We start from the raw sequence: 92,526 nt of genomic DNA on the forward strand, positions 1-92,526 counted from the left end.
CAACATGTTTTCCTTGCTTGATTTGAGTAGTAGTTCCACGACGGATTTCATTGATAATAGTATTGATTGGTCTTTGCAATTCTTTGGCAATTTTATATGCAGAGCAACCGTCTGCAAGGCGTATTTCTATAGTCATGCGCTCTTTGAAATTCAAGTGTTTATTTTTACGTGATTCTGTGTTATGATTTGGGTAATTCATAGTGATTATCCTCCTTGTTATTTTGGTTTCGCAACTTAATTATAACACGGGTAATCACTATGGATTTTTATTGGTTCAATTTCATTATACAATTAGTCTCTTAAAAATAATGCTTTCTTAAACCCCTAAAACCTTGCCACAAATCTCATCCTCTATATCAACAAATCCAATTATGCACTTTCTACTATCAATGCTATTGTTTCTATTGTCACCCATTACAAAGACTTTTCCTTCTGGAACAACGATATCAAGGTCATCCATGTTCATAGGTTCTTTTATATAATCTTCATTTATAAGTTTATTATTAATATATAATTGGTTGTCTTTAATTGCTACACGGTCTCCTGCAACGCCAATCACTCTTTTTACAAGATATCTTGTAGATAAGTCCTTTCTTTCAAATACTATAACGTCCTTATATTCTGGTGTTTTTCCAAAAGAATAACTCTTCATGCTAAGAATTAAACGCTGACCATCATAAAGTGTATTATCCATCGAGTGTCCATTTATAGTTGTAATTCTGAAAAATGATAATATCACAGTTGATAATGTAATGCCTAGCATAATAGTTATTATCAAGTCCTTCAAATACCTTTTACTAATTTTAATGTTTATTTTTTTCATATTAACTCTCCTTTTCATCTTTTATAGTTTATAAGTTTAAATTCATGTACACGTCATCTAAATCTTCTTGTGTAATTCCAAGATATTTTTTTGTATTAGAAATACTACTATGATTTAGAGCTTCCATGATTAAAGCTAATGAAACGCCACTTTTATATGCCCAATAACCCCATGTCTTTCTCATTGTATGTGTACCTACATTTTCTTCAACACCAACATAATCAGCACATGTTTTTATGATGCGGGCGGCCTGTTGTCTAGTAATTGGCTTATTTGTATTCTTCCTTTATAGAAATACAAATTCATTTTTCTTATAGTTATACTGTTTCATAAATAATATAATAGCTTTCTCTAAATTCTTCGTTACTGGAAAACGCTTATATTTGCCTGTTTTCTTTTCATTAAGATAAATGAATTTTACAGGTTTTTTACCATCCCAGATATCATTAACTTTTAATGATAAAATATCACTGATTCTTAATGCACTAGAAATACCTACCATGAACATAAGATAATCTCTAGTATTTTTTCCTTTTAAAAAGTTCTTCATTGCTTCAATCTGCTTTTTATCTTTCAGGGGATAAACTGTTTTTATATCACTCACCTCCATATGTTACACAATTTTATTATTCAGTATATTATGTAACATTCAAAATAAAATTTATTTCAGAAAATTTCTAAATGTCCTAAACAAGCCATTTCTTATGTTACTAAATGACATTGTGTAACATTCAGTAAAAATATAATATCATACATTAAAAAGGCTGTGTGTTTTAGTTAAATTACACTATTCAGTTTTTCAGTAATACTATCAACTTTACTCATAATATTTCTTGCACAATTCATATTATCTTTAAATAATTCAACAATACTTCCCACATTTCTAAATGGCTCTTGTTGTAATATCTTTTTATCTTCAATAAATCCATTCTTAACTACATAATCAATGATTAGTTCTACAAAGTGAATCTGCTTTGTATTTAAAGATTTATCATTTAAGAATTCTGAAAAAATCTCATTGGCAACATTTCTATCTAATCCAACAATCTTTCTTACAAGTTTAGTTAATGGCATTTCCTTAAACTCTTTTTCATAATCTGCTTTTGTACCAAGTTCATGCCACATTATTTCTTCCAATGATTTTAAATCTTGCTTAGTAAGCTCTTTATTATTTCGTAATTTATGTACAGCTATTTGGTCTTGGTGTTCTTTTAAATAATATTCAACCTTTTTTCTATAGTTTTTAAGGTCATTTGTATTATACATTGCACCATTTGATTCTTCTTTAATAATCATATCATCAAAATTAGTTGTATATATTTTCTGTGTTTCTTTTTGTAAATACTTTAATAGTTCACGTAAAGATTCTCTTACTTCATCTAAATCAAATATATCAGCACTTTCCCAGAACTCTTCTGTTTTAACTTTTTCAATAATATATTTCTGTTCTTGAATCTGTGGAATTGTACCAAGTTTTGATAACTCTTCTGCTGTTTGTACTACACTTTTTATAGGTTTATTAGCATTTGTTCCTTGAAGCTTTGCAAGCTGTATTGTATACATAGTTACATCAAATCTTTTTGCAAATTCATCGTCGGTTATAGGAGTTATAAGTGGTGATATATGTGTTTTTATCTCATTGCTACTTACAGCTCCTAATCCTTTCCAAGAACTTTCATTCTTATATTTATGAACATAATTTAATTCCATTCTTACTCTAAAGTTATCTTCATTTAACGAATTCACACTTAAAATAAGATTATCTAATAAAGCCTGTCTATATTCAACATATTCATTATCTGAATATTTAATATCTTGTAATTCCTTTACTAAATCAAGCTTTAAATTGAAAATTCTTTCTGATAGACTTTGAGGCACTCCACCTTCAAATCCTTTTGGATTAACTCTAAAGAATTCAAAGTTATTACAGAAATCAAATACTAAAAACTGTTTTTTATCTTCTCCTACTGATAAAAGGTCTGGGCAAAGTCTTGTACCTCTTCCTATCATCTGCCAAAACTTTGATTTAGCACGTACCTTTTTAAAGAATACAAGGTTTAATATTTCTGGAATATCAATTCCTGTATCGAGCATATCAACAGATACAGCAATCTGTGGTTTCTTATCTGGGTCTGAAAAATCATCAATTAAGCTATCAACATAATTAATACTATAATCAATTTCCTTACAGTAATCAGCCCCAAGCTCTGGATAAAGTTTATTAAACCTATCAACAATCACCTTTGCATGTCTATTACTTTTAGCAAAAATTATAGTCTTACCTATTTCTTCATTTCCTTTTATTCTTAAGCCGTTATCCATTAAATCATTTAACACTAAATCAATAGTTTTTTCATTAAAAAGCCATTCATTAATTGCTGAACTTGATATCTCATCATCTATATTCTCATCATCATCAAAAGTATCCTCAAATTGCTCTTTATCTTCATCAGATAAATCATCGTACTTAATTCCATCCTCCATAAGTTTTGATGTACGCTCCAAGCTTCTATAATCAACTAGATATCCATCTTCTACTGCTTTTTCTAATTCATAAGCATAAGTAGGTACACCACTTTCAAGATTAAATATAGAATAAGTATTCTTGTCTACTTCATCTTTAGGAGTTGCTGTAAGTCCTAGAAGATACGCATCAAAATAATCAAAAATTGCTTTATACTTTTTATAAATACTTCTATGTGATTCATCTATTATAATTAAATCAAAGTGCCCTGGTGTAAATAGCTTCTTTCCATCCTTTGATTTTGTATCATCTATAGCATTCATCATAGTGGGATAAGTTGAAAATATCATTCTTGATTCTTCGGGGTTATCTCTATTATCTAAAAGATTACATAAAGATAAATCAGGAAGTAATCTTGAAAAATTATTCTTTGCCTGTTTAACAAGTGCTTTTCTATCAGCTAAAAATAAAACGTTCTTTATCCAATTATGTCTTGCTAGTACATCTACAAGAGATATAGCAGTTCTAGTCTTTCCAGTTCCTGTTGCCATAACAAGAAGGAATTTTCTCTGTCTCTGTTGTAAATCTTCGCAAACCTTTGTTATTGCTTCCTTTTGATAATATCTATTAGATATACTGTCTTTTATCATGATATTATTAAGTGGTTTTCTACTACTTCTTCTATCTACCATTAACTGCAATTCATCTTGTGTTCTAAAACCATATACTCTTCTTTCAGAACAATTGTTATAATCATCCCATATATAAGTTTCAAATCCATTTGTAAAGAAAATTACAGGCCTTCGTCCATGTTTCTTTTCTAAACAATCAGCATAAAGTTTTGCCTGCTGACTACCTATTTTAGGGTCTTTACTACTTCTCTTTGCTTCAACAACAGCAAGTGGCTTACCATTCTTGCCATATAGAACATAATCAGCAAATCCTTCTCCAGTATTGTTTGGCATACCCTTTAAAGGCTCTTCTTCAACTATATTTTTTTCAAACTCCCAGCCTGCAAGTTTAAGTTCAACGTCAATGTATCTTTTTCTAGTTTCATATTCACTAATTTCATCGACATTGAAATCATAATCTTCTTTGCTTTCTTTCCTCTTAGCTGTAAGTTCTTTTCTTAAATCCTCATTCTGCTTTCTAATTTCTTCTATCTTTTTATCCTTAGAACTTAATTTTTCATATAAATCCTGAAGTTCTTCTGGTCTTGTTCTTTTTTCTTCGCCATCTAATAATAAGCCTTCATCAAATTCCTTATCTGTAAACTTTTCAGCATAGCAATAATCAATCCATGAAACAAACATATGAAGATTATGAAGAGATAAAACTGCCTCTTCCCTCTTTACATTTGAGTTAGTATGAACAGCTACATTACCAAGGCTGATAATATATTTTATTGGTCTAAATAACTTATTATCTATAAGTTCATGAAAACAATTACTGTGTATTAAACTTGATAAATTATCCTGATAAGGCATTACTAAGTCGTCATCAAAACTATAAAGCCACTTAACAGCAAGCTCTAGCGCTCTTCTACTTAAAATAGCTGTTGTGGCAGGACTTACTACTATACTTTTTTCAGCCTCTATGCAACTACCTGCAAAGCCTTTAAATATATCTTTATCCTTTAAAAAATCAAAATTACCCAAAGCCCTTCCTCCTTAAACCTTATTTAAACTTTACCTCTATGGCTCTCTCATTTACTCCCCAACTTTCAACTTCATATTCACTATATAATGCTCCAATATCAGATTTAACGAATACTTTAAGTGAATAGTCTTTAAATTTCTCATAAAAATTCACTGAATAATCATACCCATTTACACAAAGTTCTGCTCTATTTTCTTTCCAATATATCTTATTCAAAAGTTCATTATTATCATTTAAAGCTTTTTCATTTATAAAAAGTCTTAGTTCATTTTCAACAACTCTATACCATTTCATGTATCCTTTAGTTAATGCTATTTCTTCTTTCTTTAAATTACTTCTTAATTTTTTCATAAGTATCTCCTTTATCCATTCCTCTTTTTATTAGTTAAATAATTCACCTTTGAATGCTCTCTGCATTAATGAATTGAAATTATCTTCTAATTCCTTTAAACTTTGCTCCATTTCAAATTTCAATTTGTCGACTTGTTTAACGAAGGATGCAAATTGATTTTGAAGTTCTATTGGTGGTTGATATACTGGTATTGAATTACATATAGTTTTGTTCATATATAATACTGTAGTATTACTTGCTTTCAAATTCATATAATCTTTTCTAAAACCTAAATAATACATAAGAAAAATATTATTAATATTTTTACATTGAAATGAGTGTAATTGTTGATTAATAATCATTTCAGTTCCAGCAATAGAGCATATACCCAAATTACCTACACAACTCATTATCACACTACCTAAAGGTACCTTTTTTCTGTGCACCTCATCTATCTCTTTGTCAGTCAACCCTAAACCTGATTTAGATCCAAGAGTTACACCATTAACATTTAAATCTTCTATAGTTATCCATGGTATGTCACCTGTAAAACTTTTAGGTTTATCTCTTCCAGGTACCATACAATCACAAACATCTATTACAGATTTAACCACCCATCTTTTGGGATTCAAAACAGGATCACCAAACATCTCGATAAATCTCGATTTAACTAACTCATCTAAATCTTCTATTTGAGCTTTTCTTTTATCTATTAATTCTTGAGATATTCTTAATGTATTTACAATTTCCTTTTGTTTTTCCAAACTAATATTAGGCATTTTTAAATCTACTAGTGCTTGCTTAGATATATGTGGTATAGTCGCACCAGTACATTTATCTCTCAAATACTTAAATTTACTCTTTAAAAATAAGCCACAAAATTCACTCATAAAGCCTTTATCTTTAAAAGATAAGATAGCTAGAGTACTACCAATAGCTCCTTCTAAACCATAACCAATCGTTCCTGCATTAGCTCCATCCCAAGCAATTATAATATCTTCTTTTCTTGCTAAAACATATTTATTATTTACACAATATTTTATATTATCATCATTTCTCAAATCATCTATTTGTATGTATCTTATAGCCCCATCTTTTTTTTCATTTATTTGTTCTACTTTTTTACCTTTTTTTATTTCAAATAAATCCTTCACTTTTATATATTTCATTAATTTTACCTCATTTTTTAAAGTGAAATTTCACTCAAATTCATTTATTGAATAAATTCAAAATGCTAAATCAAAGATTTATATTCTCACTTATCATTCTTTCAAGTTCTTCTATTCCATCATTAATTTCTTTTTCCCTACTCTTTATTCTATCTAAAATAATTTTAGGTTCATCATACTTTACTTCCTCATATTCTATTTCCTTATACTTATTTATAGAAAGATCATATCCATTTTCCCTTATTTCCTCTACTGGTACGAAAAAGCTCTTATCTGTTCTCTTTCTATCGACCTCTTTATCAAGATTATTAAATCTTTCTATTATATCTGGAATATCATTTTCATCTATTGGATTTCTCTTATCATCTAATGAATAACCATCTGCTTTCATATCGTAGAACCATACTTTATCTGTTCCACCTGTTCCTGTTTTAGTAAATATCATAATAGCAGTAGATACTCCTGCATATGGTTTAAATACTCCTGAAGGCATTGAAATTATTGCTTCCAGCTTATTATTATCTACTATTTCTTTTCTTATATCTTTATGTCCTTTAGTTGAACCAAAAAGCACTCCATCTGGTACAATTGAAGCACATCTTCCACCTGTTTTTAATATTCTTAAAAATAATGCTAAAAATAAAAGTTCTGTTTTCTTAGTTTTAGTTGTTTTTAAAAGGTCTGCTGATACTGCTTCATAATCAAGACTTCCTTTAAAAGGTGGATTAGCTAATACTAAAGTATATTTATCCTTATCTGTATTCATTTCTGATAATGAATCCTTATACTCTATGTTAGGATTATCAACACCATGTAACATCATATTCATAGCACCTATTCTAAGCATAGTTCTATCCATATCAAAGCCATGGAACATATTATTATTAAAATGTTCATTTAATCCTTGTACTAAAAACATATCTGCATGATTATCTCTTAAATATTCTTCTGCTCCTACTAAGAAACCTGCTGTCCCCATTGAAGGGTCTACAATAATATCTTCTGGCTTTGGTTTCATAAGTTCTGCCATCATTTTAATTATGTGTCTTGGAGTTCTAAACTGTCCATTAGTACCTGCTGTTGCTACCTTAGATAGTAAGTATTCATATAAATCTCCTTTTACCTCTTTATCACTCATAGGTAAATTATCAATAGCATCTACTATTTTTGAAAGCATAAGTGGTGTTGGAATCTTAAACATTGCATCTCCCATGTACTTTGAATATGCAGATGATTTATCTTTATGAATATTCTTAATAAACGGAAATACTTCTTCTGATACTATTCTATACATTTCAGAAGCTTCTTCATTCTTAAACTTACTCCATCTTAAATATTGTTTATCTTCTGGAAAAGTTCTATCAAAATCAACGCCAAAAAACGAAGCTTCATTTTCTTTAGTTGTTTCAGCATCATCTAAATCTTTTATAAATAAAAGGTATGTAAATTGCTCTATAACTTCAAGTGGATTAGTAAGTCCGCCAGTCCAAAATGTTTCCCAAATTTTATCTATCTTGCTTCTTAATTCTCCAGTTATCATATGATTATTCTCCTCTTTTAATATTGTTATATCTTACTATTATTTTAACAAAATACAATATCCATTTCTATGTATTTACTATATTAAACAAAAAAAGAGACTAAATACTTAGTCCCATATGTTTGAATTTTTTATATCATCTATCATTTCTAATATTTGCCTTTCAAGACCTCTGTTCCACTCATTTAGTAATATATCATTAATTATATCAATTAATATATTTTTAACATGCACTGTTAATATTCTATCTAGATAAAGAACATCATAAGTTAACAGAAATGTTCCTATATCCATTATCCTTTCATTCCTCTCTACCGTATTAACTGCCATAGAAAATAGTTCAGATGGCTTTAGATTATACACTTGAGCTAACTTACAAATAATAGGTATCGTCGGTGCTCTTTTTTCACCACTTTCTAGTCTGCAAACATATCCGGCCGATATGCCAGTTTTCTCTTCAACCTCTCTAAGCGACATATCTTTTGAAGTTCTTAATTGTTTAAGTTTCTCGCCAAAATCTTTTGAAACTTCTCCATAATTACTTTTCATTATACTTTCCATAATATTAATCCTCCTTTTTTCACACAAATAATTGTTACTTTTAGTGTTTTTATATTATAGAAAGTATCGATAAATTGCAATAACAAATTGAACTAATTTTATTTTTCCATTTGAACCCTTGAATTTTTAAGCTGCATAGATCTCATCGAGGTACTTTTCAAAAAGCTCCTCTGGAGTTCGGTAGTCTAAGATTTTACGTGGAAGAGTGTTCATCCATTCTTCAATAAACCCTATGTTATCAACACTATAATCAGATATACGCTTTCCCTTGGGGATAAATCGACGTATTAGCCCATTATGACGCTCATTTGTGCCTTTTTCAAATGATGAATAAGGATGTGTGTAGGACGCTCTGAGATGCTTTTACCAAGTATCTTCTTATGCTTTTTCACAACTGTATGTTTGGTGCTTCTACGAAGCTTTGCTTGATTTGAGTAGTAGTTCCACGACGGATTTCATTGATAATAGTATTGATTGGTCTTTGCAATTCTTTGGCAATTTTATATGCAGAGCAACCGTCTGCAAGGCGTATTTCTATAGTCATGCGCTCTTTGAAATTCAAGTGTTTATTTTTACGTGATTCTGTGTTATGATTTGGGTAATTCATAGTGATTATCCTCCTTGTTATTTTGGTTTCGCAACTTAATTATAACACGGGTAATCACTATGGATTTTTTATTGGTTCAATTTCATTATACAATTAGTCCGAAGATTTTTTATCTTTTCTATCTGTGATCTGTAAAAATAAGGTTTTATATTTTTTGTCTTATCAATCTCTGCTGCATGTAAATAAAGCAGAAGTTCCACCACCTTAATTTTGTAAAAATAATCTCTTATACCTACTGGAACATTATACAGACTTGAAAAAATCTTAGCTATACGTTCTTCATCCCTGATTATATAATTCTTCAAGTTAGTTTTCTCTAACCTGCAAGATAATAATATCTTTATATCAGGATGCCTTCAACGCCGTTAAGACAAGAATGCACCAATCGGACAAATTTATATTCTAGGGGTTTTAGGGGACAAGCCCCTTTTCTTTCAACATTACTTCCATATGCGTACTTTTAGGTTTTAAACCTACAGCTTCATAGAACTTTCTGGCCTCGTGATTAACTTCCAAGACATTAAGTTCCAGACTGTCTGCATTCCATTTTTCAGCATTCTTTACTGCTGCATCATACAGCTTTCTGCCAATGCCCTGTCTCTTATAATCTTTATGTACTCCAAAATCTTCAATAAAAGCGATGCAGCCTATCTTATAAATAAGAATGTTTCTGAGATCCTTCTTTACCATATGGCATGCCCCTGCTATACTGCCATCAATATCAGCAACAATAATCCTCCTTAAATTTCCATGAACTCAAGAAGGATTATTTTAGCATAATAAGTATTTTATTTCAATATTTACCGCAACAACTTTATGAATTTTGCTGATTTGTATTTACCTGTCTTAAGCAAGTATTTAAATCATCTTCTGGTGTACTTATTTGTCTCAATCCAAATGTATCAACAAGATACTGCAATACATTTGGGCTTAAGAATGCTGGTAAAGTTGGTCCAAGATAAATATTCTTGATGCCAAGTGAAAGTAGTGCTAAAAGGTCTGCAACTGCTTTCTGTTCATACCATGAAAGGATGATTGAAAGAGGCAGAGAATTAACATCTGTATCAAATGCATCTGCAAGTGCTGTAGCTATCTTTACTGCTGAATAACAGTCGTTGCACTGACCTACATCAAGAAGTCTTGGAAGTCCAGCGACTTCTCCAAAGTCAAGTTTGTTGAATCTGTATTTACCGCAGGCAAGTGTAAGGATGATGCAGTCATGTGGTACCATCTTGGCAAAATTAGTATAGTAGTTTCTGCCTGGTCTAGCTCCATCGCATCCTCCAATTAAGAAGAAATGTCTTACCTTTCCTTCCTTTACTGCATTAACAATGGCATCTGCCCTGCTGATAGTTGCATGATGGCCAAAACCTACAAGTATTTCATGAGGTTCCTGGTCTTCCTTAAATCCACCAAGTTCAAGTGCTTTTTCAATTATTGGACTGAAATCCTTATAGCCATTCTCATCTTTCTTTATATGAGTTATGCCATCCCATCCCACAACATTTGTTGAGAAAATCCTGTCTTTATAACTTTCTCTTGGTCTCATCAAACAGTTAGTAGTCATTAAAATACATCCTGGAATATCATCAAATTCCTTCTGCTGATCCTGCCATGCACCACCATAGTTTCCAACTAGATGTTTATATTTCTTAAGTCCTGGATAACCATGACATGGAATCATTTCACCATGAGTATAGACATTTATGCCCTTGCCTTCAGTCTGCTGCAGAAGCATCTCAAGATCCTTTAAGTCATGGCCTGAAACAATGATAAATGGTCCTTTTTTAATATGTACATTGACAAGATGAGGACCTGGGTTTTCATAAACTTCTGTGTTGGCTTCATCAAGTTTCTTCATGACAGCCATGCTTGCTTCACCAGTTCTCATAGTCCATCTTATAAGTTCCTCTACATCTAAGTTATCATCTGTAGTTGCTTCAAGAGCAAGAGCATAAAAATTATCTACCTGATCGTCATAATAGCCAAGTTCTCTTGCCTGATGTCCATACGCACTTATTCCTTTAAGTCCATAAATTATAGTCTGTCTTAATGAACGAATATCAGGGTCAAGCTCCTTGTCATACATGATACCAGCTTTTTTAGCATCCTCGAGCATCTCAGACATTGTCTCACTTAAATTGTATGTAGCATGATCTGTATCATTTTTAATCTTGCCAACTTTTTTTCTAAGTGACTCCTTAATACTCTGTGACTTTCTAAGCATTTCTATATGAACTTCTGCATCAAAGTTAACATTTGTAAGAGTAGTGAAAAGAGAATTTTCAATAAAGCTTACAATATCTTTATCAAGATTTTCTCCCTGTTCAATAATCTCCTTTGCATAACAACTGATGCCCTTTATCTGATAAATCAAAAGATCCTGCAAAGCTGCAATTTCTGGAGTCTTACCACATACACCAAGCTTAGTGCACCCCTTTCCCCCTGCTGTCTGTTCACATTGATAGCAAAACATAGGATATTCAAGATCCATATTATTTTCCATAATCAAACACTCCTTATTATTTTTATCAATAATAATAGAGTTCCCTATTATTTAACTTTAATAAGTTGAATATAACTTTTTATTTACAACTTTCTTTACAACATAATCTTCTTTTGGAAGCTTAGAGAAGAATTGAACAACAAAAGGTATTGTTATTATAGAAGCTACTGCATCAGCTATTGGCTGAGCAATCTCAACTCCTGTAAGGCTCATAACACGAGTTAATATAATAAGAATTGGAATGTAACACAGGCCGCTTCTTAAGCATGATAGAAATGTAGCACGTCCACTTTTCCCTATACTTTGAAAAAGCATATTGCCACAAACTGATACCGGCATAATTATTAAGCTGATACACTGAGCCTATAACGCAAAAGTTCCTATACCAATAACTTTACTGTCATCCCTGAAAAGACTGATGATTGCTGCTGAGTTAATGAAGCCGATAAATGCCAATACAGTCATTATTCCATGAAAGTCCTACTCCATATATACCCATATTAAATCCCTGCATGAATAACATATCTCCAAAAATATTAAGAACTCTTCCAGCTCCATGTCCAAGCATAAATCCAAAGGCCTGAATAATCGCCATTAATCCAAACATAATTCCAACCGTACCCGAAGCACTTGTCCAAAGTTTACCAACAAAATATGTATCTGCCATATTATATATGTTTGTAACTAACATGCTTATTGTTGTCGGCAGTCCTAAGGATAAAATCAGCTTAGGAATCGGTGTTTCTGTCATTTTTATATATTGTTTTTCACTGCTGACTGACATTTTCAGCCTCCTTAATCACTAATAACCACAAAACCCATTATTGGTTTATATGCAAAATTTCATTTGCATGTTACATAATGGGTACTACCAATTTGTTATAACACAAATTCATATGATTTTGAAACTAAGCAAAATAATAATTATCTTTACATTTATTGCTTAAAATAAACTTATATCTTATACTTTCATGGATTTATATATAATAGTGAAGATAAAATTAAATCATGGCTTAAAACTCAGAATATATCAAATGGACAAGTTCTTTATTAGCAAGAAGACTATCCATGCTGCCACATATGGATAGAGCTGCTCCAAGTGGTTATTATCTATACACATTTCTGTATAATATTTGGCACACTGTTTTGCACACTCTTCTTTATTTTTAAAATAATGATAGAAAACACCTTTTGAAATTCCAAGCTTTTTTATGATTAAAGAAAGAGTAGCATTATCATATCCTTCTTCTAGAAAAATCTTGAATATCATTGCAATATATTTTTCTTTAGTACTATCAAAATACTTTTTAGTTATCATAATACCCCCTCTTAATTAGATCTACGGTCTAATTATAAACCTTTTTTCACAACTGCCAATAATAAGATACCCGATATATTCCTTAAACTAATTTGTTCGTATGATATTTACAAGTCTATCTGCTATGTGATAAACCATCAATATTGACTATCGTCCACTGTATTTTATAATATCAGTAGGTGAAAAATAGGAATCCCTACTAGTGGATTCCTATCTTAAAAACAAATTTCACATATTAAATTTTAACTTTATTGGAATGTTATTATTCATTATATTTTTCATATAACCTGTCTTCATCTAGAATTACTATGGTCTTCGCTTTTTTTATCTTTATTATACCTTCATCCTGAAACTTTTTAAGTTTTCTGCTTATAGTTTCTCTTGTTACGCCTATGTAATTAGCCATGTCTTCTCTTTTCATAGTAAGCTTTATTTCAATTCCTTCATCAGTAACATTTGATGATTTCTCCATAAATTCAATAAGAAGAAAGGCAATTCTTGCATCTACATCATTTGTAGAAAGACTCTGCACTAGGTTTTCAAGTGAATACAGCCTTTTTCCTACATTTTCAAGCAGTTTCACTGCTATTTCAGGATTTCTTAATATTATGTTTTTCATCTCTTTTTTAGCAAGAGTACATATTCTTGTTTTTTCCATGGCTGCTGCATAAAAATTGTATTTTGAGGTCTTTATAAGATCAAGTTCTCCAAAAAACTCTCCATCAGCAAGTACATTAAGAATTTGTTCTTTACCAGCCTTATTGTATTTATAAATTTTAATTTTACCACCATTAATAAAATACATAGTATCTGCTGGTGCTCCTTCAGAAAAAATAACTTCTTCCTTGTCAAATTCTCTGTAATCTATTTTGCCTGATATCTCTAAAAGTTCTTCATATTCAAGATTTTCAAATATAGGAACCTTTGTAGCACAAAGCCTGTTTTTACACTCGCTACAGCTGCACTTTTTCATCTTTTCACAACCCTAACCTTTTTTAATGTAAAATGTATATTTTATAATGTATAATTACTGACAAAATCCATTTCGCTGATGCCTTGGCTCAGAACTCTGCTAAAGCAGAGTTCTGTCCTTAATTCTACATTCTAAATTCTAAATTATTTAGTTATGTCCTGTCCTGGTCCAAATAGTTCGTAGTTTATTTGTTCCTTATCTACTCCCATGTCAATAAGGTTATGATAAATTGCTCTCATAAACTGTTCTGGTCCACAGAAGTAGAAATCACCGTCTACTGGAAGGTTTTCCATCATCCATTCCTTATTTATTCTGCCCTTAAGATCAAATCTCTTTTCTGCTTCATCTTTTTCAAATGGTCTTGTATAGATAGTAGTAATCTTTACATTATCATACTTTCTAAAGCTTTCTATTTCTTCTTTAAAACTGTGGCAGTCTGAGTTTGGAATACTATATATTAAATGAATTTTTCTTCCCTTTGGTGCTGCATCATAAGCCATTGTAAGCATTGGTGTAATTCCGATTCCACCACCTATTAAAATAAGAGGTCTGTCGCTGTCCTTTAGAACAAATTTTCCTATTGGTGCAGTTATTTCAATAACATCACCTTCATTTACATTATCACATAACATCTTACTTACATTACCTTCTGGTTCTCTCTTAATACTAACTCTATAAAAATCTTCATTATAATTCTTAGAAAGAGTATATTGTCTTATCTTGCTGTAACTTCCATTAGGCATTTTCACCTTTATTGCGATATACTGTCCTGGTATAAATGATGGAAGAGTGCTACCATCTTTCATCTTTATGAAAAATGAACTTACATTCTTATCTTCCTGTACCTTCTTAAATACTATTGCTTCTTTAAAGCCCTTCCATGCCATAACTGGTTTATCTATATTGTTAACTGTCATTTTAAAATTCCTCCTAAAATTACGCTTGTCATTTGTTATGATTTAATTATAAAAAAAAAGCCCGTATTAGAAATATGATTCAAATCACATTTTTATTTATAAGATTCATTATGAAAAAGAAATCATTATATAGTTATAATGAACAAATTATTGTATTATTATAATTCAAATGATATATAAATAATTTACCATCACAGGCACCTTACTATTTATTGCAGAATTTAAGCTTCCAAATACTAAATTAATATAAAAACAAAAAGGCTGTATCAGATTTAAAAATCATTCTTGATACAGCTCCTTCTAAAATCATATAATTAATTACTTAAAATATAATATGAAAAAAGTATTACTTATTCTCAACTCAGCTGATAGGAATAAATCTATCAGTAACATTAAGCGGTCTCATCATATCATTATCATGATATTCAGGAATACTACAGTTATAAACATACTTTCCTGTTCTTTTTAAATGCATAACAATAGTTGTTACAGTCAAAGGTTCTGCACTTACAGTATCCTTAAGTCCTCTTTCATATTTATGTGGTGGAACAAGACTATTTATATCAAACTTATAATCTCCATTTTCATCAAAATCATCATTTGTAAATATTTTTCTCCCTATAATTTCAAAGTGACCAAGATGCACATGAATTGGGTGAGGAGTAAAAAAGTGATTAACCAGATGCCATATTTCTATAGTATCTACCTCTGGCTTTTCAGTACTTGGATCACTCCACATTCTATTATTCAGTAAATGCATAGTCCCTCTCTGATTTAAATGAATAGTTCTTTCTATGCTTGCTAGGCTTGAATCTATCCCATGATATGGCAACAATTCTGAAACTTCACCTGAATCATGACTGCTTAGTGGAAGGCATACTTTAAATTTCATTATGTTTCCTTCATTACCAAGAGGAACAGGATCACCTGTAGAATCTCTTAATAAAATTTCCTGTCCAGCATATTGGGAGAAATCTATTATTACATCAATTCTTTCTGCCGGCTCCAATAAAAATGACTCTATTGTCTGAGCATGATGCAGTAATGCGCTGTCAGTTCCAATCTGAGTAAATGAAGCACCATTACTTAAAGTTAGTTTATAGTCCCTAACATTTGATCCATTTAATATCCTAAATCTATATTTATGTGGCTCAACATTAAGATATGGCCATATTTTTCCGTTTACAGTTGCAACATTACCAAAATTCACTGGTAAGCTTGCCTGATGATCAACTATCTGAGCTTCAGGATAAAATAATGAACCATCTTCATTAAAAGTCCTGTCCTGTATCATTAATGGTATTTCATATTTGCCCTTTGGCAGATCAAGTCTATCCTCAAGATTATCCCTTAGAATATAAAAACCAGCAAGACCAGCATAAACATTTAATCTTGTTATACCTATAGCATTATCGTGATACCATAAAGTAGCGCCATACTGATTATTAGTATATTTATAAACTTTCCCTGTAAAGCTTTCCCCTGTCTTTTCATAATTTCTTGTGTACCATGCATCAGGATAACCATCACTATCATCAGCAACCTCAGCACCATGAAGATGAACCACAGTCCTTACATCAGGTGCATCAAGAGTTCCATGCAAAGTATGAGGTACTGGGAAAAGATGCTTATTAGGAAGGTTATTAAACCACCTCACTAAAATAGGGACATCCTTTCTTGCTTCTATTGTAGGTCCAGGAAATACTCCATTATACATCCACATTTTTGTATATGGAAAATCTCTATGGAACTTATGATACCCTTCCTGCATGATAATGTTGTAATAATCTTCATCTGAATGATAGTAAGAGCTATTATATTTATTAATAGGTTTAGCTGTCATTGGAATAGGAAGTTTATCGACATAAGGTACAATCGACTCAGAATTAGATGGATTTACCTTACCATCTTTAGTCTTAATATACAAATTAAACACTCCTTATTTTCTGCGCATATTTCAGTATATGCAATAAATAATAGTGTGACTATCTAAGTTCTATTTATCGCTAAACTTAAATCTTCAAATAATATATAAATCCAAAATAGAAAATTCAGCTTCATAATTCTCGTTGCCTAAATTTATTCAATTGTTTTTACATAATTTCCATTATCATCGTAATAAGTAGCTCTCTTTGCTTTAGGAGCATTGCCATTTTCATCAAATGGATCATATCCACCTTTTCCTATATACTCATTGATTTTAACAATGGTTCCTCTAATGAATATATTCTTTTTGTCATAATAATCTACATAAATTGATAAGTATGCATTTACATGAGCAACCATAGGTTTGCCATCCTTTTCTACAAAGTGCTCAGGGTCCATAAATATTTGTCCAACACTAAGATTTAATGACATTATTACTGCATTTAATATTCCTAAGAACATTCCCCATTTAGATATTCTTTTGATTTTTGTTGATTTTTCACTTTTATGTTTATTCCCATATGACCATATTGCAATTATAATTGATATTATTAGCATTACTATTTCTGTTATTGAAATAGTGAAATTCGTAAAAGTAAGTTTATATAATTTCAATATTTCATATATAACTATATATGTAGCCGGAATTGTAATCATTAGTATGAACAGTGCTTTATATATCTTATTTGATTTCATCAAATATATCCTCCCATTTTAAATTATAATTGTAATTATATTACTCAAAATCTATTATTTCCATAAAGCAATGATATAATTAATTTATTCTTAATTTTTCTTATAAGGAGTAATAAACGTGGATAAAAAATTATTAAATGGTTATAACCTAGATATTAATGAACAGATAAAAGTTTTAGAAAAGATTGTTATGAAAAGCAAAAATATTAACACCGTTATTGAACGAGCTGAATCTTTAAACTTAGAGAATTATTACATAGGAGCTGGCTGTATAGCACAGACAGTCTGGAATTATCTTTCTGACAAACCACTTGATTACGGTATAAAAGACATAGATTTTGTTTATTTTGATGAAAAAAATCTTGATGAAGAATCTGAAAATAAAGTTATCTCATATGTTAAAGAACTTTATTCAGATTTAGATATTGAAGTAGATGGTGAACTACTTCTAAGCTAAAGACTTAGAAGCTTCTTGGTCAATATTCCCAACGGAACAAGTTTACCCAAGCTTATAAGGTTGTCCCAACCTCATTATTATCAATAGTTTATACTATCAATTTCTCTAAGTTCTTACTTGCATTTATATCTCTATCGTGGTTTGTGCCACAGTTCGGACAAGTCCAATTTCTCAATGCTAAGTTCTTTACATCAATATTTTTATAACCACACACAGAACATAATTGGCTACTTGCATAATTAGTTGGAGCAACTACAATAGTTCTTCCATACCAGTCTGCTTTATATTCTAACATTGTTCTAAATTCATACCAACTAGCTTCACTAATTACTTTTGCTAATTTATGATTCTTCATCATGTTACTTACTCGTAAATCTTCTATAGCTATAGATTGGTTTTCTCTTATAAGCTTAGTAGATAATTTGTGTAAGAAATCTTTTCTTTGATTAGCAATTTTATCATGTAATTTAGCTACTTTTAATCTAGCTTTGTGTCTATTGTTACTTCCTTTTTGTTTTCTTGATAAATCCTTTTGTAGTTTAATTAATCTCTTTTCTGACTTTCTTAGATATTTTGGATTTGCTACTCTATATCCATCACTACATATTGCAAATTCTTTAAGACCAACATCTATACCTATTTTTTTATCAATTTTAGGCAATACTTTATTATCAGTATTAACTAATATTGATATATAGTATTTATTACTTGGAGTTTTAGAAATAGTACAACTTTTTATAATTCCAGTAAATTCTCTATGATATTTAATCTTTATCATAGTTTTTAATTTAGGTATTTTTACATGATTATTTTCAATGTATATAGTACCTTTTTGATTATTAGTAGTATAACTATAATAATTAGTTTTCTTAGACTTGAATTTAGGAAAACCTACAGACTTATCTCTAAAAAAGTTTTTATAAGCTTTTTCTAAATTCTGTTGAGCATTTGCCAACGCTAACGAATCAACTTCTTTTAGCCATTCAAATTCTTTTTTATATTGAGCTGGTGTATTTTTTAACATTTCACCAGTTTCTTTATAATGTTCAATTTTATCAGCTAACATTTTATTATATATAAATCTACTACAACCAAATGTTTTAGCAAAATATTCTTTTTGTTCTGAATTAGGATATATTCTATATTTATAAGCTTTTAACATACTAACTCTCCTTTCTATCCTTGATTCTGAATATATTTTCTTAATGTTTCTGTACTTACTTCACCTATAGTTGATACGAAATAACCATCAGTAAAAAACGTTCTTTCTTTCCAGAAATATTTACTTAATTTATCTGAAAATTTATTCCATAATCTAATGGTTGTTTGTTGCTTTAATACTCTAACTATCATAAGTGGAGATATTTTTGGTTCACTTTCAACCAATAAGTGAATATGATTTTTGTCTACTTCTATTTCTAATATTGTAAAATCATATTTTTGTGATATAGATAACATATTCTCTTTTACAAATTCTCCATATTGTATCATTAAGTTTTCTCTGTACTTACACACAAGAATTATATGGTATCTTAATATGAATTTACTGTGATTTTTACTATTATACAATATATAATCACCTCACAAATATAATTTTACTATAAAGTAGAACCACTTGCAAGAACCTTTTTTATTTTATATAATATATTCATAAATATTTTTTATTGGAGTGTGAGATATGCTAAAAAATAGAACTAAAATAGGTTCAGCCATTGATACTGAATTATATAATAAACTAAAAGAATTATCAGAAAAGACTAGAATACCAATATCAAAATTACTTGATGAAGCTTTATCTGATTTACTTGAAAAACATAAAAGTTAATGTTTTGTTACGGATTCATCCCCTAAGCTAAAGACTATAGGGGATTTCTCCTATCCATTTTTAAAAATGAAGCTAGAGTTCATTTATGGTATAAAGATCATTTTGGCTATGACATTAAGCCATATACATCTCTTGAAGATGATATAAATTCTTGGCCAACAACCTCTACAGCAGTGGGCATTAGAAGAGATAAAAATGGTGCATTTAAGATATACGCTCCTTTTGGTTTAAATGATCTCTTTGGAAAAATTGTACGAGCCAACAAAGCACAAATAACTAAAGATATTTATGAAAACAAAACTACAAGATGGCTTAGCAAATGGCCTGACCTTAAAGTTATTCCATGGGAAAAATAATTATAGATAAAAATCCAATGGAAGCTTGTCCACTGAATTGAGTTTTATGTATATTATTTTACAAATTAAGTTTTACATTATACGCCTACAAAAATTATAAAAAAGAGAACAAATAATGTCTTATATACATCCATTTGCTCTTAAAAGACTCCTATATTAATAATCTCTAGCTTAGGTTTGGGCAACATAAATCTGCTTGATACTTTCTTTTGAAATAGTTGCTCATAAAATTCAACAGCTTCATCTGCATTATTGGCATAAACTCTTGATAACATTTGTTTTACTTTCATAATAGCTTGTCCCCCAATTACGCTCTATTTTATTAATAATCACCAATTATCAACCACTGTATCAGCTATACAGCACTCTGCTTCTGCCTCTTCACTAGTTTCTTCGTCTTCACCAATGCTAGTGCCTGTCCACTTTTCTTCCTGCTGTTGTATAATTTCTTTTGAGCATACACCTTGTTTAAACCATTCACAATCACCACAGATACTGATAAGTTTGTTGTAATCAAAATTTGTATATATCTTTTTAACTATTTCATTAAATGTATAAACTGCCCCTATCTTTAACTTATACTCTTTTAAAGTCTTCTTATCAAAACTACGTACGTGTTCCTCACTTTCGCAGATACATTTCTTATTGTTTGGACACGCCATGCATAAATCATCACAATTATTTATTAGTTTAATTTCCGTATCACCCTTAATCTTTAAAAGTCCTGTTATTGTATTCATGTTCTTTTTGAATTTCTCATCATACCCGAGTCCCCTATAAAAAAATATACAATTAATATGATGTGGTCTTAAATACAGCACATTGCCATCTCCTCTATCCTTAATTATTTCAATTCTCACATTTACAAATATTGTTTATATTTAATTGTAGCATTATTTGCAACTTCAGAAAATATACTATAATACTTTTTTGAGTATGTAAAAACAGTTTCTGTGCAAGATGCCTATGATGAAAAATAATTACTTTTTTTATAATGCAAAAAATCCAGCGAAACCTGTCCGCTGGATTTTTTCCTTTTAAAATTATTTAGTTATCTTCTCTATCAACTGCTATTTGATAAACAGCATTATCTTCCCTTACAGATACGACTATAACTCTCATAATTCCATTTTCTCTTTTAAGTCTGTAAACAACTCTTATTCCTAACTGTCTCAATTTAATTTTTAAGTAGCCAGTTAAATTATTACCGCTTTTATTTCCTAGTGGTTTACCATATCCACCCTCATTAAATGAAGAGGATTCGTTGATACTTTTTCGATTGCTTTTAATACCTGCTTAATCTGAGAACCATCTAATTTCTTTATGTCCTTTTTAGCTTCATCGCAGTACTCTACTTCCCAGTTCATTATTCAAGCTCAACTTCAACATCTTTCAGATCATTATTTGTAAGTCCTAATTCCTTCATAAAATCCTCATGAGCTGTTAAATTACCATTACTATTTTTATCTCTTTTCTGGGCTTCCAAGAGCAAATGATAGTTTTCAATTTCTTCCATAAGTTCTTTATATCTTTCTGTAGAAATAATTACACCTGTTGGAGCGTTATTTTTAACAACAACTTTAACCCCTGTCTTATTAACTTCATCGAATATTTTACTGGCTTCTCCCTTGTTAAATCTAGATATAGGAACCATTGCATCTAACATATAATTTGCCGCAGACATTGTATTCATAAATATCACTCCTTTATTAATATAAGTTTATTATAACCCATAACGATATATTTATCTATAAATTCATCTATATATAAATTTTTTACGTTAATGTTTATATTCGTTTTCCCATATACATCTGCATTCACTATAGTACAATTAATATTTATTTAGAATATTCACTTACTGAAAACGGCAGAGAGCTTGTTTCAATATTGCAGGATCTTCATAAATGGGGACAAGCACAGCTTGATAATGATAGATAAAAATGTCTTGATAATTTGTTACTCTTCGATAGAATAAGTATATAAAAGTTATTTTTCAATATAAGAAAGCTAGTTACTTATTTACAGGAGGACAAAATGAAATATTTTATTATTGAAGGCATAATAACAAATCCAGAGATGATGAACGATGAAACTCTAAAAGAACATATAAGTTATACTAATAAAGAAATTGAAAAATATATGAATGGACTTTATTCATCAAGAGATATTGAAAAAGCCTGCTACAGAGATATTAATTTTATGTTTTTACTAGAAGGATCAAAAGCCGTTACTAAAAACATGCAGAAGCTATTTACCAAATATGTAAATCAACAACATATACTTTGGCAAAATGTTTTAGTTTTTCTTCTATAGATTTCTTCAGCAGATTATGGTATGGAAGATAATAATTCTGCATTCTCTTTTTTATTTCATGTTCTGTGACAGGAATATCATATATTTCATCACCTTGAGTTGTAATTGTATAAACCATATTGGTCTTATATGATGAGCCTTCCTTTTGAAGTACATTCCTGTTTACATCTATGACATATCTATTTACATCACTCGAAATAACTGTATATCCTAAAGATTCTAAAAAATCATACAACTCTGATAAATACCAATCAGAATTAGTCAGCACAACATCTTTTTTCAACTTTCTTTTCATTGATTGCGGAATAAATAAGCCACTATGCGGTATGCTTATAATAACAGGTATCTCATGATTATTTTCATTTATAATTTTTATCATAGAATCAGCTATTTCATTGTCCATAAATGTAACATCTCCTTTGATATAATTATATAACGAAACGTATCTGAAAAGAGATAAAATTTACAAGTTGTTTTCATCAAGAAACTTAATAAACTTTTTCTCACTTAATATCTCATTAGTTAAAAAATTACCTTTATAAAAAATGCTATATGTTGTAAATGGGCTTGGTGAATTCTGTGCTTCTTTCATATTATTAAATTTCTTAATATTCATATTTACATTCCTAGAATCTGCAATATCCTTTATAAGATTAACGTACTTTTCTGTATAGGGGCATTGATTTGTATAATATAAAGTAAGAGTTTCATCACTTATAGAGCCTGTTTTTGCACACTCTTTAATTTTAGGAATAGCTTCATCTTTAGTAAACGGAAAAAATAAAAGTTCAAAATCAGCAAAAGATGTATCTGCCACCTTAAAACCTTTGTATTTCAAATAATCTCCATCACTTAAAAATGGCTTTTTCTTTTTTGATGCTAATGCAATAATTCCCTTACTACCTTTAGCTTTACTATCTTTAATACATTCGTCAAGCAAAGCATCTGCATATCCTTGTCCTTTATATTTTCCAGATACCCATAAACACTGAATAACTATCCAACCATCGGCTTCAAAAGGATACCAGGCATTCTCAGCAGGCATATATTCTATAAAAACCTTTGCTCTTGCATTTAACTTTTTAAAAACAAGACCATTTTTAAATTGTTCTCTCATCCAGTCCTTTTTTGTTTTTATGCAGTTTTCACCGCTTTTATCAGACATAACACAGCATATATGTTCAGTATCAATATTTACTTCTGTAACATTAATTATTTCCACAATACCACATCCTTTTTCTGTAATTATAACATTTTTAATATGACAAAGTATGTCATGTTATAAACAAAAAAGACTGAGTATTAAAACCCAGCCTAAGAACTATCTTCGGATTCTTCGGTATAAAAGATTTTTAATTAAAAACTTTATTAGTATAAACTAAATAATCTATTAAAAAAGGGCTGGATATTATTCCAGCCTATTTTTAATAAAAGGGATTTATATTAAGGGATTTTATCAATTATTTTTTAAGCTTTATAAATACTAGATCCCAGACATCAAGTCTTGGTATAGTAAATTGTATAGCTTTTCCTTCACCATGCTCAACAAATTTAAATGGTATTTCTTGTGCTAAGCTGTTATTATAATCTGGTGAAGCAACATAAACACTTTCTACCTCTTCAACTACCATTGCAGTTACTTCAATATCACGTGCTTCAGAAGGTAATGAAGATTTAGGTTCATTCCACTTATCATCATCTATTCCAAGATAATTGATAAGATTGATAATTTTGCAACTTTCTGTATGCTTAACTAAGGTATTAATAGTGTCCTTTTCCGCTTTAGGAGAGAATTTATATCCTTTAAAAACATATTCACCATTAATTCCACCAGTATTAGTCATTGTATCTTCAACAATAGACAAATCGAAAAGAAGCTCTTCGTACTTAACTATAAAATCATAGTAATCCATCAGTTTTCTTGTAAACTGCTCGCTAGGACTTACTCTATAATTGGGATAATATCCTTCAGTAAGTATACCATTCTTCTCTCCTAAAAGAAGGTGGAAGCCGCCATTAGCAAATATAGTTGCCATAGTCAGTATTGTGGCATTTTCTGCTTTTACAGGATCAACTCCGCCTTCCTTTAAGAATGGCTTCATATAAGCTGCTAAAACGACCTGCTTATCTGGATTATATCTTCTTGCATTTTTGATTAAATCTGAAATGTCCCTGTAGCTTTCGTTGGGGGGCCAGACTTCAATGTACATGACATCCTGATCTGAGGAAGCCACAGTTTCAATAGGCCAGTTATTAACAGCATTGAAAATTAAAAATGGTGAAGAATTCTCAGTTGTCAGATCATTTTTTATATCATCAACAAGAGCAGGAAAATCATCTCTTAGCTTTCTGACTTCTCTGCAGCCTATAGCTTCTTTAGGAAATCCATATTGATCAAGATGGAAACCATCAAAGCCAAACTTCTCGGCTTCTTTAAGCTGTGAAATTAAATGATCATGCCAAGGACATTTTCTATTAATATCCATAAGGAATATGAAATTTGCAAAATCTATAACATGTCCATCGTTTTTATATAATGCCCAATCTTTGTGTTCTTCATAGAATTCTCTTTCAGCTCCGTAAACAGCTGCATAACCAAGAGCTTTCATTCCATATTTTTTTGCATATTGTATTTTCTCTTTAACCACATTGATTGAAAGTTCCCTTCCAAGAGGGTCTTTAAATTTATCTGTAGGGGGCATCAATTCATGATGTCTGTACATCCAGTCATAAAATTGAACAAGATTAAGATGAAATTTATTCATCTGCTTAATATCACTTTCATCCCCTGAATCATTCTCAAAGAAATCTGAAATAAATCCATACCTTGGTGTAAGCTCCGGATTATCACATACATCAAAGGCAGTATAGCCCTTGTACACTTTATCATTATCAGCATAAATTGATATTTCAACACCATAACCCTTTGCTGATAATGACTGACTGCAGTCCAATTCTATAGCAATAGTGTTGTCTTTATAAAGATTAACTGACTGCTCAACATATTTGATACATTCATTTAAATCAAATACTCTGCATACAAGTTTTCCTGAGCAGCCTTTTTCATCTTCTGCTGCTTCAATTTTAATAAAAATTTTTTCGTTTTTCCTATACTGTGCCTTTAATGGATAGCACTGTACTACATCATTCATTTAACTTCCCCCCAAATATAATTTTGTAAATTATTCAAAGTCTCCTAACAGCCATGCTTCATTTCCTGAAGTTAATCTGTAGTTTAATCTAACTACATCTTGATTAGACCATGAGTTTTTAGAATTCTGTGATAATACAACATCAATATGGCCCCAAATATCTAAATTTAATTTTTTTGATATTTTTTCATTTGAATTATTCTTGACATCGATACTAATAACAGCATCCGCTGAAGGATCATACCTGACTTTATCTGTCTGAATCTTGTTTATATTAACATCCAATGTATTACATTCTGCAGAAGAACCATGCATATAAAACGGCAATGCTGCTACTAACACCACGCTGCTTAGTATACACTTTTTTATATTAGATATCTGTGTCAAAGTATCACTTCTTAAAATTATTTACTTTTTAAAATTAGATACATTGCATGTGACCATAATAATGGTGATGCAATTTCACCCCACATATCAACCCATTTTGGATAATAAGTCTCATCATTAGGATGTAAACATACCTGTTCTGGAAGGTATCCTTCTTCTGTTGCACATTTTTCAATCCATTTTTCAACAGCCTCAGCCTTTTCAGTTTCATTGACTTTCTTATAATATAGACCCATCCAGGCTGATAATAGTATCCACTCACCTCCTCCATAATAAGTATCCTTCTTGTACCTATGCATACCATTGTCTACGAATAGATCATCTTCAATTTTCTTAACTGTGTTCTTAAATATATCATCTGAAACATCAACAACATTAAATGGAATAGCTAGCCATAAAAGACTGCTGTCTATTTCCTTAGTACCTATAAACTTTACAAAGTGCTCATCTTCAACGCAATTTGTTAAAATATATGTTTTTATCTGATTTGCAAGCTTTGTTACCTCATCTTTTTTCAGATAATCATTTATTGCTTTTACTCCTCCATACAGGCATGCAAGTGTTGAAGTATGGATCTTATCATAATTTTCTTCCCATATATCATAATTAGGGTAGAATGCTAATAATTTTATATATTTCAAAGCAGCATTAATGCTGTTATGAAATTCATCAATAAGTTCTGTCTTTCCAGTAAGCTTTATGTGCTCTGATACAGCCCAAAGCCATGTTCCATAACCATCAAGCTGAAAATTCCCCCAGCCTTCCTTTTTTTCTTCAAATCCCTCAAGTGTAAAACGTGCATTAAGATAATCTTTTCTGCTTATTCTTTCACCGCGAGATATTTTATCTTCTATAACATTAACCTTATCACTGTATCTGTTTATTACATCATTTACCCATCTATAAAATTTTTCTGCCTCATCATATTTTTTATATTGGTCAAGAGAATTTGCTATAAAGCTGCCATCTCTTAACCAGCTGAATGCATATGTGTCAAAGCTAGGTGATGCTATAAATGCTCCTGACTTGCTCTGATTATTTATTATTACTTCTAAACTCTTTTCTACTAAATCCATTTTTATCTCCCTTCTACTTTTCAAAATATAAAACATCCCAATATTCTAGTTTTGGAACACTAATCTCTATATATTTTCCTTTTGAGTCGCTCCCTTTCTTAAAGCTTAACTCTGTACTTTTTCCATTATCTATATCAGGTGATGCCAAGTTTACCTTTTTGACATCTGTATCTGTGTAATATTTTACTTTCATTTTTACTGCTTCTTTCGGTTTCTTACATTCACCATCATCATCTCTCCAGTTAGTTGACTCTACTCCAAGAAGATTGATTAAATTAATCATTTCATACTTATCATTCTTTCTTGCACTTGCCCATATCGAATCAGCCTCTGCAGTGTCACTTGTCTTATAATTCTCCACTCTAACGGCCTCTTCCTTATCAACTTCTTCATTTTTATCAAGAAGTATATTTTCATAAGCAGTAAGAAAATCATAATAACTTCTCATATCCTTTTTAAGTTTGTCTGACATAACAAGATCCTTATTAGGAAAATATTCATTGCAAAGCATATTAACTTTATCACCAATTTCTATATGAGATGCTCCGTTTGAGAACATTGCAGCATCAGTAAGTTTAACTGCATTATCATTAAAGTGTCCTTCCTTGAAGTTATAGTTCATATAAGCTGCAAGAACTACTGCTTTATACTTTGGTGAAAATCCTCTTAAGAGATCTATACAGTTTTTAATTGAATCGAAAGTAGCATACTTAGTAGGCCATATCTCCTTATATAGAAAATCAAGATCTGATTTTGCTGCTGTATTAGATTCTCCATAGCCATTTACAGGATTAAAGACAATTCTTTTATTTAAAGCTTTTTTTGCATTGTTAAGAAATCCATCATAACCAGCACTTAAATCAACTGATTCACCTTTATTGTCATATAAATACCCTCTATCCCCTAAGGAATCGACATGCCAGATATCAAATGGATAAACCTGCATAGCTTCTTTCTCTCTCTTAAATATATATTTCTGCCATTCTTCATTTGCAGGATTAAATATAAATAGCTGACTTGATGCCCAAGTGTTTGGAAGAGGATGAAAATCCTGTTCAGTCTTTTCTGCGTCTTTATAGAGAGCCCAATCCTGCTTTACACCATTTTTTTCATATCCATAAAATGCGCCAAACATTAAATTATAATTAGCTGCCATCATATTATTCTCATGGCAATACTTTATAAAATCCTTAACAGTTGCACCATAATTAGTTCTGTTAGCAATATCAGGCCAGCTTTCATCTGGCTTGTCCACAGTTCCTGCTAGTGGTTTATCATGCTTATACTGCCAGTCATAAAACTGAATACAGTTTATATGATATTTTGTAAGATCATCGATAATCTTCTTATTATCAGCACTGCTTCTCTTATCAAAATCAGTGAGATATCCATATCTAGGATATCTGCTATAATCCGAAGATACATCCACTGCAGTTGCTATATAATCCTTAACTGAAGTATTATCTATAAGGTATGATTCGACAAGATAACCTGTAAAATCATCTTTAGGCGCCTTCCATGTAAAACTTATTTCTTTTGAGGAAGGAATTCTTATTTCCTTCCTACCAACTGTTTTATTCAGATGTCTGAAATAAACGCAGACCTTTTTATTAACATAGTCTTTGCTTTTATCTGATAACTTTATTTTAAAATTCACAGTATCAGATGGAGCATATCTTGATTTATCAGTATACATATCAAGCAATACACTATTTTTGTTTTCTATCACTGATACTTTTCTAGTATCCCTGAAAAATCTATACGCTGCAAAACTACCTAGAGCTATTACTCCAGCTGCAATGCAAATAGTTATTAAAATTTTCTTTTTCTTCATAACTAACCTTTTATACCTCCTTCAGTCATTCCAGATTGAACAAAGTATTTCTGAGTTATGATAAAGATTATTATTTCAGGTATAAACGTAATCATAGCACCTGCAAAAACAAGTCCCCATGATGTTGCATGCTGTCCTCTGAACAGCTGAAGACCTACTGGTAGTGTCCATTTATCTGGATTCTTTATAAATGTCAATACACCAAAGAAATCACACCATGTTCCAGTAAATATTCCAATGCCTAAAGTTCCTAATGAAGGCTTAGAAAGTGGAAGCACAATTTTTCTATAAATTGTCCATCTTGTTCCACCATCCATAATTACAGATTCTTCAAGATCTCTTGGAAGCTGTTCAAAGAATCCTCTCAGGAAAAATGTATTTCCTGCAACTCCTCCACCTACTGACAAAAGAATTAAACCTTTATACGTATCAACAAGCCCCATACTATTGATAACACTATACTGAGCAACGATATTTAAAACCCCTGGAACCATCATTGTAAATAGATATATATTAAATAAAATCTCCTTTCCTGGAAAATCAAATCTTGCAAAACCATACGCTGAAAGTGATGATACAAACAATACACATATTGTTGTAACTACAGCCAGGAAGGTTGAATTTAGAAAATATCTGAAGAAGTTATTTGATGACCACACCTCTGCATAATTACCAAAATACCAGTCTCTTGGCAAAATTCTTGGTGGATAAGGCAAAGTGAATGTTTCTTTTACAAGTGATGTTGAAAACATTGAAAGAAACGGTATTATTGCAATGATTACAAATAACCAAAGTACAAGATGAATAATAAATTTTAATTTTTTACTTGTTACCATATCTTTCGCCCCCTAATTTCTTTCATATTTAAAGAATTTATTTCTTGCTATTGTTAAAATGATAATAGATAAACCAATTATTACACTTAATGCACAAGCATAACCAAAGTTGAAGTATTTAAATGCCTGATTATACATGTAGTTCTGTAAAACATCTGTTGTACCAAGAGGTCCACCTTGTGTAATCATGTATACTGCAATGAATACATTGAATGATCCAATTATCAAATTAATCAAAATGTAATAAGTTGTATTTTTTAATAAAGGTAAAGTTATTTTAAAGAATGTCTGAACTGGTTTTGAACCATCTATAGCAGCCGCTTCGTAGACTTCCTTTGAAATCCCCTGAAGTGCAGCAAGATAAATAAACATTGTCCAGCCTACATTCTTCCATATTCCAAGAATCCATATAACAGCATTAGCTGTCCATGTATTCTGAAGCCATGCAACTGGCTCCTTAATAATGTGAAGCTTCAAAAGAAAATAATTTGCAAGTCCATGATCTCCATCCTGGAATATATAAATGAAGATAATAGCTACTACTATCCAGTCAACCAATACTGGAAGATACAGAGCTCCTCTATAAAATAAGTTGAATTTTTTTACGCTGTTAATAAGTACTGCCATTATAAGGCCTATAAGCATTCCGAGCGGAATTGTAAACACTCCATATAAAATAACGTTTCTGAATGCCAGCCAGAATTTTTCTTTTTCATCTCCAATTAATGCAAGTTTATAGTTATCAAGTCCTACAAATGGGCTCTTTGTCCCAGGAATTAAATTGTACTTTGTAAAACTCATATATATATTCTTAATCTGAGGATAAATAACAAAAATAAGTACTAAAATCATTCCTATTAAAATATAAGGTGCTACTTCGCCCCACTGCTTCAAGCCTTTTTTAACTTTTTGCTTCGGAGTAAGCTTTTTAGGAATAAAAGTTGTTTTAACAGTCCTCTGCATGATATACCTCCCTCTTACTTAAACCTTTGAACAAATAATTGTTCACTGTTCTATAATAAATATATAAATATCATCAATAATCATTGAAGGATGAAACTCCGCTGGAGTTTCATAATAAGAGGATAAATCCTCTAAAAAACTCTTTAAGTCCTTCAATTTCAGAGGTTTGGAGGTAAAACCTCCAATAAAACTTAGAAATTTGTGAACGTAGCGAATAAATTTCATCCTGTACTCTAATCCCTAATCTCCTATCTCATAGTTATGATTAATTTATTTTGCAACAAATAAAGGATCAAGTTCTTTTGCAAGCTCATCAAGTACCTGCTTTGGCTGTCCTTTCTTTCTCATAACTTTTTCAAAAGCTTTTGAAATCTTATCATTCATTTGTTCCCAATTAGGATTTGGTATTCTTGCCCAAGCTGTTTTTGTCTGATTAACATATAGTTTTATAACCTCATCCTTTGTAACTTCTGCATCACCTGCTGCATCCTTGTTTGTAGGGATTAATGAAGCTTTTAATGCCATAGTCTTTTGAGGTTCATTATCAAGTAAATATTTCATAAATGTCCATGCTTCCTTTGGATGTTTGCAGTTCTTAAACATTACAATATCTTGTCCACCAACAACTGAAATACTTCCAGCAGAACCTTGTGGCATTAAAGCATATGATGTATTTTGTTTGTCTTTATCAGTTAATATACTGTTAAACCAAGGTCCATCATCTATCATTAAATAATTACCGTCTTTCTTAACTCCATCCCAAGTACCAGGTTGTCCTCCTAATAAGCATTTACCGATTATTCCATCATCCTTAAGCTTTACTAATTTTTCTAGAGCCGCAACACTCTCAGCACTGTTAATAAATCCAGATGCTTTTGTGTACTTATCATCGCAGTATTTTCCACCTAGAGATAAGAAATATGGTGCCATACTCCAGCCATCATTCCCTGCAACTCCAATTAGTCCATTTTTATGCTTTCCTTTTATTTTCTCTGCAGCAGTTACTAAATCATCAAATGACTTAGGCGCTTCAGTAAGTCCAGCTTCTTTCAAAGCAGCCTTATTATAAATAGCTATTTTTGTGTTTGCATCAAGAGGAAGACCATAGTACTTTCCCTGCCATAAATTTGTAGCCATAGGAGCTTCAAAACACTTATCTTTAAGTTCATTAAATCCTTCCATTTCCTGAACTTCATTTAATGCTCCAGTTTTTGCGAACTCAGGAACCCATACAATATCCATTCTCATCATATCTGGTGCAGAACTTCCTGCAACACCTTGTACAACTTGTTGCTTTAGCCCTTCAGTAGGCATCTTTACCGGTTTAATTTTAATATTAGGATATTTCTTTTCAAATGCAGGCAAAACTTCTTTTGTAAATACCTTATCTTCAGTATCACTGTAAGTATGCCAGAATTTTAGTTCTACCTTTTCATTTGAACTTGTCTGATTCTTTGATGCATCTGAATTTCCACATCCAGTAAATATACTTGCTGTTATTACGCCCATCATTAGTAATGATAAAATCTTTTTTGTTTTCATAAAAATTCCTCCATGAAAAAAATATATAATATTAAGTTATTATAAAAAATAATAGCCTATATTCGCTTTATGTTGTAAACGTTTATAAGAGGCTTATTATATTGCTAAATTAATATCATATAGTACGATATATTGCATTTATTGTAATATATCCTTGAATTTTTATTGCTTATATTATTCTTACATTACCTTATGCGTTTACGTTTTCATTTACAATTTCATTATAACATCATCATCAACATTTTCAACATATTCATATTTTGTTATTTTGTGTATTTTTTCTTTTTTAAACGTTTATAAATGTTAATTACATTAAATATAATTAGTAAAAATACTTTTATTACATTTTGCCCCAATAATAAATGCAAATATTGTAAATATTGTATTTGAATTTATTTTGTTGTTATTATATTATTTAATTAACGAAGTCTTACGTTTACTTTCACGGTAAAGTATAAACATTACTATATTGAATATATTGTAAAATTAATGTAAAATGTATTTATTTTAGTAAAACTTCAAAATAATATTTAGGGATGATCATATGGTGACAATTAAACAGATGGCAGAAATGCTTGGCGTTAGTACAACTACTATATCTAATGTAATTCATGGAAAAACAAAAGAAGTTTCAAAAGAAACTGTAAAAAGAGTAAACGAACTTATTGAAGCATGTGAATATGTTCCAAATATCAATGCCAGAAACTTAGCTCAAAATAAATCAAAGATTATTGGTCTTGCTATAAAGCCAAGACAAAGCAAATACAAAAAAACAACAAAAGATATTTTTATAAATGAACTAACCAGCGATATTGAAGATTATGTACGAAAGAATGGATATTATATGATGCTGTATATATCTGAAGATATTTATGAAATAATTAATTCAGTATCAAGCTGGAATGTAGACGGGCTTATTTTAATGGGTATGTCAACTGACGATTGTATAATGTTAAAACAGAAATTTAAAAAACCAATGGTCTTTATTGACAGCTACTTTGATAACAGAGTAGTTGATTATGTTAATGTAGGCCTTGATGATGTAGGTGGCTGTCATGATATTACAAAATACCTAATTGAGAATGGACATAAAAAGATAGCTTATATAGCCGATAACTGTGAAGGCTGTGATAAATACAGATATTTAGGTTTTAGAAATGCCTTAATTGAATCTAAAATCATGATTTCAGATCAAAACTTTATACTTATACAATCAGAAAGAAATAAGTTAGGTGCAAGTCTTGAGGATATCTTTAATGCATCTAAGCATTTTACAGCCTTAGTCTGTGCATCTGATTATTATGCTGTCTTGATTATGAACTATCTTATGGACAAGGGTGTCAAAATACCAGAAGATATTTCAATCGTAGGCTTCGATGACAACATTTATGCACAAATTGTACGTCCACACTTGTCTACAGTTCACCAGGATATTTCTGAAAAAAGCAAAGTTGCTGTAGAAAAATTATTTAAAATGATTGAAAATGAAAGTCTGTCAGAAAAAAATACAATCCTACCTACAACAATCGTAATAAGAAATAGTGTAAAAAAAATAGCCGGGAAATAAATATCCCCAGCTATTTTTTATTCATTTTAATCTATTAATTACAATTCCATCTGCAATATATCTATACTAAACCAAAATGTGTTTCAACTATTTTTAATGTATCTTCTATTTTTCTATTACTATCTCTGGCAATAGAAAAATAACAGTTGTTTTTGATAATTTCAATTTCACGCCTATTAACTAAATCTACCGTATTAAACACATTCTCAAAGCTTCTATCTGCATTAGGAAAAGATTTTACACATTCATAAAAATCTCTTTTTTCAGGTCTGTTAATAATATATTATTCTTAATATCCATATGATAATCTCCTTTATAGCAATAAAACCATATTAATTTATTATAACTTATATTTACAGAATTTCAAGTTCTTCTTTTATTTCCTTGTTATACTTAAGGAAATTATTTAATTCCTCTTCTTTTTTGAATAAAACATCAGTATACTCTGTAGTATTATCTTCACGTATAAGTCTGAAATATAGTGACCTTACAAAATTCTTTGTATTAACTCTCTGAATGTACTTTTCATCACTGTACCCAGGTGTAATAACGCTGCCTAATCTGCTTATCCATTGACACACTTTTTCTCTGCCAAGAACATTTCTGATGACAACTTCATAGACCACTGTTGCCATTCTCTCATCTTCTTCATGTGATAACAAATATTTTGTATTTTCTAAAACGTGGTTAAATCCATCAAGTACTTTCAACATAGTTTCTTTATCACACTGCTTACTTCTTACTATGCTGCATAAAACATCAGCTCCATGTGCAGCTGCATGCATCCAGCCAATTCTCTCTTCATATCCTCTTAAATCTTTTTCCTCATTATAATATCTTATTACACAATCTTTTAAGTTGTTGAATTCTTCTAAAGATAAATACTGCTTCTGCATATTCATATATAATAAAAGATCAATGACTAACATCGAGAACGTTCTTGTTACTACGCTGTCCTCTTTCTCGCTGCCTATCTTGTAAAACAAATGATTTTTATCTAAGATAACATTCAAAATTTCTTTTAATTCTTCACTATTAAAATAACATTTTTCCGTAATCCAATAACAAAAAGTAGAATATATCAGTTCATCCCTCAAATGAGGATCAGTATCTCCTATATACTTAAGCATAAGATCTGTTGTTTCCTTTATAACCTTTTTATCATCTTCTTTATAATCATTATGCTTAATTTCCTCTAGTTTCTTTAAAAGTTCTTCTCTTTCATTATTCAAGCTTGGCCATCCCTTCTAGTATATTTAAGTTTAAGATTTTTCCTACTGGTTATTCCACTACTCTTTCCAGCAGCTTAATTGTCTTGTTATCAGCATCAATTTCACATTCGATGCCAAAAGGTATAATTCCTATAGGCTCACTATGTCCAAAATTAGCATTGTAGATGACTATCATATCTTCCCTGCCGTATTCCTTAAGTACCATTTTGTACTGTTCTTTATATTCTTCATAATAAACTTCACCCTGAGGTTTACCACAGATTATCCCTCTGATAGCGCCAAGAATTCCTTGTGCTCCTAAGTTTCTTAAATAATATCTTATTAAATCTGGGCTTGGCTTCTCTTCACTGGTCTCTAAAAATAATATTTTATCCTTCCACTCCTCAAGTGATGGCCATATATCTGTTCCTATATACATAGGCATAGCGTCAAGACATCCCCCTAAAAGCTTTCCTGCCGCTTTTCCATGTCCTTGAAGCACTTCATAACCTTTTTCATCAATAAGATGTTTCTTTGCTTTATTCATATTTTCTTCGCACCAGCTTATAAATTCATTTGTCCAATAATCACATTTTTTAATTTCGTAAGTTTCTTCTGCATCAAAAAGCATCTTTCTCACTGCATTTTCAGTATAGTCATACATATCAACATAGTTGGCAAAATCACATATGAGTGCAGGTCCATAATATGAAACAAGACCAGCCTTATACATCATAAGATGATTTGCTGTAGTATCTGAAAATCCCATGAAAATTTTTGGATTATTCCTTATAACATCGTAATCGATATATGGAAGCAGTCTTATAGTATCTTCACCACCAATTGCACAAATAATTCCCTTTATGGACTTATCCTTAAATGCATTCATAAGATCCTCTGCTCTTTTTTCAGGATGATTATATATATAATCAACTCCTTTTAATGCATTTTCCATAGTAACAACTTCAAGTCCAAACTTTTCTTCAAGTCTTTTCTTACCTAATTCATATTTATGTAATATTTCTTTTTCCCCTAAAATACCGCTGGATAAGCTAACAATTGCAACTCTATCTCCCTTGCATAGTCTTTCTGGTTTTATCATTCAAATCCCCCCTTTTGTTGTGTATTTTTTCTTATTGTACCATAATATTACCAATACCGTTAAACATTCTATATACCACTATTGGCTCACATTGATTTATTTTTAATGCTAAAGTTTCTTCTTCTGTTAAAGACTTTAATATTTTTAAGATGCATCTAATTGTACACATATGAGAAACTATTGCTACCTTTTTATAATTCATTGCAAGAAGCTCACTTAAGAATTTATTTACTCTATTACATACATCTGTATAGCTTTCTCCACCTGGTGCTTTCTGAATAAAATCATGCCTAAAATTCATATATTCATGATTTTCAAAATACTTTTTATATTGTATACATCCTCTAATATCGTCTACACCGCACCCCTCAAACACCCCAAGTTAGCGCTCTCTAAGCCTCTTATCAAGTTGAATTATTTTACTTGGAAATATAGCTTGTGCAGTTTCCTTTGTCCTAATTAAATCAGATGCAAAACAGATTTCTACATCCTTAAGTTCATCCAAAGACTTCAATACTTCGGCTTTTTTTAACCCTTCACTTGTTACATGACACTCCCACTGTCCAGTAAACATTTTGTACTCAGGATAATTTATTCTGTTAGCTTCACTTTCTCCATGTCTTATTAGGATTATCTCCATATCGTTCCCCCTTGCATATCTTACTAATTAGTTTGATGATTCCTGGCCAGCTTTGCTTTTACAAGCTTCTCATGGTAAAAATAATTAATATGATTTATATTATGCTGGTTACAGTATTGCTCAATTTCTATTGACAAGTCCAGCCAGTAATCTTTATTTTTTCTTAGATAAATATCACTATAAACATTTGAATACTGTGGATACTTTTCATCAATATACGAAAGAATTTTCTCCTTATAGCTACCCCTTAAATTTAGATTCTCGAACCAGTACTCATCAATAAAATCATGACTTTTCTCAATAATTGCTTTAAAATCTGTAACTTTAGGAAATATGGGTGACATAAATAAAACAGTATATATGCCGTTTTCATGAAGAGTCTTCAATGTGTTAAGTCTATCCTTTATGCTGCTGGCATTATCCATATCATTTTTAAAATCTTCATCAAGTGTGTTAATAGACATTGCCGCCTTAAAGTTCTTCAGTTTTTTAAGCAGATCAATATCACGCAGAATAAGGCTTGACTTTGTTGACATTGTAATCTCGCAGTCTGCCTCAATAAGCTGTTTTAAAATACTCTGAGTTATGCAGTATTTTTCTTCAAAACGGTTATAGCAGTCTGTAACTGACGAAAGAAAAACAGACTTACCTTTAAGCTTGTTTATGTGAATCAAATGACTCATCAATACGCATTACATTCTTTGTATTATCTTCAAGCGAAATAAAAACATGTCCAAACCCCTTAGGAATAAAAATCTGTTTTCTATTTTCTTCACTTAACTCAACACAAACCCATTTCAAAAATGTTGGAGAATCTCTTCTTAAGTCAACTGCATAATCTATTCCTCTGCCCTTAATACAATATAAAAGCTTGGCCTGAGGTTTAGGATTATTCTGAAAGTGTATTCCATAGAGAGTTCCTGCTTTTTCTGATAAATAAACATACTCCTCTACATATTTAAAGTCAATTCCAGCCTACTCTAACTGTTCTTTATTAAGTATTGGATATGAAAATCCTCTATTACCAACGTGTTTGTCATATTCGATAATTTTAACTTCACTTAATTCTGTGCTTGTAATTTTCAATTACATCCCCCCTAAAAAATTATATCAAGTCTATAAACTATGTTGCCAACCTTTCCTTCTCTATTTCTGCCATCTTTCGACCTATATAAACATCAACTTTAATTACACCATATAATTCCATGCACTATATTTAAAAATATCTATCCATTGTATGTGGATTTATGATATTATTATATAAGCAAAAATAATAATAAAACATTGATTGTTTAACAAATAACAAAGATGATGTTTTATCAATTTCAAAAAACAGGAGAGATTATATGAACAATAAGAAGAAAGGATGGGCTCTAATTCCTGCTGCAGTATTTTTGGTGCTGTATCTTGGACTTGGAATAACATTCGAATATGTATTTAAGATTGAAATGGGATTTTACAATATCCCAATAGTAGTTATTTTTATGATTTCTGTTTTTGTTGCATGTCTACAAAACAGAAAAGTATCATTTGACGAGAAATTAAACATTATGGCAAAAGGTATTGGAGATAAAAATATTCTGACAATGATTTTGATATTTTTATGTGCAGGTATGTTTGTTGGCGTTACAGGAAGAGACAGTGCACAAGCTGTTGCATATATGATGCTTTCAATAACTCCAGCATGGATGTCAGTTGCAATTTTATTTATAGTTGCCTGCTTTGTATCACTTTCAATGGGTACTTCATGTGGAACTATAACTCTACTTGTACCAATTGCAGCTGCAGTTTCAAAAGCTTCAGGATATGATATTTCATTCTGCATAGGTTCAGTAATGGGTGGAGCTATGTTTGGAGATAACTTATCATTTATATCTGATACAACAATCGCAGCATGTAACACTCAGGGCTGCAAAATGAAGGACAAATTTAGGGCAAACTTTAAAATAGCACTTCCAGCTGCTATCCTTACTTTGATAATAATAATTTTTATTTCTCTTAGAGGAAACGTTGGACAAGTTGCTGTACAGAACTACAATATAGTAATGCTTATTCCATATGTTCTTGTTTTAGTTGGCGGACTAATAGGCTTTAATGTATTTATAGTACTCTTAACAGGTATTGCTTCAGGGATTTTTATAAACCTTGTAACAGGAACAACAACTTTCTATAAACTGCTTACTAATATGGGAAGCGGTGTCTCAGGAATGTATGAAACAATTATGGTTACTCTGCTTGTAGCTGCACTTTGTGCAATAATAAGACACAATGGCGGTTTTGATGCATTACTTGCCTTTATCAAAAAAGTATTTAAAGGAAATAAAGGTGGTCAGCTTGGCATGGGACTTTTAGTTGGCGTTATGGATATTGCTACAGCAAACAACACTGTTGCAATTGTTATGGCGGGTCCAGTTGCTAAAGAAATAAGTAAGGATTATAAAATTTCACCAAAAAGAGCTGCCTCAATACTTGATACATTTTCATGTGTATTCCAAGGTATACTGCCATATGGTGCACAAATGCTGCTTGCACTTGCAGCAGCTACTGAATGTGGGTATAAGCTATCAGCATTTAATATAATGCCAAAACTTTTCTATCCATTTCTTTTAGCAGCAATATCATTGATATACATACTATTTTCAAAAAAAGAAAAGATAACAATATAATAATTTAGAAATCAAAGCAGAAATTAGTTGTAAGCTTGCAGCTAATTTCTGCTATTTTTTATGTTTATGTATTTCAGCATTGAATTTTATTATTTCGCATACTAATTTCCGCCACATAACATTAATGGTTATTTGGCCATAAATTACACTGGAATATCTTATGAGAAAAATTAGACTTATTTTTTCATAGTTTTATAATTAAAATCGTTAAAGTAGTTATTTCACTAAGGAGGAATGGCGGTTATGAAATTTATTAAAAAACATTTAATCTACATACCCATAGCCACTGCAGCAATATCGCTTGCAGCAATGATTATCACTGGTTATAAGGGAAATCTGGTCAATAAAAGCTATACGCTTTTTGTAAACGATTTGAATAGCAATAAAGTTTCATCGGTCAACATGAACACATCTTCAAAAATGACTGTCATCTTAAATGATGGAACAAAGTATCAGACTGATAACCCTCATACAGATACTATAAAAGAGACTCTGCTTTTAAAAGGAATTGATGTCAAAGACAGCAATAACGGACCTATAAGTGAAACTATTCCGCAAGCAGTTTTTGGCATTTCATTGATTGCCATAGCAGTAATATACATAACACAGGCAAGGTCAGGACGTTCTTCTGTAACTTCTATAGAAATGGAAGATTTCAGCAAAAAGAAAGATCATGTTCTTAATTTTGATTCTGTTGCTGGAAACGAAGAAGCAAAAGAAAGTCTTATGGATGTTGTGGACTTTCTTAAAAATCCTGAAAAATACAAAAAATATGGTGCTAGGATGCCAAAAGGAGTCATTCTTTATGGAGATCCGGGAACAGGCAAAACACTTCTCGCTAAGGCAGTTGCAGGTGAAGCAGGAGTTCCATTTTATGCACTTAGTGGCTCAGATTTTGTACAGGTTTATGTGGGTGTTGGTGCAGCAAGAGTGAGAAGCCTTTTTAAAAAGGCAAAATCTCATGGAAAAGCAGTTATCTTTATAGATGAAATTGATGCCATCGGTGTTAAAAGAGGCAACGGAAAAAATGGTTCACGTAACGATGAAAAAGATCAGACTCTTAATGCGTTGCTTACTGAAATGTCAGGCTTTGGAGAAGCAGAAGGAATTGTTGTAATAGCTGCAACAAACAGGCTTGATATGCTTGATTCTGCTCTTCTTAGACCAGGAAGATTTGACAGACATATTGAGGTTTCACTTCCAGACATTAAAGCAAGAGAAAAAATCATTTCTCTTCATTTAAGAAATAAGCCTCATTCCATTATAGATATAGAAACTATTGCTAAGAAGACTGCTTATTTTTCAGGTGCCAAGCTTGAAAGTCTTATTAATGAAAGCGCCATACTTGCTGCCAAGGACAATAGCAGTAAAATAACAGAAGAACATGTTGAAAAAGCTTATTCTATAATCATTGCAGGTCATGAAAAGAAGGAAAGAAGCCACTTAAAGGATGAAGACAAGATTCTTACATCTTATCATGAAGCAGGCCATGGACTTGTTTCAATGATCTTGACTCCACAAGATAAAGTATCAAAGATTACCATCATTCCAACAACTAAAGGTGCTGGAGGTTACACTCTTACTATACCTGAAGACAACAATTACTATAGGATTGATTATCTTAGAAATAGGATAAAGGTAATGCTTGGAGGACGTGCAGCAGAAGAAATCATCTTTGGTAAAGACAAGATAACAACTGGAGCTGAAGGCGACATATCACAGACTACAGATACAATTCTTAAGATGGTTGCTGAATATGGTATGGGCGAAACTTTAGGTCTGATAAAGCTATCAAGCCTTGGCTCACTTGCATCAGGCTATGGAAATGCTGTCATAGAGGAATGTAAAAAACTTATCGATACTCTTTATGAAGAAACTATAGAATTATTAACTGAAAACAAAAAGACTCTAGAAAAAATTGCTTTAGAACTATTAGATAAGGAAACACTTTATGCTGATGAACTTGATGAAATTATGAGGGAAAAATAATTTAAAACTAAGGATGAAATCAGCAAACTTATTTCTATAGTCTATATGGAGGACATTCTAAATCTCTGTAATTACAAAATTTATAGATTTTTAGGAGCTTGTCCTCTATTCTATTATACCTATCATATATAATATAATGATTACTAAGACTAATATCACACAAATACCAATTTTAATAAATACTGAACAATTTTATGCTTTTCCATAAAACCGTTCAGTAATTTCACCGGAGGTTTGGAGGCAAAGCCTCCATTTAAGATAAAAACTAGCAAACGTAGTTATGCTAGTTTTCACCTTACCTGTGACTTATGACCTGTGACCTTATACCTGTTTACCTTTTACCTGTGTGTGGCCTGTGACTTGTGACCTGCTTTATTATTTTTCGCCCTTTAATTTAGTAATTAATTCATTTTTCACATTCCAAAGCTTTTTAGATAAATCAATATAATATGTGTGTGGATTTTCAAATCTCTTTACTTCATCCCATAAATTATCAAGCTGAAGTTTTGTATAATTTCTTGTTTCTTCAAGAGTAGGGCTGTTATAAACAAGTTTTCCATCTCTAAATATTTCTTGCTGAAGTTCCATAACATAATAATTTGTTAGTGTTTTCTTCTTCCAAGTATAAACAGGGTCAAATATTGTATATGGCTCTTTATCATTTATTACTTCATCAGCCATAGTAATGACATCTCCTAGTGCTTTATGTGTATCCTTATCAAAGAATCTATAAACTTTCTTAAACCCTGGATTAGTGATCTTTTCAACATTCTCAGAAATTTTAATCTTAGGAATTATCTGTCCTTCATCATTTTCAACAGCTGCCAGTTTATAAACACCGCCAAATACAGGTTCTGATTTAGATGTTATCAGTCTTTCACCTACTCCAAAGCTATCTATTTGAGCTCCTTGCTGTAAAATTGAAGTTATAATATGCTCATCTAATGAATTTGAAACTACGATTTTGCAGTCAGTAAGTCCTGCATCGTCAAGCATTTTTCTAGCCTTTCTAGTAAGATAAGCAATATCACCACTATCAAGTCTTATGCCCTTAAGTCTTTTACCCATTGGCTCTAAGACTTCTTTAGCAACTCTTATTGCATTTGGTACTCCTGAATTTAATACTGAATAAGTATCAACAAGCAAAACAGAGTTATCTGGATACATCTCTGAATATTTTTTAAATGCAGTGTATTCATCATCATAAAACTGAACCCATGAGTGAGCCATTGTCCCAGCTACAGGCATACCAAACTCTTCGCCGACAATTGTTGCTGCTGTTGCTGCTGCTCCTCCAATATAAGAAGCTCTTGCACCAAACATTGCACCATCAGGCCCCTGTGCTCTTCTTGAACCAAATTCCATTACAGGTCTTCCATCAGCTGCTCTTACAATTCTGCTTGTTTTTGTAGCTATCAGTGACTGATGATTGATAGTTAATAGAATCATTGTTTCAAGTAACTGTGCTTCCTTAACTGGTGCCTTTACTGTTAATATTGGTTCACCTGGGAAAATTAATGTTCCTTCTGGAATTGCATATACTGAACCAGTGAATTTAAAGTTTTGAAGATAATTTAAGAATCTTTCATCAAAAGTATTAAGACCTCTTAAATACTCAATATCATCCTCATCAAATTTTAATCCTTCGATGTATTCAATAACCTGTTCAAGACCTGCCATTATAGCATATCCTCCATCCTCTGGTATCTTTCTAAAAAACATATCAAAGTATGCAGTTGTATCGCCCATTCCATCTAAAAAATAACCATTGCTCATAGTCAGCTCATAGAAATCCATTAACATACTCATGTTTCTTCCATTTTTCAAATTCAATTTATTCATTTTTACCACCTTAACCCTTTCTTTCTTATAATCATTTTGATTATAAGCATTTCTAAAAAAATTGCCTGCTTTATTAGGCAAGATTTTAATAATTAAATATTCTTAATTTCATTTATTATATAGCTTTTATTTAGTATATATAATGATGACGGTCTATATGCTCTGTTACTCTTTACCTTATCAGTTTTACTTACCATAGGACTTATCCATCTTCTAAAGTTCTGTTTGACAAGAGTTCTTCCTAGAAGCAGCTCATAAACCTGCTGAAGCTCCATTAATGTAAATTCCTTAGGTAATAAACTAAATGCTATAGTTGTATACTGAACCTTGTTTCTCATTCTCTCAAGTGAATAATTTAATATTTTAACATGATCAAATGCCAGTCCTCTATCACCCTCTATAAGCTTTATCTCGAACTTTGAATTTTTATTATATCCTTTGATTTCGATATTCTCAGTAATTTCATAGACTATTTTTATATCTTCGGCTACATTCTCTAGTATTATCTGCGAGATAATCTTAGTATCTTCAGTTTTTATAATCTTTTTCTTTATTGTAAACCAAGCAGCATCAGCTGCATCATCACCAGCTTTAACATTAATGTTTTCCTTATTGACAAGTGCCATATATGAAGTTGATACAACTCTCATTCTTGGATCTCTATTAACATCTCCCCATGTATAAAGCTGCTCTAAATAAACATTATCTATATTAGTTTCTTCTTTAAGTTCTCTATATACTGCATCCTCAATATTTTCATTTATATCAACAAATCCACCAGGTATTGCCCAGCAGTTTTTAAACGGATGATTCTTTCTCTTTATAAGAAGCACTTTTAACACTTTTTCAGGTACTTTTTTAAGATCTTTCTCTTCTTCATCATCAAGAGTAAATAAAATCATATCTACAGTTAGTGACGGCCTTTCATAATCATAAGGTTTGTAATTCTTTAAGAATTCTTCTTCTGTAACTTCATTTATTTCCTTCAAATTCATGCTCCTTTCATATAATCATTTTGATTATATGTTTATTATATGACTACAGTTTATATTTTGCAAGTAGTTTTTATAAATTTTTTCCAAAATAAAAAAGGGTGAAAGACATATTCCGAAGCCGACCTCGTTCCCTGCGGTCTCTCCAAGTCGTTTCTTCATATGTCTTTCACCCCTTGATGACTATAAGGACGAAATTGCATTATACCATTATTTTACATAAACGTGTAAACCCTTTATTATAAAAACTTTATGTTGTTAAAAATTGCAGTTTTTGAATGCAATTTTCTATACAATAAAAAAGAGCTTACGCTCCTTAAATTGTTTTCTTGAATTATACATTTTTATATAAAGTAGGTCACAGGTAACAGGTCACAAGTCATAGGTAATGATATAATTAGATTCACTACGTTTCCTAATTATTAATATAATGGAGGTTACACCTCCAAACCTCTAAATTTGATAACACAAAGCTTTTTAGAAACTGCCGTCAGGAAGTTTCATCATTAGCTGTGACCTGTTAGTTGTGATCAGTGACCTTTTGCAAAGACTAATTTATCTAGATGTTTATACTGTAGTTAGTGAAATTATATAATGTGGGATATCTAGTATTAATTATTTCTTCTTCCAAAGCATTGGAGAGAATAATATAACCATTGGTATTAGTTCAAGTCTTCCTGCAAGCATATCAAACATAAATATACACTTTGAGAAAGGATTGAACTTGCCGAAATTCTCCATTGGTCCAACTTGATCCAGTCCTGGTCCTATATTGTTAAGCGTTGCAGCTACAGATGTAAAGTTTGTTTCAAAACTGTAGTTTTCCAGTGAAATAAGCAGTACTGATACAACAAAAACAATAAAATATAAAACAAGATATGTATTAATAGATTTTACAACTTCCTTTTTAACCTTTTTGCCATCCATATGTGTTATATTTACACTTTTGGGATGTACAAAGGATGCTATCTCATTTCTGACATTTCTCCATGCAATTACTATTCTTGAAACCTTGATTCCACCACCTGTACTTCCTGCACAAGCTCCAACAAACATTATAGCAACAAGTATGGTTTTTGATAATGAAGGCCATAAGTTAAAGTCTGCAGTAGAAAATCCTGTTGTGGTAATTATTGATGCAACCTGGAAAAATGACTGCTGCATTGCACTTCCTAATGAAGGGAATGCACTACGTATATTAAAACCAATAACTACTGTTGCTATAAGGATAATTCCTATATAAGCCTTAAGTTCATCACTCTTAAGTATTTCCTTTGGCTTCTTAACAAGTGCCAAAAAGTATATTGTAAAGTTTACGCCAAACAGTGCCATAAACACAGCTACTACATTTTGAATATACATGCTGTACTCAGCCATGCTGGAATTTCTGATACCGAATCCTCCAGTTCCAGCTGTAGCAAATGATGTTGTTACTGCCTCAAAAAGGCTCATGCCTCCACAAAGAAGCAGTATACATTCTGCTACAGTAAGTGCTGTATATATTCCATAAAGTATAAGCGCTGTAGAATTTACTCTTGGCACAAGCTTACCTACACTTGGTCCTGGACTTTCTGCACGCATAAGATGCATATTATTTCCTCCCGCAAGCGGTATAATGCATAAAACAAATACAAGTACACCCATGCCGCCTATCCAGTGAGTGAAGCTTCTCCAGAAAAGCATACATTTTGATAGAGCTTCAACGTCAGATAATATAGTTGCACCAGTTGTTGTATATCCTGATATTGTTTCAAATAATGCATCAAATACTGAAGGAATCTCACCACTGATTAAAAACGGAAGTGCTCCTGTTATACTTACAACTATCCAGCCAAGAGCTACAGCTGTAAAACCATCCTTTGCATAAAATGCTTTATTAGATGGTTTTTTATATGTAAATATTGCTCCTGTCACAGCACATATTATTGCTGAAATCAAAAAAGCATTGCCACTCTTCTCTCCTAAAAAAAGAGAAATAATATATGTAATAAGTAAAAATCCACTCTGAAAATTAAATATCCAGCCTAAGATGTATGTAATAAATCTAAAATTCATTTTTTATCTCCTTACTATGTCACCCAAATCATTAAGTCTTACATTTGTCGTAACCACAATTACATAGTCTCCTTTTTCAATGTGGTCCTGTCCCTTAGGCGTTATAATATTTCCATTTCTGTTTATGCAGCATATAAGAAGGTTATCCTTAAGAGCAAGCTTTTCAAGTGGAATACCGATAAGCTTTGAATTTTCATTAACATAAAACTCCAGAGCTTCTGCCTTGTCTTTTTTAATCTTGTATAAAGTCTCTATATTACACCCTATAGTATTATTCATAGCTCTTACATACTTAAGTATATATTTTGATGTAATATACTTTGGTGAAATTATACTGCCAAGATTAAGTGAATTAATTACCTCATCAAAACGCAGACGATTTACTTTTGTTATAAGCTTGCCGTTCATCTTGCTTCTTGCATAAAGAGAAAGAAGCACATTTTCCTCATCTAAGCCTGTAAGAGATGCAAAAGATCCTGCCTTGCTTATGCCCTCCTCCATAAGAAGATCCTTATCAGTACCATCGCCATGGATAATCATTGCTTTTGGCAGAAGTTCAGTAAGTTCCTCACATCTTGATTCCTTCTGCTCAATTATCTTAACTTTTATGCCACTCTTTAAAAGCTGTTTAGCAAGATAGTATGATACATTTCCACCACCTATTATCATGGCATCTTTAACAGGATTTATAATCATGTCGATCTTTTCAAAGAACTCCATACCCTTTTTGTGAGTGGTAATTATAGAAACAATATCATTTTCAGCAATTGTAAGTTCTCCATTAGGAATAATCACTTCACCATTACGTTCAACAGTAGTTACAAGTACATCACATTTAAGTTCTTTGTGAAGATTCTTTATCTGCATACCATTAAGAATACATCCTTTTTTCACCTTAAAGTTCATAATTTCGACTTTTCCCCTGTTAAACACGCTGATATCAATAGCTGACGGAAATCTTAGAAGTCTTGTAATCTCACAGGCAGCTTCATACTCTGGATTTATAACCATAGAGAGACCTAAGTTTTGCTTTATAAAATCTGCTTCTTCACTATAAACAGGATTTCTAACTCTTGCTATTGTTTTGCATTTTCCTGCTTTACGTGCTATAAGGCAACATAAAAGATTAAGTTCATCTGAATTGGTTACTGCAATAAGAAGGTCTGCATTTTCTATTCCAGCTTCCATCAAAACTCCATAGCTAGCTCCATTGCCTACAATGCCCATTGTATCGTAATTATTAGAGATTTCCTCTACCACGTCATCATTCATATCGATGATAGAAATATCATGTCCTTCCTTACTTAATTCCTGAGTCAGTGTAGATCCGACCTTTCCACATCCTACAATAATTATCTGCATAAAATCCTCCAAAATGTCTCTAAAATTATCTAGTTTATTTATTATACATGATTTTAGAATTTAATTAAAATATTTAATAAATTGTGACGTCTATTTAAAATGCAATATTACAACTTCTGCACCAATGACATCGATTTCAAAACCCTTAAGCTAATATATATAGTTTCTGTATTTGAAAATATATTATTCTTTCTTAAATGCAATTTCCTTTACCACAAAAAAAGACTACTTTATAATACATAAAAGCATTATAAAGTAGTCGCTAAAAAACCTGACGTTCTATTTTCTTTTCCAAACCCATGGTGAAAATAAAATTATCATTGGAATTAATTCAAGTCTTCCTGCTAACATATCAAACATAAAAACACATTTTGAAAATGGATTAAACTTTGCAAAGTTATCCATAGGTCCTACTAAATCGAGACCTGGTCCAATATTATTTAAAGTTGCAGCAACAGAAGTAAAGCTTGTCTCAAGGCTGAAATTCTCAATAGAAATCAAAAGTACTGAAACTGCAAAAACTAAAAAGTACAGTACAAGATATGTGTTCACTGAACGAACAACATCATTTTTAACTATCTTTCCTTCCATTCTAAGTGTATGGATACTTTTTGGATGTACAAATGATGCAATTTCATTTTTTATATTTTTAAATGCCATTACTACTCTAGACACCTTGATACCACCACCAGTACTTCCTGCACATGCACCAACAAACATCAATGCTACAAGAATACCCTTTGATAATGACGGCCATTTGTTAAAGTCAGTAGTGGAAAATCCTGTTGTAGTCATTATTGATCCTACCTGGAAGAACGCCTGCTGAATTGCCTTTCCTAGTGTTGGGAAATATCCTCTGATATTAAATCCTATAATAAGCGTTGAAGCTATAATGATACCAATATAACTCTTAAGTTCATCACTGTGAAGTATCTCCTTAGGTTTACGTACAAGTGCAAGAAAATATATTGAAAAGTTAACACCAAACAGTACCATAAATACACCAACTACATTTTGTATATATGTACTGTATCCTGCTATACTATCATTTCTAACTCCAAAGCCTCCAGTACCAGCAGTACCAAAGGAAGTTGTAATAGCATCAAACATGCTCATTCCCCCTGCTAGAAGGAATATTACTTCTATTACAGTAAGTGCTGTATATATTCCATAAAGAATCACAGCTGTAGAATGGACACGTGGTACAAGCTTTCCAACACTAGGTCCAGGACTTTCTGCTCTCATAAGATGCATATTATTACCACCTGCTAAAGGAAGTATGCACATTACAAAAACTAAAACTCCCATACCGCCAATCCAGTGCGTAAAACTACGCCAGAACAAAAGACATTTTGACATAGCTTCTACATTAGTAAGAATTGTAGCTCCTGTTGTAGTATAACCTGATATTGTTTCAAACATAGCATCAAATATAGAAGGTATCTCACCACTGATTACAAATGGGAGAGCACCAGAAATACTGACAACTATCCAACCAAGTGCAACGGCTACAAAACCATCCTTTGCATAAAATGATTTATGTTTAGGCTTTCTCCATGTACAAATAATACCTATAAGAAAACTGATTGCTGCGGAAACTAAAAGAGCATAGCCGCTTTTTTCCCCATAAAAAAGCGATAATACAAATGTTAAAAATAGAAATCCGCTTTGGAAATTCAGTATCCATCCTAAAATGTATGTTATAAACCCAAAATTCATTTCCTTATCTCCTTAAAATATCACTTAAATCATGTAATCTTGCGTTAGCTGTAACAACAATTACATAATCTCCCTTTTCAATATGATCCTGACCCATTGGAGTAATTGTCTTACCATTTCTGTTGATTGAGCAGATAAGAAGATTATCCTTAAGATCAAGTTTTTCTAATGGCACACCTATTAGCTTAGAGCCTTCATTAACATAAAATTCGATGGCCTCTGCCTTGTCCTTTTTTATCTTGTACAAAGTTTCTACATTACTACCAATAGAATTATTCATAGCTCTTACATATTGAAGTATGTATTCTGATGTAATATATTTGGGTGAAATAATACTTCCAAGATTTAATGAATCTATTACTTCATCAAAACATATACGATTTACTTTTGTAATTATCTTCCCCTTAATCTTACTTCTTACATATAAAGAAAGAAGTATATTTTCCTCATCAATTCCTGTTAATGACGCAAAAGATTCAATATCTTTTAATCCTTCCTCTTTAAGCAGTTTTTTATCAGTTCCATCACCATTTATAATCATAGCCTTTGGAAGGAGCTCAGTAAGTTCTTCACAGCGAGTTCTATCTTTTTCAACTATTTTTACACTTATTCCATACTTAAGTAGCTGTTGTGATAAATAGTATGATAATTTTCCTCCACCGATTATCATAGTATTCTTAACAGGATTAGGTATCATACCTAATTTAACAAAGAATTCTACAGCTTTTTTATGTGGTGCTATAATTGAAACAATATCATTTTCAAGAATTTTAAAATCACCATTTGGAATAATTACCTTTTCATCTCGCTCAATTGTACAAACTAAAACATCACATTTTAACTTGCTACGCATGTCCTTAATCTGCATACCATCAATAATGCTTCCTTGTTCTACTTCAAAGTTAAGTAGCTCAACATGTCCCCTATTAAACAAGTTTATATCAATAGCTGATGGAAAACGAAGTAAACGTGTCATTTCACATGCTGCTTCATACTCTGGATTTATGATCATTGAAAGTCCAATAGTATCTTTTATGAATCTTGCTTCATCACTGTAAATTGGATTACGTACTCTGGCAATAGTTCTACAGTTTCCAGCTTTGCGAGCTATCAAACAGCATAAAAGGTTAAGCTCATCAGAATCAGTTACTGCAATTAGAAGATGTGCTTTTTCAATGCCAGCCTCTTTAAGTACACTATAGCTTGCTCCATTACCAACAACTCCTAGTGTATCATAATTATTCGAAATTTCTTCTACTACACTATCATTTGTATCTATAATGGAAATATCATGGCCTTCCTGGCTTAATACTTCAGCCAGTATGGATCCTACCTTTCCACATCCCACAATAATAATTTGCATAAAATCCTCCAAAACGTATTTAATATTTATTCCGCTCATAACATTATACATTATTTTCATATTAAATTAAATTGATAAAACACATCTTTATGTTAATTTTTGTTTTCATTACTATTTTATGTGCAGACTACTGAAATACTGTATGCTTAAAATTTAATCTTATTTATTTAACAGCAGTTCTATTGACCAAACCACATGCAAATTTGACAGCTTTTTTGTACTACAATATACTATGACTATAATGAAACATACGAGGTATTTATTTTATGAATTTACAAGAACTTGATTCAAGACTGAGGACAATTGCAGAACATGAAGAAGAGTATAAAAGTGGTAATTTTACACTTTCAACAAATATCCTCAAGAAAGCAATGACAAACAACGAAGAAGTACTTCAGATGCATTCTGATAATATAAACATTCATAGTAACAAAAAACATAATATGAATATTCTTGTCAAAAAACATGCAAGATTTCATAAATATCCTGTGCACAGCCACGACTGTATTGAACTCAACTACGTTTATTCAGGAAAATGTACGCAAAAGATTAATGGCAAAAAAATAGAATTAACAAAAGGCCAGATGCTACTAGTGCAGCAGGATACAATCCACCGCATTGAGCCTTTAAGTGAAAATGATATCTTAATAAAAATAATCATACATAACGATTATTTTAAATCTCACTTTTTTAATAGGCTTTCATCAAACAGCATCCTGACAGATTTCTTTTTTAAATCTATTACAACAGGTGTGATTTATAAAAACTTTATCCTGTTTAACTCAGAAAAAAGTGAACGTCTAAGAATTTTCATAAATGAATTCCTATGTGAATGGTATGATCCTTCAATAGTTTTTGAAGATATAATGGGTAGCCTTCTTACACTGATATTTTCTGAACTTGTGAATACTCATACAATAGATTTATCAAATAGTGATGGTTCATCTGAAAATAATATTGTAAAAATACTTGATTATATAGAAAAGAATTATAAAAACTGTACGCTTAAAGACACGGCAGAACACTTTGAACTTAATGCAAATTATTTATCAAATATGCTGAAGAAGAACACTGGATTCTCTTACAAGGACCTTGTCCAACATCAAAAAATAAATGCAGCTAAAGACCTGCTTTTAAATTCAAACCTAAGCACAACCGAAATTGCTAATAAAGTAGGCTACGAAAATATCAGTTTCTTCTATAAGAAATTTAAACAATACTGCTTCTGCCTGCCTGGAGAATACAGAAATAACTAGATTGTACTTTAATATAAAATGTATGATGTATAATGTATAATTAAGGATTGAACTCCCAACGGGAGTTCTATCTAAGGCATGCCTGCTTGGTCAAGACGTAAGCGAACATGCCAAATCGAAGATTTGGAATGCCTGCTTGGTCAAGACGTAAGCGAACATGCCAAATCGAAGATTTGGAATGCCTGCTTGGTCAAGACGTAAGCGAACATGCCAAATCAAAGATTTGGAATGCCTGCTTGGTCAAGACGTAAGCGAACATGCCAAATCGAAGATTTGGAATGCCTGCTTAAAAAGAAAGCATATCTCTCTTTAAATTATACAATTGCAGAGGTTTGGAGGTATAACCTTTATTAGAACTGAGAAATTGATACGTGTAGCGAATAAATTTCATTCATTGAATTCAAATTAATTACCAAATAATAAAAAACTGCAGCTTCAAATAGTGAGCTGCAGTTTTAATATTTTATGCAAATTATTTATCTTCTACTTTATCAGCTTGTCCAGCTTCCAAGCTCTTAACTGTTGCTATTAAAGCTTCTCCGTCAAGTTCTAGCTTAAAGCCTTCTGGAATTACTAAGTCTTTTGCAAATACTTTTGTACCAAAATCAAAAGTTTCTGCATTAACTTCTATGTTTTCTGGGAACTTGTCACTCTCTCCATAAAGTTCAACTTCTGCTACTAAAGGCTCAAGCAATAATCCCTTTGATTCAAGAAGTCCTTCCCCCTTAAATACTACTGGTACATTCAGCTTTACATCTTCATTAGCATTTACGCCCTGAAAATCAATGTGAATAACCTTTCCGTAAATACTCTGCTGTAATTCCTTAACTAGACAGTTCTGAGCCTTTCCTGCTAAATTAAGAGTTACCATTGAACTCTGAGGTAAAGCTAAAAGCTTAAGTACTTCTTTCTTGTCCATCTTAATTGGTGTTGGTTTATCTAGGTGTACTCCGTAAAGCACACATGGAATTTCGCCATATTTTCTAGTTTTCTTTCCTTTTTCGTTTCTTTCGCTAACATTTAATACTACATTAGACAAAATAAGACCTTCTTCCATATTATTTAAAATTACATATATATTATAATACTTTTCTAAATGATATACCACTATTTTTAAATACAATTAAAATAAAGCGTCGTTTAAAGCAGAAATTACATTATAAGTTAACAATGTACTCTATAATTTCATCTAATCTTTTATTATCATGATGAAATAGCACAAAAGTGATTAGGACAAACTCATAGTACAGGATGAAATTAGCTTCACTAATTTATAAATTTTAATGGAGGCAAATCCTCCAAACCACCTAAATAACTCATTACGAAGAGTTTTAAAGAGTATACTTTCCCTTTTAAGAAACTCTATAAGAGTTTCATCCTTAATTATGCGTTATGCATTATGAACTATGAACTACTCTTATGTCCCACAGTAAGTTTTGTAACATCTGTTAATTACCTTTGGAGCATCTGCATACTCCTTATACTTATGACTATAATCGTAAGGATTTGTTACTGCTTTTAATAGTGCATCCATGACACTGTAATCATTGTTTTTTACTGCTGCATCAAGCGCTTCTTCAACTCTATGGTTTCGTGGAATAACCATTGGATTGCTTTTTCTCATAAGCTTAAAACATTCTTCATCTGATTCATCCTGTCTGTCAAGTCTTTCCTTCCACTTTATAAACCATTTCTTAAAATCCTCTTCCTCAAACATAACCTGACTATCAAGATTTCCTGCTGTAAGACTGCTAAACGTTGTTGTATAATCAGCCTTATATTTTTCCATCAAAGCAAGGAGTTCATTTATCAGCTCGATGTCATTATCTTCTTCAGTAACAAGTCCAAGCTTTTTTCTCATACCATTTATCCAATACTCATTAAAATAAGTGCTGAAACTTGATACTGCCTTCTGGGCTTTAGCAACTGCTTTTTCCACATCTTTATCAAGAAGCTTAAGAAGACTTTCTGCAAACCTTGCAAGATTCCATGCTGCCATCTCAGGCTGATTATTATAAGCATACCTGCCCTCTCTGTCTATTGAACTAAAAACTGTATTGGGATTATAAGTATCCATAAACGCGCATGGACCATAATCTATAGTTTCACCGCTTATGGCCATATTGTCAGTATTCATAACTCCATGTATAAAGCCTATAAGCTGCCATTTTGCAATCAGTTCTGCCTGCTTTCTTACAACTTGATTAAGGAAGTTAAGATAAAGCTCCCCTTCATTCTGCTTAATATAAGAATAATGTCTGTTTATCGTATAATCGGCAAGCTGCTTTAACTCTTCATATGTACCGTATTTAGCAATAAACTGGAATGTACCCACACGGATATGACTCTTTGAAATACGTGTAAGAACTGCTCCAGGAAGAATGTTTTCACGTATAATACTTTCTCCAGTATCTACTACAGCAAGACTTCTAGTAGTTGGAACGCCAAGAGCATTCATAGCCTCGCTTATTATATATTCCCTCAGCATTGGTCCTAAAGTGGCCTTGCCATCTCCTCCTCTTGAATAAAGAGTTTCACCTGAACCTTTAAGCTGCACATCATACCTATTGCCGTCTTTTGCAACATATTCGCCAAGAAGCACAGCCCTGCCATCACCAAGCATTGTGAAATAACCAAACTGATGTCCACAATATGCCTGTGAAATAGGTGTTGTATTTTTAAGAATCTTATTACCTGAAAGCACACCAAGTCCATCCTCACTTTTTAAAAATTCCTCATTCATGCCTAGCTCTTTAGCTAAGGAGCTGTTAAACACAGCAAACTCTGGCTCAGGCACTTTGTCAGGATCCTGCCTTGAATACAGCTTTTCTGGAAGATCAGCATAAGTATTCTCCAGCTTTAAATATTTATTAGTCACAAAATGCTGTTCTTTCATATCTACACCTCTTCTTTTGTAATAAATATAACTTTATAGATTAAACTCTCTGTAAAGCTTCCAAGTGTAGTCTTCCCATTTATAGATGCATATATTATCAAAGCTGCAGTCAAAATCACACTGAATCTTGTTAACATAATCCCATATTTTATTAAATTTAGGTGGCAGTTTCTTTGAGGTTATGGTCACATGAAAAGTTTTGTCCTTGCCATCTTTCCTGCTGAAATCCATGTAAGGGAACTCACTCATAACATCAATAAGTCTGTCATGAACTTCTTTAGCTTTCGCTGACATTACAACTTTCATATAGATAACCCTATCATCAAAATGTTCAAAGCCCTCAATCCTGTAAGGCTCTGCTTTTTCTTTTTCCGCGAAATCTTGTAATGACTTTTCTAATTTCTCAATGCTGCCATCATATTCAAATGGTGCTTTAATCGTAAAGTGAGCAGGAAGCTTTGATGACTTTGCTTCAAATATCCTAAACACATCCTTTCTAAGGTTATTATTAAAATCACCTGCTTCACCTTTAACAACTGATACTATTACATATCTCATTTAAACACCTCCTTATTGATAATCATATTATTTCTTAAATTAAAATCACTATACTTATATGGTAGGATTGCATTGTTACATTTATATTAACTCCGTATTATAATTTTGTAATAAAAAAAGATGAAATTGCATAATACCCCCTTTTTTTGTATTATCCCATAAATCCTTTGTTTTCAACGCTTTACAGCATAAAAATTTCACCTTTTCCATTGCAATTTCTTAGACAATAACGAAAGCACCAGTAAAAACTGGTGCTAATTATCATTTACACTATTTAATATATTTGTCTACAGCACGAACTGTATCCTTTAATTCATTCATTAGTTCTATTGCGCGTTCAGCCTTCTGCTTTGTTTCTTCCCCTATGCTTGTACTTTCCTGTGCAGAAGCTGCTACTTCCTCACTAACACTAGAGATATCTGTGATACTTTCAACAATGCTGTTGTTAGAGTGAAGAATTTCTTCAATCTTTTTAGTAATCTCAACTACATTTTCATCAAGTCCTTTCATAGAATGCTCTATTGCTGTAAACTGTGAATTTACCATTGAAATTAATTCATGTTCTGTCTTTGTTGAGTTAACAACAACATCAACTGTGTTCTGAGCTTCCTTACCATTCTGCTGAAGCTCCCCTACAATCTTCTGAATATTTTCTGTAAGATTTCTAGTTTCATCTGCCAGCTGTCTTACCTCATTAGCAACTACAGCAAATCCCTTTCCTGCTTCCCCTGCTCTTGAACTTTCAATTGCAGCATTTAGCGCCAGAAGGTTAGTTTGTTTTGATATTTCAAAGATCTGATTTGTAATAGAATTTACTTTTGCTGCATTATCAACCAGATTCTCAACACTTTGAATAATCTTTTTATTAGCAGCATCTACATCCTGTGACTGAGCATTTAATCTTTGTACTGAGTCTAGTCCACTTATTACTTTGTCCTTAGACTGTGCAGAAAGATTCTTCATCTGGTTTGCCAATTCACCGGTATTTTTTATCATACTCTGAATACTTTCGGTCATATTGCGCTGCTCTTCTATGCTATTTGCATTACTATCATTTCCTGCTGAAATATCCTGCAGTGAAGATGCAGTAACATTTATGTTTTTGACCAACTCACTAATAAAATCGCCAGCCTGATTGGTATTGATCTTTACAGCTTTAACCACACCTATAACATCAGATAATAACTGCTCATTTTGTTCCTTTTCCTTAGTAATATCATCAATCTGCTGTCCGTTATGTTCATTAGAAAGCTTTGTAACCAGGCACATTGAAACTAAAAATACTATTACAGAAACTGCCTGTAAAAGAATTGTTGAAGAATTAATAGCAGCACCTGAATGGTGATGCTTTAGTATTGCTACACAATAAATAACATCTGCAATATTTATAGTTCCAAAAGCTAATGATGCATAGAAAACAAGCTTAAAATCAAAATATAAAATATACATTACCAGCATAGGAAACAGTACAGTAAAAGCCATGTCGTTTACTGAATTCAGACAAATTACTGCATAAACAAAAATATATCCAATAAGTGATATATACTTTAATTTTTTACTATCCTTTTTTTTGAAGAAAATAACATCGTTTAATGTTAAAGTACCAATAGTCAAAACTTCTACGAGAAGCATGTAACCTAATGAAATTTTCCCCTGTAAATAACCCGCTAAATATCCTAAAATCAAAAATGTATCGATTGCTGAAATAGTCAGCACTGTAAGACGATTCATTTTTCGACCCATTTGATAATTGCGTTCCTCTTGATAATTACAACCCTTCATATATTTACCCCTTTAGTATAATTTTTCTCAATCAGATATAAACTTAATATCTAATTTATATATATATTATACACAATAAAAGGATTTTTTTCATCACTTTTAAACAATATCATACAAAAGCCACAACTATATTCGAAAAAAATAAAAAATGAGCAGAATTTGAATAATTTGTAATACCGCTCATTTCATGCTGTAATTTACTATCTATGTACTTATTCACTATTAAGAGACTTTGCAGCTGCTTATAATAAATTTTGAATTTCTTTAAGACTGTGTACTTCGTACTTTGTTGTAAAGTCCATGTTGTTCTGCTTGTTTTTCATGTTCAGCCAGCATGCATCTATACCTGCATTTACTGCGCCTCTCATATCTGAAGTTAGTGAATCGCCAATCATTATGATGTCTTCCTTACTGCTGTGGCCAAGCTTGTCCATGGCAATATCGAAAATCTTAGGATCTGGTTTGCTTACTCCTACTTCTTCAGAAATAACAATATCATCTATATAATCCTTTATACCAGAACCTTCAAGTCTTGAATGCTGTACACTTTTAATACCATTTGTAACTATTACAACTTTGTAGCCTTTGCTTTTTAAATACTTACAAAGCTGTTCTGCTCCCTCTATAAGATAAAAGCCTTGTCCAAGAAATTCTGTGTACTTATTACAGAATTCCTGAGGGTCATAATCAAGATTGCATTCCTCTATAAGCTTAACAAATCTGTCTAACTTAAGTTTGGCAGTTGTAGTAAGTCCTTTCTCAAGATCCTCCCATAACTTATCATTAATTACTTTGTATCTTCTTCTTATACGGTCAAAATCACCTTTATATCCAAAATATCTTATTGATTTATCAAGGGCATTTCTCTCGGCCTTAGGAAAATCAAAAAGCGTATCATCTAAATCAATAAAAACTACGTTGTACATCATAACCCCTCCAGTAAAAATTGCTTATGCAGTAAAGTTTACTATAAATTTATGACTATGTAAAATGATTATAAATCGGAAAAACGATATCCAACGCCTACTTCTGTCAATATAAACCTTGGATGTGTAGTATCTTTTTCAATTTTTCTTCTAAGACTTGCCATAAATACTCTGACACTCTTACTATCACCATAGCCAGTTCCCCATATCTTCTGAATAATATAATTGTGAGTAAGAACTTTTCCTTTATTAGCAATAAGTAAAAGCAGTGTCTTGTATTCTGTAGGAGTGAGATGAATTTCCTGATCATCAACAAGCACTTTTCTTTTTTCATAGTCAACAGTAAGCCAGTCTCGTTTAAAAATAGACTCTGCATTTTGGCTATTAACTCTTGCTGCCGCACGTTCTGCCACACGGATACGAGCCATAAGTTCACCCATATAAAATGGTTTTGTAACGTAATCATTTGCTCCAAGATCTAACGCTTCAATCTTTTCTGACTCCTGGCCACGCGCTGAAACTACTAAAATTGGAACATCTGAAAAAGTTCTAAGTTCACGCAGTATATCAACACCATCCCTATCCGGCAGTCCTAAATCAAGTAGTACAATTGAAGGATGGTATGAAGAAAACATAAACATTCCCTCAGAGCCGCTTTCTGCCACAATTACACGATAACCTTCTTTAGTAAGCGATAAATCTATAAAATGTGATATATACTTATCATCTTCAATTACAAGTATTGTACTATTTTCATTCATGTGAATCCTCCATTGGTATCATAAAAGTAAATACTGCACCATGCGGCTTGTTATCAGCATATCTGATACTTCCCCCATGAGCTTCTACTATTGCTTTACAGATAGCAAGTCCCAGTCCTAGCCCCATTCTACCATCAACAATATCCTCATTCTGGGTAGCAAACTTTTCAAACAATTTAGACCTAATTTTATCTGGAACACCATCTCCATTATCTGAAACTGACACTGCAATTCTGCCATTATCAGCATAAACAGAAAGTTCAACTAAAGTGCCTCTTTTTGTATGGCAGACCGCATTTTCAAGCAGATTTATAATAACCTGTGCAATAAGTTTTCCATCCATTGGCGCTGTCAGAATTTCATCTGGTAATCTTACATTAAGCTTATTTTCCTTAAACAAACGCTCCGTATGCTTTATTGCCTCTCCAACTATATCATCAATTACTTCATCCTGCTTTTTCAAAACAAGATGATCTTCTGTTATACGAGTCATTCCTAGAATGTTTTCTACAAGATCAATTAACCATACCGTTTCTTCGCTAACGTTACATGCAAGATCTTTACGCTCTTCATCTGTAAGTTTATCATAGTTATCTGACAGAAGGCTTCCTGAACCTGAAAGAGCCGTAAGCGGACTTCTTAGATCATGAGCAATTGAACGAAGTAACATAGAACGCTGGCGTTCCTTTTCCATAGCCATACGTATTTCTTCACGTTCTTTTACAAGTTTCTCACGCTCAAGTGCAATACCAAGCTGTGTACAAAGAGCCTGAATAACCAGCACCTTCTGATCTTCAGACTGTTCATTAAGTACAAGCTTTCCCTGAAGACCTGAAGCACTCATGATAGGATATTCCGTTTTTCCTTCTATTGGCTTTTCTCCTAAAATAATATCTCCATCAATACCTACATAATTATGAAGCATGTCTTTACCAATCTTTATTACACTGTTTGTCCCACTGGCTGAAAGAAACCCCAGTGCTATCTTATACATAGTCTGAGCTGTCTTTTCATTACTGCTTGCTAGTTCCATCTGTGTCTGAAGTCGTGATGTAATAGTTCCTGCTACTATGGCTGTAACAAGAAAAAATCCAAGCAATATTAAATCTGCCCCATTATAAACATGCAATGTATAACGTGGTTCAGTAAATAGCAAAATAAAAACAAGAGTAGCCAGTACAGCCGAACTGACGGCCCAGCCTCGACTACGAGTAAGCACTGCTGTAAAAAGAACACCAAGCAGGAACATCATAACAATACTCTGACTTCCAACACCAAACAATTCCACAATCAGCGAGATTCCTGTAGCCATTGCCATAACAAATATCATCTTTAATAAATTTTTCATCATAGCCACTCTCCTTAATTACAATATACCACATCATACCATAAAATTTCTATTTATTCATCATTCTTAGTATATTTTTACTTTCTCCAGCAATAATAAGATGTTCATTTTCCTTAAATACATACTCTGCACTAATAAGCGGCTTAATCTTTTTACCTGCTCTTATACCTATAACATTAATCTCATGTTGAGAACGTATATTAAGATCACTAATTTTATGATTAATCCAACATTTTGGCACAGTAATTTCCATTATTGCATAATCTTTGGAAAGCTCTATATAATCAAAAGCACCAAGAGCTGAATAGCGCATAGCTGTACGCTGCGCCATATCTCTTTCAGGAAAAACCACTTCATCTGCTCCTATTTTCTTTAAAAGGTCAGCATGTATATCTCTATCAGCTTTAGAAACTATATGTGCTGCACCAAGTTCCTTAAGCAGTGAAGTTATCTCCATTGATGACTGAAAGTTTTCACTAATACATACAAAACATATATCAAAATTTCTTACACCTAATGAACGAAGATTTTCAATCTTCATACAATCTCCAATCTGCGCTCTTGTGACTAAAGAAGAAACTTTATTAACTGCCTCCTCATCTACATCTACAACAAGTACTTCATTCCCCATTTCTGTAAGCCTTACGGCTAAGTTACTTCCAAAACGTCCTGCTCCTATAACAAGCATTGATCTCATATTAAAATCATCCTTTCTTTTTCAATATATTTATCCAACTAATAATTTTCCAACAGGATTTCTAAGTCCTCCCTTAGACTCACATCCCGACATCGCAAGAAAAACTGTTAAACTTCCAAGTCTGCCAGTATACATAAGCAGTATTAGCACCATCTTTGATAATCCTGTCATTGAGGCAGTAACGCCAGTTGAAAGACCAACTGTACCAATAGCTGAAACACATTCAAATGCTGAAGCTACAAGACTCGTTCCCTGAGCGCATATTATAAATGTTCCTATAAATATAAGCCCCATATAAGATGACACTGTACAAAAAGCTTTCTTTACGGCATCTGTATGAATACGATGCTGTCCAACAACTGTGTCATTTTTATTTGTCTGTGATGCATATGCTGTGGCAAGAATCACAACAAAAGTAGTAACCTTTATTCCACCACCAGTTCCTCCTGGAGCTGCACCTACAAACATAAGAAACATTGTAAGAAGCTTTCCTGCTCCACTTAACGATGAGATATCTACTGTATTAAAACCTGCTGTTCTTGGAGTTACTGACTGAAAAAATGATGATAACAAACGGTTACCCAAATTCATTCCTTGCATTGATGCATTCTTTTCAGTAATAAAAAATAATAGAGTTCCTCCAATAAGCAGAACCAGTGTTGATATAACAACTACCTTTGTGTGATATCCAACCTTCTTAACTTTAAAATTGCAATCCATTAAATCTGTCCATACAACAAAGCCAATACCACCAAAAATTATCAGCATACCAATTGTTATTACAACAACTGGGTCATCATAATAAAGTGTAAGTGATGATGACGGCTTGACTATACCCATTAAATCAAATCCAGCATTACAAAATGCCGAAACTGAATGGAATAAGGAAATCCATAACCCTTCACCAAATCCAAATCTTGGTACAAAGCGAGCTGCAAGAAGAGCTGCCCCAATTCCCTCAAAAAGTGCTGTTCCTAAAATAATACGTCGTGCCATCCTTACAACTCCAGTAAGCTGCAGTGATCCAACTCCATCAGCTAACAGCGAACGTTCTCTAAGACCAATCCTTCTGTGTGTTGCTAGTGAGAAAAGTACCATCACCATAATAAAACCTAGCCCACCAACCTGTATTAATATTAACAGGACTACTTGTCCAAAAAAGCTAAGCTTAGTATATATATCAAAAAGAGATAATCCAGTAACACATGTTGCAGAAGTTGAAGTAAACATAGCATCAAGAAAATTAATTCCGCTTCCACTGCGAGTTGAAATTGGAAGCATTAATAATAATGTTCCAAGCAATATTACAAATGCAAAGCCAACAGTTAGAAGCCTTGTGGTTCCCCAATATTTTAAATCTAATAATCTATTCAATTTCATTTTAGTGTCCTCCATATTTCAGCAAGTACCATATTTGTCGACTCATCAGGCATGATTATACGGTCTGCACCAAGCTCATTGTATACATCCTTCATGTTATAGTTCACACATTTTACGATAATATAAATATCCGGGTCATACTGATGTGCTGCCTGACAAAGTGCTATATTTTCTGATTCATTATCTGAAAGAATCAACATTGCAGAATAATAGTCTTCACCTTGAGGTAAAATAGGTTCTGCAAGTTCTATATATTGTATACCATTTTTACGAGCCTCAGAAACAGCATCATTACAGCCAAATATAAGAATACCCATCTTTCGTCTTCCTATATTATTTTCAATAGCTTCTTCGTGTAAAATAAACTTATCAAGTCTTAAAATCATCAAATACCCTAAAAAAAGATACCACTCATTATAAATATCAGCACAATAGTCATTATTGTCACCTTCCTTTATAATTATGGTATCAGAATTCTTATTAAGAAAATGTCCTTATTCATTTTACGGTATAAATATTGTATAAAGACTCTTTATACAATCTTAACACGAAGTTAAACTGGAAAAGAAATTAAAGATGCTTATCAAAATATAATGATGAAAACAACTCTACAGCATTTCTTATTCCCCAAAAGAACATTATATAAAGCGCAATGTGCATAACTGAAGAATCACTAAAGATAAAATAACAATTTTGTCATTCATAATATTAATCCTCCTTATACTCAAAAACTTCATTTATTGGTACACCAAAAGCATCAGCTATCTTAAAAGCTAGTTCTAATTATTTATTTTTTATAATTTTTAATGCTTCATCCATTGAAATCACATCTGCAAATCGCTTGTCCCAGATATCCTGATTATAAAATCTGTGAATTACTTCTCCAGATAAGCGATCATTATCAAAAGTGGTGTTAGCTCCTTCAGGTATGTACATTTTATATTCATAATCAAAAGCACTCTTTATTGTAGTATCAACACAGTATTCAGTCTGCATACCTATAATCATCAAACTTTTTATTTTCTTTTCTTCAAGGTAATCTCTCAATTTAGTCCTATGAAAAGCGCTGTTGAAATTCTTATCTATAATCTTTTCTCCTTGAACTGGTGCAATAAGATCATAAACCTGCCAGCCATATGTACCTTTTTCAAGTTCACTGCCTTTGCCATCATCATGGCAGACATAAAGTACTTCCACATCATTGCTCCTTGCAGTATCAATAAGACTTTTTATATTTTGAATAACTTCCTCACATCTATATGGCTGATCCTCTACTAATGCATTCTGTACATCTATAACAAGTAAAACCATATTCTTCATATCTTTTTCCCCCTGTTTATTTAATTATATTGCATAAAATAAATTATAAAGAAGGATTTGCCATTTGTATAACGAATATATTAAATAACAATAATCGATTTTATGAATTATACTGCTCTTTTTAAAATGAAATCTCCTGAGACTTTTAAAGACACGCTGCACATAGGTGTGGTGCATTCACTGTACGATGACCACGTGCAGGATATGATTGTTGACTACATGGAAAAGAATAAGGACATTGCAATAAAAGTCACTATTGAACATAGCGAGAATCTTATTCCACTGATTCAGGATAACCAGCTGGATATTGCCTTTACATATTTAAGTACAAAGTCTCCGAAATTAATCTGTGAGCCTTTTGCTAAAGACGAGATTATCCTAGTTACAGGTGCAGATAACAGCCTTGCAAAACAATCAGTCACAAATGAAGAGCTAAAGTCTCTGCCGCTATTAGCATCAGGAATTCTTACAGAGTCATTTGATAACTGGCTTCATTCGATAATCCCTGAAAATTATATGTACCCGCTGGACATCAACATCATCAGCAATGTAGTGCCGTTTTTAGAAGCAAATCTTGGTTTCAGCTTCATGATAAAATCTTCTGTAGAAAAGTATATAAAAGAAGGCTCACTAATAGAAGTAAGCCTTGCAGAAAGTACTGTTCCTGAATGGATGAAACTCTTACAGAGTTTCTAAAGATAAAGATTATTTATATTATTTCACAAATTTTTTTGTTTGCTAAAAGTTGAACAGTTTAAGATAACAACGAACAGTTGAGGAGGATGAATTTTGTCCCTTTCTCTTCTCTCTTATTTCTAATCTCAAATCTATTCTATATATGTTGAAACATATTTTGCAGTTATATCTGTTACTGCTTCCCCCATACGAGTGTAAATGCCACAAACCACATCATCAGCAATATAAGCTCCTATAATAGGAAACTGGAATTTTTCCTCTGCCCCAAGGCATGTGTGTTCAGTTAATCTTAGAGGTCTTATATTAACCCTGTCCTGATAAATATAATCCTTGTCCTCATCAATCTCTTTAAAGCTGTCTTCTATGTCATTTCCTTCTCTTGAAAGGTATGGCTTAGCCAGAAAATCATGAGATAGTTTTTTATCCTTTTGAATTGTAGTATATGGTATATATTTTTCTATAAACTGTTCTTCTGAATTATCAAGTATTCCTTTGCCAATAAGCTCGTATAAAACTGCAAACAGTGCCTTAGACTGGCTTATAAGAGTATGGGCTGGATTTATCAAGTACTCCGAAGTACTTAACGGCTCAATAAACTTTCTCATATCCTCATCATAATAGAACCAATCAAGAGGATAATATCTGTAAATTGCATCAATCTCATTGCCATAAAGATAAATCTTATTATCCATCACTTTCATGTCATAAATGTTGCCAAAGATGATATTATAGCTGCCGCATTCCTTGAGGATTTCACTTATAACATTAGTATTGAAAATATCTTCGTAATACCATGACATAACAACTGCAATATTCTTAACGTGCTTATGTTTTTCAATTTCGTTAATAATATTTTTCAGCACATTCTTAATACTATTTTTCAAATTTACATTTGGATCTTCCTGCTTTATATAAAGTCTTGATTTCATTATTGAATTTATGCCCATAGACTCTACAAAACCAGCTGGAGTTTCTGAGTTAAATTCAAGTATATTAAGTTTTCCCAGATCATCCACAGCAAAGTCTATACGGCCAACAGCGCAGAGCTCAGAAGTAGAGGATATTTCTATCATCTTATAAAGTCTCTCTGGAATTCCTAGTATCGGTCCAAAAAGTTCAAGATTTTCTTTAATGTGAGGGCACACCTTTTTCAAGATGCTGCAGAACTTATGCCCTGCATCCTTCATCTCATTGTATAGGCTTCTCTTGATAATCATATTGTCCAGAGAAATATACTCAAGAATATTTGTATAAGGTCCTGTATAATCATATTTAAAAGCAAGTTCTTCACTTAAATCTTCATAAAAATCCACTCTTTTTTCTTCAGTATCAAAATGTCTTTTTTCTATCTTTAATGGATACTCGTCTTCACCAAGTGGTGACATCCATGTGTAATCATCATTAGTCAACAAACTGCTGCTCCATCTTACAAGAATACCGCATGATTTATTGTCCATAATGTACACACCAAAGTTTCCATAAGCAGTAAGAGGAGTATTCCTGTTATTATAATCAGGTGCATAACAGTGCTCCTGCCTTATATCAATAAGATGCTGCAGGACATGCATTTTACCACAAGACAAAACAGCCTCTAGCTGCTTATTCCAGTCATCATCGTTATACAGCTTACCTAGATAAACCTCTTCACTGTATCTGCCAAGACATGCTTTTACTACATACTTGTCTTTTCTGTTTAAGCACTGAGCTAAGTTGTCTTTACTCAGGATTTCCGTATAAGGAATGCATGATTCTATAGTCTTCTTTTCAACAGCACTCAAAAGATTAGAATCACGCTTAACTAAATCCCAAAGATATGCAAAGTACCCCTTAGACTGTATGGCAATAATTCTTGGATCATTAACAATCAGCACTCTGCCTTCATTAAAGCAGTCTAAGATTTCATCAATATTATTAACTTCCTGAAGATATTCAGCAGGAAACATTCTAAGTATTACCTTAACCTTTATCTTTGAGAAAGCATAAACATCTCCCTCAATCACTGATAAATTGTTTGTACCCACAGGGATGATATTTATACATGTATCCTTAAAGATATCTTTAAAATAATAACTGTGGTGAAATTCTTCATAATGAGCAGGGTCCATAAGAAAGCCTACATTAATCTTTTCATCCTGCACGAATTCGCGGCTGATCTCTATAAGATAATCTTTTAGCCTTTCTTCAAAGCCTTCATTTAAGTTTCCCTTAAACTCTTCTTTCCCTGTTAACGCAATTTCCTTCTGACCACATGGCTTGTCGTAATTAAACTCCGCAAAATAGATATCATCATTTGTATCTATAAAAGTATCATATCTTGTCCAGTAAACACGCGACATAGGACATTTTAAAGCAAATATTTTTTTCTTAAGTGGAAAATCATCAACATATTTTAATAACTCTTTATGTCTGCCATTTATTTCACTTAAAACTTTCAGTGATATTCTGTTGATTTCTTCACTATAGGCTCTTATATTGCCGCATATATTTTTGTCGATAAAAAAAGGAATCTGTGAATGTACAAATTCCTCAACTGAAGAACTAACCATATAATTATTGAAAAGTACGTCTTCTGTAAATTTAAGCTGATTTTTCATAAACAATACTCCAGGATTTAGCTGGAGAAACCTCCCCTTGCCCCTGAATATCCTGAAGACTTGCTCCCTGATGAAAACTTAGATCCACTTTTTTTACCTCCTGAAGATACACCATTAAATGAGTGCCAGTAAGTTGCACCACCGCTTGAATGATATCCTGAATCCTCATCTTCATCATCTTCGTCGTCGTAATTGTTACATCCAGCAAATGTGCTTGCCATTGATACAGAAAAGGCTGTAATTACAGCAAAAGCCAGAGCCTTTTTCTTATTTTTCTTAAGCATACCCTTAATATCCTTCATATTTAATCCATCCTTACTAATTTTACATCAATACTTTTTTTCATATATTCAATATAACTCATCAAGTCATCTTTGACTTTTTCTTTAGTTATTATTGTAATACCTTTATAATTAAGTTTTTTAAGTGTTTCACTCTCTGGAAGGTCTTCATCTGTTAACTCATACTGATTATTAAGTTTATCCTCTACTTGTAAAAGATTGATGTTTTCTATATATCTCTCATAAGGAATTATCATAATATACTTACTGCTCTTTATTTCTTTTAAACTTAATCCACAGTTTATAAGATTGCTTATATTCCTCTTTGTGCCGATAAGTCCAAAGTCATTAAACAATAAATTCACATTAAGTATTGGCTTAATATTATACTCATTATTAAGCTTAACAGATAAATTTAGTATTTCATCAAATTCCAAATCTATTATAGTAAAATAATCATCTTTATAGTTGTTCAGAACTTTGTTAATTAAATTATCACTAAGTTCATCCCTGAAATCATCAAGGATAAAATCATCATATGTTTTTAAAGAAACAAATGGCGAGCTTCTAAAAAAACATCTGAAAACTCCAAGGTTTCTTTTCCATTTTCTATATACGTTTATTAAATCTACTTCACATAAATTCATAGCTTTACCTTTCATATGTTACTGCATATATATCATCAAGTGATATATAATGTTTAAAACCATGCTCATTAATGAATACACATCTTCCCTCACTGCATTCATCTTCGCACACTTCACCTTTAAAGCTTATTATAGGCTTACACTTTTTCCATGAATCGCAATCTGTATATATATTTATTTCTCTTGACGTAGGCATAAATCCATAAGGATATTTATATACAATTGCAAAATTATTTTTCGTAGAAAATATTTGTCTATATGTTTTACCATCTTCAACTGTGTCAATTGCAATAAGTCCATCCGCTGGACTCTGAATATTACCTTCTAATACTTCTGTAGCCTTATCCTTATACCATTCATTAAATGTCTTATAGATAAATAATTCCATGTATTTTCTCCCCTTAAATCCTATTCACTTTAATTTTCTAAGATTTTTTCAATCTCAACTACATACATAACATGAAAGTCTTTATCCGGATAGCATTTATCAACCACTCTTTTCCTATGAGATTGAAAGCATTCTCCTTAAATTCATCAAATGATACTTCTCTCATTGTTATACCTCCATTATATCTTTCTCTTTATACTTTATTATATATTAATTAAAAATATTTTGAAGAACTTATAATTTCTTTGACTTTGATAAGGCAATCTTAGAAGAAAATTGTAAAGAATGTGTGATATAGATTACTTTAAATGTATAAATGATACATATGGTCATTTATGTGGCGACGAAATGCTTAAATGCTTTGCATCAATTATTGACGAAAAGGCAGCACAGGAATCAGGATGGACAGGTCGTTATGGCGGAGAAGAATTTATTTGTCTTATACCTGACAAAAATGCTGATGAAACTTATAAGATTGCAGATGTTATATTTTGTCTATTAATAGTTGCATGTCAAAAATTTATTTTGTTTCACATATTAGACATTAACTTTTCATTGGACTATAATTTCTATGTAATAAGAATATAAAATAAAACTTATAAGGAGAATGGTATAATGAGTACAAACAAAAGAAACAGGCTTGGCAATGCACCTGTAAATAAACTTCTCTTTGACTTTGCTGTGCCTAGTATAATTGCCATGATTGTCGGCGCTCTTTACAATATAGTGGACCAGTTCTTTATAGGAAGAAGCATTGGAACTTTAGGAAATGCTGCAACTAATATCGTATTTCCACTGACAACATCATGCGTCGCATTAACACTACTGCTTGGAATAGGTGGTGCATCAACTTTTAATCTTTCAATGGGTGCTAAAAAGGAAAAAGAAGCTGCCTACTATCTTGGAAATGCCGCATCATTATTATTTATATCTGGGCTTATAATGTGTATTATCGTACAACTTTTTGCCGTACCTCTGCTTAAATTTTTTGGTTCTCCTTCTGATGTACTTCCTTACGCAAAAACTTATTCAATAATAACATCACTTGGATTTCCATTTTTAATATTTGCAAATGGAGGCGGTCATCTAGTTCGTGCTGACGGCAGCCCAAAATACACTATGTTTATCAATCTTTCAGGCGCATTAATCAATACAATACTTGACCCAATTCTTATATTCGGACTTAACATGGGCATGGCAGGCGCTGCTATAGCTACTATTGTGGGGCAGATATTTTCTGCATTTTTAGCTTTTAGATATCTGATAAACTGTAGAACTGTACATTTAAAAATAGATCATATAATACCAAGGTTTAAATATGTAGAAAAAATAATATCGCTAGGAGCATCTCCATTTATCAATCAGATAGCACTAATGATTCTACAGATTGTCCAAAATAATTCGCTTACTTATTATGGAGCATTATCTGAGTATGGTTCATCAATACCACTTGCCTGCTCAGGAATAATAATGAAGGTAAACATGATTTTCTTTTCAGTAATCATTGGTATTGCTCAAGGGCTACAGCCAATTGCCAGTTTCAACTATGGAGCAAAGCAGTACGACCGTGTAAAGGACGCATATATACTTGCAATGAAGCGTGCAGCTGTCATTTCAGTTATTGCATTTATCACATTCCAGCTGGTACCAAGACAAATTATCTCTCTATTTGGTTCTGGATCAGAAATGTATTTTAAATTTGCAGAAGCATATTTCAGGATATTCCTGTTCTTTACTTTCTTAAACTTTATACAGCCAATTTCAGCTAACTTCTTTACTGCAATCGGTAAACCTAAGAAAGGTATATTCTTATCACTTACAAGACAGATATTATTTCTGATTCCGCTTATAATAATACTTCCAAGGTTTATAGGCATAGATGGAATAATGTATGCAGGTCCAATAGCTGACCTTGTGGCAGCAATAGTAACATTAGTGCTTGCATACTACGAACTAAATAATCTTAAGAAGCTGCAGTCTGAACAGAAACAGACAGCAAGCATTTAACACATTAAATAATATAAAAGGCGTTCACCTAACTTTGGCGAACGCCTTTTTATTATCTGCATAAAGTTATTTTTACATCCATATGTTATTTTTATTACTAATTACTATCAATGATTATCTTGTACAAGCTCTATATATTATATAACCCACCATTCCTATTATGAAAATTCCATAAACTATAGTAAATATCTTTGAGTACTTCTCAGCCATTTCTTTTCTTTCTTTGTACTCTTTTCTGCTTACATTCTTCTGCTTAGGATAAACACCTATCATTATTGAAATAATGATAAAGTTGACGATAAGTACTGCTGTGTCTGCTCTTAATAGACTGCCAGGTATCTCAAATATTTTTATCTTTAAAGCAGATGTAATAGTTGTAATCACACTTATACCAGTTGATATATAGCATATAATATCTGCCGCTTTCTTATTTTTCATTCTAAAAGACAGCTCAATTCCTTTCATGTAAAGGAATCTAAATAAGAAATAAGTTAAATTTAAAACATTAACAATTACTAATACTACATGTGGTGAAAATTCAATCTTACCTGTCATTGCTTTATATAATACATATAAAACTAGGGATGTAAGTGTTAATAAATTTGAATATTTTAATGCATGACCCTGTGCCCTTTCTTCTAATTCATCCTGTTCCATGACTACAATCACTATATAACAGCAAAATAACAGCACTGTTAAAATTAAATGCAGTGAAAAAGTAATTTGTTGTATATTATTCATTATCGTCTACCTCCAAAATTTCAAAAACATCATCTACTTTTTTATCAAAATATTTAGCAATCGAAAAAGCTAACTTTAATGATGGATTAAAAGTTCCTCTTTCAATTTCTGAGATTGTACTCCTGTTAACTCCTAAATCTATTGCAAGATCTTCCTGAGTTATATTTTTTTCAGCCCTTAAAACCTTTAATTTTGTATTAAAAATTTTCTGCTTTCTTAACATACTAATTCCTCCCTTGGTTATATAATACAATAAATGTTGTATATATACAACATTTTTTTATATATACACAACAGAAGATTAGATATATACGGCTTTTTAAAATGGAATTGCGTTCAGCAATCCCTCAGAAGGTTTAGGGGATTTGCCTCCATTATAATTTAGAAATCAGCTAGCAAAGCTATGCTGATTTCATCCTGTTCTCTTATCTCTTCTCTCATATCTCTAATCTTCATTTAACAAAAATAGCAGCCTACGAATTTCTTCGTAAACTGCTATTTTCTATATTTTAATATAATATTTTTTAAATTATTATGCTTTCTTTTTTGAAGAGGCTATAGGAACAGTTACTGCTATTACAAGCACTACAAGAAGCAATAACGCCATTCCGTTTGATGCAAAGAATCCTGATGGAGTCATTGGTGTAATTACGCCAGTTACCTGAAGTATTATTCCAAGTAATCCGATTATTGATCCTCCAGCTACAAGTCCAGATGAAAGGCTGATTCCGTTTGAAACCTTAGCTTCAACATCTTCTTTATTCTTGCTCATCTTTTCTATGAATAATCTAATTAATGCACCAACAAGAATTATACTACTTGTTGATATTGGAAGATAGAATCCTATAGCTATAGTCATTATAGGTAAGTTAAGCATGTATAAGAATAATGCTACAACTACTCCTGTTATAATCATTGGCCATGGAAGATTTCCTGACATTATTCCAGATGTAAGAGTTGACATTAAGTTTGCCTGTGGAAGTGCAAACTGTGCATCAGCTCCTGTCTGTGAAAGCTGTGAAGATAAAATAAGAATTGTACCAGTTACAACTACAACACCTATGATGCTTGAAATTGCAAATGATCTTCTCATTTCTTTTCTGCTTCCGCCAATTACAAATGCAACCTTCTGTGACTGGCTGTATCCACCAGCTGCTGAAATTGCAACAACCATGAATGACGCAAATAATAATAATGACTTGTTGTCTGTCTGCTTAGTCCATCCCATGATAAGGAACACTAATGTAAGTATAACAAGTGAAGCTATTGTCATTCCTGAAACAGGAAGGTTTGAAGTTCCAATTGTTCCTGTAAGTCTTGCTGAAACTATTACAAATAATAAAGCAAGGATTAATGATACTATTGCTGCAAGTACAGCCATTAAGATACTTCCTGAGATAAAATATGCAGCTACTGCTAGCACTGCAATTCCTACAAAAAGACTAATCATTTCGCCAGGATCTTTTTCAGTTACTTCGCCATTTGATGGTTTAGCTTTTAAAGTTTCCTTTATTGATACTACGATAGTTGGTATAAGCTTAACAGCTCCAATGATACCTCCACATAACATCATTCCAGCTCCAATATATTTTACGTAGCTAGATGCTATTGCATTTGCATCCATCTGATGAAGCATAGTTGCTGCATCATTCCATGTAGCCACATTATGATCAGCAAGATCTGTAAAGTATCCTATAAGTGGTGCTATACCAAAGTTTGCAAGTATTGATCCAGCAAACATCTGAAGTGATACTTCAATTCCTACTATAAATCCTATACCTAAAAGAAGAGGATTCACTTCAAGTGAAAACTTCCACTTATAAAACTTATTTCCTAAATACGTTACTGTACTGTTTATAGCATTGAAGAATGAACCTGTAAGTACATTGATAATACCGCTAATTCCCATACCAATTCCCATATACTTAACTGAATCTCCACCTGCTTCAGAAGCTACAAGTGTTTCTGAAATAGCCATTGATTCAGGATACATAAGCTTTCCATGTTCATCAACTATAAGATAGTTGTAAACAAGCGATACAGTTCCAATTCCAAATAATGTTCCTGCAATACCAACTACTAGTCCTTCCATGAACGTAAAGTTGCTGCCTATAAGAATTATTGCAGGTAAAACATATATCATACCACTAGCAATAGATTCTCCTCCACTTGACATACCTTGAACGATATTCTTTCCTAAAATACCTTTGGTATTTGCAAATATCTTTATAAACATTGCTCCAATAATTGCGCCAGGAATACCAGCTGCCACTGTAAGGCCTGACTTCATTCCTGAATAAGCTGTAGACGCAGCAAAAAGTGCCGCAAGTATACTTCCAATTATAAGTACAGCTATGTTAATACCGCTCTTGCTTTTATCTTTCACATATGGTACATAATCTTTGCCCTGAATGCCACCATATGCTTCTTTTGATAACTTATCTTTCATTTTTTCCTCCTTAGTAAATCTATATTGTTAATCTATAGATAGTATATGAAATATACTATCTGCAATATTCGACAATATTTCTTCTGCTTTAAAATTATATCGTAAAAGCAATGGGGGTTTCAAGATAAGTTTTGAGAAAATAATGAAAATAATTAATTTGAGGAATGGATCAGTATAGAGAAATGTCTACTCCTACTATGAAATTTATAGGCGCTGCTGGTTATATAAATTATGAAGAAGCTATAAAAATTAGTGTTGATGCCTGCAGAGTTTTACAGGCTAACTATTCATCATGGGACCATATGATGAACAGCTATTTTTTAGGACTAGCTTATTGGAATGGAGCTATGCAAACTTCACCAGAAAGTAGAAAATTAGCTTATGAAGCAGAAAAAAATAATCCTAATGGTATTTACAGCATTCCATGGGATACAAATCTAGATAAGCATGACTTTATTGCTCCTAGAAAAAATGAAGGAAAAACGTAAAATTGGCATAAATATAACATATAAATTAATGATAATCTTAAAAGAGCACAATGCACTGAATCGAAATCATCTTTCATCAATGTGCATTGTGCTCATTAATCTATTATTTAATTAAAAATGGAATAGAATTTCACTTTATTAATCTTGACCAATACTCCCCATAAACACGCTGGAAGTACTAATAACAGTATAAAATTTCTGATTAAAATTTGAATTGTGATATATTTTCTTTTAATTGGTCTGACTTATCTTTTAATAAATCAAAGTCTTTTACAAACTTGTTTGCAGAATCATCTATTTCCTGTGCTGAAGCACTAACTTCTTCACTTCCCGCTGCTGTTTCTTCAAGTAGTGCTGAAAGTCCGTCCACTTTTTGAAGTACATTATCTTTCATGCTTCCTATTTCAGTAATACTAGTTGTAATACTTTCTACTTCATTGCTTAAACCTTTAACTGATGAAACAATTTCTGAGAACACACTCTGCGAATCAATGACTGCTTTTTCCTGTTCATTAACATAATTTGAAGCTTCAACAACTTTATCTACAGCAGTCTTTGTAATAATATTTATATCGCTAATTATCTTGCTTATCTCTGCTGCTGAAGCTGCCGTTTCTTCTGCAAGTTTTCCTATTTCTCCAGAAACAACTGCAAATCCTTTTCCAGCTTCACCTGCTCTTGCTGCCTCTATAGCTGCATTCAGTGCAAGAAGATTTGTCTGCTCAGTTATATCACTGATTGTATCATTTATTCCTTGAATCTTTTCAATACTCTTAGATACTTCTTCAACTACTCTGCTTACCTGCTCTGTACTATTTTTTGTCTGATTTGATTTTTCAAGCACAAGCTCAGCAATATCAATACCCTTGCTTCCTAAATCATTAGTTTCAGAAGCAGCTCTATTAACATTATTAGTTTTATCATTTATCATATTTATAGAATCTGATAAATGCTGCATATTCACTACTATGCCTTCAAGATCAATTGAACACTGATTAGTTCCACCAGCTATTTCTCCCATAGTAGCTCCTACCTGGTCAATAGCAGAAGATATCTCACTACTCATTCTCATTGAGTTCACAACAATATCATCAACATTATTAACTGATTCATTTACGTTGCCAATAAGATATGATAAATTATTCTTCATCTTATTACAACTTTCTTCCAGTATAGCGAATTCTTTCACCTTTGAATTTAAATCAATATCCTCTGTAAAATCACCTTCTGATGCCTTCTGCATCATATCAGATAATTTATTAAGACTTCTGTCGATACCCTTAGTAACAATTTTAACAATGATTATTGCTGCTATTATTATAGCAACCATAATTGTAACTGTTAATCTTAATCTCTTATATAAAGAATCATTTAGTTCCCCAACTTCAGTATTAAGCATTAACTTCCAGCCAGTCTTTTCTGATGTGCTGTAATATCCCCTATACTTCTTACCATTATAAGAGAATTTTGTTTTTCCATCATTATTCTTTATAACATCATTCCAGATAGAATACTTAGTAACTTCCTGTCCACCAATTTTTTCTTTATTAGTAGCTGAAATTATAAAACCATCTTCAGCAGAAATTATAACTTGTCCAGTTGTACCATATTTTATACTTGACAGCTGATTACTTAATTGAGTTAGCTCAATATCTAAACCTAAAACACCTATTACTGTATTATTTTCAACAACTGCTTTAGATATTGTTATTACATTCTTGCCTGTCGCAGAATCTAAATATGGACTTTGTATTATATAATCATCCTTATTCTCAACAGATTGTTTATACCAAGGTCTTGATTTTGAATCATATCCTTCAGGCAACTCTTCATCTAACGACTGAACATCACTTCCATCAGATTCATTTGTATAGTAGATGTTTAATATATTGAAATCATTATTATCTAGTAACTTCATTTCTTTTCTTAAATCCGTAAAATCAGAATAGTTTCCACCTTCTGATAATGTCTTTAATATATTTTCATATCTACTTATTTCTGTATCAATCATATTTTTTGCAATTGATAAAAGTAGTTTCCCATTTTGATTATAATTTCTATCAGTTTCACTTTTATCATTAGCTAAAGAAAAAATATTTATTATAAGTATAACTGACATTACAAGCAACATAATAATTGCAAATAACATAGATTTCAAAGAATATTTTTTTCTCATAAAGTCCCTCCAAAGCATTTTCTATTTGTTTCATATTATAATATAATATAATCAAACTTCTTTCCAGTAGTTTATGATTTTTTTATCATTTTGCTTTTTTTAGATTAATTTCCAACATATTTTTTGTTATTTTATTATTTTTTTCGACTTTTTTTGCCATTTCGATTGCCAAAAAAACAGAAATATCATTTTTGATATTTCTGCACCAATACAGGAAATAGTAACTTTACATAAATACACTCATTTTCCATATTAATTTATTGCTGAATCAACATAATTATATATACCTTTACTAAGATACCTGTCACCATTGTCTGGAAAAACAGTAACTATATTGCCTGATTCAATTTTTTCTGCTATCTTCAGTGCAGAAACAAGTGCTGCTCCAGATGAAGAACCTACTATAATTCCTTCTTTACTAGCTAGCAGTTTAGCACCTTTAAAGGCTTCATCATCAGTAACCTTGATAACATCGTCTACAAGATTCATATCCATTGTTCCTGGAATAAAATCATTGCCTATGCCTTCAATATTATATGGAGCCTCTTCCCCTCCTCCCATTGTTGAACCAATAGGATCAGCTAAAACTCCTCTTATATTTTTATTTTTTTCTTAAAATATTTCATTATGCCACTATAAGTTGCTCCACTACCTGCACCTGCTGTAAAATAATCAATTTTCCCATCTAAATCTTCATATATCTCCTTGCCTGTTCCTTCATAGTGCGCTCTTGGATTGTCCTTATTTTCAAATTGATTAATAATCACACCTCCTTTTATAGTTTCTTTTAGTTCTTCCGCCTTTTTAACTGCCCCCAGCATTCCTTGTTCCCTAGGTGTATTTATAATTTGAGCACCTAATGCTCTCATTAACTGCTGCTTTTCTTCAGAGAACTTAGTAGGCACAGTAAATTATATAATTCATTTTATATCCCTTCTTCAATTAATATTATCTAATTAATATTATCTAATTAATTCTCCCTGTATCTATAGCATTTTTTATATCCTGTATTAAGTCATCAATATTTTCTATTCCAACAGAGAAACTTTTTATAATCTATATCTTGTCCTAAAGCAAAAGATACAACTCCGCCATTCCATTTTGGTGCTATTTCATTAAAATAATTCAATGAATTCATAAAATCACATCCCGATATTTATTTATCATCACAGACATATCACAATATCTAAGCATTAAAAAACTCCTGCCTCTAAAATACTAGAGGCAGGAGTTACTCTGCAGTTCCACTCTAATTACTAAAAACAATAATATGTTTCAGTATCTCATTTGGTTTGGTACAATATCATACCTCAACTCTATAAAGGGAGTTCCCTCTGCCGTCTACTTTAATTTTCGAAGCAGTGCTCAAAGACGCATTCACATTATTTTATCTAAAAATCTTTCACAGCCTAGAAGATTTATCTCTGATAGACTCCTTAATACTACTATTTCTTATCAATGCATAAATACTATACAATTCTTATCTGATTACTCTGATATGTTTATATCATAAATTCTAAATTTTAAATCTTAAATTTTAAATTCATTCAATCTTAATTATTTAAGCATTTCTAGTTCTTCAACATATATGCAGTGTTTTATAGTATTGTCTTTAACGTTCTCTTCACACTTATCAAGATCCATCCACATTACAGATTCCACTTCTTCTTTCTGTAAGTTTAACGTTTCAATATTAAGATCATTCATCTTTATTCTAAATACTTTAGTAATCTGATTATCAATAAACCTTTGTCCATGAAATATATCATCATAATGTATCATTCTCATGCCACGCTCTTCAAGATCATTTTCAGAAACCTTTATGCCAAGTTCTTCATTAAGTTCTCTAACTGCAGATTCTACAAAATCAGAACCTGCTGGAATATGACCAGCTGATGAGATATCGTAACAGCCTGGATATGAATCTTTATTTCTGCTTCTCTTCTGCAGAAGCACATCAATTCCGCCCTTATCATTATCACGCACTATCCACACATGTGAAGTCCTGTGAAGATCACCATCACGATGAACTTTACTTCTTTCTTTAACATTTCCTGTAGGCATTCCGCCTTGATCTACTATATCGAGCAATTCCAATATATTACCCCCTTGTCCTCTTCCAATAATTTTTCATTTTATATGATTTGTCTTCAGTCACATCCTGTCCAAACCATTCAGGTGATTTAAAGCTTCTAGCCTCTTCTTCGCTTTCAAACTCTATTTCACCATAAGAGAACTGACTATCCTTTCCTTCATCTACAGTACCAACAGTTAACTCATGCTTTTCATCTACTGGTATTCTGTAGTAAGTCTTAGTAACCACATTATCTTTATCAATGTTACCAACTTCAAGAAGCTCTTCATATTCACTTTTTGATAATTCCTTTTCAATTTCATGTCTTACAAGTGTGCCTTCGCCTTTAATACATAACTTATAAGTTATATCTGAAATCTCTGATGTTTCAAGATTCTTCACACGCTTGCTCCTTATCCTGACTTCAGGATTAATTGATAAATAACTCTGAGTATAATAAGTTTCAGTTTTAGACAACTCTACTGGCACCTTTTTCATATCAAATAACCATTTTCTCTCTATTTCCATTATGTCCATTTTCCCCTTATTTAAACAAATTAATAATTTAATTATACATCTCATATTCATATAACAATATATCTAAATGTAAAATTCTTCTTATTAACTGTACTTTTTTACAAAATAATAATGTATAATATTAACAATAAAAAATATCTAAAATAGCATCTATAAAAAATTTTATTAAAGTGAAAGACATATTCCGAAGCCAACGTCGTTCCTTACAGTCTCTCCAAGTCGTTTCTTCATATGTCTTTCGTTAATATTATAATATTTAATCATCTTTAATGTTCTGTCTAGAGCATCTTTTGAATTTACAAGCAGATCAGGTTCAAATCCTCTTCCTTCAAAATCATCTCCTTCTGTTGTCAGATAAAGATACCTTCCGATATGATCGCACAAGCCCCTAACTATTAGTTTCTATATCAGTTAAAAAGTGTTAAAGTATAAGTATATAAAATTAAACTTTGCAAATCCTAACAAGTAACAAATTATATGAAATGTAGGTGATAATAATATCTCTGGACAAAGTGAAAAACTTTTTTAAAAATATAGGTCTTGAAGATAGAATAAAAGTTTTAGATGATTCTACTGCAACAGTTGAACTTGCCGCTAAGGCAGTTGGATGTGAAATTAAACAAATTGCAAAATCCATGACTTTTTTAGTGAAAGAAAAACCAGTAATGATTGTCTGTGCAGGCAACGTCAAAATTAATAATTCCAAGTATAAGTCACATTTTCATGAAAAAGCAAAAATGATACCTGCTTCTATGATTGAAGAATACATAGGTCATAATATGGGTGGTGTCTGTCCTTTTGCAATCAAAAACAACGTAGCAGTTTATCTAGATGAATCATTAAAAGCTAACGAAATAGTATATCCTGCAGCTGGAAATGAACATAGTGCTGTTAAATTAACATTAAATGAACTTGAACAGTATTCTAATGCAACTATGTGGGTTGATGTATGTAAAGAAATTTAATAATTAAAACAATGAAAAAAGCATAACTTTATATCATGCTTTTCTTTAAGATATTATCCACCTGTCTATAAAAGCATTATCTACAAATTCTTTTCTGCATAAATACTTTTTTAAAGTTATTCTTAAAAAATCAATATCATATCGTACATTTCTGTTTTCTCCAAGAGGAGTATAACCTGTGCCTCTTTCAAGATAATCTGAAGTAGCAATTGTATAGTACTTTTCATCCTCAATTTCTTTGCCATTAATAAGTACTCTCTTCACACTCTTTCCATCATGTTCAATAACTGCACCTGAAACATGAAGTCTTCCCAGGTATTTTCCCCTAAAGCCAGCGCCTCTTCCGTCTTTGTAGCATAAATCATGGTCAAGTGACATGTTAAGAGCTTCTTTTATATCCTTCCCCTGAACTTCCATGTAAGTTGGATTAAGTGGTGATGGGCATATTTCAATAAGCTTCTTCATAGAAACTTCACCTTTTCTAATGCCACCATTTAAAACTCCACTATTGATTATTCCAAGATCAGTTTTTAGTAAATTTCTTAAAGCATCAGCAAGGAAGTTAGTCATAGGATTTTCTTCTACAACATCGTGATACAAATCTCTATCAATACTGTAAAGTGGTGTGCTTAAAGTCTCTATGGCTTTCTTCCTGTTAGTGCTGATAATCTCAAGAATATTTTCATCCATTTCCTCATCCTTAACCTTAATATTTTCAGCTGTAACATCATGAACTTGTCCATCATATTCAAATGAGACTACTCCTAAATATTCACCATAGCAGCCTGACATATGAAGTTTTATATCTTTTACCACATGTGGTTTATCCATTAAAACATGACTGTGTCCATCTATTACAATATCTATACCTTTTACAACTTCTAAAAGCTCTTCATCTTCTCTAAGTCCAAGGTGAGAAAGAAGTATGCAAACATCATATTTTCCCTTATTATCATCAATTTCTTTCTGTATGGCTTTCTTATAAGGAAGAGTACCCATATCCATAAGATCAAGAAACTCTTTAAAATCTGGTGATGCACCAATAACAAGAAATCTCGCACCTGATTTTTCTAATATAACGCTCCTTTTTACATATTTAAGATAGCTTCCATCTTTTTTAACTAGATTACATGAAAGGAATGGTAAATCTGTACTGCTTGTCATTGAATGCATTTTATCAACACCTTCAAACATTTCATTGTTGCCAATAGCAAGTGCATCATAACCTGCTTCCTTAAGTAACTTGGCACCTGCCTGTCCATCTGTCCCCTGCAGCATTAAGTCCATAAAATCATGAAAGTCTCCAGCATCAAGCACAAGAGTATTCCCATCTCTCATCTTCTTTATCTTAGTACTAATCCTTGCAAAATTCTCGAAACGACTGTGTACGTCATTAGTATGTAGTATTGTAAATCTCATTTCATAGCCCCCCATAATTTAAAAATACTTGTTTTTTATCATCTATACATAAATATAAACTACTCAATAAATAAAACTTATAAATAAGGTCACAGATATCAGGTCACATGTCACAGAAAAGGATAGAATTAACTGTATTACGTTTGTTAATTCTAAAATTCCAATAGTTTATTTCTCTAAACCGCTGAGCCAAAATCAGACTCTATTATCGATTAACTTATTTTTTCTTAGAAACTGTCCGTAAGGAAAGTCTCATCCTAACCTATGACCTGTGACCTATAACGTGTGACTTGGTAAAGTTACAGTCTTTAATATATCTCAATACAGTTTCATCGCTCCATATCTGCGCCTCAATATATCTTTCTGGTCCATACTTTCCATCTGCATTCCAATCTTGCGGAAGCCCATACTTATCAATAAGCTTAATTATATCATCATAAAAATACAGCTTTTTTCTATATTCTTTTCCATCATTCACTCTTGGACTAAAAGTTGGATGAGAATCCCCATATGTAAATGAAACTGTTCTCAAATCGAATTCATTTACATCAATCTTTATGTACGCACTATCCTCAAACCATGAACTGAGCCATACACACTCTTCAACAACCATATAATAAGGAACTCTTCTCTTAATAATTCCGCCCTGTTCAATAAATTTATCTCTCAGCATCCCCTCAAAAGAAAGCCTATCCTCAACATATGAAAGACTTCTTTTTGCTGCCATAGTATCAGGCTTTTCTTTTTTAATTTTATTCAATACACTTCTAGCTTCATCCACAGACAAATCTGATAAATTTAAAAAAGGCTGCTGTTTTTTATCATAGTAATGATATAGATACATAAATAACTCACTTCCATTTATTTAGATTATTATTTATACAATCTCTAATTCTTTCATATGTCTTATCCCAGTCTTTAAACGGATCTTCTATTATGATCTTATCTACTGGTAACTTGTCCAATATATACAGTTCCCTTTTCTGTCTTGCTTTAAGACATTCAGGTACTCTTTGTCCCATTCAAGCATGTCGTATATCTTATATTTTATCACTTTATCAAACAACTCACCGGTAATGATAGCAAGTGAAATAACATAACCATTTTTCTTTATCTCTGCACTTTTAAGCAATACCGCCTGTTCATCTTCTGAAAACTTCTTAAAATCATCATTGCCTATGAAAGCATCAAATTCATAATCAGCTGGATGATTTTCTGCCCCTTCTGGAAAATACAATGTTTTATGACCATTTTCATTTAGCAATTTTGATATGTATTCTGCAGTAGATGTCTTACCAATACAAGGCACACCCTCTACTATAAAAAGTCTATTTTTCATAAATTCTCCCCCACAACCCTTTTACCATATATAAATTAAAAATTTAGGATGAAATCCTAAACAGATTTCTCAATTCTAATTGAGTACATCTCTAAACCACCGAGCCATAATTGGCATCTATTATAAATTGACTTATTCTTTTTTAGAAACTGTCCGTTAGGAAAGTTTCATCCTAACCTGTGACTTGAGACCTTTGACCTGTTACCTATAAGGTGTTACTTATTCAAATTGCGATTTACTTAGTAGTTATAATAATTCTCTTAAATAAGGTATATGATATTTCTCCCTGCTTGGATGTACCCTGTTAGTAAGAAGGATTACATAAGTGCCTCTCTTTGGATCAATCCAGATGCTTGTTCCTGTAAAGCCAAGATGTCCAACAACAGTGCACTTTATACTATCATCCTCAATTATCTGCCATCCCAGTCCTCTAGCTTCATTCATTCCCTCTGTCTGATTTTTAAAAGATTCCTGAATCATCTAGCCCCTGTTACTATATGCAACTGTAGAATTCACTTCATACTGCAGGTCATCATTTAAGAGACCTCTTATAATATCATCTTTGTTGTTTCCAAACTGCTTTAAATATGTCCTTTCAGATAAACCTAATGTATGTGTCAGCAGATTCTTTATAGTTACATTTTTAAGTTTTTCATTCACATTATCACCAAAATAATTATTTATTTGCTTTAAGTATCTTAGGAAACTTAATCCGGAATATTATGGTACATAAAATTGCTGCTGTTGCATCAGCAACTGCTTCCGCTGCAAAAACTCCTTTAACTCCTATAAACCTTGAAAGTATTAAAACAAGAGGTACTAGCAAAAACACCTTACGCAATAGTGCTATAAACAAAGATATCTTTGCTTGTCCTAATGCCAGGAACATACTCTGACATTCTCTTTGAAGTCCAAATATAGTCATTCCCGCTAAAAATATCATCATCATTTCTGAAACTTTATTTATTAATAAAACATCTTTTGTAAATATTGCAGCGACAACCTTAGGGAAAATAATTATCAGTAATGTACCAATAAAATTAAATGAAACCATAACCACTGCAGTTATCTTAAAACACTGCTTTACTCTGTCCATATTTTTATGGCCATAGTTATAACTTACAATAGGTATAAATCCCTGTGAAAAACCGCCAATAGGAACACTTATTATCTGCATTGCACTTTGCATTACTGTAAGAGCACTTACATAAATATCACCATATTTGCTTAAAGTTCCATTCATAACAAAACCAATAAGGCTTTCTGTGCTTGCCATAATAAACGGAGCAATTCCAAGCGAAACCATTGAACCTATTATCCTGAAATCAGGTTTTATATAACACATTTTTATCTGTAGAGATGCCTTTTGTGAGAAAAGGAACTTTAATACCCATAATGCACTTAAGCACTGAGAAATAATAGTTGCAATTGCTGCTCCTTTTACTCCTAATTCAAATACGTAAATAAATATAGGATCAAGTATAATATTAACTACTGCCCCTATTATTACTGAAAGCATTGCAATGCCTGGTCGTCCCTGTGCACTTATATAAGTATTAAGACCCATTGCCATCATTACAAATATTGTCCCTAATAAATATGTTGACAAATAATCAACAGCATAAGTAATTGTATTTGATGATGCTCCAACAGTCATAAGAATTGGATTCATAAATATGTATGTAACAACAGATGCTGAAATTGCAAAGAATATAAGAAGAAAGAATCCATTTCCAAGGATTTTTTCTGCTCTTTTTCTGTCTCCCTTTCCTAAGGCTATTGTTGCAAGCGGCCCCCCTCCTCCGCCTACTATCTGTGCAAATGCTGCAATAAGAATTATTATGGAATTTGTAACTCCAACACCAGCAAGTGCATTAGTACCTATATTAGGAATATGTCCAATATATATTCTGTCTACTATACTATATAAAAGATTTACAACCTGGGCAGCAACAGATGGAATAGCCATTTTAAATACTAGTTTAATCATATTATCTGTGCTTAATTTTTCTTCATATTTTGTACTTGCCATTTATTTTTTCCCTTCATAAAACATTAGAAAACACTATATTTCTCACTGTTTTCCTGATTTCTTTATTTTTATATTATCTCTGCTTGAATATACTCTGTTAGTCAAAAGAACTACATAAGTGCTGCTATATGGTTCAATTATAACAAATCGTACTTTTCAAGAGTTTCCTTGCTAAACCACAACCTAATTTCTGGTTCAAGCTTTATACCTGTTTCTTCAAAAACAGTGTTTCTAACTTTACTTACAAGTTTTAGTACATCTTCTGGATCTGATTCACCATTATTCATAATAAAGTTAGCATGCTTATCTGAAACTACTACGTTATTGTAAGACAAACCTTTTAAATTACATTGATCAATAAGCAATCCTGCTGCAATCTTTTTGTCCTGCACTTCATCATAATGTCCTTTGAATGTTGATCCTAAAGTACATCCCTTTGGCTGAGTCTTTAGTCTGTATTCCATATATGAGTGTATCCTCTTCTTTATTTCATCTTTATCATCATGCTTAAGCTTTAATTTTGTATTTATAACGATAAGCTCTTTTTCTTGTAAGTTAGTCCATCTATTTCCGTGTTCTATATCACTTTTATTTAGTTCATGAATTACTCCGTTATAATCCATAACTGTTACAGTTTCTATAACATCAATAATCTCAGATCTAAAAGCTCCTGCATTCATAATTACAGCTCCACCTATGCTGCCTGGAATCTGTGCAGCCCATTCCAAACCAGACAAAGAATTATTAGCACATAAATTACTTACATATGGAAGCATAGCTCCACACTCTGCTGTAATTATATTATCCTTTATCTCAACATTTTTCATATTTATCTTAATAACTAAAATATTATCTGGCAGATCGCCAATCAATGTATTGCTGCCATTACCTAAAATTAATATTTTTAGTCTGTTTTCTTTTGCATATTTTAAAACATTCTTTAAATCTTCTATGTTATTCACATCACAATAATTGTGAATCATGTTCATAGTTCTCATTGTGCTTAATTTGTTACTTTTATAATTAAACTTTATATTCAACGTACATCTCCTAAAATTTTTTTCTATTATATTGTATACCTTTAAAATTTAAAACTATTACAATATCGTTAAATTATATTACAACTTTATTATTTCAAACATAATAATTCACTATGAACCTATAAAAAAATCAAAATACAGAGTGGATTTATGCTTTTCTACTCTGTTTAATACTTATTTTTTATAAATTGTTAATTATTTCACTGTTTATTTTAGCAAATATTTTTTGTCCACTTGTTCCATCTATGTTTTTATAAATCTTACCTAAAGCTTGGCTCCTCTTTTTATCAATTAAATCATCACCTGCAGATAATTTTTTAGCGATCTCAAACCAAGGCATATTACAATCATCAATATCATATAATAATCCATCTGGTAATAACCATTCATCAGTGTAATCTCCAAGTGTCATTATTGGCTTATCAGTCAACAAATATGTAATTAATAATGAACTACGTGCTTCTGTAATTAACATATCAGAAATACTTGTTGAAATCTCATAATCAGCTGTTTGATCTAATATTATATTTTTATATAATGGATTTTTTTCTTTTATTTTAGTGCATAAATCATCATATATGTCTAAATACTGAGGAGTAGTTCTATTTATTCCTTCTCTCGTTAAAGGATGTGGTCTCCAAATTACTGCTATATTATCTAAATATCTTGGAATATCAAAAACCAATCTCAATTTTGAAAATGGATCAACACAATTATTGAAAAATAAACATCCAGTATTCAATAATATTATTTTTTTATCTTTTAGGATACTCTGCCATTCATTTGGAATTTTTATATCACCTTTCATCTTATTATATAAGTCATCAAATTTAGGTGAACCTAATGTTAAAAATTTATCTTTAGGTATTCCTGCGTTTAATGCATCCTTCTCCAATATCTCGCTGTCTAAAACAACCTTATCTACAAATTGTATAGATTTTGATGAAAACTGAACTCTTTTAGTTATATCTTTAACTTCTACTGGACTAGATAGGCAATAAGGTACATAAATCAAATTATCTGTGTATTTTTTTAAATTCCAAGTAAAATAATCTTCCTTAACTTGAGTAAGAATATTACTGTTATCATAAATATTATGTATAAATATTGCATCAGGATTTTCCTCCTCAAGAGAATATTCATTATAATCCACTATGTCTACGCCATCTGGAAGTTTATCTCCTTCATATACATACTGTTGTTCTCCTATATCATACTTGTAATAAGGAATAGGAACAACCTTAGTATCACAATTTTCATCTTTTTTTGCCGCTTCATATATACTTGCAAGACTATCCCACATTGCTGCCTTGTATGGCATGAATACTAGTTTTATCTTACAAATAACATCTTTTTCAATAGTATTTTTTATATTATTATTCTTTAGTATACATTGCTTAATATATTTTTTATTAGTTCGCATACTTTTTATTGTGAATGATTTATATGCTTTCTTTTGCTCTTCTATTTGATTAATAACTTCTAAATTTTCATTATACTCACTTAATTTATGCTGAATCATATCATAAGCATCTATGCATGCACTTATCCCCTCATTATAATCCACCATGCTTTTAAGTAAATTCGTTGCACTATTAATTGTATCAATTAATTTCATTATCTTTGTCTTAGTACTATAATTCATAATCTATTTCCCCTTATTTATAAATATCCCATATTATAGTATAGCGCGTTTTCAATTTATTTCAATAAATTATATTTTGAGATACTTTTGTGCAATTTTAAAAAAACTATCAACTTTTACTGTAATATTATAGAAATTAATTTAAAATATATATTTATATATTGACTTTACGCATAGTACTTGCTCTGTGCCTTCCACATTGATGCATAGTAATTGTCTTCTGAAAGCAATTCATCATGGCTACCTCTTTCAACTATTTTTCCTTTATCAAAGACAATGATATCATCACAGAAACGACAACTGCTCATTCTATGAGATATAAATATACTTGTCTTATTTTCAGCAAATATAGCATATTTATCATACATTTCACTTTCAGCAATAGGATCAAGTGCTGCTGTAGGCTCGTCAAGTATGATTACAGGTGCATCTTTATATAAAGCTCTTGCAAGCATCAGCTTCTGCATTTCACCACCTGAAAAATCAACGCCATCTTCACTAAGTTCCTTAAGAATGATTGTGTCCGCTTTCTTAGGATAATTATTTACCTTATCAAAAAGTCCTGCATTCTTATGTTTAATAGCATACTTTGGATCACCAGGATATTTGTAGCTTACATTTTCAAGTTTTATTTCATGAATTGCATCCTTATTTACATGACCATCTTTTAACTCATCATTAATACAGCCAAATTCAAGAAAATCTCTACAGCCATTCATTATTTCACTATTCTGGACAATCCTCTGAAGTGCTGAAAATATTTCATTCATCCAAACTCCAAATCCAGATGCAATACCAACAAATAAAATATATACTGATAAGATTAAAAATATGTGCAATTTATCTCCTCTTCCTGAGAGTAATTTTACAGCTTCACTAGGTAGCAGAATTGCCATAAAAGGAAATGCAATACCTGATATAATATAAAAGAATGTAGGTACAAAATATCTTTTCCCCTCATATTTTATAAGATTTTTATAACTGTAAATTAAATTATTGATTATTGAATACTTCTTATTCTTTTCCACCATTTTCACCCCAATCTATGGCTGTATAATAGCACAGGAACTCCAAAAATATGGAGTTCCTGCACCAAATGTATTATTTTTTTCACGAAATGTACTAATTAAATTCTCCGTTCCACTTAGGCATATTCTCAATATACTTTTCTTCTACTGCGGGTACATAACATACATAATAGTTTTTACTATCACTTTTACCATTACATTTATACTCAATAAAGAACCTGTAATATGGCATTAGATATTTGTCATAAACACTATCTCTATACATAAGTTCAACGCCTGCAATATTTTTTGCAGATGGTTCAACATCAATATACGTAGTCTGAAATTTACCGTTAAAAAGTAATTGTTTAGCCTTTTCTAGAGATATTATTGGATATATGCCTATTTCCTCATGTATAGTTTTTTCTCCGATTTCAATCTCTTTTAAGCCTCCATTATCATCAGGCAAGAAAGAAATACTACCAGACGTACCACCTATTGGATAATCTAGAGTATCTTCTGCTTCTTTTTTTGTTACATTATATAAATTAAATTTATATTTTTTAGGGAGCTTTATACCTGGAGAAAACTCAATATTAATACCTCCACGACAATTTGCTGTTATAGTGCCACCTTTAAATTCACCTACTATAGTGTCAACTGTACCAGACAGCTCCTTTTCTTGTTTTTCAAAATACTTTCTTTTATCAGTATGAAGATTCTTGTCTTTTTTATACTCTTCCAATTGTTCTTTTGTAGGAGTTTTGTATATCTTTGTAAGCTTAAAATTTAATCTTTTTGCAGTTTTCTCTACTTTCTTTTCTAATTCATCTTTAGGAATCCGCTTACCTTCCCATTTTTGAGTCTCCTGATTAACATAGTTGTTATTCTTAAATATGGGAAGAGTTTTTATGTGACAATCTTTATTCCATGGATTACCTGAAATCTGCTTTTTAAAATCACGTTCTGTATATCCTTCAGATCCACATCCACCCCATTCTGTAAACACTGAAAGTTTAGAGCTTGCTGTAGCTTTCTCATTATCACTAAAATGTATTGCATTCGTATCTTCATAATCATCATCATTAGGCTGCTCTTCAACTTTATTTACTACTTCTGGTTTCTTAATATTATTTTTAAAACTTAAAATTTCCTTGCCCACTATAACACATATTAATATTGCTACTGCCATTGCTAAAGGAATGATGATTTTTTTGCACTTATTGCTTTTATGCATTTCAATCACATTTTTTTCTCTATTTTCTTCTGCTTCCTGCATCTTTTTAATAAGATTCATTTTAAGCTTCTTTCTTGCTCTTGTAAGCTGTGAACTTATAGTATTATCCTTTTTATCAAGAATCTTGGCAATTTCACTTATCTTATAGCCCTCATAATAAAAAAGATATACAACATTTCTATAATCCTTTGGAAGATTCATAACTTCTTCAAGTACGTTTTTCTCTTCATCTGTAAATTCTTCAATTTCTTTTGTAAATGGCTCTGTCTTTTTATACCATGATGATTTATTAATATCTTTGCATCTGTTTATTGTGACTTTAATCAGCCATGCTTTAATGTGATTTTCATCTTGAAAATTATCTTCTTTCATCAGTTTTATAAAAACATCCTGTACAACATCTTCAGCATCACAATAGTTTTTTAAATTCTGATAAGCAATGCGAAGCACCATATCTGAGAACTTTTCAACGACTTCTTTAAAAAACTGCTATCCCCATTTGATAAATTCACTCTCATCACTCCCCCTTCATAGATAAAACGAATCAGAAAGGCATTTTCGTGCATCAAATAAGTGGAATTGTAACTTCTGATGCAAAAATTCCCGGCTCATTCTGAAGATTTAAAAATCCATCGTATTTATCTACAAGGCTTTGCACACGTTTCATGCCAAGACCGTAGTTTCCCCTTTTATTTGTAATATAATTCTTCTCATTAAAATCAAGAATTTCTTTGGCAGAATTCTGCACTGATATATACAGCTGTTTCTTATTGACGATAATATAAATTCTTAAAAATCTGTCCTCTTTATCGATTTTTTCGCATGACTCAATAGCATTATCAAGAAGGTTACCTAAAATAACGCAGAGATCTATATCATTAACTTTTATTCCTTCAGGCACTTCTGCTTTACAGGTTATCTTAATTTCTTCCTTTTCGGCAATTGAAAGTTTGCTGTTTAATATTGCATCTATCATCATATTGCCTGACTTAACGTATGTATCAACACTGTCTAAGTCCTTCTCAAGTTCATCAAGATAATTATTAACTTTATCATAATCTTTAAGAGTCATATCAGCTTTTAAGACCTGAAGATGATTATGGTAATCATGCCTCCAGCCCCTCATATTCATATAAATATTTTTGATTTCTGAGTACTGATGTTTTAAAACATCCTGCTGAAATCTTTTAGTGCTGATTTCATAGTCTGACTTATAACTTTTTAGTGTTGCTTCAAGCAGTACAAATAATAAGACTGCAAATACAAGTATCACCATTCTAAAGATATAAGCAGTTTTTAATGACCTGAAGATATTTTTTCCGTAAGCCATAAATAAAAAGTTACTGCTTAATAACATTAAGAACACGCATCCAACGACTATTCCGTTAAACTTGTTGAGATAAGCACGTTTTTTTAGAAAGCATAATAAAACTTACAAAGCACATTACTTCAAGTTCAAGCATATAGTCAGCATATGATGTAAAGACTGAAATTAATTTAATTAAAAATGCTGCAATAGCAAATATTCCAACTTTATACCACTGATACTTAAATGGTTCCCTGTCATAAAATAAATCAAACAGCACAAAGACAACTCCATTAATGATCCAGCCCACAAATGACAATCCAAGGCACACTGATTATGTATGACCTGTGAACTCTGAAGAAACGCTTGTCATTAAGTTGCTTCTCCATTTGATTGATACCTGTACTGCATTTTATCTCTTTAAGTTTTGTATGAATAAAAGAAAAGTGCCCATAACTTTCTATGTAGCATATATCAGAGAGACAAACCTTGCTGGTACTGCCTTCTTCATTAACTATAATGTACGGTTCCTCATTATTTAGATTTTCAACTGCCTTTTCAAAACACTGAAAAAGCTTGTCCTCTTTTACAGGTTTAAGAATGTAAGATACTGCTGATACTGAATATCCTTCAAATACATAATCACTTATGCCAGTAACAAAAATAATCTGCAATTTCCCTTATCTTTTTAGCAAGCTCCATACCATTCATACCTGCCATCTCAATATCAAGCAGCAGAACATCTGTTAGAGCTTTTTCCTGCTAATCGAACAAAAATGATTCTGCACTATTATAAATTTTTATATCAATATTTTCTTTTTTAATAATGCTCCATTTCTTTATGTATTCTTTCTGCAATTCAGCCTCTGAAGCATTATCTTCACATACTGCAAACTGCATCATAACACCTCGTAAGTATCTTATCTTTCACTAGCTAATAACCCATAGTAACTTGCATCACATATGCCCTGGTTATTCCAATCTGTCTGTCTTAGAGTTCCTTCGTATTTCATGCCGCACTTTTTCATAACTGCACCTGAATTAGGATTCTTTGTATCATGTCTTGCTTGTACACGGTTAACTCCCACTTCATCAAAAAGGAAATTTATAACTTCCTTAAGTGCTTCTGACGTAATTCCCTTGTGCCACCACTCTCTACCAATACAGTAACCTATTTCAGCATTTTTAACTCTTTCATCTATTTCATTAACTACAGCAATATCACCAATTGGCTCATCACCATTTTCTTTTAGAACAATAGCCCAATGATAGCAATCCTTATTTTCGTAATTTGATACCCAGTCTTTTAAAACTGTTTCACTTACAGAAACGCTTTTATGTGTAGGCCATGTAAGAAATTTTGTAACTTCATCATCAGATGCCCAATTCTTAAACATCGCTTCTTTATCTCTCATTGTATATGGACGTAATATAAGTCTTTCTGTTTCTATGTATTTTGTACCTTTATGTTCCATAAATATCCTCCTAAATATGTCTAATTTATTTTATTGACTAATTGAACCAATAAAAAATCCATAGTGATTACCCGTGTTATAATTAAGTTGTGAAACCAAAATAACAAGGAGGATAATCACTATGAATTACCCAAATCATAACACAGAATCACGTAAAAATAAACACTTGAATTTCAAAGAGCGCATGACTATAGAAATACGCCTTGCAGACGGTTGCTCTGCATATAAAATTGCCAAAGAATTGCAAAGACCAATCAATACTATTATCAATGAAATCCGTCGTGGAACTACTACTCAAATCAAGCAAGGAAAACATGTTG

95 protein-coding genes, 6 pseudogenes and 1 other annotated feature are annotated in these 92,526 nt (G+C 31.7%); of the genes and pseudogenes, 15 read left to right on the forward strand and 86 right to left on the reverse strand.

Annotation, left to right across the window (positions count from 1 at the left end; translation table 11 throughout):
- From FYJ33_RS08590 to FYJ33_RS08675, 20 genes and pseudogenes are all read right to left on the reverse strand, one after another.
- The coding region (locus FYJ33_RS08590) for a helix-turn-helix domain-containing protein (protein WP_154531345.1) at nt 1-199 on the reverse strand (199 nt) is incomplete at its 3' end.
- A 117-nt stretch (nt 200-316) separates the two neighbouring features.
- Nucleotides 317-823, reverse strand: a complete 507-nt coding sequence (gene lepB, locus FYJ33_RS08595) for a signal peptidase I (RefSeq protein WP_235900809.1) — start codon at nt 821-823, stop codon at nt 317-319.
- A gap of 28 nt (nt 824-851) precedes the next feature.
- Nucleotides 852-1,433, reverse strand: a pseudogene (locus FYJ33_RS08600) (site-specific integrase).
- 167 nt (nt 1,434-1,600) lie between these two features.
- On the reverse strand, nt 1,601-4,945 hold the full coding sequence (locus FYJ33_RS08605; RefSeq protein WP_154531347.1) for a DEAD/DEAH box helicase family protein: 3,345 nt from the start codon (nt 4,943-4,945) through the stop codon (nt 1,601-1,603).
- A gap of 19 nt (nt 4,946-4,964) precedes the next feature.
- Nucleotides 4,965-5,297: a hypothetical protein gene (locus FYJ33_RS08610; RefSeq protein ID WP_235900810.1), complete on the reverse strand. Its 333-nt coding sequence runs from the start codon at nt 5,295-5,297 to the stop codon at nt 4,965-4,967.
- Nucleotides 5,298-5,327: 30 nt separating this feature from the next.
- On the reverse strand, nt 5,328-6,446 hold the full coding sequence (locus FYJ33_RS08615) for a restriction endonuclease subunit S (RefSeq protein WP_154531348.1): 1,119 nt from the start codon (nt 6,444-6,446) through the stop codon (nt 5,328-5,330).
- A 70-nt stretch (nt 6,447-6,516) separates the two neighbouring features.
- On the reverse strand, nt 6,517-7,986 hold the full coding sequence (locus tag FYJ33_RS08620; protein ID WP_154531349.1) for a class I SAM-dependent DNA methyltransferase: 1,470 nt from the start codon (nt 7,984-7,986) through the stop codon (nt 6,517-6,519).
- A gap of 108 nt (nt 7,987-8,094) precedes the next feature.
- Nucleotides 8,095-8,547, reverse strand: coding sequence for a helix-turn-helix domain-containing protein (locus FYJ33_RS08625; RefSeq protein WP_154531350.1), 453 nt, complete (start codon nt 8,545-8,547; stop codon nt 8,095-8,097).
- Between the two features lie 126 nt (nt 8,548-8,673).
- Nucleotides 8,674-8,892 (reverse strand): annotated as a pseudogene (locus FYJ33_RS16330) (transposase); the annotation flags it as partial.
- Between the two features lie 43 nt (nt 8,893-8,935).
- The gene (locus tag FYJ33_RS16335) at nt 8,936-9,154 is read right to left on the reverse strand and encodes a helix-turn-helix domain-containing protein (RefSeq protein ID WP_235900811.1); all 219 of its coding nucleotides are present in this window, start codon (nt 9,152-9,154) and stop codon (nt 8,936-8,938) included.
- A 68-nt stretch (nt 9,155-9,222) separates the two neighbouring features.
- Entirely contained in the window at nt 9,223-9,459 is a 237-nt protein-coding gene (locus FYJ33_RS08635; RefSeq protein WP_154531351.1) for a hypothetical protein, read from the reverse strand.
- Nucleotides 9,460-9,565: 106 nt separating this feature from the next.
- The gene (locus FYJ33_RS08640; RefSeq protein ID WP_328598677.1) at nt 9,566-9,889 is read right to left on the reverse strand and encodes a GNAT family N-acetyltransferase; all 324 of its coding nucleotides are present in this window, start codon (nt 9,887-9,889) and stop codon (nt 9,566-9,568) included.
- Nucleotides 9,890-9,968: 79 nt separating this feature from the next.
- On the reverse strand, nt 9,969-11,660 hold the full coding sequence (gene hcp, locus FYJ33_RS08645) for a hydroxylamine reductase (RefSeq protein ID WP_154531353.1): 1,692 nt from the start codon (nt 11,658-11,660) through the stop codon (nt 9,969-9,971).
- Between the two features lie 57 nt (nt 11,661-11,717).
- Nucleotides 11,718-11,999: a hypothetical protein gene (locus tag FYJ33_RS16845; protein WP_328598670.1), complete on the reverse strand. Its 282-nt coding sequence runs from the start codon at nt 11,997-11,999 to the stop codon at nt 11,718-11,720.
- Between the two features lie 94 nt (nt 12,000-12,093).
- Nucleotides 12,094-12,444: a hypothetical protein gene (locus FYJ33_RS16850; protein WP_328598671.1), complete on the reverse strand. Its 351-nt coding sequence runs from the start codon at nt 12,442-12,444 to the stop codon at nt 12,094-12,096.
- 246 nt (nt 12,445-12,690) lie between these two features.
- Nucleotides 12,691-12,978 carry a TetR/AcrR family transcriptional regulator gene (locus tag FYJ33_RS08655; RefSeq protein ID WP_154531354.1) on the reverse strand — a complete coding sequence of 96 codons (288 nt, stop codon included), beginning with the start codon at nt 12,976-12,978 and terminating at the stop codon, nt 12,691-12,693.
- Between the two features lie 262 nt (nt 12,979-13,240).
- Nucleotides 13,241-13,951: a Crp/Fnr family transcriptional regulator gene (locus FYJ33_RS08660; RefSeq protein ID WP_154531355.1), complete on the reverse strand. Its 711-nt coding sequence runs from the start codon at nt 13,949-13,951 to the stop codon at nt 13,241-13,243.
- A gap of 143 nt (nt 13,952-14,094) precedes the next feature.
- The gene (locus tag FYJ33_RS08665; protein WP_235900812.1) at nt 14,095-14,868 is read right to left on the reverse strand and encodes an FAD-binding oxidoreductase; all 774 of its coding nucleotides are present in this window, start codon (nt 14,866-14,868) and stop codon (nt 14,095-14,097) included.
- 361 nt (nt 14,869-15,229) lie between these two features.
- Nucleotides 15,230-16,795: a multicopper oxidase family protein gene (locus FYJ33_RS08670; RefSeq protein ID WP_235900813.1), complete on the reverse strand. Its 1,566-nt coding sequence runs from the start codon at nt 16,793-16,795 to the stop codon at nt 15,230-15,232.
- 152 nt (nt 16,796-16,947) lie between these two features.
- Nucleotides 16,948-17,490: a hypothetical protein gene (locus tag FYJ33_RS08675; protein ID WP_154531356.1), complete on the reverse strand. Its 543-nt coding sequence runs from the start codon at nt 17,488-17,490 to the stop codon at nt 16,948-16,950.
- A gap of 118 nt (nt 17,491-17,608) precedes the next feature.
- On the opposite strand from FYJ33_RS08675, the gene FYJ33_RS08680 reads away from it, so the two are divergent.
- Nucleotides 17,609-17,947 carry a nucleotidyltransferase family protein gene (locus tag FYJ33_RS08680; protein ID WP_328598672.1) on the forward strand — a complete coding sequence of 113 codons (339 nt, stop codon included), beginning with the start codon at nt 17,609-17,611 and terminating at the stop codon, nt 17,945-17,947.
- Nucleotides 17,948-18,035: 88 nt separating this feature from the next.
- On the opposite strand, the gene tnpB is transcribed toward FYJ33_RS08680, so the two are convergent.
- Both tnpB and tnpA read right to left on the reverse strand, forming a co-directional pair.
- Nucleotides 18,036-19,109, reverse strand: a complete 1,074-nt coding sequence (gene tnpB / locus FYJ33_RS08685; RefSeq protein ID WP_154531357.1) for an IS200/IS605 family element RNA-guided endonuclease TnpB — start codon at nt 19,107-19,109, stop codon at nt 18,036-18,038.
- Between the two features lie 14 nt (nt 19,110-19,123).
- Nucleotides 19,124-19,516: an IS200/IS605 family transposase gene (gene tnpA, locus FYJ33_RS08690; protein WP_154531358.1), complete on the reverse strand. Its 393-nt coding sequence runs from the start codon at nt 19,514-19,516 to the stop codon at nt 19,124-19,126.
- 109 nt (nt 19,517-19,625) lie between these two features.
- Between tnpA and FYJ33_RS08695 the strand changes: the two genes are divergently transcribed.
- Both FYJ33_RS08695 and FYJ33_RS08700 read left to right on the forward strand, forming a co-directional pair.
- Complete coding sequence (locus FYJ33_RS08695) at nt 19,626-19,772, forward strand: ribbon-helix-helix domain-containing protein (RefSeq protein WP_154531359.1); 147 nt, start codon at nt 19,626-19,628, stop codon at nt 19,770-19,772.
- A 56-nt stretch (nt 19,773-19,828) separates the two neighbouring features.
- The gene (locus tag FYJ33_RS08700) at nt 19,829-20,128 is read left to right on the forward strand and encodes a nucleotidyltransferase family protein (protein ID WP_328598678.1); all 300 of its coding nucleotides are present in this window, start codon (nt 19,829-19,831) and stop codon (nt 20,126-20,128) included.
- A 140-nt stretch (nt 20,129-20,268) separates the two neighbouring features.
- Here FYJ33_RS08700 and FYJ33_RS08705 read toward each other — a convergent pair whose 3' ends face one another.
- The 5 genes from FYJ33_RS08705 to FYJ33_RS08720 form a co-directional block, all read right to left on the reverse strand.
- Nucleotides 20,269-20,418, reverse strand: a complete 150-nt coding sequence (locus FYJ33_RS08705; protein ID WP_154531360.1) for a hypothetical protein — start codon at nt 20,416-20,418, stop codon at nt 20,269-20,271.
- Nucleotides 20,419-20,457: 39 nt separating this feature from the next.
- Complete coding sequence (locus FYJ33_RS08710; protein ID WP_154531361.1) at nt 20,458-20,988, reverse strand: DUF1284 domain-containing protein; 531 nt, start codon at nt 20,986-20,988, stop codon at nt 20,458-20,460.
- Between the two features lie 187 nt (nt 20,989-21,175).
- Nucleotides 21,176-21,304 (reverse strand): hypothetical protein, encoded by a 129-nt coding sequence (locus FYJ33_RS16855; RefSeq protein WP_328598673.1) that lies wholly within the window; start codon nt 21,302-21,304, stop codon nt 21,176-21,178.
- 44 nt (nt 21,305-21,348) lie between these two features.
- Nucleotides 21,349-21,495, reverse strand: coding sequence for a type II toxin-antitoxin system RelE family toxin (locus tag FYJ33_RS16860; RefSeq protein ID WP_328598674.1), 147 nt, complete (start codon nt 21,493-21,495; stop codon nt 21,349-21,351).
- Nucleotides 21,495-21,821 carry a type II toxin-antitoxin system prevent-host-death family antitoxin gene (locus FYJ33_RS08720; protein ID WP_154531362.1) on the reverse strand — a complete coding sequence of 109 codons (327 nt, stop codon included), beginning with the start codon at nt 21,819-21,821 and terminating at the stop codon, nt 21,495-21,497. The genes FYJ33_RS16860 and FYJ33_RS08720 overlap by 1 nt, the downstream gene beginning before the upstream one ends.
- Nucleotides 21,822-21,958: 137 nt before the next feature.
- Between FYJ33_RS08720 and FYJ33_RS16985 the strand changes: the two genes are divergently transcribed.
- Nucleotides 21,959-22,066, forward strand: a complete 108-nt coding sequence (locus FYJ33_RS16985; protein ID WP_407928905.1) for a winged helix-turn-helix transcriptional regulator — start codon at nt 21,959-21,961, stop codon at nt 22,064-22,066.
- A 198-nt stretch (nt 22,067-22,264) separates the two neighbouring features.
- Nucleotides 22,265-22,354 (forward strand): annotated as a pseudogene (locus FYJ33_RS17135) (transposase); the annotation flags it as partial.
- A 25-nt stretch (nt 22,355-22,379) separates the two neighbouring features.
- On the opposite strand, the gene FYJ33_RS08735 reads toward FYJ33_RS17135, so the two are convergent.
- From FYJ33_RS08735 to FYJ33_RS08775, 9 genes are all read right to left on the reverse strand, one after another.
- A complete protein-coding gene (locus FYJ33_RS08735; protein ID WP_154531364.1) occupies nt 22,380-22,844 on the reverse strand; it encodes an N-formylglutamate amidohydrolase in 465 nt (154 codons plus the stop codon).
- A 60-nt stretch (nt 22,845-22,904) separates the two neighbouring features.
- The gene (locus tag FYJ33_RS08740; protein WP_328598675.1) at nt 22,905-23,663 is read right to left on the reverse strand and encodes an N-acetyltransferase; all 759 of its coding nucleotides are present in this window, start codon (nt 23,661-23,663) and stop codon (nt 22,905-22,907) included.
- Nucleotides 23,664-23,901: 238 nt separating this feature from the next.
- Complete coding sequence (locus tag FYJ33_RS08745) at nt 23,902-25,593, reverse strand: glycoside hydrolase family 66 protein (protein ID WP_154531365.1); 1,692 nt, start codon at nt 25,591-25,593, stop codon at nt 23,902-23,904.
- Between the two features lie 30 nt (nt 25,594-25,623).
- Nucleotides 25,624-25,980 carry a hypothetical protein gene (locus tag FYJ33_RS08750; RefSeq protein WP_154531366.1) on the reverse strand — a complete coding sequence of 119 codons (357 nt, stop codon included), beginning with the start codon at nt 25,978-25,980 and terminating at the stop codon, nt 25,624-25,626.
- A 17-nt stretch (nt 25,981-25,997) separates the two neighbouring features.
- Nucleotides 25,998-27,056: a glycoside hydrolase family 15 protein gene (locus tag FYJ33_RS08755; protein ID WP_154531367.1), complete on the reverse strand. Its 1,059-nt coding sequence runs from the start codon at nt 27,054-27,056 to the stop codon at nt 25,998-26,000.
- 13 nt (nt 27,057-27,069) lie between these two features.
- The gene (locus FYJ33_RS08760; RefSeq protein WP_154531368.1) at nt 27,070-28,890 is read right to left on the reverse strand and encodes a glycoside hydrolase family 66 protein; all 1,821 of its coding nucleotides are present in this window, start codon (nt 28,888-28,890) and stop codon (nt 27,070-27,072) included.
- A gap of 2 nt (nt 28,891-28,892) precedes the next feature.
- On the reverse strand, nt 28,893-29,726 hold the full coding sequence (locus FYJ33_RS08765) for a carbohydrate ABC transporter permease (RefSeq protein ID WP_154531369.1): 834 nt from the start codon (nt 29,724-29,726) through the stop codon (nt 28,893-28,895).
- A 12-nt stretch (nt 29,727-29,738) separates the two neighbouring features.
- Nucleotides 29,739-30,689 carry a carbohydrate ABC transporter permease gene (locus FYJ33_RS08770; RefSeq protein WP_154531370.1) on the reverse strand — a complete coding sequence of 317 codons (951 nt, stop codon included), beginning with the start codon at nt 30,687-30,689 and terminating at the stop codon, nt 29,739-29,741.
- 270 nt (nt 30,690-30,959) lie between these two features.
- Nucleotides 30,960-32,231 (reverse strand): extracellular solute-binding protein, encoded by a 1,272-nt coding sequence (locus FYJ33_RS08775; RefSeq protein WP_154531371.1) that lies wholly within the window; start codon nt 32,229-32,231, stop codon nt 30,960-30,962.
- A gap of 544 nt (nt 32,232-32,775) precedes the next feature.
- On the opposite strand from FYJ33_RS08775, the gene FYJ33_RS08780 reads away from it, so the two are divergent.
- On the forward strand, nt 32,776-33,798 hold the full coding sequence (locus tag FYJ33_RS08780) for a LacI family DNA-binding transcriptional regulator (protein WP_154531372.1): 1,023 nt from the start codon (nt 32,776-32,778) through the stop codon (nt 33,796-33,798).
- Nucleotides 33,799-33,859: 61 nt separating this feature from the next.
- Here FYJ33_RS08780 and FYJ33_RS08785 read toward each other — a convergent pair whose 3' ends face one another.
- From FYJ33_RS08785 to FYJ33_RS16050, 6 genes and pseudogenes are all read right to left on the reverse strand, one after another.
- A complete protein-coding gene (locus tag FYJ33_RS08785; protein ID WP_154531373.1) occupies nt 33,860-34,000 on the reverse strand; it encodes a hypothetical protein in 141 nt (46 codons plus the stop codon).
- Nucleotides 34,001-34,151: 151 nt separating this feature from the next.
- Nucleotides 34,152-35,030, reverse strand: a complete 879-nt coding sequence (locus tag FYJ33_RS08790; protein ID WP_154531374.1) for a DUF2785 domain-containing protein — start codon at nt 35,028-35,030, stop codon at nt 34,152-34,154.
- 49 nt (nt 35,031-35,079) lie between these two features.
- A complete protein-coding gene (locus FYJ33_RS08795; RefSeq protein ID WP_154531375.1) occupies nt 35,080-36,111 on the reverse strand; it encodes a S66 family peptidase in 1,032 nt (343 codons plus the stop codon).
- A gap of 31 nt (nt 36,112-36,142) precedes the next feature.
- A pseudogene (locus tag FYJ33_RS16340) lies at nt 36,143-36,751 on the reverse strand (histidine phosphatase family protein).
- A 23-nt stretch (nt 36,752-36,774) separates the two neighbouring features.
- On the reverse strand, nt 36,775-37,425 hold the full coding sequence (locus tag FYJ33_RS08810; RefSeq protein ID WP_235900814.1) for an SPL family radical SAM protein: 651 nt from the start codon (nt 37,423-37,425) through the stop codon (nt 36,775-36,777).
- Nucleotides 37,403-37,720, reverse strand: coding sequence for a dTDP-4-dehydrorhamnose 3,5-epimerase family protein (locus tag FYJ33_RS16050; RefSeq protein WP_328598679.1), 318 nt, complete (start codon nt 37,718-37,720; stop codon nt 37,403-37,405). Before FYJ33_RS16050 ends, FYJ33_RS08810 begins: the two co-directional genes overlap by 23 nt.
- Nucleotides 37,721-38,097: 377 nt before the next feature.
- Here FYJ33_RS16050 and FYJ33_RS08820 point away from each other — a divergent pair, with 377 nt between their 5' ends.
- Together FYJ33_RS08820 and FYJ33_RS08825 are read left to right on the forward strand one after the other, a co-directional pair.
- Complete coding sequence (locus FYJ33_RS08820) at nt 38,098-39,417, forward strand: Na+/H+ antiporter NhaC family protein (RefSeq protein WP_154531380.1); 1,320 nt, start codon at nt 38,098-38,100, stop codon at nt 39,415-39,417.
- A 243-nt stretch (nt 39,418-39,660) separates the two neighbouring features.
- Nucleotides 39,661-41,406 carry an ATP-dependent metallopeptidase FtsH/Yme1/Tma family protein gene (locus FYJ33_RS08825; protein WP_154531381.1) on the forward strand — a complete coding sequence of 582 codons (1,746 nt, stop codon included), beginning with the start codon at nt 39,661-39,663 and terminating at the stop codon, nt 41,404-41,406.
- 375 nt (nt 41,407-41,781) lie between these two features.
- Here the strand turns inward: FYJ33_RS08825 and FYJ33_RS08830 are convergent, their stop codons facing one another.
- The 6 genes from FYJ33_RS08830 to trkA (FYJ33_RS08855) form a co-directional block, all read right to left on the reverse strand.
- On the reverse strand, nt 41,782-43,248 hold the full coding sequence (locus FYJ33_RS08830) for a nicotinate phosphoribosyltransferase (RefSeq protein WP_154531382.1): 1,467 nt from the start codon (nt 43,246-43,248) through the stop codon (nt 41,782-41,784).
- Nucleotides 43,249-43,340: 92 nt separating this feature from the next.
- The gene (locus FYJ33_RS08835) at nt 43,341-44,243 is read right to left on the reverse strand and encodes an NUDIX hydrolase (protein WP_154531383.1); all 903 of its coding nucleotides are present in this window, start codon (nt 44,241-44,243) and stop codon (nt 43,341-43,343) included.
- A 612-nt stretch (nt 44,244-44,855) separates the two neighbouring features.
- Entirely contained in the window at nt 44,856-46,295 is a 1,440-nt protein-coding gene (locus FYJ33_RS08840) for a TrkH family potassium uptake protein (protein ID WP_154531384.1), read from the reverse strand.
- A gap of 3 nt (nt 46,296-46,298) precedes the next feature.
- Nucleotides 46,299-47,657 carry a Trk system potassium transporter TrkA gene (trkA, locus tag FYJ33_RS08845; protein WP_154531385.1) on the reverse strand — a complete coding sequence of 453 codons (1,359 nt, stop codon included), beginning with the start codon at nt 47,655-47,657 and terminating at the stop codon, nt 46,299-46,301.
- A 279-nt stretch (nt 47,658-47,936) separates the two neighbouring features.
- The gene (locus FYJ33_RS08850) at nt 47,937-49,376 is read right to left on the reverse strand and encodes a TrkH family potassium uptake protein (protein ID WP_154531386.1); all 1,440 of its coding nucleotides are present in this window, start codon (nt 49,374-49,376) and stop codon (nt 47,937-47,939) included.
- A gap of 4 nt (nt 49,377-49,380) precedes the next feature.
- A complete protein-coding gene (trkA, locus tag FYJ33_RS08855; RefSeq protein WP_154531387.1) occupies nt 49,381-50,739 on the reverse strand; it encodes a Trk system potassium transporter TrkA in 1,359 nt (452 codons plus the stop codon).
- Nucleotides 50,740-51,005: 266 nt separating this feature from the next.
- Here trkA (FYJ33_RS08855) and FYJ33_RS08860 point away from each other — a divergent pair, with 266 nt between their 5' ends.
- A complete protein-coding gene (locus FYJ33_RS08860) occupies nt 51,006-51,995 on the forward strand; it encodes an AraC family transcriptional regulator (protein ID WP_154531388.1) in 990 nt (329 codons plus the stop codon).
- A 472-nt stretch (nt 51,996-52,467) separates the two neighbouring features.
- On the opposite strand, the gene FYJ33_RS08865 is transcribed toward FYJ33_RS08860, so the two are convergent.
- The 11 genes from FYJ33_RS08865 to FYJ33_RS08915 all read right to left on the reverse strand — a co-directional run bounded on the left by FYJ33_RS08865 (nt 52,468) and on the right by FYJ33_RS08915 (nt 63,663).
- Nucleotides 52,468-53,034: a 50S ribosomal protein L25 gene (locus FYJ33_RS08865; protein ID WP_206046653.1), complete on the reverse strand. Its 567-nt coding sequence runs from the start codon at nt 53,032-53,034 to the stop codon at nt 52,468-52,470.
- Between the two features lie 378 nt (nt 53,035-53,412).
- Entirely contained in the window at nt 53,413-54,891 is a 1,479-nt protein-coding gene (locus FYJ33_RS08870) for a protein adenylyltransferase SelO (protein ID WP_154531390.1), read from the reverse strand.
- Nucleotides 54,892-54,924: 33 nt separating this feature from the next.
- Entirely contained in the window at nt 54,925-55,449 is a 525-nt protein-coding gene (locus FYJ33_RS08875; RefSeq protein ID WP_154531391.1) for a 2'-5' RNA ligase family protein, read from the reverse strand.
- A 270-nt stretch (nt 55,450-55,719) separates the two neighbouring features.
- On the reverse strand, nt 55,720-57,231 hold the full coding sequence (locus tag FYJ33_RS08880; RefSeq protein ID WP_154531392.1) for a methyl-accepting chemotaxis protein: 1,512 nt from the start codon (nt 57,229-57,231) through the stop codon (nt 55,720-55,722).
- A 242-nt stretch (nt 57,232-57,473) separates the two neighbouring features.
- Complete coding sequence (locus tag FYJ33_RS08885; protein WP_206046654.1) at nt 57,474-58,157, reverse strand: YjjG family noncanonical pyrimidine nucleotidase; 684 nt, start codon at nt 58,155-58,157, stop codon at nt 57,474-57,476.
- Between the two features lie 68 nt (nt 58,158-58,225).
- On the reverse strand, nt 58,226-58,918 hold the full coding sequence (locus FYJ33_RS08890) for a response regulator (RefSeq protein WP_154531394.1): 693 nt from the start codon (nt 58,916-58,918) through the stop codon (nt 58,226-58,228).
- Complete coding sequence (locus FYJ33_RS08895) at nt 58,911-60,269, reverse strand: sensor histidine kinase (RefSeq protein WP_154531395.1); 1,359 nt, start codon at nt 60,267-60,269, stop codon at nt 58,911-58,913. Before FYJ33_RS08895 ends, FYJ33_RS08890 begins: the two co-directional genes overlap by 8 nt.
- A 46-nt stretch (nt 60,270-60,315) precedes the next feature.
- On the reverse strand, nt 60,316-60,963 hold the full coding sequence (locus FYJ33_RS08900) for a potassium channel family protein (protein WP_154531396.1): 648 nt from the start codon (nt 60,961-60,963) through the stop codon (nt 60,316-60,318).
- A 30-nt stretch (nt 60,964-60,993) separates the two neighbouring features.
- On the reverse strand, nt 60,994-62,343 hold the full coding sequence (locus FYJ33_RS08905; protein WP_154531397.1) for a TrkH family potassium uptake protein: 1,350 nt from the start codon (nt 62,341-62,343) through the stop codon (nt 60,994-60,996).
- On the reverse strand, nt 62,340-62,729 hold the full coding sequence (locus FYJ33_RS08910; RefSeq protein WP_154531398.1) for an NAD-binding protein: 390 nt from the start codon (nt 62,727-62,729) through the stop codon (nt 62,340-62,342). Before FYJ33_RS08910 ends, FYJ33_RS08905 begins: the two co-directional genes overlap by 4 nt.
- Before the next feature lie 397 nt (nt 62,730-63,126).
- A complete protein-coding gene (locus tag FYJ33_RS08915; protein ID WP_154531399.1) occupies nt 63,127-63,663 on the reverse strand; it encodes a cysteine hydrolase family protein in 537 nt (178 codons plus the stop codon).
- 102 nt (nt 63,664-63,765) lie between these two features.
- Here FYJ33_RS08915 and FYJ33_RS08920 point away from each other — a divergent pair, with 102 nt between their 5' ends.
- Nucleotides 63,766-64,359: a substrate-binding domain-containing protein gene (locus tag FYJ33_RS08920; RefSeq protein ID WP_154531400.1), complete on the forward strand. Its 594-nt coding sequence runs from the start codon at nt 63,766-63,768 to the stop codon at nt 64,357-64,359.
- 131 nt (nt 64,360-64,490) lie between these two features.
- On the opposite strand, the gene FYJ33_RS08925 is transcribed toward FYJ33_RS08920, so the two are convergent.
- From FYJ33_RS08925 to FYJ33_RS08940, 4 genes are read right to left on the reverse strand one after another with little or no spacing between them, the layout of a single operon-like run.
- A complete protein-coding gene (locus FYJ33_RS08925; RefSeq protein WP_154531401.1) occupies nt 64,491-66,953 on the reverse strand; it encodes a glutathionylspermidine synthase family protein in 2,463 nt (820 codons plus the stop codon).
- Nucleotides 66,954-66,970: 17 nt separating this feature from the next.
- A complete protein-coding gene (locus FYJ33_RS08930; protein WP_154531402.1) occupies nt 66,971-67,255 on the reverse strand; it encodes a hypothetical protein in 285 nt (94 codons plus the stop codon).
- A 2-nt stretch (nt 67,256-67,257) separates the two neighbouring features.
- Nucleotides 67,258-67,896: a normocyte-binding protein gene (locus tag FYJ33_RS08935; RefSeq protein WP_206046655.1), complete on the reverse strand. Its 639-nt coding sequence runs from the start codon at nt 67,894-67,896 to the stop codon at nt 67,258-67,260.
- The gene (locus FYJ33_RS08940) at nt 67,886-68,269 is read right to left on the reverse strand and encodes a hypothetical protein (RefSeq protein WP_154531403.1); all 384 of its coding nucleotides are present in this window, start codon (nt 68,267-68,269) and stop codon (nt 67,886-67,888) included. Before FYJ33_RS08940 ends, FYJ33_RS08935 begins: the two co-directional genes overlap by 11 nt.
- 285 nt (nt 68,270-68,554) lie before the next feature.
- Here FYJ33_RS08940 and FYJ33_RS08945 point away from each other — a divergent pair, with 285 nt between their 5' ends.
- Both FYJ33_RS08945 and FYJ33_RS08950 read left to right on the forward strand, forming a co-directional pair.
- Nucleotides 68,555-68,857: a GGDEF domain-containing protein gene (locus FYJ33_RS08945; protein ID WP_154531404.1), complete on the forward strand. Its 303-nt coding sequence runs from the start codon at nt 68,555-68,557 to the stop codon at nt 68,855-68,857.
- A gap of 27 nt (nt 68,858-68,884) precedes the next feature.
- The gene (locus FYJ33_RS08950) at nt 68,885-70,276 is read left to right on the forward strand and encodes an MATE family efflux transporter (RefSeq protein ID WP_154531405.1); all 1,392 of its coding nucleotides are present in this window, start codon (nt 68,885-68,887) and stop codon (nt 70,274-70,276) included.
- A gap of 114 nt (nt 70,277-70,390) precedes the next feature.
- Here the strand turns inward: FYJ33_RS08950 and FYJ33_RS08955 are convergent, their stop codons facing one another.
- The 3 genes from FYJ33_RS08955 to FYJ33_RS08965 all read right to left on the reverse strand — a co-directional run bounded on the left by FYJ33_RS08955 (nt 70,391) and on the right by FYJ33_RS08965 (nt 73,466).
- Nucleotides 70,391-71,017: a hypothetical protein gene (locus FYJ33_RS08955; protein ID WP_154531406.1), complete on the reverse strand. Its 627-nt coding sequence runs from the start codon at nt 71,015-71,017 to the stop codon at nt 70,391-70,393.
- Nucleotides 71,010-71,240 carry a helix-turn-helix transcriptional regulator gene (locus FYJ33_RS08960; protein ID WP_154531407.1) on the reverse strand — a complete coding sequence of 77 codons (231 nt, stop codon included), beginning with the start codon at nt 71,238-71,240 and terminating at the stop codon, nt 71,010-71,012. Before FYJ33_RS08960 ends, FYJ33_RS08955 begins: the two co-directional genes overlap by 8 nt.
- 309 nt (nt 71,241-71,549) lie before the next feature.
- The gene (locus FYJ33_RS08965) at nt 71,550-73,466 is read right to left on the reverse strand and encodes an OPT family oligopeptide transporter (protein ID WP_154531408.1); all 1,917 of its coding nucleotides are present in this window, start codon (nt 73,464-73,466) and stop codon (nt 71,550-71,552) included.
- Between the two features lie 164 nt (nt 73,467-73,630).
- Here FYJ33_RS08965 and FYJ33_RS08970 point away from each other — a divergent pair, with 164 nt between their 5' ends.
- Nucleotides 73,631-73,954 carry a DUF1266 domain-containing protein gene (locus FYJ33_RS08970; RefSeq protein WP_154531409.1) on the forward strand — a complete coding sequence of 108 codons (324 nt, stop codon included), beginning with the start codon at nt 73,631-73,633 and terminating at the stop codon, nt 73,952-73,954.
- 202 nt (nt 73,955-74,156) lie between these two features.
- On the opposite strand, the gene FYJ33_RS08975 is transcribed toward FYJ33_RS08970, so the two are convergent.
- The 5 genes and pseudogenes from FYJ33_RS08975 to FYJ33_RS09000 form a co-directional block, all read right to left on the reverse strand.
- A complete protein-coding gene (locus FYJ33_RS08975; protein WP_154531410.1) occupies nt 74,157-76,130 on the reverse strand; it encodes a methyl-accepting chemotaxis protein in 1,974 nt (657 codons plus the stop codon).
- Nucleotides 76,131-76,382: 252 nt separating this feature from the next.
- A pseudogene (locus tag FYJ33_RS08980) lies at nt 76,383-77,041 on the reverse strand (PLP-dependent cysteine synthase family protein); the annotation flags it as partial.
- Nucleotides 77,042-77,347: 306 nt separating this feature from the next.
- Nucleotides 77,348-77,598, reverse strand: a binding site (T-box leader).
- Nucleotides 77,599-77,687: 89 nt separating this feature from the next.
- On the reverse strand, nt 77,688-78,227 hold the full coding sequence (locus tag FYJ33_RS08990) for an NUDIX hydrolase (protein ID WP_154531411.1): 540 nt from the start codon (nt 78,225-78,227) through the stop codon (nt 77,688-77,690).
- Nucleotides 78,228-78,231: 4 nt separating this feature from the next.
- The gene (locus FYJ33_RS08995) at nt 78,232-78,732 is read right to left on the reverse strand and encodes a CYTH domain-containing protein (protein WP_154531412.1); all 501 of its coding nucleotides are present in this window, start codon (nt 78,730-78,732) and stop codon (nt 78,232-78,234) included.
- Nucleotides 78,733-78,906: 174 nt separating this feature from the next.
- Entirely contained in the window at nt 78,907-79,125 is a 219-nt protein-coding gene (locus tag FYJ33_RS09000) for a hypothetical protein (RefSeq protein ID WP_154531413.1), read from the reverse strand.
- 128 nt (nt 79,126-79,253) lie between these two features.
- Between FYJ33_RS09000 and FYJ33_RS09005 the strand changes: the two genes are divergently transcribed.
- Complete coding sequence (locus tag FYJ33_RS09005; RefSeq protein WP_407928903.1) at nt 79,254-79,706, forward strand: YbaK/EbsC family protein; 453 nt, start codon at nt 79,254-79,256, stop codon at nt 79,704-79,706.
- A gap of 45 nt (nt 79,707-79,751) precedes the next feature.
- Here FYJ33_RS09005 and FYJ33_RS09010 read toward each other — a convergent pair whose 3' ends face one another.
- From FYJ33_RS09010 to FYJ33_RS09085, 15 genes and pseudogenes are all read right to left on the reverse strand, one after another.
- On the reverse strand, nt 79,752-81,125 hold the full coding sequence (locus FYJ33_RS09010) for a bifunctional metallophosphatase/5'-nucleotidase (RefSeq protein ID WP_154531414.1): 1,374 nt from the start codon (nt 81,123-81,125) through the stop codon (nt 79,752-79,754).
- Between the two features lie 262 nt (nt 81,126-81,387).
- Entirely contained in the window at nt 81,388-81,906 is a 519-nt protein-coding gene (locus FYJ33_RS09015) for a hypothetical protein (protein WP_328598676.1), read from the reverse strand.
- Between the two features lie 165 nt (nt 81,907-82,071).
- The gene (locus tag FYJ33_RS09020; protein ID WP_154531416.1) at nt 82,072-82,464 is read right to left on the reverse strand and encodes a P-loop NTPase family protein; all 393 of its coding nucleotides are present in this window, start codon (nt 82,462-82,464) and stop codon (nt 82,072-82,074) included.
- Nucleotides 82,465-82,710: 246 nt separating this feature from the next.
- Nucleotides 82,711-82,944 carry a serine hydrolase domain-containing protein gene (locus FYJ33_RS09025; protein ID WP_154531417.1) on the reverse strand — a complete coding sequence of 78 codons (234 nt, stop codon included), beginning with the start codon at nt 82,942-82,944 and terminating at the stop codon, nt 82,711-82,713.
- Nucleotides 82,945-83,124 (reverse strand): serine hydrolase, encoded by a 180-nt coding sequence (locus FYJ33_RS09030; RefSeq protein WP_154531418.1) that lies wholly within the window; start codon nt 83,122-83,124, stop codon nt 82,945-82,947.
- 16 nt (nt 83,125-83,140) lie between these two features.
- Nucleotides 83,141-84,496 (reverse strand): MATE family efflux transporter, encoded by a 1,356-nt coding sequence (locus tag FYJ33_RS09035; protein WP_154531419.1) that lies wholly within the window; start codon nt 84,494-84,496, stop codon nt 83,141-83,143.
- Between the two features lie 137 nt (nt 84,497-84,633).
- On the reverse strand, nt 84,634-85,536 hold the full coding sequence (gene murB, locus FYJ33_RS09040) for a UDP-N-acetylmuramate dehydrogenase (RefSeq protein WP_154531420.1): 903 nt from the start codon (nt 85,534-85,536) through the stop codon (nt 84,634-84,636).
- Between the two features lie 181 nt (nt 85,537-85,717).
- A complete protein-coding gene (locus FYJ33_RS09045) occupies nt 85,718-87,181 on the reverse strand; it encodes a hypothetical protein (protein ID WP_154531421.1) in 1,464 nt (487 codons plus the stop codon).
- A gap of 167 nt (nt 87,182-87,348) precedes the next feature.
- Nucleotides 87,349-88,212, reverse strand: a complete 864-nt coding sequence (locus FYJ33_RS09050; protein ID WP_154531422.1) for an ATP-binding cassette domain-containing protein — start codon at nt 88,210-88,212, stop codon at nt 87,349-87,351.
- A gap of 91 nt (nt 88,213-88,303) precedes the next feature.
- Nucleotides 88,304-89,893: pseudogene (locus FYJ33_RS09055) on the reverse strand (RNA polymerase sigma factor); the annotation flags it as partial.
- Nucleotides 89,894-89,990: 97 nt separating this feature from the next.
- Nucleotides 89,991-90,782, reverse strand: a complete 792-nt coding sequence (locus FYJ33_RS09060) for a sensor histidine kinase (protein ID WP_154531424.1) — start codon at nt 90,780-90,782, stop codon at nt 89,991-89,993.
- Nucleotides 90,783-90,810: 28 nt separating this feature from the next.
- A complete protein-coding gene (locus tag FYJ33_RS09065) occupies nt 90,811-91,011 on the reverse strand; it encodes a hypothetical protein (protein WP_154531425.1) in 201 nt (66 codons plus the stop codon).
- Between the two features lie 13 nt (nt 91,012-91,024).
- Nucleotides 91,025-91,405 (reverse strand): LytR/AlgR family response regulator transcription factor, encoded by a 381-nt coding sequence (locus FYJ33_RS09070; RefSeq protein WP_154531426.1) that lies wholly within the window; start codon nt 91,403-91,405, stop codon nt 91,025-91,027.
- A gap of 88 nt (nt 91,406-91,493) precedes the next feature.
- Nucleotides 91,494-91,634 (reverse strand): hypothetical protein, encoded by a 141-nt coding sequence (locus FYJ33_RS09080; protein ID WP_154531427.1) that lies wholly within the window; start codon nt 91,632-91,634, stop codon nt 91,494-91,496.
- A gap of 17 nt (nt 91,635-91,651) precedes the next feature.
- A complete protein-coding gene (locus FYJ33_RS09085; protein WP_154531428.1) occupies nt 91,652-92,206 on the reverse strand; it encodes a GNAT family N-acetyltransferase in 555 nt (184 codons plus the stop codon).
- A gap of 121 nt (nt 92,207-92,327) precedes the next feature.
- On the opposite strand from FYJ33_RS09085, the gene FYJ33_RS09090 reads away from it, so the two are divergent.
- Nucleotides 92,328-92,526 (forward strand): helix-turn-helix domain-containing protein (locus FYJ33_RS09090; protein WP_154531345.1); only part of this gene is annotated, 199 nt, incomplete at its 3' end.

The sequence above is a fragment of the Inconstantimicrobium porci genome, from assembly GCF_009696465.1.
Lineage (GTDB): Bacteria > Bacillota > Clostridia > Clostridiales > Clostridiaceae > Inconstantimicrobium > Inconstantimicrobium porci.

Coding starts and splice junctions, on each gene's coding strand:
- lepB (WP_235900809.1), bottom strand. CDS start 823: ATGAAAAAAATAAACATTAAAATTAGTAAAAGGTATTTGAAGGACTTG.
- FYJ33_RS08610 (WP_235900810.1), bottom strand. CDS start 5,297: ATGAAAAAATTAAGAAGTAATTTAAAGAAAGAAGAAATAGCATTAACT.
- FYJ33_RS08615 (WP_154531348.1), bottom strand. CDS start 6,446: ATGAAATATATAAAAGTGAAGGATTTATTTGAAATAAAAAAAGGTAAA.
- FYJ33_RS08620 (WP_154531349.1), bottom strand. CDS start 7,986: ATGATAACTGGAGAATTAAGAAGCAAGATAGATAAAATTTGGGAAACA.
- FYJ33_RS08625 (WP_154531350.1), bottom strand. CDS start 8,547: ATGGAAAGTATAATGAAAAGTAATTATGGAGAAGTTTCAAAAGATTTT.
- FYJ33_RS16335 (WP_235900811.1), bottom strand. CDS start 9,154: ATGAATTACCCAAATCATAACACAGAATCACGTAAAAATAAACACTTG.
- hcp (WP_154531353.1), bottom strand. CDS start 11,660: ATGGAAAATAATATGGATCTTGAATATCCTATGTTTTGCTATCAATGT.
- FYJ33_RS16845 (WP_328598670.1), bottom strand. CDS start 11,999: ATGCCGGTATCAGTTTGTGGCAATATGCTTTTTCAAAGTATAGGGAAA.
- FYJ33_RS16850 (WP_328598671.1), bottom strand. CDS start 12,444: ATGTCAGTCAGCAGTGAAAAACAATATATAAAAATGACAGAAACACCG.
- FYJ33_RS08655 (WP_154531354.1), bottom strand. CDS start 12,978: ATGATAACTAAAAAGTATTTTGATAGTACTAAAGAAAAATATATTGCA.
- FYJ33_RS08660 (WP_154531355.1), bottom strand. CDS start 13,951: ATGAAAAAGTGCAGCTGTAGCGAGTGTAAAAACAGGCTTTGTGCTACA.
- FYJ33_RS08665 (WP_235900812.1), bottom strand. CDS start 14,868: ATGACAGTTAACAATATAGATAAACCAGTTATGGCATGGAAGGGCTTT.
- FYJ33_RS08675 (WP_154531356.1), bottom strand. CDS start 17,490: ATGAAATCAAATAAGATATATAAAGCACTGTTCATACTAATGATTACA.
- tnpB (WP_154531357.1), bottom strand. CDS start 19,109: ATGTTAAAAGCTTATAAATATAGAATATATCCTAATTCAGAACAAAAA.
- FYJ33_RS08695 (WP_154531359.1), top strand. CDS start 19,626: ATGCTAAAAAATAGAACTAAAATAGGTTCAGCCATTGATACTGAATTA.
- FYJ33_RS08705 (WP_154531360.1), bottom strand. CDS start 20,418: ATGAAAGTAAAACAAATGTTATCAAGAGTTTATGCCAATAATGCAGAT.
- FYJ33_RS16860 (WP_328598674.1), bottom strand. CDS start 21,495: ATGAACTGGGAAGTAGAGTACTGCGATGAAGCTAAAAAGGACATAAAG.
- FYJ33_RS08720 (WP_154531362.1), bottom strand. CDS start 21,821: ATGAATACAATGTCTGCGGCAAATTATATGTTAGATGCAATGGTTCCT.
- FYJ33_RS08735 (WP_154531364.1), bottom strand. CDS start 22,844: ATGGACAATGAAATAGCTGATTCTATGATAAAAATTATAAATGAAAAT.
- FYJ33_RS08745 (WP_154531365.1), bottom strand. CDS start 25,593: ATGAATGATGTAGTACAGTGCTATCCATTAAAGGCACAGTATAGGAAA.
- FYJ33_RS08755 (WP_154531367.1), bottom strand. CDS start 27,056: ATGGATTTAGTAGAAAAGAGTTTAGAAGTAATAATAAATAATCAGAGC.
- FYJ33_RS08760 (WP_154531368.1), bottom strand. CDS start 28,890: ATGAAGAAAAAGAAAATTTTAATAACTATTTGCATTGCAGCTGGAGTA.
- FYJ33_RS08765 (WP_154531369.1), bottom strand. CDS start 29,726: ATGGTAACAAGTAAAAAATTAAAATTTATTATTCATCTTGTACTTTGG.
- FYJ33_RS08770 (WP_154531370.1), bottom strand. CDS start 30,689: ATGCAGAGGACTGTTAAAACAACTTTTATTCCTAAAAAGCTTACTCCG.
- FYJ33_RS08775 (WP_154531371.1), bottom strand. CDS start 32,231: ATGAAAACAAAAAAGATTTTATCATTACTAATGATGGGCGTAATAACA.
- FYJ33_RS08780 (WP_154531372.1), top strand. CDS start 32,776: ATGGTGACAATTAAACAGATGGCAGAAATGCTTGGCGTTAGTACAACT.
- FYJ33_RS08795 (WP_154531375.1), bottom strand. CDS start 36,111: ATGATAAAACCAGAAAGACTATGCAAGGGAGATAGAGTTGCAATTGTT.
- FYJ33_RS08820 (WP_154531380.1), top strand. CDS start 38,098: ATGAACAATAAGAAGAAAGGATGGGCTCTAATTCCTGCTGCAGTATTT.
- FYJ33_RS08825 (WP_154531381.1), top strand. CDS start 39,661: ATGAAATTTATTAAAAAACATTTAATCTACATACCCATAGCCACTGCA.
- FYJ33_RS08830 (WP_154531382.1), bottom strand. CDS start 43,248: ATGAATAAATTGAATTTGAAAAATGGAAGAAACATGAGTATGTTAATG.
- FYJ33_RS08835 (WP_154531383.1), bottom strand. CDS start 44,243: ATGAATTTGAAGGAAATAAATGAAGTTACAGAAGAAGAATTCTTAAAG.
- FYJ33_RS08840 (WP_154531384.1), bottom strand. CDS start 46,295: ATGAATTTTAGATTTATTACATACATCTTAGGCTGGATATTTAATTTT.
- trkA (WP_154531385.1), bottom strand. CDS start 47,657: ATGCAGATAATTATTGTAGGATGTGGAAAGGTCGGATCTACACTGACT.
- FYJ33_RS08850 (WP_154531386.1), bottom strand. CDS start 49,376: ATGAATTTTGGGTTTATAACATACATTTTAGGATGGATACTGAATTTC.
- trkA (WP_154531387.1), bottom strand. CDS start 50,739: ATGCAAATTATTATTGTGGGATGTGGAAAGGTAGGATCCATACTGGCT.
- FYJ33_RS08860 (WP_154531388.1), top strand. CDS start 51,006: ATGAATTTACAAGAACTTGATTCAAGACTGAGGACAATTGCAGAACAT.
- FYJ33_RS08870 (WP_154531390.1), bottom strand. CDS start 54,891: ATGAAAGAACAGCATTTTGTGACTAATAAATATTTAAAGCTGGAGAAT.
- FYJ33_RS08875 (WP_154531391.1), bottom strand. CDS start 55,449: ATGAGATATGTAATAGTATCAGTTGTTAAAGGTGAAGCAGGTGATTTT.
- FYJ33_RS08880 (WP_154531392.1), bottom strand. CDS start 57,231: ATGAAGGGTTGTAATTATCAAGAGGAACGCAATTATCAAATGGGTCGA.
- FYJ33_RS08885 (WP_206046654.1), bottom strand. CDS start 58,157: ATGTACAACGTAGTTTTTATTGATTTAGATGATACGCTTTTTGATTTT.
- FYJ33_RS08890 (WP_154531394.1), bottom strand. CDS start 58,918: ATGAATGAAAATAGTACAATACTTGTAATTGAAGATGATAAGTATATA.
- FYJ33_RS08895 (WP_154531395.1), bottom strand. CDS start 60,269: ATGATGAAAAATTTATTAAAGATGATATTTGTTATGGCAATGGCTACA.
- FYJ33_RS08900 (WP_154531396.1), bottom strand. CDS start 60,963: ATGAGATCAATGCTTGTTATAGGAGCAGGACGTTTTGGAAGTAACTTA.
- FYJ33_RS08905 (WP_154531397.1), bottom strand. CDS start 62,343: ATGAAATTGAATAGATTATTAGATTTAAAATATTGGGGAACCACAAGG.
- FYJ33_RS08910 (WP_154531398.1), bottom strand. CDS start 62,729: ATGATTTTAAGACTTGATAAGTTTATTTTACACGAAGAAGCTATTGAA.
- FYJ33_RS08915 (WP_154531399.1), bottom strand. CDS start 63,663: ATGAAGAATATGGTTTTACTTGTTATAGATGTACAGAATGCATTAGTA.
- FYJ33_RS08920 (WP_154531400.1), top strand. CDS start 63,766: ATGAATTATACTGCTCTTTTTAAAATGAAATCTCCTGAGACTTTTAAA.
- FYJ33_RS08925 (WP_154531401.1), bottom strand. CDS start 66,953: ATGAAAAATCAGCTTAAATTTACAGAAGACGTACTTTTCAATAATTAT.
- FYJ33_RS08930 (WP_154531402.1), bottom strand. CDS start 67,255: ATGAAGGATATTAAGGGTATGCTTAAGAAAAATAAGAAAAAGGCTCTG.
- FYJ33_RS08935 (WP_206046655.1), bottom strand. CDS start 67,896: ATGAAAGGTAAAGCTATGAATTTATGTGAAGTAGATTTAATAAACGTA.
- FYJ33_RS08940 (WP_154531403.1), bottom strand. CDS start 68,269: ATGGAATTATTTATCTATAAGACATTTAATGAATGGTATAAGGATAAG.
- FYJ33_RS08945 (WP_154531404.1), top strand. CDS start 68,555: ATGTGTGATATAGATTACTTTAAATGTATAAATGATACATATGGTCAT.
- FYJ33_RS08950 (WP_154531405.1), top strand. CDS start 68,885: ATGAGTACAAACAAAAGAAACAGGCTTGGCAATGCACCTGTAAATAAA.
- FYJ33_RS08955 (WP_154531406.1), bottom strand. CDS start 71,017: ATGAATAATATACAACAAATTACTTTTTCACTGCATTTAATTTTAACA.
- FYJ33_RS08960 (WP_154531407.1), bottom strand. CDS start 71,240: ATGTTAAGAAAGCAGAAAATTTTTAATACAAAATTAAAGGTTTTAAGG.
- FYJ33_RS08965 (WP_154531408.1), bottom strand. CDS start 73,466: ATGAAAGATAAGTTATCAAAAGAAGCATATGGTGGCATTCAGGGCAAA.
- FYJ33_RS08970 (WP_154531409.1), top strand. CDS start 73,631: ATGGATCAGTATAGAGAAATGTCTACTCCTACTATGAAATTTATAGGC.
- FYJ33_RS08975 (WP_154531410.1), bottom strand. CDS start 76,130: ATGAGAAAAAAATATTCTTTGAAATCTATGTTATTTGCAATTATTATG.
- FYJ33_RS08995 (WP_154531412.1), bottom strand. CDS start 78,732: ATGGAAATAGAGAGAAAATGGTTATTTGATATGAAAAAGGTGCCAGTA.
- FYJ33_RS09010 (WP_154531414.1), bottom strand. CDS start 81,125: ATGAGATTTACAATACTACATACTAATGACGTACACAGTCGTTTCGAG.
- FYJ33_RS09020 (WP_154531416.1), bottom strand. CDS start 82,464: ATGAAAAATAGACTTTTTATAGTAGAGGGTGTGCCTTGTATTGGTAAG.
- FYJ33_RS09025 (WP_154531417.1), bottom strand. CDS start 82,944: ATGATTCAGGAATCTTTTAAAAATCAGACAGAGGGAATGAATGAAGCT.
- FYJ33_RS09035 (WP_154531419.1), bottom strand. CDS start 84,496: ATGGCAAGTACAAAATATGAAGAAAAATTAAGCACAGATAATATGATT.
- FYJ33_RS09045 (WP_154531421.1), bottom strand. CDS start 87,181: ATGAATTATAGTACTAAGACAAAGATAATGAAATTAATTGATACAATT.
- FYJ33_RS09050 (WP_154531422.1), bottom strand. CDS start 88,212: ATGGTGGAAAAGAATAAGAAGTATTCAATAATCAATAATTTAATTTAC.
- FYJ33_RS09060 (WP_154531424.1), bottom strand. CDS start 90,782: ATGTTATTAAGCAGTAACTTTTTATTTATGGCTTACGGAAAAAATATC.
- FYJ33_RS09080 (WP_154531427.1), bottom strand. CDS start 91,634: ATGATGCAGTTTGCAGTATGTGAAGATAATGCTTCAGAGGCTGAATTG.
- FYJ33_RS09085 (WP_154531428.1), bottom strand. CDS start 92,206: ATGGAACATAAAGGTACAAAATACATAGAAACAGAAAGACTTATATTA.